The following is a 115,343-nucleotide window of genomic DNA, read 5'->3' as shown; positions in this document are numbered from 1 at the left end:
TTTTCTAATAACTCATCTATAGAATGTAGCTCTTTTTCGACTGTTAAACCTTCTGCATCCATACGTGCAACATTTAACAACTCATTGACTAATCTGTTTAAACGATTAGTTTCATCCAATACAATAGATAATGACTCTTTAATTTCTTCAGGTTCAGTTACGATACCGTCGACTATGGACTCAGTATAACCTTGAAGCAGTGAGATTGGTGTTCGTAATTCGTGTGATACATTAGCGATAAAATCTTTTTTCATTTGATCTAAATTATGCTCATTAGTCATATCACGAATAATAGCAACGATACCACTGCGGCCATCAGGTTGAATTTGTTCAATATAACTCATTATTATAACAAAATAACGGGTGTTAATTTCATATTCTTCAAATTGTGTCGTTTTATTTCTTAATGTTCGCTCATTTTGTTGATCTAGTTTTTCTGAGCTGTATTCATCCATAGAGTGAATAATATCTCGAGCCATTTCATTAGACAGAATAACTTCTCGTTTATCATTAAAACCTAAAACACCCTCAACCATAGAGTTAATGAGACTATCTCTAATATTTTTGGAAGATGATAAGGCCTCGATATGTTGTCGAATTTCAGAACTCATTGTGTTGAATGCGCGTGATAGCTCGCCTATTTCATCTTTGGAATTTACTGGAGGCGTTTGGGTATACTCGCCTTGTGATACTTTAAGTGCTTGTGTTTGTAACTGTCTTAATGGCTCAGTGATTCTTGAAGATAAAAAGAATGCAAAGACAGTAGTAATAGCAAGAAAAATAACAGCAATAATAAGAATAATGACAGTAATAGCATTATTTGTTTCTTCTATACTTTTTAAGTCTTGATAGATGAATACACCGCTATATTTACTGTCCGACTGGCCATAAATATGCTGAGTTGGATAGCCAATAAGCACATAAGTACGTTGTTTTCCATTAACGGTAATATTAATATGTTCAGATTTTTGTTTACCGTCATCAAATACTTGTTGATAGTCTTTGTCTGTTTGTATAATTTCATACATTTGTTTTTTGATTTGATTTTTATTGGATTGTGCTTTGTCTTTATCAGGCATAATAATTAAGCCCACTGGTCCTTCAATTAACTTGCGACTATGTTCAATAGCAATGTCTTTATTATCGGAATCTGCGACAAGTTGGCTAATTTGTTTAGCGTCCTCAAGTAAAGAGTTTTCAGTTTCTTGTGTGAAGTATGATTGAATAAAAGTGATGAGAGCGGCACTTAATAAAATTAAAACTGTCGTTACTATAAAGATAATAGTTAACCACAGTTTTATGACAACATTATTCAGTCGATTCATTGTCTGTTTGTACCTCAAATTTATAGCCTACACCCCACACAGTTTGAATCATATGAGCCGCATCGTTAGAGACACGATTCAATTTCTCTCTAAGACGTTTGACATGAGTATCTACAGTTCGTAAATCTCCATAAAATTCATAATGCCAAACTTCTTTTAATAGTTGTTCACGATCAAAAACTTTATTTGGAGTTTTAGCGAGAAAGATTAATAATTCATACTCTTTAGGTGTTAAATTCACTTCTTTGTCATCAGCTAAAACACGATGTGCATCATTATCTATCACCAGATGATCAAATTCAATCAAATCCTTAGCATGTGGTTCACTTTGTTCTGTGTGTGCTACTTGAGTACGTCTCAGCAATGCTTTGACACGTAATACAACTTCGCGAGGTGAAAATGGTTTAACAATGTAATCATCTGCACCAGATTCAAAGCCTTCAACACGATTCGTTTCTTCGCCTTTAGCAGTAAGCATTATAATAGGTGTTTCCTTATATTCTCTTAGTCGAGAAGCGACAGTTATACCATCCATTTCTGGCAACATTAAATCTAATAAGATACAAGCATAGTCATGGTGAATAGCCATTTCCAATGCTTCTTTACCATCTTTCGCTTCATGAATTTCAAAAGATTCTCTTTCTAAGTATAATTTTAATAATCTTCTGATTCTATCCTCATCATCTACGACGAGTATTTCGTTTGGCATGTTTAATACCTCCCACACATGATTACTTTATAATTTAATTGTATTATATCACAGTAATTAACGAAAAACTTCACAAACAGAACAAGTTTGTGAAGTTTTTCTCAAAGATTTTGCTAATGTCATAGATTAGTCACATTAATTAGCCGTTTTCTGCCATGTGACGTATAGTTTTAACTTCATGAGGTGTCATGACACGACCTTCACCTGCATTTAAGCCTTTCAAATTGAGCGGTCCAAATTCAATTCTTTGTAGTTTGCTTATTGTATGACCAAAGTGTTCAAACATACGTCTTACTTGGCGATTTCTACCTTCTGCAATAGTAATTTCTACTAATGTTGTATTCTTTTCTTTGTCTTGATTTTTAACTTTAACGATTGCTGGTTGAGTTAAACCATCTTCAAGCATAATACCTTTTTCTAATGCTTTTACTTCTTCACGCATTAAGTAGCCTTTAAGTTTAGCAACATATTTTTTTTGAATTTTGTATCTAGGATGCGTCATCAAATTGGTAAATTCACCATCATTTGTCAGTAATAATAGCCCTGAAGTATCATAGTCTAACCGGCCTACTGGATAAATACGCGTATCAAGTTCTTTGAAATAATCAGTAACAACTGTACGGCCTTTATCATCAGAGACACTTGTTATGACTTGTGATGGTTTATAAAATAAAATATAAAGCTTGTCTTCTTGCTCTAATTTAATACCTTCTACTTCTATGACGTCAGATGGTTTTACTTTCGTTCCTAACTCATCAGTTACTGTTCCATTAACTTTAACCTTGCCTTCAACTATTAATGTTTCTGCTTTACGGCGTGATGTATAACCACTATTTGCAATACGTTTTTGTAATCTTTCGAACTCTTTACTCATTATATCCTCCTTTTTGGTTAACTAAATTACTGAAAAATTCTTCTATTTCTTCGTCTTCTTCATCTGTTGTAGGTAAAGCTTCTAAACTGTCTAAACCAAAGACATTTAAAAATAAATCTGTAGTATAGAGTTGTTGGCTACGTGAATTATCTTCGTCTTTTGCCTCGATGATTCCTCTTGCAATGAGTGTTTTAACTGCACCATCAGAGTTAATACCTCTAATCATTTCAATGTCTCCACGTGTAAGGGGTTGGTTGTAAGCTATAATAGACAACACTTCCATAGCAGCTTGTGATAATTTCATATTTGATTTTTGTTCGATTAGTTTTTCGATATAATGCGCAGCAGCTTTTTGTGTTGTTAAGACATATGTCGTCCCAAATTTTTGAATCATCAGACCTTCTGACTCATAATTATTGATTAACGTTGTTAATTGATCTTCTGTAATTTCCAAAATTTCAATTAGTTGTTTAGTCTCGAGGCCTTCATCACCAGCTGTATATAACAGGGCTTCTAAGATGCCTTTATCCGTTAATGCCATAGTTTACCCCCCTTATAATGTGAATATCTTCAAAACTTTTTGTTTGTTCTATATTTATAATTCCCGATTTTGACATTTCCAATATTGCTAAAAAGTGTGTAACGACCATTTCTACGGGTTCGGTAAAATTAAATAAGCTAAAAAAATTGAATGACTGTTCTTGTTGCAATCTTGATTGTACTTGCGTTGTTGCTTGTTGAATTGTGAAAGTTTCTTTATGTATGTCTACAGTCTTAGGTGTTTGAAAAGCGATTCTATTTTTTACTTTTTGATATGCAATAATAAGTTCTGTTAAATCAATAGTTTGATTGCTATCCCACGTTTCATTGCGCTCTAAATGAGATAAATCAGTTGGATGTTTTGAAAAATAGCAAGTACGTTCTGCCTTTTTAGAGTTTAACAGTTCTGTATACTCTTTATAATTTTGGTATTCAATCAAACGTCCAACTAAATCTTCACGGGGATCATCTTCTAATTCAATTTCTGTTTCAGTTTGTGGTAATAATAATTTACTTTTAATCATTAATAATTCGGAGGCCATAACGAGATATTCACTTGCAACATTGATTTCTAATTGGTTCATTGCATGAATATATTGCATATATTGCTCTGTTAAAGACTTCATAGGAATATCATAAATATCTATTTCAAATTTTTGGATAAGATGTAATAACAAATCTAAAGGTCCGTTAAAAGCATCTAATTTCACTTCATACATTTTTATCTACCTCATATTGCAAGTTATGTGCGTAATTCACTAAAATATTATACCATGTTTACGAAGAACATTAAATTTTGGAGCGATATAAAATGAAAGAAGCATTGAAATTATTTTATTTTCAATTTCATACTGAACAACATTATTTTTTATGTCATGATATTTTAGAAGAAGCGTGGAAAGAAAATCCCCATTTTAATAAAAATGATGCAATTGTTAGTTTAATATTATTTTCTACAGGTTGTTATCATTATCGTAGAGGCAATTTAATAGGAGCAAAACGATCATTTATAAAGGCATTGTCCGTAATAAATGCAGTTAACATTAAACCAGATTTAGGCTTAGATATAACTACCTATAAATCATTAGTTCAAAATATGATAGATAACGTGGGTCAAGAGCAGCCTTTTGCGCCTGTCCATTTACCCCTTAACACTGCGTTTGAGCAACAGATAATCCAACAATTTCCCAATTATATAGTGACACCGTATGTAATTGATGACGACTATATTGTTCATCATCATATAAAACGTGATCGTTCAGAAGTAATTGCTGCTAGAAAGCAAGCTTTGCAACAACGAAAATTACACGGTTTCAATTAAAAATCCACAAGCGCTGTTTTCAGTGCTTGTGGATTTTTAATTGTTATGCTCTTGGATGAAATTCATTATACATTTTACGAATTTGTGATTTTGACACGTGCGTATATAATTGTGTGGTTGATATATCCGAGTGCCCTAACATTTCTTGTACGGCACGTAAATCAGCACCATTTTCTAAAAGATGCGTTGCAAATGAATGGCGCATCGTATGAGGAGTTAAAGTTTTATTAATATTAGCTTTGATGCCGTTTTGTTTTATCATTTTCCATATACCTTGGCGTGACAAAGGCTTGCCATGTAAATTCAGAAACAAAGCGTTAGTTACAGTTGTTTTTAACAATTGTGGTCTAACTGTTTCAAGATATGTAGATAAGTAGTCAATTACTGTATCTCCTAAAGGGACAATACGTTCTTTGCCTCCTTTGCCAAACACTTTGACAAATCCCATAATTAAATTAACATTTTCAACCTCTAAATCAATTAATTCTGTAACTCGCATACCAGTAGCATACAATAATTCCAATATCGTTCGATCTCGATAACCATTATTTTTACTTAAATCAGGAGCATCTAACAATCTTAAAATTTCATCTACTGCAAGTACGTCAGGTAATTTTCGATCATACTTAGGCGTTTCAATAAGAACTGTAGGGTCTTTTGCGGCATATTTCTCTCTTAAAGCAAATTGATGAAAGCTACGTACGGTTGAAATAAATCTTGCTAATGATTTTGTTGATGCACCTTCATCATGCAAAAAACCTAAACATTGTTGTAAAGTTTGACGATCTACAAAGTCTATATGTGTAATTTTATGATCTTGTAGATATGTAATGTATTTATTTAGGTCCCTACGGTAAGCGCCTATAGTATTACTACTTAAGCCCTTCTCTAACTGTATGAATTTCAAGTATTCATCTTTGATTGTTTCCATATTCACACCTCAACATTTAAGTGGTTGTGATTTACTTTTCTTTTGATTGGCAAGTTTCACACACACCGTGAAAAGTTAATCGGTGATCTAAAATTTTAAAGTTAAAATCGTGTTCTACTTTTTCTTCTACTTGTGGCAACAAATCTTCTTCAATTTCTTCAACTTTTCCACATTCCATACAAACTAAATGATGATGAAAATGTTTAGCCCCTTCTTTACGTAAATCAAAACGAGCAACGCCATCGCCAAAATTAATTTTATCTACTACTTTTAATTCGGCTAATAATTCTAATGTTCTATAAACCGTTGCTAAACCTATTTCAGGTGCTTTATCTTTTACTTTTAAATAGACATCTTCAGCACTTAAGTGATCTTTTTCATTTTCAATTAAAACTCTTAAAGTTGCTTCACGTTGTGGAGTTAATTTGTATGATGACTGTTGTAATTGTTGCTTCACGCGATTTAATCGTTCTTCCACGGAAGCCTCACTCCTCTACTAATAATTATAATCATTTTAATTTACATAATGATTCATATATAAAATACCAATAATTGATAAAATGTGCAAGTTTAAATACTTTTTATTTAGAATGATTATAATTAAGTAATAGGTATTGAATGGCTATAATGGTTTTGGCATCTGTAATTTCGCCGTTTTGTAATTTTGTGGTTGCTTCCTCAATTGATAATTCATGTAATTCTACAAACTCATCATCATCTAAATTCATTTCACCAATTCTCAAGTTATCAGCAAAATAAATTGATATTTTCTCATTTGTAAACCCTGGAGAACCATACATTTCTGTGATTAACTGTAAATCGTCAGCAATATAACCAGTTTCTTCTTCTAATTCGCGTTGTGCTGCCGATGTTCTGTCTTCATTTAGTTCTAGTTTACCTGCTGGTATTTCTAATAAAGTATTTTCTATAGGTTTTCTAAATTGCTTCACTAATATGATTTTATTATTAGGTGTTATAGCACATACTGCAACAGCGCCATTGTGTTTAACAAGCTCACGTTTTGACGTTTGTCCGTTGGGTAAAGCTATATCGTGGACTTCTAAATCTATAATCTTGCCATTATATATCGTAGTTTTGGCAATTGTTTTTTCGTTTAGTTCCATCGTAATCACTGTCCTTTTAATTAGTATAAGTTATTGTTAAGATTAATTTATTGATAATTGAGGTGTAGTATAAACACATGGGCATATTTACATTATGTCATATGTTAATTATTCAGTGTTTTGCAACGACTAAATGGCACCTCTTTATCTTATTTAATTAGTGTATCGAAAGGAGTATTAACATGCAAAAGAACATATTAAAAAGTGGCATAGAATTATCAGAAATTGGTTTAGGTTGTATGAGTCTTGGTACAGCATATGATCATGCTGAAAGTATCATTGAACGTGCAATTGAACATGGTATCACTTATTTTGATACAGCTGATATTTATGATAAAGGTGTGAATGAAGAAATCGTAGGTAAAGCACTTAAAAAATACCAAAATAGAGATGATATTGTTGTAGGTACTAAAGTAGGTAATCATTTACAACAAGATGGTTCGACATTTTGGGATCCATCAAAAAAACACATAAAATCTTCTGTTAAAACGTCGTTACACAGATTAGGCTTAGACGAACTACAACTTTATCAATTGCACGGAGGCACAATTGATGATCCGTTAGATGAAACGATAAGTGCATTTGAGGAATTAAAGCAAGAAGGTATAGTTCAAGCTTATGGTATTTCTTCTATTCGACCAAATGTTATTCGTTATTATTTAGAGCATAGTGACATTGAAACACTCATGTCTCAATTTAATTTAATTGATAACAGACCCGAAGCGCTTGTAGATGAAATACATGCACATAATGTTAAAATTTTAGCACGTGGTCCTGTTTTTAAAGGATTATTAACAGCAAACAGCAATCAAGCGTTGGATAACAAATTTGCTGACGGTATTTTTGACTATAGTTATCAAGAACTTGGAGAAACAATCGCTTCTGTTAAAGAAGTAGAAAATAACCTGACAGCACTAACTTTTAACTATTTACAATCACAAAATGCGTTAGGTTCCATTATTGTAGGTGCAAGTAGCGTTGAGCAATTAGATGAAAATATTGAAAATTATAAAGCTGCTAAAGCCATTGGTGTCGATCAATTAAAAGCAGCACGTGAACGCGTAAAAGATTTAAATTACACACAACACCTACAGTAAAAAGTCATATTTTGAATATCAATCCATTAATATAAAAATATTATTATGGTCACATCGTAAACTATCATTTGTTTAGATGTGACCATTTTTTATTGTTTGTTTTTGAATAATTTAGGTAACAATCGCTCGAACGTACGAGGTGCTAAATTATAAAATTTAAGTAATACATTCATCCAATAAGGTTTATTGATTTCTGTCTTTTTCCAAATGATACCATTAATAATATCTTTTGCTAATGTATCCGCATCAAGCATTATTGATTGATATTTTTGGGCGTATGTTAATGAAGGATCAGCTTTTTGATGAAATGCAGTATCAATCGGACCGGTATTCACAACCATGACATGGTAATTAGGATGCTCGAGACGTAATGCATTGAGTAATTGATTAAAAGCAGCTTTGCTGGCACCATAATGAGCAGCATATGCCTGTGTAATATGACTAGCTTGACTCCCTATACCGACAATTGTAGCTTTTGTAGCTAAATAAGGTTGCAAAACTTTAAATAATAAGTTGAAATGGACTACATTCAAATTATATGTGTCAGTGATTTCTTGGGCACTATGGTCAGATATAGATTTAAAGTAACCCATTCCTGCACTATAAATTAAGCCAGTAATCGTGGTGTTTTGAAAATATTGTTGCAACCCATTAATATCATCCATATTAAGTAAATCACATTCTATAATTTGCAATAAATTGTCTTCGTCTTTATTTTTTAATGCTGTTAATTTTTGTGGTGACCGTACTAAAACAGTTACTCTAACTTTTTGTTGTAGCAGTAACTTTAATAAGGATAACCCTACACCACTCGTAGCACCGGTCAAAACAAAGTGTTGACTACTCATTATAACGCTCCTTTATTTGTAATGATTTAATTATAGGATAAACGACATTGATATGTAAGTATCGACAGAAAATATTAGGAATATTCATTATCTATGTTAGTATAGAAACATCAAAAGATAAGGAAGTGTTGAAACTACATGAAACTAGTATTTTATGGGGCAGGCAATATGGCACATGCTATATTCACCGGCATAGTAAACTCAAATGTTATTGAGTCGAACGACATTTATCTAACGAACAGATCAAATGAAGGTGCACTAAAAGCATATGCAGAAGAATTAGGTGTGAACTATAGTTATGATGACCACGCCCTACTTGCTGATGCCGATTACGTTTTTTTAGGTACAAAACCATATGATTTTGAAAATTTAGCTGAACGCATAAAACCACATATTTCTCAACAAAATAAATTCATATCAATTATGGCTGGCTTACCGATAAGCTATATCCAAGAATTACTAGATACAAAAAATCCAGTAGCACGAATAATGCCAAATACAAATGCACATGTTGGACATTCGGTGACTGGTATAAGTTTTTCAAACAACTTCGGCCCTTCTTCAAAAGAAGAAGTAGATGAACTAATTAATGCATTTGGCTCTGTTATTGAAGTATCAGAAGATAATTTACACCAAGTAACAGCAATTACAGGAAGCGGCCCAGCATTTTTATATCATGTATTCGAACAATACGTAACTGCAGGTACGCGTTTAGGTTTAGAAAAAGACCAAGTAGAAGAATCAATTAGAAATTTAATTATTGGGACAAGTAAAATGATTGAACGTTCTGAATTGAGCATGGAACAACTGAGAAAAAATATTACTTCTAAAGGCGGTACTACGCAAGCAGGTTTAAATGCCTTATCGGAATATGATATTGAAGGTATTTTTGAAGATTGTCTACGTTCTGCAGTTAATAGAAGTGTAGAATTATCAAATCAAGATGACGAAGTTTAAGGGAGTGGGACAGAAATCTGATTTTGAAAAAATGATTTCGTCGTCCCACCCCGGCAAGGGTGACTAGCGTTGAAATAAGCTTGGTTTAAAGCGCATTTTCAATGCAGTCAGCTACTGCCAATATGAAAAAGGTTTCGAATAAAACATGAAGTGGGACAGAAATCTGATTTTGAAAAAATGATTTCGTCGTCCCACCCCGGCAAGGATGACTAGCGTTGAAACAAGCTTGGTTTAAAGCGCATTTTCAATGCAGTCAGCTACTGCCAATATGAAAAAGGTTTCGAATAAAACATGAAGTGGGACAGAAATCTGATTTTGAAAAAATGATTCCGTCGTCCCACCCCGGCAAGGATGACTAGCGTTGAAACAAGCTTGGGTTGAAGCGCATTTTCAATGCAGTCAGCTACTGCCAATATGAAAAGAGACTAGGACAATTAATATTGTCCTAGTCTCTTCAAACTGTCGATAAAGTTTACAACTTTGTTGGCAGTTTTTTTGTGTACACATTCTGTGGTCACTGCCTTAGCCTGTAGTCTTCGGCAAGTGCCTTTTCCGCAGGAGTCGGCTAAAGCACTGCTAATTATTAAAATAAATAATAATTAGCTATCATTTATTACGTATAGTCGATGTAATGTTAAATTTAGACATTGTGTATGAACTGAGATGAAGTAGTCCAAGGCTACTTCATCTATTTATATTTGGTAAGAGTCAAAATCATTAACAAATTGAAAACTTGGTAATGTGTCACCTTGCAATAAGTCATTATATATTGCTTCCACCTCTTCAAGTGTATATCGATTGCTAATATGTGTTACTAGACTATGCTTAACATTAGCTTTCTGCATTAAAGCAAACACATCTTCAATGTGACTGTGGTGATAATTATTCGCTAAAGTTTTGTCGCCTTCTATGTATGTACTTTCATGCACCATAACATTCGCATTCAATGCAATTTGATATTCATTTGCGCAAGGTTTAGTATCTCCAAATATAGCAACTATGGGTCCCGGTGTCGGTGCCCCTTTAAAATCACAAGAATTGTAAATAACGTCTTCAAACTCAAACGTTTCGTGTTCTTTTACTTCTTGATACTTAGGTCCCGGTTCTAGCCCTATTGATTTTAAAGCTTGGACATCTATCTTACCAGAGGTTTGTGGTGCTTCAATACGGTAACCGAATGAAGTTATACCATGATTTAAAATATCTGCTGTAACTGTAAAACCATTATGCTGATACGCAAAATGATTGTCGAGTTCAATAAATGTCAATGTGTAATTCAATCTTGATTCAGATAAAGCTAATGTTGTTTCGACAAATGATTTTATCCCTTTAGGACCTATAATAGTCAATGGTTTGCCTTCCCCACCTTGGAACGAACGACTTGTTAATAAGCCGGGTAGTCCAAAAATATGATCACCATGCATATGTGTTATGAAAATATGGTCTATTTTGCCTAACTTTATGGAATGGTGTAAGATTTGATGTTGTGTAGCCTCACCAACATCAAATAACCATATATTATTAGAATAAGGTTCTAAATTAAGTGCGATAGATTGTGTATTACGTTCTTTCGTAGGTAAGCCAGCACTTGTGCCGAAAAATGTGATTTCCATGAACGTGCCCCCTCTTCTTGAATACATTTTAGCATATAAAATTAAGAATGTTATAGTAAAGAAAAAATTGATTATAAGCAAAATGGTATGAACTATACGATTAATTAGTCTATAATTAAAGAAGATTTTAAAAAAGAATCGAGGTTTTTATCTTGAGTACTAGAAATAAGAATATACCATGTTTAATAACAATATTCGGAGCAACAGGTGATTTAAGCCACAGAAAACTATTCCCATCGTTATTTCATTTATACCAACAAGAAAATTTAAATGAGCATATTGCGATTATCGGTATAGGTAGAAGAGAGTTAACTAACGATGATTTCCGTAGTCAAGTGAAATCATCAATTCAAGAACACGTTAAAAACACCAAGCATTTAGATAAATTTATGGAACATGTTTTTTATCACAAACATGATGTGAGTGATGAAGCAAGTTATGAATCTCTACTAGAGTACAGTAATAAATTAGATAAAGAATTTAAATTAGAAGGCAATCGTCTATTTTATTTAGCGATGGCTCCAAAATTCTTTGGTGTGATTTCTGATTACTTAAAATCTTCTGGATTAACAAATACAGATGGTTTTAAACGTTTAGTGATTGAAAAACCATTTGGCACAGATTTGGCTTCAGCTGAACAATTAAATGAACAACTTCGACGTTCATTTAAAGAAGAAGAAATATATAGAATTGACCACTATCTTGGTAAAGATATGGTACAAAACATTGAAGTTTTACGTTTCGCAAATGCGATGTTCGAACCATTATGGAATAATAAATACATTTCAAATATACAAGTCACTTCTTCTGAAGTATTAGGCGTCGAAGATCGTGGCGGGTACTATGAATCAAGTGGTGCACTAAAAGATATGGTACAAAATCATATGTTACAAATGGTCGCATTATTAGCTATGGAGGCCCCTATTAGTTTAAACAGTGAAGACATTCGTGCTGAAAAAGTAAAAGCATTAAAATCTTTACGTAAATTAGAACCGGAAGAAGTAAGCCAAAACTTTGTACGTGGTCAATATGATAACGGTGTTATTGATGGACAAGAAGTAAGAAAATATCGTGATGAAGATCGTGTTGCTGAAGATTCAACGACCCCTACTTTTGTCGCTGGTAAATTGACAATTGATAACTTTAGATGGGCTGGTGTACCATTCTATATTCGTACAGGTAAACGTATGAAGAGTAAAACGATTCAAGTAGTTGTTGAATTTAAAGAAGTACCTATGAATTTATACTATGAAACAGATAAAAAATTAGATTCTAATTTATTAGTAATCAATATTCAACCAAATGAAGGCGTATCATTGCATTTAAATGCTAAGAAAAATGTTCAAGGCATTGAGACAGAACCTGTACAATTATCTTATGCTATGAGTGCACAAGATAAAATGAATACAGTTGATGCTTATGAAAACTTATTATTTGATTGTTTAAATGGTGACGCTACTAACTTTACTCATTGGGAAGAATTAAAATCAACTTGGAGATTTGTCGATGCTATTCAAAATGAATGGGATCAAACAGCACCTGAATTCCCTAACTATACTGCTGGTTCTAATGGACCATTGGAAAGTGATTTACTATTAAGTAGAGATGGTTTCCATTGGTGGGATGATATTCATTAATAATTAAAAGCACAAAAAAGCGATAACACAGTGTCTTTTTACACTGATGTTGTCGCTTTTTTCTTTGTTCCTTTTTGTGTTATTATTTTAGTTATTGGAAACACCAACGCTACAAATTTTATAGGGCAAAATGTTACACACCAATATAGGTGTTATTAAGCTTCAAATAAGGTAAACTATACATAAGTAATAATAAGATTTTTTATAAAACGAAAGCAACTTTTGTAACATAGTTTCTGTTGCTTTATGATTTCGGCTTTGTAAGTTTTAGGGGTGAAAGTTTTGGACGTTATCAAGCAAATTCAGCAAGCAATCGTTTATATTGAAGACCATTTGCTAGAACAATTTCATTTGCAAACATTGAGTGATTACGTAGGTCTTTCACCTTATCACTTAGATCAATCATTCAAAATGATTGTTGGTTTATCACCGAGTGAGTATGCACAAGCACGAAAAATGACTGTTGCTGCACAAGAACTTCTTGATGGATCAGGTCGTTTAGTTGATATAGCAAAAAAATATCATTATGCAAATACGAATGATTTTGCATATGATTTTAGTGATTTTCATGGTATTTCACCATTACAAGCAAATGCTAAAAAAGAACGATTAAAAGTACAAAATAGGCAATATTTGAAAGTAACTACCACTGAAAAAGCACCTTATACATTTAGATTGGAAATAACTGCTGGTCTGAATTTGGTAGGTTATGCAAAATTCATTAACTCTGTAGATATTGAAAATCCTTTTAAAGTACCTGACTTTTTAGAAGATTTAGTGATAGAAGGTAAAATAACTGAGTTGCAGCGCTATAATAATATGAGTCCACATGAATTATATGTTATTAGCTGCCCTTTAGAATATGGCGTAGAAATATTTGTAGGTGTGCCGAGTGATCGATACCCTGAGCATTTAGAAAGTCGTTATTTACCAGAACGACAATACGCTAAGTTTAATTTACAAGGTGAAATTGATTATGTAACAAATGAGGCATGGCACTATATCGAAACAAGTTTACAATTATCATTACCTTATGAACATAACAGTTTATATGTAGAAGTGTATCCTTTCGATATTTCCTTTGAGGATAGCTTTACAAAAATACAATTATGGTTACCTGTAAATCAACAAGATATTTGATTAGAGGCTGGGACATTATAAATTCGCTCCAGCCTCTTTAAATTGTTGTAAGTTTTTGTGCACGCTTTCAGTGGGCACTGCCTCAGCCTGTAGTCTTCGGCCCACAGGAGTTGGCATAAATCACTGCCAACAGGATATAGATTATATGTATCAGATGATTCGATTGGTCGACATTACTCCTACTAAGTTAATATACGAAATCACTACTATTTTGACAAAGCTATTTAAATAAAAAATAAACAAATCCTTCGCAAATTAATGCAAAGGATTTGTCTACGTTATGGAGGCTAGGACATCATTGATTTGTTCTAACCTCTTTTTATATTGGCAGTTAGCTGACTGCATTGAAAATGCGCTTCAAACCAAGCTTGTTTCAATACTAGTTGGGACGACGAAATCATTTTTTTCAAAATCAGATTTCTGTCCCACTCCATGTTTTATTAGAAACCTTTTTCACATGGGCAGTAGCTGACTGCATTGAAAATGCGCTTTAAACCAAGCTTTTTTCAACGCTAGTCATCCTTGCCGGGGTGGGACGACGAAATCATTTTTTCAAAATCAGATTTCTGTCCCACTCCCTGTTACCATTATAATTTAATTACTGCTGCTTCAAAAGCTTGTAAATTTTGTAAATCAATATCACCATCATAATTATGTAATATTGTTTGTGGTTTATTACTATTATTATCTAGCGATAACTGCGCATTTTTATCAGTTAAATTTCCAACTATTAAGTAAGTTATGTCATTTAATTTACGAGTATAAGCAAAAACCTGACTATTATTTTCATCAACTAAGTCAAACTGACCATAAGTGAACACATCATCCGACTTTTTAACTTTAATTAAGTCCTTATAGAAATTTAAAATTGAATCTGGATCTTCAAGTTGTTGTGCCACATTAATATCTTTATAGTTTGGATTTACTGGGAACCAAGGTTCAGCAGTTGAAAAGCCAGCATGTTTATCAGTGTTCCACTGCATAGGTGTCCGACCATTATCTCTGTTTTCCATTTTATGTTTGTGTAACAAGGCTTCTGTGTCGCCACCTTGAGCTTTAACAATATTATATTCATTTATAACTGCAACATCATTAAAGGTTTCAATATGCTCGAAAGGATAGTTAGTCATACCTATTTCTTGTCCTTGATAAATGAATGGTGTCCCTTGTTGTAGGAAATAGACGATTGCATGGCTTGTTGCAGATTCATACCAAAATTGTTGATCATCTCCCCAAGTTGATACTCGGCGTGGTTGATCATGATTTTCGATAAATAAGGCATTCCAACCGTTATTTTCTAGACGTTTTTGCCATGTAGCTAAAACATTTTTATATGCTAATACATCAAAGCTACTTTCCCCTGTTTGCCATAATCCTAAATGTTCAAATTGGAAAATCATATCGAATTTACCTTCATTTTCACCAACCCACAGGTGTGCATCAGCGGGGCTAACACCATTAGCTTCACCAACAGTCATAATATCATAATGATCTAAGCTACCCTCTTTGACTTCTTGTAACCATGTATGAATACCTGGTTGATTCATTGCAGCATCAAAAGCTGGTGCAAATTTCTGCTGATTCGTTGTTGGTAAATTGCCTTTGTCGAATGACTTTTTAATATGAGTGATTGCATCTACTCTAAAACCATCAATTCCTTTATCAAACCACCAATTCATCATTGAAATGACAGCTTGTCGCACTTCTGGATTTTCCCAATTCAAATCAGGTTGTTTTTTGCTGAATAAATGGAAATAATATTGCTCAGTTTTTTGATCATATTCCCATGTAGAACCATTAAAAATACTTTCCCAATTGTTTGGCTCACTACCATCTGGTTGTGGATCTTGCCAAATATACCAATCCCTTTTAGCATTAGTTTTACTGGAACGTGATTCGATAAACCATGGATGTTCATCGGAAGTATGATTAACAACTAAATCTAGAATTAACCTCATCCCTTTATTATGCACAGCTTCTAACAAAGCATCAAATTCAGCCATAGTACCAAATTCATCCATAATATCAAAGTAATCACTAATATCGTAACCATTATCATCATTTGGCGATTTGTACATTGGGGATAACCAAATAATATCGATCCCTAAGTCTACTAAATAATCTAATTTAGCAATTAGTCCATTTAAATCACCTATACCGTCGTTATTTGAGTCATTAAAACTTCTTGGATAAACTTGATAGGCAACTGCTTCTTTCCACCATTTTTTAGTCGTCATTTTAGACCTCCGTTTTAAAATAGATTAATTAAAATATGTATAGATATGGATTGAAACATTAATTATATAAAAATAGTTTAAGAAATGTAATCGATTCCATATATGTTGAAAAGCAAAGCACTCTCAATGAGTGCTTATGCTAAATATAATTAGTCTTCAATCCATTGTGTATGGTAAACACCTTCACGGTCTTTACGTTCATAAGTGTGTGCACCAAAATAGTCACGTTGTGCTTGGATTAAGTTTGCTGGTAAGTCTTCAGAGCGGTAACTATCATAATAGTTAATGCTTGCTGAGAAACCAGGTGTTGGTACACCATTTTGCACACCAGTTGCAACTACATCACGTAGTGCATCTTGATAATTTGTTACGATATCTTTAAAGTATGGATCTAGTAATAAATTTTGTAAGTTTGAATCATTATCATACGCATCTTTAATTTTTTGTAGGAATTGAGCGCGAATGATACAACCTTCTCTCCAAATCATAGCTAAATCGCCTAATTTTAAATTCCAGTCGTTGTCTTCACTAGCTTTTTTCATTTGTGTGAAACCTTGTGCATATGAACAAATTTTACTCATATATAAAGCTTTACGAATTTTTTCAAGGAATTCCTCTTTATTACCTGTAAAGTTTGTACTAGGACCATTTAATTGTTTAGACGCATTTACACGTTCTTCTTTTATAGAAGAGATAAATCTTGCAAATACTGATTCAGTAATGATTGTTAATGGAATACCTAATTCTAATGCGTTAATAGATGTCCATTTACCAGTACCTTTTTGTCCAGCAGTATCTAATATTTTTTCAACAAGTGCTTCATCAGAACCTTCGTCAAGTTTTGTGAAGATATCACCAGTGATTTCGATTAAGTAACTAGAAAGTTCTCCTGCATTCCAGTCTTTGAATGTGTTAGAAATTTCTTCATGAGACATTCCTAATAAATCTTTCATCATTGCATAGCTTTCAGCAATTAATTGCATGTCAGCGTATTCGATACCATTATGTACCATTTTTACATAGTGGCCAGCGCCATTAGGGCCAATATAAGCAACACATGGTGCGCCATCTTTAGCTTTTGCTGAGATAGATTCAAGTATATCACTTACTTTATCAAATGCTTCTTTTTGTCCACCTGGCATTAAAGAAGGACCTGTTAATGCTCCTACTTCACCACCTGATACACCCATACCAATAAAGTTAACGCCGCTTTCAGCTAAAGCTTTATTACGTCTAATTGTATCTTGATAGTTTGTATTACCACCATCAATAAGAATGTCGTCGTTATCTAATAACGGTAATAAGCTATCTATTGTTGCATCTGTAGCTGGACCAGCTTTGACCATCAATAGAATCTTGCGGGGTTTTTCTAAAGAATTAACAAACTCTTCAATTGAATATGTTGGATGGATATTTTTACCTTCGGATTCTTTTACCATTTCATCTGTTTTTTCAGATGAACGATTGAATACTGAAACGCTATTACCACGTGATTCAATATTCCAAGCAAGGTTTTTACCCATTACTGCTAAACCTACTACACCAATTTGTTGTGTCATATTACTAACCTCTCTTATTAAAGTTTACATGTTTATTGTATCACAAAGCAGTAATCACATCACTAAATGAGTTTCTAACCTTGATTAGCAATTTGTGTGATTTTAAGTAACTGCTGAGCTAATGCTGTTAACGATTTTATCTCCATACGTTCTTCAGTTGTGTGTATAAATTCATAACCAACACCTAAAATCACTGTAGGAATACCATAGCCATTAATAATATTACCGTCGGATCCACCTCCAGCAATAACTGTTTGTGGTTCTAAATTTAATTGTGTTGCACTAGACTGTGCTACTTGTATAACTTTACTTTGGTCATCAATTTTAAAACCTGTGTAGGTTTGGTATGTCTCTACTGTTGCTGAGCTTCCGTAATTCGTAGCGGTCGCTTCAAATATTTTTTTCATATGATTAATTTGAGCTTCTACTTTTTGTGGAGAATGGGAACGTGCTTCTGCTTGTAAAGTTACTTTATCTGCAACGACATTTGTTGCAGAGCCACCTTCAAAACGACCAATATTTGCTGTCGTTTCATGGTCAATTTGACCTAAATGCATATTGCTAATGGCTTTTGCAGCTATGTTAATAGCACTTATTCCTTTATTTGGTGTACTTGCATGTGCCTTTTTACCATGTATTGTTGCTACTAATTTCATTTGTGTCGGGGCACCTATAACAGTAGTACCGACAGGAACACTGGCATCTACTGCATAACCGTATTCTGCATCTAATAATGTACTATCTAATACTTTAGCGCCTTCTAGCCCAGATTCTTCACCTACAGTTATAATAAACTGTATTTGTCCGTGTGCAATATCATAATCTTGTAATGTATGTATTAATTCTAAGATTGCAGCTATGCCAGCTTTATCATCTGCGCCTAAAACTGTAGTACCATCAGAATAAATATATCCGTCTTCACTTATTACTGGCTTGATGTTTTTACCTGGTGCCACGGTATCCATATGACTAGTAAAGTAAATTTTATCGCTATTGTCATGTGCATTATATGGTGCTAATGTACAAATTAAATTATTGGCTCCGAGATATTCGTATGACCCGGCGTTATCTTCTGTGACTTGCACATGTAATTGTCGGAAGTATGATTTTAAATATTCTTGAATCGATGCTTCATATCCCGATTCAGAATTAATCTTAACTAAATCTAAAAAATTATTAATTAAACGTTCTTGATTGATCATAGTTCCACTCCTAAAATATGTGTTTCTGCATAGTATTAGTATTATAGTCATTATTGTTAAGTGTAAACAAAATTAGTCATTTACGAAACATATTTGATTACTTCCATTCATCAGCAATATATTATAAAATATGCTTATATTAACAATTAGAGTAAACTATGTATTGTGGATAAGATATTATAAGTTTTACGGAGGAATTTTAAGTGAATAATAATAAAGTATTAAGAGTTATCATTGTGGTCATGCTCGTTGCAGTAGTATTAGCTTTGATTTTATCAAGTTTTGCTCCAATGATGGGATAGTAATTAAAAAGAACCTAAGTGAATTAATGTTACTCACTTAGGTTCTTTTTATGCACTGTGTGATTCATGATGCATTTTTAAAGATCCGAAATCTGATTTGATTAGTAAATATTCTTCCAATTCATTTAACAACTGCATAAGACTAGCTCTTGTTTGTAATGCGTTTTGTGATTGTGGTAAAGGCATTTTGTCTAATTCAAGTCGAATTTCATATAATGAATGTAAACGCAGTAAAGTATAATCATTACTATTCACATTTTCGGCTATTTCTAATAATAAGTTACTTAATTGGTCTAATAATAAATCTGAACACTCTATATTTTGCAACATGTTTTGAATTCTGCGTAACAAATCAAGCTGCTCCTCACGCATATCAAAATAATGATAATATGAGTTTTCATTTCTGCCAAAATGATTTTTAACATCTCTAAAAGCAAGTGATTTTGCTTTTTTGATGGTAAATTGGATTTGAGAAAACGATAAATCTAATGAACGGCTCGGATCTCTACATACTTCGCTATATGTTTTAAAAACTTCTGTAAAATAATCTTCAATTTCATGCTTATATTGTTTTAAATTTTTATCTAAGCTTGGCATAATCATATTCATTAAAAAGGCTATACCTAAACCTACAATTAATAATAAAATCTCATTGAAAAATAAATTTATATCAATAATTTGTGCGTTAAAGACATGAAGCAAGATTACGCAACTGGTTACTATACCTTCTTGAACCTTTAAAACTACTGTTAGCGGTATAAAAAACAGTACGATAAGACCTAGTATTAGTGCGTGTTGTCCGAAGTAATTAAAAATAATTGAACCAAATATCAATATTAGCGTACAACATACAAAACGTGAAGCTATTGCTTGTACAGAATGAACTTTTGTATGCTTTATGCAAAGTACAACTAAAATGGCACTAGAAGAAAAATTATCTAACCCTAACAGTTGTGCAATAATAATTCCTAGTGCCATTCCAATGGCCGTCTTTATCGTCCTAAATCCTATTTTATATGGATTTAAACGTGGCATGATATTTGGCCTCTTTATCTTTCTTCGCAGTATTTATCGAATAAAGATTGTAATTGCGTAATAACATCCATCACATCGTGACCTTCTATTTGATGACGTTCTATCATTTCAGTAATTTGTCCATCTTTAATTAATGCAAATGATGGACTTGAAGGTGCATAACCTTCGAAGTAATCACGTGCTTGTTGTGTTGCTTCTTTATCTTGACCAGCAAAAACAGTCACTAGGCGATCCGGGAGCGTATCATAGTGTAGAGAATGAGCGGCTGCTGGACGAGCCATACCACCTGCACATCCGCAGACTGAGTTTACCATTACTAAAGTAGTGCCATCTTGTTGTAATACTTTATCTACTTCTTCAGCAGACGTTAATTGTTCATATCCCGCTTCGACCATTTCGTTTCTAGCTTGGTCTACGACATCATTCATATATAAATCGAAATTTAAATCCATAACCAGGTCACCTTCCATATCTTTATTAATATCATTATTTTACTAATTTCTTGGTAATTGTTCAACCCGCGTGTTTCACATGCATAAAAATAGGAGTGAGATAGAAGAACAATTTGTATCGTTTCTTAATCTCGCTCCAATAAAGATTTTTTAATTAGTTTTGCTTAAAATATACTTGTGTTTTCAATTGAATATTGTTCGATACGTGATTTTACATAATTCATAAATCTACCAGCTTGTAAGCCATCTAAAATACGATGATCAATAGATAAACATAAATTAACCATATTTCGAATAGCAATCATATCATCAATTACGACAGGCTTTTTGATAATTGATTCAATTTGTAAAATTGCTGCTTGTGGATGATTAATAATGCCCATCGATGATACTGAACCAAATGTTCCAGTATTGTTAACGGTGAATGTACCACCTTTCATATCTTCGCTACGTAATTTTTTATAGCGTGCTTTTTGGGCTAAATCATTTACTTCGCGAGCAATACCCTTGATTGATTTTTCATCAGCATTTTTAATTACAGGTACATATAATTTATCTTCATCAGCAACTGCAATAGAAATATTCACATCTTTATGAATAACAATTTCATCATTTTGCCAGCTACTATTTAACAACGGAAATGCTTTTAATGCCTCTGCAACAGCTTTTACAAAGAATGCAAAGAATGTAATATTGTAACCTTCTTTTGCTTTAAAACTTTCTTTATGATAATTTCTCGTATTTACTAGATTAGTAGCATCTGCTTCAATCATCATCCATGCATGTGGAATTTCATTAACGCTATTGACCATGTTTTGCGCGATTTGTCTACGTACACCATTTACTGGAATAGAGGAACCAGCCTGTTGTGTAGCTATGCTGCTTTGGTCATCGACAGTTGGCGTCGGCGCATTAACAAAATGCGAAGCCTCTTTAGCTGTACCTTCCTTAATGGCCTTTTCAATATCTTTTTTCGTGACACGTCCTTCAAATCCAGTCCCTACAACTTGTGATAAGTTAATTTCATTTTCAGATGCAAGTTTAAATACTACAGGTGAAAAGCGCCCATTATTATTCGGTTTAGTAGAATCTTGTTGAACTGACTCTGTTTCAGATGGAGTTTCAGTAGGTGTTGATGTTGTAACCTCTTCATTATTAGCTGTAGTTGATGCTTCTTCCGTAGACGCTTCATTTTCTACTGCCAAGTGACAGATCACTGCTCCAACTTCTACAACTTCACCTTCATTCACAGTAATTTCTGTAATAGTTCCGGCATATGACGATGGCACTTCCGCAGTAACTTTATCTGTTATAACTTCACATAACGGGTCATATTCTTCTACAGTGTCACCGACCGATACTAACCATTGTTCAATTGTACCTTCATGCACACTTTCACCTAGTTTAGGCATTTTAATTTCCATTGTGAGGCCTCCTTAGTATTCTGCTAGTTCTCGCATTTTTATTTGTATTTTGTCAGGATTCATCATAAATTCATCTTCTAACGGTGGAGAAAATGGCATAGATGGTACATCTGGTCCTGCAAGACGCATAATTGGCGCATCTAAATCAAACAAGCAATTTTCAGCGATTATAGCTGCTACTTCTGACATTACACTACCTTCTAAATTGTCTTCTGTAACGAGTAAGATTTTTCCTGTTTCTTTAGCTCTTGCGATAATTGTTTCTTTATCTAGTGGGTAAACTGTACGTAAATCAACAACTTCAACGCTTATATTTTCTTCGGCAAGCATGTCAGCGGCTTGAATACAATAATTTACACATAAACCATAAGTGAAAACAGTAATATCATTACCTTGTCGTTTAACATCAGCTTTACCAATTGGCACTGTGTAATAATCTTCAGGCACTTCTTCTTTCAATAAACGATACGCTTTTTTATGTTCAAAGTAGAGTACGGGATCATTTGATTCAATTGATGCTAATAACAACCCTTTTGCATCATAAGGATTTGAAGGAATAACAATTGTTAAACCAGGTGTAGAAGCGAAGACACTCTCGATACTTTGTGAATGATATAAGGCACCGTGAATACCACCACCAAATGGCGCGCGTATTGTTAAAGGACAACTCCAATCATTGTTAGAACGATATCTAACTTTAGCTGCCTCACTCATAATTTGATTGGTAGCTGGTAAAATATACTCAGCAAATTGTATTTCTGCAATTGGGCGTTTTCCCATCATTGCTGCACCTACACCAGTTCCTACAATGTTAGACTCTGCTAACGGTGTATCGATGACACGTTCGCTGCCATATTTTTGTTGCAGACCTAATGTAGCACCAAAAACGCCACCTTTTAAACCAACATCCTCACCTAATATAAATACATTGTTATCTTGGTCCATAGCTTGGTCCATAGCTTGATGAATAGCTGCTAAGTAAGTTAATTTAGCCATTGTTGACGCTCCCTCCTTCATAGACATAACTATAAGTTTCTTCTGGAGATGGATATGGTGCTTTTTCTGCTTCTTTTGTTGCTTGATTGACAATCGATTTATGTTCTTGCTCTAAATCATCTAACCATTGTTCGTCGATGATGCCTTCATTTAATAAAAATGCTCTAAATGATGCATTACAATCTTCTGTTTTCAAACTATCTAACTCTTCTTTAGAGCGATAGCCACTGTCATCATCATCAGAAGAATGTGCTGTCATACGTGTACACATTGCTTCGATGAGTGTTGAGCCGCCACCATTTAACGCACGTTCTCTTGCTTCTTTCATCACCTTATACATTGCAATTGGATCATTACCATCAACACGCTCACCGTGAATACCGTACCCGATAGCTCTATCAGATAATTTTTCCGCACCGTATTGTAATGACTCTGGCACAGAAATAGCATATTTGTTATTTTCAATAACACAAATAAATGGAAGTTTGTGAACGCCTGCAAAATTAAGTCCTTCATGAAAGTCTCCTTGGTTAGAAGTACCTTCACCTAAAGTTGCTAATGCAATATTAGCTTGTTTATCCATTTTTAATGATAATGCAGCTCCCACACCTTGTAAGACCTGTGTACCTACGGGCGAACTTTGTGATAATATGCCAATTTTTTTATTGCTGAAGTGTGCTGGCATTTGCTTACCACCTGAATTAATATCGTCACGTTTACCAAATGCAGAAAGCATTGTATCAAGTGGTGACATTCCTAAGTAAGTAACAAGTGCTAAATCTCTATAATAAGGTGCAGAAATATCACCATCTTTCATCGCTAAGCCCATACCTATTTGTGCTGCTTCTTGGCCTTGACAACTTATGACAAAAGGTATTTTACCGGCACGATTAAGTAACCACATACGTTCATCTAATTTACGACCTAAGTCCATCCATTTATACATTAATTTTAAGTCTTCTGTTGAAAGACCTACATCTTTATAATCAAACATGAAATTTCTTCCTCCTTATTAAACGTGAATTGATCGATTTTCAACCTTTAAGCCTAACTCCATTAATACTTCTGACAATGACGGGTGAGCATGTGTTGTTAAACCAAGTTCTAATGTTGAGCCATTCATAAATTGTAACAATGATGCTTCATTGATTAATTCAGTTACATGCGGTCCTATCATATTAATACCTAATACAGTATCATGGTCTTGATCAATCACGATTTCACAAAAGCCACTTTGGTTTTTAGTATCTTCGATAACAGCTTTGCCAATTGCTTTAAATGGCACTTTTACTGCTTTAGCTTTGTAACCTTCTGCTTTGGCTTCTTCGACATTCAAACCTAACGAAGCAACTTCTGGTTGTGTATATATACATCTAGGCATAATTTGATAATTTATTGGTAAAGGCGTTTGGTCAAACATATGTTCAACAGCAACCATCCCTTCTTTAGAACCAACATGTGCTAGTTGTAATTTACCGACACAATCACCTGCAGCATAAATATGTTGGTCGGCTGTTTGTTGATAGTCATTTGTAATAATATGACCTTTATCTGTTGTTTGAATTTTTGTATTGTTTAATCCAATATCTTCAGTTCGAGGTTTGCGACCAATAGCAACTAATACTTTATCAAAACGTTGTTCAGATTCTGCAATTTTAATTTCAATTATATCATCTTGTTGTGAAATATCTTCTGCACTGAGCTGCACTTTTTCATGAAAAGTTACGCCTCGTGTTTCTAAATCTTGTTTTAGTGTTTTTGCGACAGTCTTACTTTCTGTCGGTGCGATTCGCTCACCTGCTTCAATAACAGTTACGTCTACACCAAAATCTGTCATCATCGATGCAAATTCTAAACCTATAACACCTGCACCAATAATTGCTAAATTTTGAGGAAGATTTTGTAAGTTAAGTATATCGTCACTCGAAAGAACAACTTGATGATCAAAAGGTAAAAATGGTAATGACAGAGGCTCAGAACCAGTAGCGATTAATACATTTGAGTTTGGTATTAATTCCGATTCCCCATCTTCATATTCAACGGAAATAGTACCACTTTGTGGTGAAAATAGAGATGGTCCTAATATACGACCATTTCCGTTAAATACGGCAATTTCATTGTATTTCATTAATTGTGAAACACCATTATGCATTTGTGATACGATTTCTTGTTTTCTCTCTTGTATTTTTTCATAATTAAGCTTAAATGAATCAACATCTACACCAAAATCGGATGCATGATTAATTGTGCGCATCACTTCTGCTGATTTGAGTAAGGCTTTAGTTGGAATACAACCTTTATGTAAGCATGTTCCCCCTAATAAGGAATTTTCTACTATAGCAACTTTTTTACCTAATTGAGTTGCTCTTATTGCAGCAACATAACCTGCAGTTCCTCCACCTAAAATTACTAAATCATATTGTTCTTTTGACATTATTTGTGCTCCTAACTAACATTTATTGACGTGACATTTCTTTTTTATCGTAAAATACAAGGAATGTGTAAACAATCAAGTTACCGCTAAAATCAACATATGTCACTTTGAATGAGTACATAGTGATTTTAGCAGTATACAAAATGTATGTCTTTGTGTAATTTCTACTTTTGTTTTTTATATTAGTTATGTAAACATTTTCGTTTTATTATGTTTACAGTTTAACTTATTTTATTAATTTATAAAAATGATAGCAATTAAATTAATTTTGTTATTGCTTTTTGAGTCTTAAACTAAAATATAATGAATCTAACATATTGCTTTTGCTATCAGCTTTTGAAGTGGCAACGATTGGAAAATTAGTACCTAGTACTAAACTAACCACAGAAGCGTCCCCGAAATATGAAAATGACTTATATAGTGCATTTCCTACATCTATATTAGGCACAATCAATACATCAGCATCACCTGCTACTGGGGATTTTATTGATTTTCTTATTACGCTTTCCATACTTATAGCATTATCAAAAGCGAGTGGTCCATCTATTAATAAATATGGTCTTACACTTTTTGAAAAGTGTTGTGTTACTTCTTGTGCATCAACAGAAGAAGTGACTTGTGAGTCCACACCATCTACTGCAGATAACATAGCTACTTTTATTTTGCTATATCCTAAGTTTTGAGTAAATGTTAAAAGGTTATCAATAATTTTTATTTTATCAGACACTGTAGGATTGTTATTAATGGCCACATCGCTTAATAATAACATCTTATGGTACTTTGGTATATTAAAACAAGCTACATGGCTTAATATCTTATTGTTAAGTACTAATGATGGATATTGGTTGAGGAATGATATCAATTTTGTTGAATCAATATTCCCTTTCATCAATACTTTAATTTTACCGTTAATTAAATCGCTGGCAACAGTCTGAAACAAGTCAATTTCATTATCTAAAATTTGCGTAGATATACGTAATAAATATTGGGTATCAATATCAAAAGAACGCAATAACTCAGTTAAATCTGTAGTATCATACAGGTAAATATTTACGTTCGTTGTTTTTAGAGCTTCAATTGCGACTGACATAATTTTCTCGTTATTGGGAAAAATGATTGCGACATTACCTTCTAAAGACGAAGTGTTTTGTACTAAATGTTGATATTGCATTACATTCAACACCTTTCAAGTGTATTAATAATACTCTCATTGGCATAGTGTTGGTTAGTATTTAACGATTTTGTTCAATCATTTCTTTTGCATTTTGTCTCGTGATTTCAGTTACATTAGCCCCAGATATCATACGAGCTACTTCATCAATACGTTTATCATCTGTTAGTTCAGTGACTTTTGATGTTGTTCTATCTTCATGTGCGACTTTACTTATAAGTAAATGATGATCACTCATTGTTGCAACTTGTGGTAAATGGGAAATGCAAATGACTTGTATATGTTGTGCAATTTCTCTCATTTTTTCTGCCATTTTTTGTGCAGCCTGTCCGGAAACACCTGAATCGACTTCATCAAATAAAATTGCAGTTTGGCCACGTGATTTAACAAATATACTTTTTAAAGCTAACATGATTCGGGATAATTCACCACCGGAAGCAATTTTATTTAAGCTTTTTAACGGTTCACCTTTGTTAGGGCTTATTAAAAATTCGACAAATTCTATACCTTCTATGTTCGGTTCATCTAATGGTTTAAAAGAAATTTCCAAATTAGCATCTTTCATTTGTAAATTTTGAATTTCCGCTACAATATGATCACGTAATGTTTGTGCTACAGCTCTACGTTCTTGTGATAGCGCCTTACCTTTAGATAATACTTGTTGATATAAGGATTGAATTTCTTCTCTTAACTGTGAAGTACTCTCTTCATAATTTTCTATTTTATTAATTTCGTTTTCTATTGTTGTTTGATAACGTATTAGTTCACTAATATCTTTACCATATTTTCTTTTTAAATTATTTAGTAAGTTCATACGTGACTCTAACTCGTTCAAATATTGTTCATCAAATTCAGTATTTGACAATTCATCATAAATTTGGTGTTTAGCATCTTCTAATGTGTAGTAAATTTGGTCCACATTTTCTTTTAGACTGTCATATTTGTTCGGTAATATATCATTAATAGTCTGTAATTGGTGGCTAAATTCATATAATCTATCTGTGATAGCATGTTCATCAGTTAAAGTCATATGAGCATTATTCAATGCTAAGTTTAGATTTTCAGAATTTTGAATACGTTTAATATCCATCTCTAATTGCTCTGTTTCACCTTCAACAAGGTTCGCTTCTAACAGTTCATCATTTTGAAATTTCAATAAATCTAAACGTTGTAATAATGCTTGATCTGCACTTTCCAAATCATGCAACTCTTTCTTTTTAGCTTTGTAAGCTTTAAAGGTCTGTGTATAATCATCAATTAATGATTTATACTGATCCTCTGCATAATGGTCTAATAACTGTAGATGGTATTTTTGTTTAAGTAAAGTTTGCGTTTCATGTTGTCCGTGTATATCTAGCAATTCTTGCATTACTCTACGTAAGTCTTGTAACGTAACAATTTGATTATTGATTCTACACATACTTTTGCCAGAGCTGAAAATTTCTCGTTTAACTAGTAAAAAATCTTCCGTTGTATCTATAGCTAAATCATGCAACACAGCTATAGCTTCTTGACTATTATCAATATCAAAGATACCTTCTATAACCGCTTTTTTCTCACCGTGACGTACATAGTCAGATGAAGCTCTCATACCAATTAACTGGCCTATAGCATCAATAATAATTGATTTTCCAGCACCAGTTTCACCACTAAGTACAGTTAAGCCATCACCAAATTGAATTTCTAATTCATCAATGATGGCAAACTGTTTTATTGATAAGGTTTGCAACATTGTAAAATCACTTCCCTCTAACTATAATAAATTAAAGATTCTAGTTTTAATGTTTTCACTTGCCTCTTTATCACGACAAATAATCAAACAAGTATCATCACCACATATAGTACCCAATACTTCATCCCAAGCAATCTGGTCTAAAATTGCTCCAATTGATTGTGCATTACCAGGCAGTGTTTTAAGCACTAGTAAATTCTCTGTTCCATCAATGTTGACAAAAGAATCCATTAAATAGCGCCCTAGCTTTTCTAAAGGGTGGTATTTGCGGTCATTTGGTAAACTATAAACATATTGTCCTGTAGGCGTTGGAACTTTAATTAATTGTAATTCTTTAATATCTCTTGAAACAGTCGCTTGCGTAACATTTAATTCATATTCATTTAAGCGTTTAACAAGTTCATCTTGCGTTTCAATTTTTTCATTAGAAATAATTTCTCTAATTTTAATATGTCTAACTGACTTTTTAGCCATGATAACACCTCTATATACGAATATTTATACATTGATTTTATCATACAGCGATATTATCTACTACTAAGAATGTATATATAACTTGGCAATTTAGTTAGATTCTTTACTGGCCAGTGTTTCTACCTGAAATAGTTGCTAATATAAATAAATTAACTGTATAAATATAAAATTGTTGTTTCGGTTAAATAAAAATAAAATAGGTTGGAATAAAAGTATATTAGTAATGGCTATATTGTAATACCATTATAATTGCTACAGTAATATACTTTATATCACAACCTATTATTAACTAGTGATCTCTATTAACGAATAGTTCAATGATATATTTCAAATTGGATGTATCATATTGTTGCTCAATTTGAGCTAAACAATCATAAGCAGCATCGGTGTGATGTTGTAGTTTTTCTTCAGCACCGTCTAATCCTAATAATGAAACATAAGTACTCTTATGATTTTCTAGATCACTTCCAACAGACTTACCTAACTTTTCTTCGTCGCCATATATATCTAGCAAGTCATCTTTGATTTGGAACATCAGTCCAATATGATCACTATATTCATACAATGCATCAGCAACATGATTTTCTACCTGTGCAATGTCAGAAGCAGCCATGACGGCAAATGTAATTAAGGCACCTGTTTTAGTTCTATGAATTTGTTCTAACGTAGCTAAATCAATTTGTATTTCTTGATTTTCGCTTTGCATGTCTAATGTTTGTCCGCCAACCATTCCTAAATGACCACTTGCTTGTGACAAGCGTTGTATTAATTTCAGTTTAACGGAGTCAGATAGTGTTTCGTCATGCGACACGACATCGAATGCTTTAGTTAATAAAGCGTCTCCAGCTAAGATCGCTTTCCATTCACCATAAACTTTATGATTAGTCAGTTTGCCTCTGCGATAATCATCATTGTCCATTGGTGGTAAGTCATCATGAATTAATGAATAAGTATGAATCATTTCTAAGGCGAGTGCCGGTGATAATCCTTGTTCATGGTTACTAGTCAACATATCTAATGTTAATAAAAGTAAAACTGGGCGAATACGTTTGCCTCCAGCTTCCAATGAATAACTCATACTTTCTTCTAAGTTAGTTGATAAAGGTGATTGTGGTATTATAACTGCTATTGCATTATTAATTTCTTCAGTGAATGTGTTAACTTTTTGTTTCATTATCTTGTTCCTTTACTTCTTCGTCTTCTTTAATTAATTCATTGACTTTTTGTTCTGCATTTTTTAATGTTTCATCACAACTAGCAGAGAGTTTCATACCACGCTGATATAATTCTAATGACTCTTCTAAAGATACGTTCTCATTATCTAACTTTTGAACGATTGTTTCTAGTTCTTCCATCATTTCTTCAAAACTTTGTTTGTTACTCATCTTTACACCTAACTTTCTTTACTTGAGCCTCAACGATACCATCTTTCATTGTTAATTCAATATTATCATTTTCTTTTAAATCTTGTGTACTTGTAATTACTTGTTCATCTTTATTTACAATTGTATAACCTCGCAACATTGTGTTAGTTGGACTTAAAGTATTAAGATTATCCAATTTACTCGCAAGTGTTGTTTTTTTGTTATGGAGCTGAGCGTGAATAATTTTAGTTAATTCTTGTTGTTTTTGAAGCGTTTGATTACGATGTGTCACAATATTTTGTTTAAAAGTTTTTAAATTAAATTGACCTTTTAACAATGATAATTGTTGCTTATTATTTTGTAACGTTAGCTGCATATTCAATTTTAATTGTTTCTCTAAATCATCACGCTTTTGAATTTGCTGGTCATAAAGTAATGATGGTGTTTTAAATTTATAATAAGAAGCTGTATGTTCTAAATATTTACGTTGTTGTTGAACATGTTGTTTAATATTTCGTGTTAAAAATAATTTAACTTGGCGAAGCTGTTGATGCAATTCGTATTGATCAGGTGTAGCGATTACCGCTGCCTGTGTAGGCGTTGCTGCCCTAATATCAGCTACAAAATCACTTAAAGTAAAATCAGTTTCGTGTCCTACAGCAGAAATAATGGGCTTAGGACAATTAAATATTGCTTTGACAACTTCTTCTTCATTAAAGTTCCACAAATCTTCTATAGACCCGCCACCTCTACCAATGATGATAGTATCTACATCTAATGATTGAGCGTATTGAATCTTTTCAATGATATCTTGTTTAGCTTGTTCCCCTTGAACTAATGTACTGATTTGTACTTGCTCAGCAAGAGGATATCTATTATTAATCGTTGAATAAATATCACGGATTGCTGCACCTGTACTTGCTGTGAGAACAGCTATTTTTTTGGGGTACTTTGGTATCTCTTGTTTATGCCGTTCATCAAAATAACCCGCTTCAGATAATTTTTTCTTTAATGCTTCTAGTTTTTGATATAAATTTCCTACGCCATCCATATGCATTTTATTTACATATATTTGATAGTTTCCTCGACGCTCATAAACAGAGACACGCGCCTCAAGTAATACTTGGTCGCCTTCCTTAGGTGTAAAATCTAGCTTTGCTGCAACGCCTTTGAACATCATCGCATTAATCACACTATTCTGGTCTTTAACATTGAAATACAAATGTCCGCTAGAATGCTTTTTAAAGTTGGACAATTCGCCTTTGATTAATACAGATTGTAAATGAGGGTCTTGATCAAATTTATATTTAATATATTTTGTTAAAGCAGAAACACTTAAATAGTCAGCCATGTTATCTACCACTCTTTTACTCAATATTACTTAATACACCATTAATGAATTTATAATGATCATCATCACTAAATTGTTTTGCCAATTCCACAGCTTCATTAATAACTACTTTTTTAGGTGTGTCACTTTGTAATAATTCAAAAGTTGCCATCCTTAAAATAATACGATCTGTTTTTAACAGTCTATCTAAAGTCCACTCTTTTAAATGGGGTTGGATTTTATCATCTAATACCGTTTCGTGATCTTTAACGCCTGTTACTAGCCAAGTAATAAAGTCGAAATCTAAGTCTTCATTTTCGTCTTTAATAAAGTTTATTGCCTCATTAATCGTCAGTGTATTATTTTTAATTTCAATTTGAAATAATGTTTGGAACGCTTGTGTTCTCGATTCTTTTCTACTCATTGTTAACTCCTTCAAGTGTCATTCTTTTATATCTACGGCTCAGTCACTAAATAACCTACTATTTATTATTTCCTTTGGCTGCAGCGATATGCGAAATGTGAATATTAATTTGCTTCGGTTCAATTGCAGTCATTGTAGTTAAAGCGTTATAAATAGCGTTTTGAATAGCTTTAGCTGTTTCAGAGATATTTACACCTTGTTCGAAAGCACAAAAGACATCGATATATAAATCTTCATCTTTAATTTCAATTTGGATTCCTTTATTTAATTGACGTTGCGTAATTTCATCAAAATTCGCATTTCTCAATTCTTTAAAATGACCATGTATACCTTTAATTTCAGATGTAGCGATACTTGCTGTAACTGCAAGTACCTCTGTTGAAATTTCTATATTTCCTAAATTAGACTGTGCATGTCCTGCAACTTTTACCATAAACAAACCTCCTAGTCTGTTTTTTCATCCATAATATTATGCGTTTCTAAGAATTTTGTATTAAATAAACCACTTCTAAATGTTTCGTTATTTAACAAGCGCATATGGAATGGAATTGTCGTGTCAATTCCTAAAACTACAAATTCTCCTAAAGCACGTAATCCAGTCATAATTGTTTCTTCTCGTGTAGGTTGATGTACTATAAGTTTAGCAACCATAGAATCATAGTATGCCGGGATTGTATAATCCGTATAACATGCAGATTCAATTCTAACTCCAAAGCCACCTGGCGTTAAATACTGTGTGATTTTACCTGGAGATGGCATGAAATTTTTGTATGGATTTTCTGCGTTGATACGAAATTCCATTGCGTGACCATTTATAACAACATCCTCTTGTTTGAAAGGTATCGCTTCGCCCATGGCCACTTTTAATTGTAATTTAACTAAATCGACGCCTGTGACCATCTCAGTTACTGGATGTTCAACTTGGATACGTGTATTCATTTCCATGAAATAAAAATTATTACTATCTAAATCAAAAATAAATTCAATTGTACCCGCATTTTCATAGTTAACTGCTTTAGCTGCGCGTATAGCTGCTTGTCCCATTTCCTCGCGCTTATCTTGCGTTAATATGGGTGATGGTGCTTCTTCGACTAGTTTTTGCATACGACGCTGTATTGTACAATCACGCTCACCTAAATGAACTACATTGCCAAACTTATCGCCTATGACTTGAATTTCTATGTGTCGGAAGTTTTCGATGAATTTTTCTAAATATAAACCCCCATTACCAAAAGCAGTTTCTGCTTCTTGTTGTGTCATCTTATAGCCATTTTCTAATTCTTTTTCATCACGAGCTACTCTGATGCCTTTACCGCCACCACCAGCGGTAGCTTTAATAATAACAGGATAACCTATTTTTTCAGCAATATCTTTTGCATCATCGATAGATTTAATTAATCCTTCGCTACCAGGAACAACTGGAACATCAGCTTTTTTCATTTCTTCTTTAGCAATGTCTTTAATTCCCATTTTTTGAATTGATTCATAATTAGGACCTATGAATTGCAATTGACATGCTTCGCATAATTCAGCAAAGTCTCCGTTTTCAGCTAAAAAACCGTACCCAGGGTGTACGCCATCACAACCAGTTGAAGTTGCAATAGAAAGAATATTTGCGATGTTTAAATATGAATCTTTGGATTGTGTTGGTCCAACGCAGTATGCTTCATCTGCTATTTGAGTATGTAATGCGTCTTTATCGCCTTCAGAATAAATAGCTACTGTTTGTAATCCTAATTCATGACATGCTCTAATAATTCTAACGGCAATTTCTCCGCGATTTGCTATTAAAATTTTATTCATTATTTCACCTTAAATAACGGCTGGCCATACTCAACCATTTGACCGTCTTCAACTAAGATTTCAGTAATTTCCCCGGTAACTTCAGCTTGAATTTCATTAAATAATTTCATTGCTTCTAAGATACATACTGTTGTGTCATTTGCTACAGTATCACCAACTTGTACATAGGCGCTTTCTTCTGGTGAAGGAGATTTATAAAATGTCCCTACCATTGGTGCATTAATTGTTTTCGCATCGCTATCATTAGATGTAGTTGTGACATCCGTTGATGCACTAGGTAGTGTTGCCGGTGTTTCAGCTGGAGCAACTGATTGTTGAACAGGTTGTTGTGAAATTTGTGGTGTAATGATTTCAGTTTCTTTTTCTTTTTTAAGATTAATTACATTACCTTTATCTTCAATATTGATTTCAGTAAGACTTGATTGATCTAAAATTTCTATTAATTCCTTTATCTCTTTAAAATTCATAAATATAACTCCTTCAGAATGTTTTCATCTACCATGCTTATTTTACTTGACTAAAAAACGCAATTCAAGTATATGCACGTTGGTATTGCGTATATTAATTATTTTATCATTTTAATTTACATTTTTGTGTATTTATATCATAAAAATAAAAAGCGAGTCAGAAATCATATAAGGTGAAATGATTTCTGACTCGCTGAGTGTAGACTTGATACTCAGATAGAGTTTATTACTATTACACTAACATAAGCGCTTGTCTGTCGTTTAGTTATTATCCAAGATTCGTTATTGGCTTAGCCTCTTGAAATATAACTACCATCGCTTGTATTGATTACCAAAATGTCACCTTCATTAACGAATAAAGGTACGTTTAAAGTGTAACCTGTTTCAACAGTAGCAGATTTAGTAGCACCTGTTGCCGTATCTCCTTTGATACCTGGTTCTGTTTCAGTCACTTCTAATTCAACTGTTTTAGGTAATTCTACGCCAATAGTTTCACCTTCATAAGTTTGAATTTGGACTTCCATGTTAGCTTTTAAGTATTTTAGTTCATCTTCTAAATAATCAGCTGCTAGTTCTATTTGGTCGAAAGTTTGATTGTCCATAAATACATGCATGTCACCATCTGCATAAAGGTATTGCATACGACGGTTTTCAATCATCGCTTGCTCAACTTTTTCACCCGCTCTAAAGGTTTTTTCTTGGATAGCACCTGTTCTTAAATTACGTAATTTAGAACGCACAAACGCTGAACCTTTACCTGGTTTTACGTGTTGGAAATCAATTACTTTCCAAATACCATTATCTACTGAAATTGTTAAACCTGTTTTAAAATCATTAACCGAAATCATTCAGTTTCCTCCTCAAATATACGCTCTTCTATAAAATAATAAGGTCTTTTGTGGAATTAGTAAAGCGTTGACAACCATTTTCTGTGATTAAAATATCATCTTCGATACGTACGCCACCTAATCCGTCTATATAAATGCCGGGTTCAATTGTAACACAATTATTAACTTGTAAGGCACTGTCTGTATTTTTTGCTAAAACTGGCCCTTCATGTACATCTAAACCGATACCATGTCCAAGTGAATGACCAAATGCCTCACCATATCCTTGCTTGGTAATGTAATCACGGGCAACCGCATCTAATGCTTTACTAGAAATACCAGCTTTAGCAGCTTCTATAGCTTTCTGATTTGCAGCTAATACAATGTTATAAATTTCTTTAAGTTTTGGATTAGGTTCTCCAATAGCAAATGTTCTAGTAATATCTGAAGCATAACCTTGATAATATGCCCCGAAGTCTAAGGTAATCATATCTCCTTGTTCGATAATTTTGTCGCTTGCAACGCCATGAGGCAAGGCACCACGATGTCCAGATGCAACAATAGTAGAGAACGATGTTCCTTCAGCACCAAGCTCTAATAATTTACTTTCTAATTTAGCTTTTAATTGTTGTTCCGTCATACCACTTTTGGCTACTGTTAAAATGTACTCATACGCTTGGTCTACAATATTCGCAGCACTTTGGATAATTTCAATTTCTGTCGGGTTTTTAACTTCTCTAATTTTTTCAATTGCGCCACTAATACTAATTAAACTAACGTAAGATTTACTGAGTTGTAAATACTCATCATAACTTACTAAATTTCCTTCAAAACCAATGTTTTGTAAATTTAGTGTGCTTATTTGTTCTTTTAGAGATTGAATGAGACTGTTTTGTCGATTAATTATATGGAATGCTGGTGCTTCACTTGTTGCTTGTTCAATATAACGGAAATCAGTAATCAAATACTGTTCCTCTTTTGTGATAAGTAACGCCCCGCTCGTACCAGTAAAACCTGATAAATAGCGTCTGTTATATTCAGATAATACAATGACACCATCTAAATGTTTTTGTGCAATAAAGGATCTTAATTGTTCAAGTTTGTCCATGCTGAATCCCCCTATTCAATAAATTTGTACATTTTCTTTATATACATTAAAATGATAGCATAAATAATATGATAATAAATAGTTTTTGAATTAGGAGAAAATGATGAAAAAGAAAATAATATCAATTATTGGCGCATCATGTATACTCGCGGGATGTGGTAGTCAAAATCTAGCGCCATTAGAAGAAAAATCGACTGATTTACGAGAAAAAAATCATAATTTAAAATTAGATATTCAAGAACTAAACCAAAGTATAACTGATCAAAAAGCTAAAATTGCTGATTTGAAGCAAGATAAAGCAAATATGAAAAAAGCTAAAAGTAATGAAAAGCGTGTTAATTATATGAAAGCATCATCAAAATATTATGATGATATTGCTAATGTCATTAGTGACTATAATTCACTTGAACCAGACTTAACTAAAAATAAAGCCGATCAGAAAATACAAAGTAAATTAGACAAGTTAATTAGTAATACTGATAAAGCATACGCTACATATGAAGGCAAGGTTGATACTGATGACATGTCTTCAGATGCAAAAAGTAAGCACAAAAATATAAAAACACTTAATAAAGACTTATCAAAAGCTTTAGCTAAAATTAAAGAGGGATACAGTGCCAAAGATAAAAAGAAATTAAAAGCAGGGCAACAAGACTTAACTGAAGTAAGTATTAACGAACAATAACTTACATGAAAGGAGCATAATAGCAATGATGAAGCAGATTTTATTTTATTTTGTCATAGCGGTTGCACTATTTGGACTAATTATGAACTTAGATACGTTTATTTTTAGTTTCGTGCAAATGGTTATTAGTTTAGCCATATTAGGTGGGATTATTTATTTAATTTATTACTTTTTCTTTTTAACACCAGATCAGCGGAAATATAAACGAGCAGTTAGAAAATCTAAACGTCGTAATAAACATTAATTACAACTTGCAACATGCTATAAAATAAAGGGCTGAGTGACAAGTAGTAACATAGCCTCAAAACGTAGATAAACCCTTCGCATTAATTTGCGAAAGGTTTATTTTTATTTATATAAGTTATTCAAAATAGCACGTTCCGCAGACTATAGGCTAAGGCAGTGCCCGGGAAAAGCGTGCATAAAAACTGCCAACAAAGTCAGAAGATTTGTCGACAGTTTTAGACTATCAATAACTGAATCGTTTAATTAACAGCGTATTAAGTTATTGTGCAGATGCATATGAAGCTCATTATTTACGATAATTCCATTCATCAGATTTATATTTTATTATTAATTCATCTACTTCTTGTAATTGTGATGGCGTAAGTTTGAGTGGTTTGAATTCAATATCTAAACCTTTTTTAAAGCCAGCTTCAAATGCTGATTCCATTTCAGCAATAGAAATATGACGTTCTGCAATATCATTGATTGCTACAGCTTTATCGACAAACGCTTGTTTCATTTTATCTTTCAAGCGATCATTTTTAAAAATAAACAAGTCGAAAAGTTCATCAATATCAACATCTTGTAATAAAGAACCGTGTTGTAATATAACACCTTTTTGACGAACTTGTGCACTACCGGCAATTTTTCGCCCTTCTACTACTAATTCATACCAACTAGGTGCATCAAAACAAACAGCGCTACGTGGTTGCTTTAACTTTTCTCGCTCTTCTTCGGAACGTGGAATTGCGAAATATGCATCAAATCCTAATAATTTGAATCCTTCAAGTAACCCTTCAGAAATAACACGATATGCTTCTGTTATTGTACTAGGCATGTTAGGATGTGATTCAGGAACAATAACACTATAAGTCAATTCCTTGTCATGTAGTACACCTCTACCACCGGTTTGTCTTCTGATTAAACCATAGCCAAGTGCTTTGACTTTTGCAGTGTCAATTTCTTTAGTTAATCTTTGGAAATATCCCACTGACAAGGTAGCCGGGTTCCACGTATAAAAGCGTATAACTGGGTCAATTTCACCTCTTGATACAAAATTTAGTAATGCCTCATCAAATGCCATGTTATAGTAAGGATCATTACTACCAGTATTTATAAAATTCCAAGTTTCAGTCACAATAAAAAACTCCAATCAATATTAAATAAGAACATTTATTTTTGTTATCGTTTACAGAACTTTAACATTATAACAAAAATATTTTGATAAATCGTTATAACAGTCTTATAATATATATTATCGGGAAAATAGGGAGGATGCAAGATGAGTAGTTTTTGGTTTATAGCATTAGCAATACTAATTATTATCATTGTTTATATGATAGTTAACTATATGCTTAATAAAAAAGCTGTTACTGAATTAAATCAAAATGAATTTCATAACGGTTTAAGAAAAGCACAAGTCATTGATGTTAGAGAAAAAGTTGACTATGATTATGGCCATATTGTTGGTTCAAGAAATATTCCTATTACAATGTTTAAACAAAGATTTCAAGGTTTAAGAAAAGACCAACCTATTTATCTTTGTGATGCGAATGGGATTGCGAGTTATCGTGCAGCACGTACATTAAAGAAAAACGGTTACACTGATTTGTACATGCTCAAAGGCGGTTATAAAAAATGGACTGGCAAAATTAAATCTAAAAAATAATAAATTGATGGTAATAATTTTAAATGATAGAGTAATGCTCAACTAAATTAATGTAAGTAAATACTCTTAAAAATCGTTGCTAATTTTTAAAAACCCCCTGATGATACTTTAAAAGTTCATCAGGGGGTTTTCTAATTATTTTTCGCTACGTAAGTTTTCAAATTTTAAAACAGGTTTTCTCGCAGCTTGTGTTTCATCTAAACGATCAATAATAGTAGTATGTGGTGCTTCTAACACTTTATCCGGATCATTTTTAGCTTCTTCAGCAATTTGAATCATAGAGTCACAAAAATAGTCTAAAGTCTCTTTGGATTCGGTTTCTGTTGGTTCAATCATCATGCCCTCTTCTACGTTAAGTGGGAAATAAATTGTTGGTGGATGTACACCAAAATCCAATAAGCGTTTCGCCATATCTAATGTTCGAACACCTTCAGATTTTTGCTTAGAACCACTTAGAACAAATTCGTGTTTACAATATTGTTCATAAGGAATTTCAAAATGATCTTTTAAGCGTGCTTTAATGTAATTCGCATTAAGTACGGCTGCTTCTGAAACTTCTTTCAAACCTAAATTACCCATAGTTCGAATGTAGGTATATGCACGTAAATATATACCAAAATTACCATAAAACGGTTTAACACGACCGATGGAATTTTCAATATCATTATCATATTTGAAAGTATCATTTTCTTTTACGACCATTGGTTTTGGTAAAAAGCTTGCAAGTTCCTTTTTAACGCCGATAGGACCAGATCCTGGACCACCGCCACCATGAGGACCAGTGAACGTTTTATGCAAGTTTAAGTGAACAGCATCAAAGCCCATGTCACCAGGTCTTACTTTATCCATAATGGCATTTAAGTTTGCTCCATCATAATACAATAATCCACCTGCTTCATGAACAATGTTGCGGATGTCCATAATATTCTTTTCGAAAATACCTAAAGTATTTGGATTCGTTAACATAATAGCAGCTGTATTTTCATTAACTAAACGCTTCAAATCTTCAACATCGACTTCTCCACGTTCATTTGATTTAACAGTGACAGCTTTAAAACCTGCAAAAGCAGCTGATGCTGGGTTAGTACCGTGTGCTGAGTCTGGTACTATTACTTCATTACGATGACCTTCACCATTTTTTTGATGGTATGCTTTAAAGATCATTAAAGCCGTCCATTCACCATGAGCGCCTGCTGCGGGTTGTAATGTAACTTCATCCATACCAGTAATTGCTTTCAGTTCTTCTTGTAAATTATGAACAATTTCCAGTGAACCTTGTACTTGATCTTCTTCTTGTAATGGATGTGATTCCGCAAATCCAGGTATTCGTGCCACTTTTTCATTGATTTTTGGATTATATTTCATCGTACAAGAACCAAGTGGATAAAAACCTGAATCGACACCAAAGTTTTTATTAGATAATTCAGTATAATGACGCACTAAATCTAATTCAGCTACTTCAGGGAATTCTGCTTTGTTTTTTCTAATGAACTTATCATCTAAAAGACGATTAACTGCATCATTATCAATTTCTTTTTGCGGCAAGGAATAAGCATATCTATCCTTTTTAGAACGTTCGAATATTAATGGTGTTGATTTACTTACTACCATTGAGTTCACCTGCTTTCTCAACAAATGTATCTATTTCATCTTTTGTTCTTAACTCAGTTACTGCAATTAACATATTTTGTGCTAAGTTTGAATCTACTTGGCCTAAATCGAAACCACCAATGAAGCCTTCTTCAGCTAATAATTGGTTAATTTCTGCGATTGGTTTATCAAATGTTACAACAAATTCGTTAAATGATGTACCTTCTGCAACTTTAAAACCTTGTGCTTTAAATTGTTCTTTTGCATAGTTAGCATTTTCAAAGTTTTGAACTGCGATATCATATATGCCTTGTTTACCAAGTGCTGACATACATATTGATGAAGCCAGTGCATTTAATGCTTGGTTTGAACAAATGTTTGAGGTTGCTTTGTCACGACGAATATGTTGTTCACGTGCTTGTAATGTTAATACAAAGCCACGGTTACCATCATCATCTTCTGTTTGACCAACTAAGCGACCAGGTATTTTACGCATTAATTTTTTAGTTGTTGCGAAAAAGCCACAGTGTGGTCCACCAAATTGTGCTGGAATACCGAACGGTTGCGTATCACCAACAACAATATCAGCTCCAAAAGTACCAGGTGGAGTTAATAAGCCAAGTGCAAGTGGATTCGCATAGACAATAAACAATGCTTTTTTAGATTCGATAAAGGATTGAATTTTTTCCAAATCTTCAATAGAACCATAGAAGTTAGGATATTGTACTGCAACTGCAGCAGTATCATCATCTATTGCTTTTTCTAATTTATCTAAATCTGTAATAGTACCATCTAAATCAACTTCTACAATTTCAAACTCTTCACGTGTTTTTACATATGTTTTCAACACTTGTAATGCTTGGTAATGCATGCCTTTAGAAACGACAATTTTATTTTTTCTAGTTTGGTTGAAGGCTAAAATACATGCCTCTGCAAAACTTGTCATTCCATCATACATAGAAGAATTGGCAATATCCATATCTGTTAATTCACAAATTAACGTTTGGAATTCAAAAATAGCTTGTAATTCCCCTTGTGATATTTCAGGTTGGTATGGCGTATATGCAGTGTAAAATTCTGATCTAGAAATCATAGCATCAACTACAGATGGCGCATAATGATCATATACACCGGCACCTAAAAATGATGTATGTGTTTCTTTAGTGACGTTTTTACTTGCGATTTGACTTAACTTTCTAAATAATGTTGTTTCCGGAACAGCATTAGCAATTTGTAATTCGTCGTTTAATAAAATATCTTTAGGTACATCTCCAAATAATTCATCAATGGACTTGGCACCTATAACATCTAACATTTCTTGTTTATCTTGTTCAGTTAATGGAATATAACGATGACTCACTTTGTACACCCCTCAATACTATTTTGAAATTTGATTTTTTTTAACGATTTTAGCTTTAACTTGTCTCTTTCTAACCTGAACCAATACTTCTTTATCTAATTCAAATTCGCTTCTCTCAATTAATGCTAAAGCGATTGATTTACCAGAAAATGGAGATTGCGTACCCGAAGTTACTTCACCAATTTCATTATTATCCAGGTCATATACTTTATAACCAGTTCTTGGAATGCCTTTATCTATCATTTCTAATCCAACAGCTCTGCGTTTAGATCCATTTTCTTTTTGATCTTTTAATACAGATTTCCCTATAAAATCAGCCTCTATTAATGGCTTAGCCGCAAAAGCAATTCCAGCTTCATATGGTGTGATTGATTCAGTTAAATCTTGACCATGTAAAGGTAAACCAGCTTCCAATCTTAGTGTATCTCTAGCACCTAATCCACAAGGTACTACATTGTTATCAATAAGGTTATCCCATATTTCTACAGTATCTTGTGCTTCACAATAAATTTCAAAACCATCTTCACCGGTATAACCTGATTGTGAAAGAATTACATTTTTACCAAAACAAGATACGTTTGTTTTGAATTCAAATGGTTTCATTTCGGATACGTCAATATCTACATGCTCCTGTATAAGTCCACGTGCCTCAGGACCTTGAACTGCCAATTGACCATATTGGTTTGATACATTCGTTACTTGAGCATCAAAATCTTGTGCATGTTGTTGCATCCATTCAAAATCTTTATCTGTATTACCTGCATTGACAACAAGTAAATAAGATTGGTCAGCTAATTTGTATGTTATTAAATCATCAATAATGCCACCATCCTCATTACATAAAGCAGTATATTGTGCTTTTTCTGTAGTAAGCTGATCGGTATCATTTGAAAGTAGGTATTGAACCAATTGGTCAGCTTCTGGACCTTCTATTAGTACTTCTCCCATATGACTAACATCAAATAATCCTACCGCAGTTCGAACAGCATTATGTTCTTCTTTAATACTAGAAAACTGGACAGGCATTGCCCAACCACCAAATTCTACAATTTTAGCTCCACTGTCCACAAATGTTTGGTACAATGGCGTTTGTTTAAGATTACTAGACATCAAGATACCCCCAATTAAATATTTATTAAAAAAACAGGATAGCTAAATAAGCTACCCTGTCACATTATTCAGGAACGCGTCACAGTGTTATCCTTTTGCCTGAGAGTTTCGTTAAACTTGCACCTTCGGCGATGACGTTTATACATTGTCATTCTCTCCAACACTGATCAATCGCTAATCAAACTTTGTATAATTTCACTCTGTAAATCACAAAGTTTTTGATTACTATTAACTTTTTTGAATGCGATTTCATTATATCTTGAAACCCTAGATAAATACAACCATTTTAATTCAGGAAATGTTTTGTTATTCGCATTCGGTCGATTTTCGTCGGATTTCACACGTTCATATAAAACCTCTAATTCACAATCTAACCAATAAACATATTTTACTTGTTTCAACAATTGGAGCGATTGTTCACCTTCAATAATACCTCCACCAGTAGCAATAATATCGTACTGTTCGAGACATTGTTGTAAATAAAATGCTTCTAATTGTCTAAAAACAGATTCACCATCTGACTCGAAAATTTCTGGGATGGTTCTTTGTTCTTGTTCTACAATATAATGATCTAAATCAATATATGTGTAATTATTAGCTTTTGCCATGTACTGACCTAATGTTGTTTTGCCAGTACCCATAAATCCTATTAATACTATTGGCGTTAAAGCACTATTCATGAATGAAATCTTCCTTTTATATGTGTTTTTCAATTTGGGAATCATAATATTTTTCTATATTATTTAAAGTTTTAAGTTTTAAACTATGATGAATTAAATAGAAAGATATTAAAGATAAATATAGCATAAAAAACCCGGCAACAAAAGAGGATAAAAACCCTTTCATACTATAAATAGATTGTTTTTTCAAAATATTCCCCCTTTTCTACTAATTTTAAATGTATTGCTAAATGATGGGTTGCTATTGTTGCTACACGAAAAGATAATACATTATTCAATAAAATAATATATCCGTTATCATTTACTTGTTTAATAACTTTCCCATTTTTATAACTATAAGAATATGTTTGATTTTTCGAGGTTGCTATTGAAAATTTCTGGGGATGAATAATTGTTAATTTATGTTGTGAAGTAACGATAGATTGAGTGATATCACGTGCAAATAATTCTAGTTCTATATATTGTGTAGAGGTGTAATGTGAATTAAATAGTACTGCTTGTTTGATAAGTAATGGGAGTAAATGAGCAGCAATTGTTAAAATCAACATCGTAAATAGCATTTCGATAAAACTAAAGCTTTTTATTTTTATATTCATAGCAAAGATCTTCTTTCAAACTGTGATTCTTAATACACACGTTTTTTAAATGATAGGTAATTTTATATTGAGCAATTGTTTTAGACTTTTTATCAATAGTCTTGGATAAAGTTAAATCATAAAGTAAAATTCTTTTAGCCTCTAGTTTGTTCAATTGATTTTGAAGTGTAGTTTCTAATTGATAAGTTAATGGAATAATTTCGAGGCAAAGCGTCATGATTAGTGAAAATGTTAATAAACTATCCAGCAATATATTACTCTTTAACTTTTTCATATCTAATAGTCCCTTTTTCAATATTAAATATTATTCGGAAAAGTTGCTGCTGTAATTTAATATATAATGAACCAAATTGATGTGTATTACCATGTTTATCAAATGTCAGGTGTTTTAAATTAGTTTTAGGATGGATGAAACCATTAGTAATTAGTATGGGTTGATATGATGTATTTTGCATATCCATCATAGATATTTCTTGATTATATGGTTTGAAAAACATTGTTATAGATTGGTTTTCTTTAATTGCTTTAGATTTAAAATAGTAAAATTTTAGAATCAACTGCTGAATTTGATTGTCACGTGTATAAACGCTGTGTGTGTCATGTAGAAATTTCATTTGCATATACAATATAATCGCAATAATTGATAAAACAAATAACATTTCAATATAAGTAAATGCGTGCCTAGCTAGCAACAGCTTCACCATTAGTAATTGTAATATTTGCACCGGATTTACATTGTTTTTGATTCTCTTTAATATACCCCTCTCGAACAAGGTCATCTATTGTTGCTGGTGCTTGATTATTTTTTAATGTGTATGCTTCTATTTGGCTATCGACCATTTTTAATTGTGCTTTACAACCTGTATTTTGTATATGCTTTGATTGTTTTGCAATATTAGGGATTATTAGTATGAGTAATAAACTAATGATTAATAGTACGAGTAACATTTCTATTAATGTAAAAGCTTTTGTAACAGTTCTTTTATACATTTTTTTCATATTTACTCCTTTTAATAAGTTATTATTTTAAAGTTTGCATTAAATCAAACATCGGTAGCATAATTACTGCGTAAAGTGCGACAATTAATATCGCTAGTATTAGAAAGATTGTGGGTTGTATAAAACGAATTTGCTGTTGAAATCTATTTTGAATTTTATCAATAATGATTGTGCTATAAAGTTGTAGCTCAATACCTAATTTACCACTGCGTTCACCTTGTTGTATAAATGTAATTAATTCTGTTTCAATACAAGGTACACGTGATAATATTTGGTCTAATTTATCTCCTTTAGTGGTATGAATTGCAATTACAGAAGCTAAATAATTGAGGTATAAATCTTCCTGTTGCTGATATAAGTTTACGATGTGATGCAAGGTAACACCGTGTTTGTAAAATAACGCGAATTCAGAAGCAAATTGATATGTTTTATATAAACGGTAATAATGGTGGAAAATTGGAAGCTTAGAAAGTAATCTAATTTGTTTATTAATGGGTAAACGTTGAATAATTTTACGCATAATAATTAAAATGAGGAATATACTAATAAAAAATATACTAATAAATTTCGGTAAGACCATAATCGAGTATGTCAATAAGTGTTGAAATGGAGAACGAGTCACATCCATTGTTGCAAATAACGTTTCAAACTCTGGAATAACTGTATGATTTAAAATGGTGAGCATCAAGAAGAATATACTACATAAAATAACGGGGTATTGTAAAGCTTTTAACAAGTATAGCTTTACTTCATAGTTTCTTTTTAAATAGTCTTGAATATGTGGTAAACATTCGTTTAAATCGCTAAATTTTTCAGTAAATAATACTAACATTATCGTGGGTTTTGGATACTTTAGCTGTGATAACAGTTGATTACACGTTGCACCTTCAGCTATATATGCCAGTAACTCAGCTTTATACTGTTCTGGAATGTTGTATTGTTTTATTATAAAGTGAAATGCCTCAGAAATTGTAAAACCATGTGTAAGTAAATCATGTAAACGACCAATAAGACTAATTTTATCCTTATCACTGAGCTTTTTTTGGTTAAATGTATTTTTGTACCACTTTTTCACAAATAACCCCCTTTTGCGATAATCGTTTTAATATATTCGGCAAAGTTTGGAAATCTTCTGGTAGTCTATAATTATTGTTAAAGAAGTAATGTATATCTTCATATGATAAGCTTTCTGCTACTAAATATCGATGCTTGTCATTAGAAGTAATGAGTCGTTGGTTAGTAATATTAATAATAGTTTGTACTAATTCCTGATTTGTGAGCCCCATTTCTAATAAACGAAGTAATGCCCCTTCACAACTATTGGCATGTAATGTTGTCAAAACAAGATGTCCACTTAAACTCGCGTGTATGACTTGTTTAGCTATTTCAGCATTTCTTATTTCACCAATTAAGATTACGTCTGGATCGCATCTTAAAATAGCTTTAAAAGAATTGTGATAGTCAATGCCAGCTTTAGTGTTTACCGAAATTTGCGTAATACCATCTATAATTCTTTCAACTGGGTCTTCAATAGTAATCACATTTAAATTTAATTGTTCTTTTGCATACAAACTCATTTGATACATTGATGTACTTTTCCCCGAGCCTGTTGGACCTGTGAATAACACCAAGCCTTGTTTTTTCGTCATTAAATGATATAAATAATCCAATTGCATTTCTTCAGTTGATTGGTAGAAGTATTGTGGAATTATTCTAATAACACAGCTTTCAATTCCTAATGATAACGGCAACGTGGAAATACGTAAGTAATATAACTGCTTATAGTTATAAATATAACGGCCACTTTGTGCAATGTGGTGTGTAGAAACATCTAGGCATGCTTGATATTTCATATAAGTTAAAAGTTTAGCATAGGTATGCTTAGTCATTTTTTGAAAATCTATTAAACTTTCATTCACCCGCAATTTAATAACTACTTCATTTTCGACTGGTATAAAATGAATATCAGACGTTTTCTGTTTGATGGCCTTGGTCATAATATCTTCTTCAAAAAATCACCTCCTACATATATACACGTAGAAGGTGATAATTTTACTTGCTATTTATAAATATGGATTTAATTGTTCATCATCAACTGTAGTATGTGGTCCATGTCCAGGGAATAATGGTAAATCACCATCTAATTCAAATAATTTATCTTTGATTGAGTCCACTAAAGTCTCATAATCACCTTGGTATAAGTCTGTTCTACCAATACCTTGTTTAAATAAAGTGTCACCAACTACAGCAAAGTCAGGAAAAACAAAAGTTAAACTGCCCGGTGAATGTCCTGGTGTATGCAATACATCGAAAGTGAAATCTGCAATTTGTGCTTTTCCTTCACTTAATGGTTCAGGCTTTACATCACTTGTAATGGCAGGTAAACCAAATTGTTTGAATTTTTCAGAGCCATTTTTTTGAGTGTTCGTAAGAAAATCAAATTCTTTAGAATGCATATAAACAGGTACATTATACTTTGTAACAATATCATTCAAAGCACCTATATGATCAAAATGAGCATGTGTTAACACCACTGCTTTTACTGTTTTATTAATTTGATTAACTTTTTGAATAATTTGACCACTTTCAGCTGCAGGATCTACAATAATTATGTTTTTATCATTTTCGATAAAATAAGTATTGGTATCTACAGGACCTAAAGTTAAATTAGATATTCTCATTTGGGTCACCACTTTTATCTAAATGTTGTTGCACTGAATCTAATTTTTCATCCATTTTTCTAGATTTATCACGGCGATCATCAATACGTATATTCGTACAGACTCTATCTAATCCTTTATTAAAAGGTAATTCATGGATTACTTGTACAACTTCCAATAAATCTTTTAAATCTCCTTCGATTAAAGTATTCATAGGTGTTAATTGATAGTCTATTTTACCAGCTTTTTTGTATTCTTTTAATTTGGTTTGAATTTCTGCAATATATTTACTGACACTTGGACCTTCAGTTCCAACAGGAATTACTACTACATCCACAATTGCCATTATTTGACACCGTCCTTTTCAAGTACATACGTATAAATTAAACCAGCAGCGCCAGTAATTCCTGCATCATTTCCAAGTTGCGCTTGAACGATTTCAGTATTGTGCTGAGCTGGTGTAAATGTTAAGTTATGATATTCTGTTTTAATATTTTCAATTAATATTAAACCTGCCGTAGACATACCGCCACCTAAAACAATATACTTCGGATTACTTGTCACACTAATTATGCTACATAAATAAGCGATGTAATTAGCTACACGTTCCGTTATAAATATGCAAAATTGGTCTCCAGCTTTCGCAGCATCAAATACAGCTTTTGCAGTTACTTTATTATTTTTAATTAATTCTAGTATAGATGATTTAAATGTTAATTTTGGATAATAAAAATTAACTAAATTAACTACGCCCGTCGCTGATGCAACTGTTTCTATACATCCAGATTTACCACAGTTACAATTGAAACGTTGATCATGGTCTACTCTAAAGTGTCCAATTTCTGCACCAGATCCATTGTGACCATGTACAATTTCACCGTTTGAAATAATGCCACCACCAAGACCAGTACCAAGTGTAATTGCTACAACATCTTCAGCACCTTCGCCTGCGCCTTTATGTTTTTCACCTAAAGCAGCTACATTCGCATCATTATCAACATAAACTGGGCAGTCCACAAACTGTTGGAAGATGTCTCTCACGTTGACATTACCTTGCCAATACAGATTGACAGCCCCATTAACTGTTCCCGTTTCAAATTCTACAGGTCCTGGCACCCCAATACCAACACCTAAAACATCATCAAAGTTATAATTTAAATTAGCTACTTGAGCTACAAAAGAATCGTAAATATTTTTCAATAGGTTATATCCACTTGAATCTGATGTATCTGTATCTATAGACCATTTAGTTATTCTTTCTAATTGTTCATCAAATATTCCAAGTTTGCATGTTGTGCCACCGACATCGGCTGCTAAAATAATTTTACTCATTTACCTACTCATCCTTTTCTAGTTTGTTTGATGGCGTGTTATAAACAATGTGTTTAAGAATTATGTTGAAATCCTAATTTACTCACTATCAGCTGTAAGCAAACGTTAAAACAAGAAAAGCTGTCGTTAAACAAAATGTTCACCATGAATATATACACGCGAATTCATTTATTCAGTTACTTAAATTATATCATAATACATAGCAAATGCTCATCTGTTATATAGCTTGCATTAATTATCAAATTTATAGTTAACTTTGTCAATTTGTTTACTCTTATTATGGTTTTCTTTTGCAACAAATATTAAAAAATACAATTTTTATTTTTGAACTAACTTCTTCAATGCACAAAGAAGTAAATATAACTATTTCTTACCTCTCAACTTTATTTTACTGATTCATATAATACAAAATAAAACCTAGAATAGTCATGACTATTCTAGGTTTATATAGGCGACTTCGTTTATTATTCCCTGCGTTGACTAATTATCATTTTACATTTTAGATAATTATGTTTTGATAATAAATTATAATGATATAAAGTATTAATTTCTTGCTCAATCATTTCTAGCGTATCATTGTTATCTTTAAAATAAACAATGAAGCCATATTTTTTTAATAACTGTAAGACATCATAAAAGTCGTTAATTTGTTCTTGCATATTAGTCTTCCAATTCTTTTTTTAAATTTTGATAATTTTCATTACCAGGATTTAATTTTAATGCTGCATTGATATATTTCAATGCTTCATCTTTATCGTCTAATGCACGGTTAGCGACAGCTAACTCGTAGTTTAACAATCCAGAATCAGGAAATGTTTTCAGTCCACGTTCCCAATCGGAAATAGCTTCAGCTCTAGAATCAACAGTAGTCGTAATCAATCCCTTTAAATAGTATGTTTCATCATCGTCATAATTTTTGTCGATTGTTTCAGCAACCATTTGCTTAGCCTCTTTATATTTATCTTCCTTCATCTGTTTAGCAATAATAGTGTTATAAATATTATCTTCTTTAATTGTATAGATTCTTATTTGTGATGCGATAAATAATATTAAAATTAGCACCAGTAAAATCCAAAAAACATTACGATTTGCGGTAAAATAATATGCTAAAAGTGTAATGAACAAACCACCAATAAAACCACCGATATGAGCCCAAACATTGATGTTATCCATAAATAACGAAATACCAATCAAGATTACTAATGCGATAAGCAATTGACCGACTAATTTGCGTTCAAAAATCTTACTTATATACATAAATCCAAATAATGAACCGATAAGACCGAAAATTGCACCACTTGCTCCTACTGAAATAGTATCAATATTAAATGATAATGAAGCAAAATTCGCAAATAACCCTGAGAATAAGAATATTACTAACATTCTCCAATGACCGACGATAGATTCCACTATTTTGCCAAAAATAAAGAGACTTAGCATATTCATTAAGATATGTTCAAAATTATAATGTAAAAATATGGAAGAAATTAATCGATACCATTCTCCATGTACTACATTAAAGTGTACTAATCCACCTACATCTAATAGTTTTAATTCTGAAAAACGATTGAAAAATAAAATCATTAATAGCCATATAATGACGTTAATACCTATCAATGTATAAGTGACTGGTGAAAATTTTATCATGTGTTTTTCAATAGGACTTTGATTTAATGATTTTTGTTTGTATGTAGTAGTTGTGTGTTTCGCATTATTGTTTTGATACAATCGTTTCATAATGTAATTAGGCATAGTGCGTTCAATACTTACATCATTATGTAATACTTTAATTGTTAGTTTTATAGGTTGATGTTCATTTAAATGTTCTTCAACAAATTGGTTATTTGTAAAACAGTAAATGTCTATGTTTTGAGGTTCAAAATCAACAAAGTTTGCGATATCTTCTCTGTGTTCTTGAATTCTCTCTTTTGTTAATCGAATTTCTTGTGCTGATTGCACGTCGTTTCTAAATATTTTTATTGTTTGTCGTTGTTTATGCGCTAACCAAACTTCTTCTGTATCTTGGTTATAGTGTTTAAGTTGATAATTATAATATCTAATCCATAAATAAACACATTTCCAAAAATGCTTTTTTGTAATCATTTTTGCCTCCGTCATTTAGTTGTTGCTACAATATATGTTTCTACTGGTTGATCATGAGACTCTGGTTCGAAATCGTTTAATTGGAAATCATAAATTAAACTCAGTGTTTGTTGTTCGTGTTGGCTTAAAAATTTATCAAAATAGCCTCCACCATAGCCTATACGGTATCCTTGGTCGTTAAAAACTACTCCCGGTACAATAACTAAGTCTAGCTCATTTGTTATCGTTGTGTCTGCAGTAATATAGTTAATCCCCTTGTCATCCTTACCAATTTGAGATAAATCGTTAATTTCTTTAAATGTCATAACACGATTCTCATAATCAGTATGAGGTACAAATACCTCTTTGCCGTCATTAAGCATATGTTTAATAATTTGGTATGTATCTACTTCGTGACTCATTGCTAAAACAATCCCAATACGTTGTGCAGATTGATATGTTATTGATTGATATAATTGAGTAGCAAGATGTAAATCAGCTGTGCGTTTAGCTTCACCAACAAATGATTTCATTTGTTTAATCATATTTGTGCGCAATGTTTTTTTATCCACATGTTCACCTTCATTTTTATTTATACTGTCCTTATTATAACGTTATTCCATTATCATGTCATTAATCACTCACTGACATAAAGATAACCAGGTTCATCAAGAACCTGGTTATCTTCAGACATTATTATTTTGTTTCACGGTGCAATGTATGTTTATTGTCTCTAGCACAGTGTTTTTTCATTTCTATACGTTCAGGATTAGTACGTTTATTTTTTGTTGAAATGTAGTTTCTTTCACCACATTCTGTGCAAGCTAAAGTTACGTTTACGCGCATGCTAATTCCTCCTTACCTTTTCAAAATACGACTAATTAATCATACCACTTTGCATGAAAATTGAAAAGTATTATTTTATACCAAATGCCATACATCAACGTTTTGTAATTAAATTATGTTACTTTTAATAGCTAAATGCCATTATTTTTTATTTTTAAAATAATAATCTATAACATCTCTACCAACATCTCCACCATTTAACCATGGTTCAGGAACAGGTTGATTCGTATAAACTATTGAAAATGCTAATTGTGGATCTTTTATTGGTGCATAACCAATATAAGTTGAGTTAACTTTAGGTTTACCATCTTGGAATACTTCGGCAGTACCAGTTTTACCAGCACTTGGAACGGTAGTATCATTAAAGCTTTCATAACCAGTTCCTTCTTCTTCGTTAAACGCCATATCAAAACCTTCTTGAACTTGGTCAATTTGATCTTGCGTGTTGTTTACTCTATTTAACACGTTGCCTTTAACTTTGTGTTTGACAGGACCTAATGAATCTTTATTAGTTGCATCATGAATTTGAAGACCGATATGTGGTTGAATACGATAACCATTATTAGCAATCGTTGAAACATATTGAGACAACTGTAAAGGAGTATAAGTATCATATTGACCAATAGCTAAATCAAGGTAGTTACCAGGATTATTATTTAATGGCTCAATTTGACCACTTGTTTCATTTGGTAAATCTATACCTGTCTTCACACCGAGACCAACTTGATTAAGACCTTTACGTAGTTTTTGACCAGCAATGGAAATATCTGAAGGTAAGTTCATATTTGGTGTATATGGTGACCCAGCAATTTTTAAAGCAGTTTTAAACATGTAAACGTTGGAAGAATGCATTAATGCTTCTTTATCATCAATTCTTACTTTTCCATCTTGGTTAAAGTAAGAATGTTTTTTCAATCCACCTGAAAATTCGAGCGGTTCATCAATCATTTCTTCTCCAACATTAATAGCATCGTTTTGATAACCAGCTAAGAGTGTACCCCCTTTAACTGACGAACCTACAGTATATTGTGCTGTAAATGTTCCGATATCAAAATCAGTGAGACTACCATCTTTATCAATTTGTTTACCTACCATTGCTAAGACGTCACCATTATTAGGATTTTGAACAACCATTAAAGCATTGTCCATATCCTTAGCACCTTCACTACGCAATTTTTTAATTTGCTTTTCTAGATATTCTTCAGTTTTCTTTTGCAAGTCTACATCAATAGAAAGTACTAAGTCATCTCCACGTGAACCAGGGTTGACTACTTTAGAATCAATTATCTCTCCTGATTTATCCGTAGTATATTTCATTTCTTTCTTTTTACCACGTAATACATCTTCATATTGATATTCTAAGTAAGATTTGCCGACACGATCATTTCGTGAATAACCTTTAGATAAGTATTTATCTGTTAATTCTTTAGGTATACCTTCTTTAGATGTCGATACGTCACCTAAAATACCACGCAATGTATCGCCATAAGGATATTTTCGATCCCAGTCCATTGCAGTATTTACACCAGGTAAATCTGAAAGTTTTTGTGATACGGCTGCGTACTCTTCCTCACTGACATCTTCATTTTTAATAGTTTGTGGATCTAGAGTTGAGCCAGCCATCATTTCTCTATAAATTGCTAACACTTGTAAATCATCATCACTAAGAGAATCCAATTGTTTTTTAGTGATTTTGTTACGTAATGTTTCGTCATATTGTTCTTGCGTAATGCTACCGTCATTTAATAAACTTTCTTCATGTTGCATCATGTCTTTAGATTTTTGTGGATGCTTTTGCACCCAAAAATCTTGTTTATCTCTATCAGTAATACTATCCGTATCCATTTTAATGAGTTTGGAAAGTTTTGTTGCTGTGTCTAATATTTCAGACTGTGACGTTTTTTTACCACGTGTGTATGTAATAGACATTTTTGATGCATTATCTACAATTACTTTTCCATTTCGATCTAGTATTCTGCCCCTAGGTACAGATTCATTTACAGTAATATTTTCACTATTTTTTATCAACTGTTTATAATGAGAACCTTGGGCAATTTGTAGATAACCGAGGCGCAATACTATAATTGCAAAAATGAACACAATAATGCCAAAAATAAAACTAATTCTCTTGTTCATTGTAGCTCTTGTTTTTTCAATATTTGACTTTTCTTTTAATCTTTTTAACAAATCAACCTACCTCTATTCAAAAGTTCTCACTATAAATGATATATGAAATGTTGAATTTTTTCTATTATTTTAGTCAAAAAAATGACGACCTCATTTAAAGGTCGTCATAAAATGAGCTTTTTATTTAGTTGCATTATATAATTCGTCAACTTTTTCCCAGTTAACAACATTCCAGAAAGCACTGATGTAATCTGGACGTTTATTTTGATATTTTAAGTAGTATGCATGTTCCCAAACATCTAAACCTAAAATAGGTGTTTTACCTTCAGTTAATGGGTTGTCTTGGTTAGGTGTAGTAACGATTTCTAAGTTACCGTTATTTACTACTAACCATGCCCAACCTGAACCAAAACGTGCTGCAGCTTTATTTGCAAATTCTTCTTTAAATGCATCTAAAGAACCCCATTGTTCTTTAATTTTATCAACTACAGTACCTTTTTCTTCAGAGTTAGGAGTTAATAATTCCCAGAACAATGAATGGTTGATATGCCCTCCACCATTGTTACGCACAGCTGTTTGAATATCTTCAGGTACGCTATCTAAGTTAGCGACGATTTCTTCAATTGATTTAGATTCTAAATCAGTACCTTCTACTGCTGCATTTAATTTTGTAACATATGTGTTGTGGTGCTTGTCATGATGAATTTCCATTGTTTCTTTATCGATGTGTGGTTCTAATGCATCGAACTCGTAAGGTAAATTTGGTAATTCAAAAGCCATAAATAATCATCCTCCTAATTAATCATATATAAAGCATAACAATTAAACTTACTTACAACAATCAAAATGCTTAGCGCATAACTGTTTTGAAAGATTAGTTGTCATCTTTGCTACTTTATTAGTATATCTCAAATTCGCAATATTTAAACATATAAATGTCAGAAATTATAAAATAAAAAGTAATTCATACTATTGACCTATGTTTTACGTTTACATTTTAAATAAAAAGACACTTTTGGTAATGTTTTGCACACGTGGTAACAAAATAATAAGGCTAATTCAAAATTTGAATTAGCCTTATTTTCAATCATATTTATAAATTATTATGCTAATTGACATTGTTCACAAATGCCGTAAACTTCCAATTTATGTTGTTTAATCTCAACGCCTGGTAATTTCGATTTAATCTCTTCCATTGGACAAAACTCTATGACCTTTGTGTCACCACATTGTTCACATATAAAATGATGATGATGGTGTTCAGTACATGCAATTCTAAATTTCATTTCACCATCTAATTCAGTGCTTTCAATAATATTAAGTTCCTTAAATAAATGTAAGTTTCTATAAATAGTATCGAAAGAAATACCTGGATAGTGTTGATCCATGCCTCGTTGTATATGTTTTGCATTAATATATTTATCTTCATCCACAAAGATATTTAACATATCTCGACGTTTATCAGTATATTTATGACCATGTTGTTTAATAATCTTAATCGCTTCTTCAGTTTTCATCCGTATCAGCTCCTTTGTGCTTATATGTACTTAATTTTTGATATAACATAGTAAGCATTAATAATAAAACTAATAAAACAACGATGACGCCTCCAGGTGATATATTGATGTAAAATGCTAATATCAATCCGCCTATAACTGAAACTTCACCAATAATAATACTCCAAATAATAAGTTGCTTAAATCCTTTCGTTAAGCGCATAGTAATTGCAACGGGTAATGTAATTAATGCACTGACTAAGAGTATTCCTACCACACGCATAGATGCAGAAATAACCATAGCGACGATGACAATAAAAACAAATTGAATCCATTTTGGTATTCCGATTACTTTACTATATTCTTCATCAAATGATAAGACAAAAAGTTCCTTGTAAAAGGTTAAAATGAAAAACAATACAATTACAACAACAATTAATATTGTAATTAAATCACTGATTGTCACGGCACTAATTGAACCAAAAAGTAAGCCTACTATTTCTTGATTAAAACCTTCTGCGAGTGATATGAAAATAGCACTTAACGCAATCCCTGTACTCATAATGATGGGAATTGCAATTTCTTGATAATTACTATATGACGTTCGTAATTTCTCAATTAACAAAGCACCGATAACAGCAAATAATATACCAAACCACATCGGATTAATAAAAGTCAAGGCAGGTAATAAAGTAATAACATACATGCCAAAAGAAATTCCGCCAAGTGTAACATGGCTTAGTGCATCAGCAATAAGTGATAAGCGTCTAACAACGATAAAAGCACCTATTAATGGTGCGATAAAACCTATTAAAATACCGCTTAAAAGTGAATAACGCATAAAATCAAAATTCAATAGTGCATCAATCATTTGTACAGCACTCCCTATCATGTTGATGATCGACAAATTGAATTGGATGTCCGTAAATTTTAGAAATTTGAACTTCATCTAGTGATTTAAAATCTTCAGTAGTGCCGTGAAAATGGATGTGTTTATTTAAACAAGCAACTTCTGTTGCAGTATCTGCTACTACTCCAATATCATGTGTCACCAAAATAATAGTAACACCTTCAGCTTTCAATTTATCTAATGTGTCGTAAAATTCGTTAACGTGTTTTGCATCAATTCCATTAGTAGGTTCATCTAGAATTAACACACTTGGGTTACTAATTAATGCACGCGCAATTAAAATCCGTTGTTGTTGTCCACCAGACAATTCAGCGATATTTTTATCAATTAAATGACTAATATTTAGTCGTGTTAACACAGCTCTAACTTTTTCGTCATCACGTTTATTAAACCATTGACCTAGCCTTTTACGTTTAGTTAAGCCACTAAGAACAACCTCTTTGACGCTTGCTGGAAACCCTGCTTTAAATGATAGTGCTTTTTGAGATACGTAACTAATTTTTAACAGCGATTGTTTACCTTTATAATCTTTGCCATCAACAAAGATTTTTCCTTTTTGTATTGGTAATAACCCTAAAATAACTTTTAATAATGTTGATTTCCCTGCTCCATTTGGACCAACAATGGCCAAAAACTCACCCGGGTTGATTTTAATATTAATGTTATCCAATACTTTTTTATTATCAAAATAATAATCTAAATTTTTTAATTCAAAAACTGGTGTAGCCATTTTTTCACCTCGAGTAATACTATACAGCTTACTTGTATATATGTAAATAGTAATGTTTACGACTTAAAGATAAAAAGATTAAGTTAAGTACGATATAGGAGTTACTATTGGCTGTTTTAATAATCACAGTTAGTTAACAATATATATCGTCTCAACTTAATCTATAGATAATTACTGATTTAAAATTTGCTCTTTTAAATCTGCTTCAAAACGTTGGTTTTTCAACATTTCAATTTCAAATTTATATGGTGGTTTTTTGTTCTTTTTATCTTCACCCACATAAGGTGTTTCTAAAATTTTCGGTATATCTTTGAAAGTATCATGATGTACAATATAATTTAAAGCCTCAAATCCAATATGACCAAATCCAATATTCTCGTGGCGGTCTTTATGGGCGCCAATAGGATTTTTACTATCATTTACGTGCACTACTTTAATTCGATCAACGCCTACGATTTTATCAAATTCGTTTAATACGCCATCGAAATCTTCTTTTACATTGTACCCTGCATCATGTGTGTGGCATGTATCAAAACATACAGATAAGCGTTCATTATGCTCTACACCGTTAATAATTTCAGCGATTTGTTCAAATGATCTACCTATTTCTGAACCTTTCCCAGCCATTGTTTCTAAAGCGATACGTACATTATTATCGTTTGTTAGTACTTCATTTAAACCTTCGATAATCTTTTTAGTACCTTTTTCTTCACCTGCACCGACATGTGAACCCGGATGTAGAACTATGTCACGTGCTCCAATTGCTTGAGTACGTTCTATTTCACTTTGTAAAAATTCAACGCCAAGATTAAAGACGTGAGGTTTTTCGGTATTAGCAATATTAATTATATAAGGTGCATGTACTACAATATTCGATAAACCGTGTTCAGCCATAAACGCTTGGCCACGTTCAATATTTAAATCTTCAATAGCTTTACGACGAGTATTTTGAGGTGCACCAGTATAAATCATAAAAGTTGATTCTCCGAATTTATATGCTTCTTCGGCAGATCCTTCAAGCATTTTTTTACCACTCATTGATACATGAGATCCTAATAACATAAAACTCACCTATCCTTTTTTATTTTTTCTAGCTTGTCTATTTTGTCGTTTACTGTATTGTTTACGTTCTTTACGCTTTAATTCTTCTAATTCACGTTTGAATTTTTTCTTATATCCTGGCTTAACTGTTTTTTTGTTGTTACGTTTAACTTTATTTTTAATTTGATTAGTTAAATGGTCATCTTTATTTTTACGAGATTGTCGTTTGTTATGTGCTTTTATAGCTTGTAGCTCACCATTTTTAATATCAACATCTTTAAAGACGTAACCGCGTTCTTCTATTAACCCAATATTTGCTTCTTCATCGGGACTATAAAGCGTTATAGCTATACCATGGTATTGTCCACGGCCAGTTCGTCCTACACGATGTGTAAAGAAATCAATATCATTAGGCACATCAAAATTAATAACATGACTAACACCGTCGATATCAATGCCACGCGAAGCTAAATCACTTGCAATAACATATTGGAACTCTAAGTTTCTAATGCGTTTCATTTGTTGTTTACGCTCTCTAGGTGTAAGTCCACCATGGATCATGCCAAGTTTGATACCTGCTTCATTTAATTGTTGCCCTAATTCGTTAGCACTATCTCTACTATTACAAAAGATAATACATAAATAAGGATTAATAACATCCATCAATTTCAGAGTTTTATCAATTTTTGCGTCACCCTTAGTCGGTATTAAGTAAAAATCGATATTCTTTTTGTTTTGAGTAGTGTGTTCAATTTCAATAAACTCTGGTTGCTCTAAATATTTATTTAAGAATGGATGTAAAGATTTAGGAATAGTTGCACTAAATACAGCGATATTTGCAGACTCATCTAAACGAGTAGCAATTAAATCGACATCTTCAATTAAGCCTAAATCTATCATTAAATCCGCTTCATCAATAACGAGATATGATGCTAAATGTACATGTAAATCACCATGTTTAGCTAAATCATTTACACGTGTAGGTGTGCCAATGATCAATTGTGGTTGATTTTTGGCACGTTGTCTGTCTTTCTCGAAATCAGTACCACCAATAAATAGTTTGACTGAAACATCTGTTTTGAATTGCGTTAAGTGTTGTGCTGCGTCAAATAGTTGTTGTGCTAATTCACGCGTAGGCGCTACTACAACAGCCTGTGGTTCGTGAATTGAAATATCAATATTTTGAATTAATGGAAGTAAAAAAGCATGTGATTTACCTGTTCCTGTTTGTGACTGACCTATGATATTAGCTTGTTTTAATATTTTAGGAATTACTCTACTTTGTATTTCTGTTGGTTTATCAAATTTTAAATCTTTTACCGCCTCAATTAATTCGGCATCCAATTTAAAATTCTCAAATGGGTGATTAGCCATATTTTGGCCTCCTTAAATTTCATCTTACTTATTATAAAGGAAGAACACATGAATTTGAATATATTTATGCGTATTTTTATAAATAGTTATATGGATCAGTATTTAGTTCTGATGCCACCATTGTAAAATCGATGTTTTCAACGGGTAACCAGTTATTCAGTAAGTTGATAAGTCCTTCTTTCATCACATACTCGCTATAATGATTAATATCTAATAAATTCATCTGATTTATTTTCGCATCTAATGCTTCGTGATGTTTAATATCGCCAGTTATAAAAATATCCGCACCCAATGCTTGTGCTTGATATTCATAACCAATCCCTGCACCACCAATGATAGCTACTTTTTTAATATGTGCATTTAAATCACCAATATAACGTACACTTGGCATATTTAAATTTTCTTTAATTGATGCAGTAAAAGCTGAGACATTTTGTGTTGCTGGTAACTCACCGATAACCCCTAAGCCATAGTTAGCAACTTTAGTCATTTCAACAAAGTCGTACACAGGTGTTTCGTATGGATGATATTGTTCAATTAATTGTTGTGCCAATACCTTTTGAGAACTATTTATCATAAATTCCAGCTTAACTTCTGCAACTTGCTCAATTGAATGTAATTTACCTTGATGAGGATTAGCACCATCAACTGGTTTAAAATTACCAGTACCAGCTGATTCAAAAAAGCAATATTCATAATTACCCTCTTCAGCTAGGCCGTGCTCACTAAGATTTTGTTTTAACGATTCAACATTATTTTGAGGTACATATACTTGAACTTTGTAATAATAGTGGTCTGCTGAATTTAAAGGTTTTAGATTGGTTAAATTCATTTTATCGGCAAGCATTTTATTCACGCCATCTGAGTAGACGTCTAGATTTGTATGTAATGCTATTAGGTTGATATCATGTTTAATTATTTTTCTAATAATCGCACCATATCCATCTTGTTCTACTACTGATTTTATACCTTTAAATATTAATGGGTGATGACAAATAATTGTGTTGAGACCTTTAGAAATAGCCTCATCTACAACTTCAATCGTACAATCAAGCGCAGTTAAAACACCTGATATTTTAGCTTGTTTATCGCCTATTAATAGACCTACATTATCCCATGACTCAGCAGTTGTAAATGGAACATGTTGTTCGATTGTGTGTAGTAGTGTTTTAATATTCATTTAAAGCACCTCTTTAATCATTTGAATTTCATTTTCGATTTCCGTAATTCGTTCTCTGTGAGTAGTTTGATTCAGTTGTGTTAATATATGCTCTAATGCTGTTAACTCACGTTCCCATTTTTGATAAAACAGTTCTGATTTTTGTGACAGTAAGATAGGGCCAAATTTCAATTCTAACAGTGATAAATTTTTAATTTCTGGTGAATAATCGGCCACAATTATTTCATACGTATGGCCTTTTTCTGTCATTAACACTTCATCTACAATTGTATAATTTAGTTGTTGTAATAAAACGCGTATAGGCTGTGATTGTATATTGCTTTGTAAAATTAGACGGGGTCTGTTAGTTAATTTTTCTTGACCTGCTCTTAATATTTTAGTGATAAGTGGTCCGCCCATGCCACATATAGTAATAGATGTTATAGCATTATCCGTTTTTAGTACTGTTAAACCATCACCTAGTTCAACAGAAATTACTGATTCTAAACCATGTGCGCGCACATTTTTTACTGATGCATCAAAGGGTCCACGAATTACTTCACCAGCTATAGCTCGTGCAGTTAAATTATTTTCAATTGCATAAATAGGTAAATAAGCGTGATCCGAACCAATATCAGCCAGATAATCACCTTTTATATATTCACTAACTTTTTTTAAGCGTTGATTAATTTGAATCATGAGTTAACTCCCTTGTATTAAATAAAAAGCTCTTTTGCACATAGAAAGTACAAAAGAGCCATAAATTAGTCCATAAAATCTTTAAGACGTTTACTTCTGCTTGGATGTCTTAATTTTCTTAATGCTTTTGCTTCAATTTGACGAATTCTTTCTCTTGTAACGCCAAACACTTTACCAACTTCTTCTAATGTACGTGTTCTACCATCATCTAAACCAAATCTTAAACGTAAAACATTTTCTTCACGGTCTGTTAATGTATCTAACACATCTTCTAATTGTTCTTTTAAAAGTTCGTAAGCAGCGTGATCTGAAGGGCTTTGCGCCTCTTGATCTTCGATGAAATCACCTAAATGGCTGTCATCTTCTTCACCAATTGGGGTTTCTAATGATACAGGTTCTTGAGCAATTTTTAAAATTTCTCGTACCTTTTCTGGTGGTAGATCCATTTCTTCACCAATTTCTTCAGGTGCTGGATCTCTTCCCAAATCTTGTAATAATTGACGTTGAACACGAATTAATTTATTAATTGTTTCTACCATATGCACTGGAATACGAATTGTACGTGCTTGGTCGGCTATAGCACGAGTTATTGCCTGTCTAATCCACCAAGTCGCATAAGTTGAAAATTTAAACCCTTTATTAAAGTCGAATTTTTCAACTGCTTTAATCAGTCCCATATTTCCTTCTTGAATTAAATCTAAGAATAACATTCCACGACCGACATAACGTTTAGCGATGCTGACTACTAGACGTAAGTTTGCCTCAGCCAATCTAGACTTAGCAACTTCGTCACCATCTTCGATACGTTTTGCCAGTTCAATTTCTTCTTGTGCACTTAATAAATTAACACGTCCTATTTCTTTTAAATACATACGGACAGGATCATTTATTTTGACACCTGGAGGCGCACTTAGGTCGTTAGGATTAATTTTATCATCTGTATCATTACTATCTTTTTCATTTACTAAACTAATATCATTGTCATTTAGCTGATCGAAAAAATCATCCATATGATCTGGATCCATTTCGAAGTTTTGCAGTTTTTCTGCAATTTCTTCGTGGCTTAAATGCCCTTCTTTTTTACCTTTTTCGATTAATTGTTTTTTAACATCTTCTAAAGTTAGAGATGGGTCAATTGTTTGTTTCTTTACTTTAACTTTATCTACAGACATGAAAAGGCCTCCCGAATATAATATCAACGAATACATTTTGTTTAATTGTGAGAGTTTATTAGTACTCATTGCCATTTATGACGTTACTTAAACATTGTTAACCTCATAATTATACAATTGTAAGTTGAGTTGTACCGTAACTGTTAATTCATTCTATTTTTATTGTAGTCTACAATCTTTGCTAAGTAATATTTTTGTAATTCCGTATCACCAAGACGTAATGCATCATTTAATTTTTGATTTAAAGATACTGCAGTTTCTTCTGTTCTATTAGCAGTAATAGTGTTGATATAGTCATCGATTTCATATTCAAACGGTTCTTCATTTATCTTATAATTATCTAAAGATATAAATGCTTCTTTTATCTCTGAAATGTCGATATATTGCAACACATCACTAATGTCGAACGTACCATTATCGGCATAAAACTCACGTAAAACATTAAATATACGCTTAAAATACTCATTTGTAAAGTCTTCAGGCACAATTAATTGGTGGTAATTTAAAAATGTATCTTTATCATTCATGAAATGTCTTAACAAGTTTCGTTCTGCTTTTTCTTGTTTAGTTAAATTAGTGAACTGTGGTATGTTGGGCACACTTGGAATTTGAGGTTCATAGTACGATTGTACGGCTCCTACTTCATTACTTAGACTTTCCTGACTAACTTTAAACAATTCCGCTACTTCTTGCAATACCTTTTTCTTTAAAATTGGCGATTGCATAAATCCAATTTCATTCGTAATCTCTTTAAGATATTTTTCATAAGCTAAATCATTATTATTAATTTCATCTTGATGCAATAATACTTTATAAATTAAATACGCTTTTTTTTCATGATTTACAAAGTGATTAAATGCATCCGCACCATATTTACCAATATATTCATCAGGATCCATATTTTTAGGTAATTGTACTACAAACACATTAAAGCCTTGTTTTAGTAAAACATCTCCTGTTTTTAATGTAGCTTCACTTCCTGCAAAGTCTCCATCAAACATTAAAGTAATATTGGAAGTTAATTTTTTAAGGAATGTTATATGTTCTTGCGATAGCTGTGTCCCCATACTTGCAACTACTTGCTTTAATCCTGCTTGATCCGCTTTGATAACATCCATAAAACCTTCAAGTAATATTGCTTCATCTACTTTTCTAATCGTTTTGCGGGCGCGATCTACATTATATAGTAATTTCCTTTTATGAAATATTGGTGTTTCTGGTGAATTTAAATATTTTGGTTCTTGATTCGTATAAGTACGTCCTGAATATCCTACAATACGTGATTGAGCATTCATTAATGGGAACATAATTCGATCTCGAAATCTATCGAAATAACTAAAGTTTTCTTCGTTACGTGATAATAAACCAGCTTCAAATGCAAGTTGAATATCATAGCCTTTTTTCTGTAAAAAATCATGACAAAAATGCGTATTATTAGGTGCATAACCTATTTGACGCGCATCTATTAATTCATCTGTAAAACCACGTTCTTTTAAATAATTTAACGCTGCTTCACCTTCTACAGTTTTTTTTAGAGCATAATGATAATATTCTTGCATTAATTCATGCATTTCAATCATCTTCAAATCATCTGATGCAATTTGATGACCATCATTTGATGGTGTTTCAGATGGTAAATCCACAGTAATATTAACACGCTCACCTAGTTCTTTTACTGCTTCAACAAAGGAAATATCCTTAATTTCTTGAGTGAATTGAAAGACGTTACCACCTTTTTTACAACCGAAACAATGACAAATTTGTTTATCTTCTGAAACGGTGAACGATGGTGTTTTTTCATCGTGGAAAGGGCATAAACCAATATAGTTTCGCCCTCTTTTTTCTAATTTTACGTATTCACTTACTAAATCAAGGATATCTGTTTTATCTTTTATATCATTTATTACTGCTTGTTCAATTCGCAAATTTTATCACCTATTACACATTAGTTATACAATTATAACTGTTAAATACCTTTTTTGAAATTATTATGCTCAATAATACTAATAATATCATTGGCTGTTTCTTCAATAGCTTTATCAGAGACATCAATAACAGGACAACGGATTTTCTCAACTAAATTATGGAAGTAATCAAGCTCTTCTTTTATACGTTGTTCTGTAGCATATCTTGCACTTTCACCTAAACCAAGTTGACGTAACCGTTCTTTTCTAATTCTATTAAGTTTTTCCTCACTAATTTTTAAAGCGATACATTTTGATGGATCAACATTAAATAAGTTTTCAGGCGGAACCACCTCTGGCACAATAGGAATGTTCATTACTTTATAACTTTTATGTGCTAAATATTGTGATAATGGCGTTTTAGAAGTTCTAGATATGCCTAATAATACTATATCCGCTTTTTCTAATCCTTTTGGATCTTTACCATCATCATATTTAACCGCAAATTCGATAGCATCTATTTTTTTAAAATAAGCCTCATCAAGTCTGTGTACTAATCCTGGTTCATAATACGGTTGTTCATCTATGCGTTCTAATAAGATGTTCATTAACGGTCCCATAATGTCAACACTTTTAATATTAAGTTCTCTTACTTTAGCTTCCATATATTTACGTATTTCTGGTTTCACTAACGTGTACACTATAATGGCGTCCGTTTCACGAGCTACTTGTACGACCTCATCAACATTTTCTAATGCTTCTATATAAGGATATCTCAATATTTCATGTTCACACTGATTGGGATTAAACTGAGATATACATGCTCTTGCTACTAATTCTGCTGTTTCGCCAATAGAATCTGATGCAACTATTAAATTTATCTTTTCCATTTCATTAACCACCTATTCATTAAATAATGATACAAAAATATTAGTTATTGTAGTTTTAGAGATTCTACCTTTAACTTCAAATTTACCATTATCTTTTTTATTTACTATGGGTAACGAATCTATTTCTTTTTCAATCATTAAATTCGCTGCATAAACTACGCGTTCATTTTCTAATATGTAATTCAAATTAGGCATTCTTGTCATGACGATATTTACAGGCATTGAATGAATATCGTCACCAATCATAGAAGCTCTTAGCAAATCTTTGCGTGAACAAACTCCTATAAAATCACCATCTTCGTTAATCACAAATAATGTACTTACGTCTTCTAAAAAAATAGTACATATCGCATCATAAACTGACATTTCATTTTTAACGACAACAGGCTGAGATAAATAATCTTTGACTACATATTTTTTTAATTGATCTGAAATTAATTTGTTTTTAGGCTTTCCTGCATAATAGTAACCTACTCGTGGTCGTGCTTCTAAAATACCTGACATTGTTAAAATAGCTAAATCAGGTCTTAAAGTAGCTCTAGTAAGGTCTAATCGCTCTGCTATATGCTCACCGGTAATCGGTCCATTATTCTTTACAATATCGACAATTTGTTGTTGCCTTTTACTAAGTTCTATAGCCTTTCACCCCTTTACTCATACATCATAATTATACATTGAATTGCTTCCTGCTACAAATACATATAATTACTTGCTAATAGTTAAACTATAGATTAGAATAAACATTGAAGCGAGCTAAGGGCGGTGAGAGCTTAGCAAGTAATAATGGCGTAATCAATTAAAAATAAATTTAAAAGTGAGTGGCTACACTAATTTGGGTGGAACCGCGGGTTAACAAAAAATTAGAAATAACACACAACATTTGTGGTATTATTATTAACTCGTCCCAAGGCAATGTTTAAATTACTATGTGTAATTTTCTTTGTCTTGGGGCGTTTTTATGTAAAAAAGGAGTGCATTTTGATATGACGAAAGATATGGAAACAGTAGTACAATTAGCAAAACATAGAGGTTTTGTATTCCCTGGTAGTGACATTTATGGTGGTTTATCTAACACTTGGGACTATGGTCCACTAGGTGTTGAACTAAAAAACAACGTTAAAAAAGCATGGTGGCAAAAATTCATTACTCAATCACCATATAACGTTGGTATTGATGCAGCCATTTTAATGAATCCTAAAACTTGGGAAGCCTCTGGTCATTTAGGTAACTTTAACGATCCAATGATTGATAATAAAGATAGTAAAATTAGATATCGTGCAGATAAAATCATTGAAGATTATATGTTAAATGAAAAAGGTGACGAAAACTTTGTCGCTGATGGCTTAAGTTTCGATGAAATGAAACGTATTATTGAAGATGAAGGTATCGTATGTCCTGTAAGTGGTACTGCAAACTGGACTGATATTCGTCAGTTTAACCTTATGTTTAAAACATTCCAAGGTGTAACTGAAGATTCTACAAATGAACTATTCTTACGTCCTGAAACTGCGCAAGGTATTTTTGTTAACTATAAAAATGTTCAACGTACAATGCGTAAAAAATTACCTTTTGGTATAGGTCAAATTGGTAAATCTTTCCGTAACGAAATTACACCAGGTAACTTTATTTTCCGTACGCGTGAATTTGAACAAATGGAACTTGAATTCTTCTGTAAGCCAGGAGAAGAAATTGAGTGGCAATCATATTGGAAAACATTTGCAAGCCAATGGTTGAAAGACTTAGGTTTAAGTGAAAGCAATACACGTTTACGTGATCACGATGAAGATGAATTATCTCATTATTCAAATGCAACGACAGATATTGAATATCGTTTCCCATTTGGTTGGGGTGAATTATGGGGCATCGCAAGCCGAACAGATTATGACTTAAGAAAACATAGCGAACATTCAGGTGAAGATTTTACTTACCATGACCAAGAAACAAATGATAAGTATATTCCTTATTGTATCGAACCTTCATTAGGTGCTGATCGTGTAACATTAGCTTTCTTATGTGATGCATATGCAGAAGAAGGTGTTGAAGGTAGTAAAGATGCACGTACAGTATTACACTTCCACCCTGCTTTAGCACCTTATAAAGCAGCAGTGTTACCATTAAGCAAAAAATTATCAGGCGAAGCCATTAAAATTTTCGAAGAGTTAAGTGCTAACTTCTCAATTGATTTTGATGAATCTCAATCAATTGGTAAACGTTACCGTCGTCAAGATGAAATTGGTACACCTTATTGTATTACATTTGACTTCGATTCATTAGAAGATCAACAAGTTACAGTACGTGACCGTGATTCAATGGAACAAGTTCGTATGCCAATTGCTGAGTTAGAAGCATTCTTAACTGATAAAGTTAAATTTTAATTAAATTATAAGAGGTTGGGATATAAATCCCCATTCTCAAATAAGAGGACTAATCCTTAATATGGATGGGTCCTCTTTATTTATATTTAAAAATATTCGATTTTGACTGTGCATGCTTTCCTGGGGTATGGTTCGAGCCTGTAGTCTCTCACACATACTATTCCCCGGACGTCAACACGTTACTAAATTAGTACAATTTATATTTTGTTATTAAAAAATTAATGACAATTATAACAAAATGTTAAAGTACTATAATAATTGAGAAAATTTCATAATACTAAAGAAAATGCCAACTTCTATATCTACTCAATAGAAGTTGGCGTTTATTTTTTAGTCAAAGATACTTTTGTCTCGTACTTTTTAATTATCTTCAATGTTATTGTCTAATCTATGCAACTGATTTATTAACTTTTGACTTTTGAAATACATACCTGCATATTCCTTATACAATAAAATCACTAATTCAGACATTTCATCTACTATGTCAGAATGTATATTCAAATTATTCATTTTTGATACTGGCAATTGTTGTAAGATTGATAATAAATACAGCGCTCTATTAGAAAGCTTAAAGGCATGCGGATCTTGATCAATAACCGATTCGGCAATTGCACCATCATATTTAAAACTATATGCAGCAAGGGTTGATTGGTCTGTATTTTTAGTAAGAACGCAATGATCAAAAATGGCTGAAAACCCAAATTTCGCCATATTCTTTAGCAAGACAATAACAGACATTAATTGTGCTGATACACCATTTGAAATCTTTTGCAAGACAAATGATAATAATTGATAATTAAATTGCGATACTTCATCATTCTCTATAGCACGATCAATGACTTCAGTACATAAACTAGCAAAACTACTTTCATAGATGTCTAATCTTAAATTGTAATTTTGATTGATGACGTCTATGGAACTTAATGTTCCCATACCTTTCCACTTAGAATAAATAAACAACCCATACACGAATAACTGTGTATGAGCTTGTAATCCTGTTTTATTCTTTTTGGCCCTTCTTGCCATAAGTGGTACTTTCGCCCCATGCTCATTTAATATCGTTATTATTTTATCTGACTCACCGTAGTCAACACTTTTAATAACAATACCTTTTTGCTTGATTAACATTTACATTTCACCTCAAGCTAAAATTAATCTTGATCTTCTACATATCCCATTTGACGAATGAAATTAACTTTATTACGCCAATCTCGTTGTACTTTAACCCAAAGTTCTAAATAAACTTTGGAACCTAACAACATTTCAATGTCTTTTCTAGCTCGTTTGCCAACTTCTTTTAACTTTTTGCCACCTTTACCAATGACGATTCCTTTTTGTGAATCTCTTTCAACAAAGATAGTTGCTTCAATGCGTACTCTATCTTCATCTTCTTTAACCATACGATCCACATTAACGCCTATTGCATGTGGAATTTCTTCGCTTGTTAAGTGTAATATCTTTTCACGAATTAATTCCCCAACGACAAATTGTTCTGGATGGTCAGAAATTTGGTCATCTGGATAATATTTAGGTCCTTCTGGTAAATAAGACTTAAGTACAGATAGGAAATGGTCAACATTGTGACCTTCAAGTGCAGAAATTGGAACGATTTCCGTGAAATCCATATATTTTTGATATTGCTCTATTCTAGGCATTAGTTCATCTGGATGTACTAAATCTATCTTATTTAATACTAAAAACACTGGTGTTTTAATTGTTTTTAACATTTCCATGATAAACTCATCACCACGACCAATATCTTCGTTAATGTTGACCATAAACATAATCGCATCGATCTCTGAAAGTGTGTTTTTTGCTACACGCATCATATAATCGCCTAATTTATGTTTGGGTTTATGAATACCAGGTGTATCTAAAAAGATAATTTGTGCATCATCTTCAGTCATAACACCTTGTATTTTATTTCTAGTTGTTTGTGCTTTATCAGACATAATTGCTATTTTATGTCCGATAACTCTATTCACAAAAGTAGATTTACCGACATTCGGTCTACCGATAATTGATACAAATCCTGATTTATGTTCCATTAATTATTTAAATCCTTTCCGGAGAATCCAAGTGGCAACAATTCGCCTACTGTAGATTCTATCATTTCGCCTGTTTGATTTGTCATATATACAGGCATATCATCATCGCACAATTCTTTCATTACTTGTCTGCATGCTCCACACGGAGATGATGGTAGATCAGCATCTACAGTAATAGTAATGGCTGCAAAATCTCCAGCTTGATAGCCTTGGCCAATAGCGGCTACTAAGCTAGAACGTTCTGCACAAATAGTCATTGGGTATGCAGCATTTTCAACATTTGCCCCATAAAAAGATTGTCCATCTTTGGTAACTAAATAAGCACCTACTTTAAAGTTACTATAAGGTGCATGTGCTCGTTTTTGTGCTTCTCGTACTTCGTTAAAATAATGTTTTTGAAATGTCATTATGTTCCCCTCCCATTAATGAAGCGTATATAAAAATAAACTTATTCTATATTACAGCGCCAACAAATATGGTATAAAAATAATCAACCCTATAATAAGCGACATCACTGATACAATTAATACACTAAAGGCAGCAATATCTTTCGCATATTTGGCTAGTATATTATACTCCTTTGTACATAAATCAACAACATATTCAACAGCAGTATTAATTGCTTCAAACGCGAGCACTAGGCTAATCGCTATTATTAAAAATAACCATTCGACTTTGTTTATACCGACAAATATGCCTAGCAAAATAGCCATTGCCGCACAGCATAAATGTATAGTAAATTTCCAATCTTTTTTAACTATCGTATTAAGTCCTTGCAAAGCATATTTAAATCGTTTCATAACTACTTGTCTCTCGTCAGTCCATATGCGTCTAATATGGCATCTTGTCTGCCAAACATTTGTTTCTCTTCTTCTTCAGTCATATGGTCATAACCTAACAAGTGCAAAAAGCCATGTAATGCAAGAAAACCTAATTCACGTTCAAAAGTATGGTTATATGCATCTGCTTGTTCTTTGGCGACGTCTGTACATATAATAATATCCCCTAACACTCTTGGCATATCGATACCGACAATTTCCGGTTCTTCTTCTTCCAAAGCAAATGATATGACATCAGTCACTTTATCTTTATCACGATACATATGATTAATACTTTGTATTTCTGTTTTATCAACAAACGTTACTGAAAGTTCAGCTTCACCTTCAATATTTTCTTGCTCTTTTGCAAATGTGAGTAACTTGTCTATCTGATTATACCAAGTAGTATCAACTTCCTCTGTATGGTCACTAAAGTCTATTGTAAACAACGATTACTCAACTCCTTCGTATTTGTCTATAATTTTACTAACTAACGGATGTCTCACAACATCACTTTGATCAAGTTTTAAAATACTTATACCTTTAACGTCACTTAATTTTTTCGTGGCTTCTTTCAATCCGCTTTTTATTCCCTTAGGTAAATCCACTTGGGTTGGATCACCAGTAACTACCATTTTTGAGCCAAAACCTAAACGTGTTAAAAACATTTTCATCTGTGCGTGTGTAGTGTTTTGTGCTTCATCTAGAATAACAAAGGCATCATCTAGTGTACGTCCTCTCATATATGCAAGCGGTGCGATTTCAATAATACCTCTTTCGATAAATCTTGCAGATTGTTCTCTTCCTAAAACAGTGTTTAATCCATCATATAAAGGTCTTAAATAAGGATCTACTTTTTCTTTTAGGTCACCCGGTAAAAATCCTAGTGATTCTCCAGCTTCAACTGCTGGTCTCGTAAGGACAATACGTTTCACATTCCCTTTACGTAATTGTTTGGCAGCATATACAACAGCTAAAAATGTTTTTCCTGTACCGGCAGGCCCTATTCCAAAAACTAAATCATTTCGATTCATAGCATTGATATACAAACGTTGACCCATTGTTTTTGCACGAATTACTTTACCGAAAGCATCTTTAGTAATCTCATCTTCGTATAAATCTAATAATTGTTTTATTGTACCGTTCTGAGCCATTTTTATAGCTGACTCAACATCTTTCAGCGAAATATTAATGCCTTGTTGAATCACTTTCAATAAATTTATTAATACCGATTCTGCTTTTTCAACATGCTCCACAATATTTCCTTTTACTGCGATTTCTTGGCCGCGAGCATGTACGACGACATCAAATCCTTCTTCGATAGCTTTAATATGTTCATCATTATTTCCAATGAGAGCTTGAGCTTCATTGATATCGTCTATTTGAATTATACCAGGCATATAGGCGCTCCTTTACAATAAAGATTTCTAATTAATAGTAATTAATCTTATCTGATTTTAGAATACAATTAATTGTTTGTATAGTGGTAAAAAGCAATTGTATTCTCAAGTCCAAATAAGATTAAGCTAACAACTTTTTACATTTATATTATACCACGTTAAGCAACAATAATATTTTAAAGTGCATTTAAAAAAGCGTAATTTAGCTATAATTTAACAACATATTTACATTAAAATATCATTTGACTTAATATTACACAATTTGTGCATTGCGTAAACAACTAAAGCGTAAATACTAATTATAATTTTATCCTTTAAAAAGCCTAGAACAAACGATAAAGTGTGAACAAAAGTATAAAATTAAAAAGCCTAGAACAAAATGTTCCAGGCTTTTACTTACAATCGTTTAGGTTGATTTAATATTTCAGACCAAACAATACCATTAACAACTTCATCTTCATCAAACCGTAAATCATTTTGACTACTCGTTGAGCCACTTTGATAATTTTGCATTAGTTGTTTCAGACGAAAACGTTTAGTTCTCGCTGATAAATATTGATCATTGATAATGGCACGTGCTTTCTTGTCCATCCGTTGTAACTGTTTCTCTTGCTCTCTATCCATCTCTGAGCGAATATCTTTTAAATCGTTTAATAATGAGTCTTCGAGTTCTTTTTTCAGATTTTCCTCGCTTTTATTCTTACTAGGTGTCGATTCTGGTTGTTGTTTTGACTCAGTATGTCTGTCCACTTCCTCTTGTGCGGTAGTTTCTGTAGGTTGTGGTGTAGGTGGTTCAGGGTTAGATGATTTTCGATCAGATTGGCGACTTGAATCAAATTCTTCTTCAAGCTCATTGAATTTTCTCTCAAGTTCTTCGAAAAATCCTCTTTTCGGCTGTGATTCTTGCTGTGGATTTTTTTTAGGTTGCTGTTGTTGTCTTTGCTTGTGACTATTATCTCGAATCGCGCCAATGATTGTAACTACTACAGATATTACAAAGATTATAATACCTAAATTCATTTAATCACCCCTAATTATTTTTCCGGTGATTCATCTTCATCTTTTTTAGTTCTCTTATTAATGGCATTACGCATGCCTGTATCAGCTTCTACATTTTTTAAGTTATAGTAATCACCAACGCCAATATTTCCTGAACGTAATGCTTCAGCCATAGCTAATGGTACTTCTGCTTCTGCTTCAACAACTTTAGAACGCATTTCTTGTACTTTGGCTTTCATTTCTTGCTCTTGGGCAACAGCCATAGCTCTACGTTCTTCAGCTTTTGCTTGCGCAATATTTTTATCAGCAAGTGCTTGTTCAGTTTGTAGATCTGCACCAATATTCTTGCTAATATCTACATCAGCAATATCAATCGATAAAATTTCAAATGCAGTACCAGAATCTAAACCTTTACTTAATACAGTTTTGGAAATGTTATCTGGATTTTCTAATACTTCTGTATGGTGTTCACTAGAACCAATTGTCGAAACAATACCCTCACCGACACGAGCGATGATTGTTTCTTCACCAGCACCACCAACTAAACGCGCGATATTGGCACGAACTGTAATTCTAGCTTTCGCTTTAACTTCGATACCATTCATAGCAACACCTGCAATAAATGGTGTTTCAATAACTTTTGGATTTACAGACATTTGTACTGCTTCAAGTACATCACGTCCTGCTAAATCAATAGCAGCGCCACGTTCAAATGGTAAATTAATATCTGCTCTTTGCGCAGCAATATTAGCATCTACAACTCGATCTACATTACCACCTGCTAAATAGTGTGACTCTAGTTGATTCGTCGTAAGATTTAAACCTGCTTTATGTGCTTTAATTAATGGAGCGATAACCTTACGTGGTGATACTCTTCTCAATCTCATTCCTACAAGTGTACCTATACCGACTTTTACGCCTGCTGCGATAGCAGAAATCCATAGGCCTACAGGAACGAAAGAAAATAATAATAGTAAGGCAATAACAACTATAACGACTATAATTAATAAACCTATCATATTGAATCTCCTTTTTATTTTAAATTTCTCTTACGACAACTCTTGTACCTTCTACTTCCAAGATTGTGACTTCTTTATTTCGTAAAATAAACGAGCCATCTGAGACAGCGTCGATACGTTCAGTGCCATAAGAAATAATACCAGCTGGTCTTAGGTCCGTTAAAGTAGTGGCCGTTTTACCAACTAAATGAGAGCGATCATCATGGGAAGTATAACCTGATTCAGTATTTGTTGAATCTTTTAATACGACTTTATCTAAAAATGGAATATTGCGTTTGAATATTTTCACTAATATCACCCACTCAATAATTGATAAAATTAGTGCAATAACTACATTACCAATCATAAAAATTAAATTATCACCTAATGTGATAATGCTGAATATAATTAACCCCATTCCAATCAAGCCAATTACTGCTCCGACGACAAATAATTCAATAATGACAAAAATAACGCCAATGCCGAATAAAATAATCGACACAACATTAACGTCGCCTTTCACTAAAAAGCCTAAAAAGAATATGAGTAATGCTAAAGTTGAAATAATACCGATGATATTAATTTTTTTAGAGTATAATTGATACAAGAAACCTAAAAAGATAATACTCGTCAATATTAGCGTAATTATTGGATTTACAATAAAATCCGCTAAATTCATCAACCAACTTTCACCTTGAATCATATTTAGCACATTTTGCATATGTATATTTGATAATAACTCCACGATTTCACCTCACTCTTACCTCTAATTATACAATAAACAGATAGCTATTAATATAGTTTAACTAATATCGATGTTAAAATTACAAAATCGATTTAAATATTAAATTTATAATGTAGCTTCCTTGATACGTAGCTTATTTTTTCAAGAACAAAAAAACCTTAGCTGTTAGTTCAGCTAAGGTTTTATATATAATTAATATTGTTGAGGGAGTCAACGAAATTATTAATTATTTGAATTTACGTTTACGTGCAGCTTCTGATTTCTTTTTACGTTTAACGCTTGGTTTTTCGTAAAATTCACGTTTACGTACTTCTTGAATTGTACCGCTTTTAGAAACCGTACGTTTGAATCGACGTAACGCATCTTCAAGTGATTCGTTTTTACGGACTACTGTTTTAGACATGTGTATTTCCCTCCCTCCAAATATCAACGAAACTTTATTATCATATACACAGTAAATTACTATGTATAAATTAGTATAATATATCTGAGTTCTTTGGTCAATCAGTAAAATTTCAATTTAAAGATTCATATTACACACCGCTTAAGATCCTATTCACTATCGTATTTAGCTAGCCTTAAACGCAGTAATATACAAATTTGATGTCCGATTTTCGAGTTGGTAATTTTAAAAGTAAATAATTCCAACTAACTAAAAAGTGTATAAATATCCAGATTTCACGCTGTAATTTAAGCAGACATAATTTAAGTTACTATTGTATGTTCAGTTTGATTAGAAGCATGAGAAATCACACGTAACACTTGTCCTTCATTAATAGGATAATCAGCTTTAGTGATTTTAACTTTAACTAATTGACCTATTAAATCTTCATCTGCACTAAATTGAACTTTCATATAGTTATCTGCATATCCTACTAGTGTGCCAGGTTGATCACCTTGCTCTTCAGGGATGACTTCTAGAACGTCTTGATCAAATTGTGAAGCGTATGCTTTGGCAAGTTGATCACTCAAACTAATCAAACGATGCACACGCTCATTTTTAACTTGCTCATCAATTTGGTCGTCCATTCTAGCTGCAGGTGTTCCTATTCTTGATGAATATGGAAAGACGTGTAATTCTGAAAAATGATGGTCTACTATAAAGTCGTACGTTTCTTGAAACTCTTCTTCAGTTTCACCAGGGAAGCCAACTATAACATCACTTGTAACAGCTAAACCTGGTAACGCTTCATGCAAACGAGTTAAGCGTTCTGAAAAATGTGCCATTGTATACTTACGACGCATACGTTTTAAGACACTATCTGACCCAGATTGCAATGGAATATGTAGATGTCTAACTACTTTAGTTGATGCAGCTATTACTTGAATCACTTCATCTGTTAATTGGCTGGCTTCAATTGATGAAATTCTAATACGTTCTAAATTATCAATTTCTTCTAAATCACGTAATAATTGAGCTAAATTATAATTTTTTAAATCTTGTCCATAACCACCTGTATGAATACCTGTTAACACAATTTCTTTATAACCTGATTCTACTAATTGTGTAGCTTGTTCGATAACTTTCTCTGGGTCTCTAGAACGCATTAATCCTCTAGCCCAAGGGATAATACAAAATGTACAGAAATTATTACAGCCTTCTTGGATTTTTAAAGATGCACGTGTTCGATCGGTAAAGTACGGTACTTCTAACTCTTCGTACGTGCGATTTTTCATAATATTGCCGACACCATTAATGGGTTGACGTTCTTTTTTATAATCTTCAATATAGTCAATTAATTTAGTTCTATCTTGAGTGCCTACAACAACGTCAACACCTGGGATATCCATGATTTCAGCCGGTGATGTTTGAGCATAACAACCCGTAACGCAAACAACTGCGTCTGGATTTTTTCTAATAGCTCTACGGATAACTTGTCGACTTTTTTTATCACCTGTGTTTGTCACAGTACATGTATTAATCACGAATACATCAGCATTCGTTTCAAAATCAACTCTTTCATATTCTGCCTCTTTAAATAATTGCCAAATTGCTTCAGTCTCATAATGGTTTACTTTACAACCTAAAGTATGAAAAGCAACTGTAGACATAAATATCACCCCAATAATTCATTTTGATAACTAACTGCACTTAACACATAAAGTGGTGCTGTTTCTGCCCGTAAAATACGAGGTCCTAGCCCAATTTGCTTCCCCACTGAAGCAAATAGAGTTACCTCATCTGCCGATAATCCACCTTCAGGTCCAAATATCACAAGTATATTTTCGCCTTGTGTTAGTTGTTGCAACACTGATTTGAATTGACTAATTTCACCATCTTTTGCTGCATCTTCATATGCAATTAATATATAATCGTATCCATCTATGTTATCATATAATGTTTTTAAATTCGAAATATAATCAATACTAGGGATAGTTAGTCGATAACTTTGTTCTGCAGCTTCTTTTATAATCTTTTGCCAACGCTCTATTTTTTTAGTTATTTTGCTTTGATTCAGTTTGACAATTGAACGATCCATTTCGGCCGCAATAAATTTACTTGCACCTAATTCTGTTGCTTTTTGCAACATCCATTCGTACTTGTCTGCTTTAATTAAACCACTACATATCGTAATATTTTGTGGCAATTCTGTAGAAATTTCTAATTCTTGTATCGGTTCAACCTCTATGGCATCTTGTGAAATTGCCGTTATTTTACATTTGAATACTCGTTGATCTAAGAAATTTAAAATTAATTCATTATCGACATGATTACGCATTACATTTTTAATATGATGAATATCTTCGTTATTTGTAATAAAAAAACGCTGATCTGAATCAGCGTTTTGGTTAATAAAGTACCTTTGCATATTTAATCGCTCACTTTCTGTCCCACGATACAAACCCAGCTGTTATCATGGTTTACTGAAATGATTTTAAAACCAACGCGTTTCATATGTTCTATTATAGCTTCATATTTTTCTTCTATTATACCAGAAGTTATAAAATAACCCTGATTATTTAACGTATTATAAGCATCTTCAATCATTTCATCAATTATGTGCGCTAATATATTGGCAATAACTATATCAAATTTTTCAGTTTCTTCAGTTAGCAAATTACCTGGTATTGCTTCTATCTCATGCGCACAATTATTTTTTTCGAAATTATCTACGGCTACCCGTACTGCCATTTCATCTAAATCGATAGCTTTAATGCGCTGCACTCCTAGCAAATGACTCGCAATACTTAATATACCTGAACCTGTACCAACATCAATTACAGAATCCGTTGGCTTTACATATGTTTCAATTGCTTTTAAGCACATGTTTGTAGTGGGATGATCCCCAGTTCCAAATGCCATACCAGGATCTAATTCAATGCATAGCTCTGAATCGTCTTCTTGGTTATATTCTTCCCAACTTGGCACAATAGTGAAGCGTTTAGAAGCACGAAAAGGATGAAAATAATTTTTCCACTCATTTTCCCAATCTTGTTCTTGAATAGTTTGTTCTTCATATTTGAAAACTTGGCTATCCAATCCTTGTAACAGTTGGATATCATTCACTATATTGTCTTTTAACGTAGGAGAATATTTCAGGTCATTAAAATACGCTTTTATTCTGACGCCCTGTTCAGGATATGCTTCAGCTTTTAAATCATATATTTCTCCATATTTATCTTCGAAATCATGATATAAATCGTGAGAATCTTCCAGTACAACCCCATTGGAACCGTAATTTTCTAGTATATCACTCACCAACGCTGTGACATCATGATTAACTGTAATTGAAACTTCTGTCCAGTTCATTATTTATTCTCCTTTGAAGAAACGTTTAGCTTTATCTTTAAAGTTTGATGGTTGTTCAGATAATTCTTCTCCGTTTAACTCAGCAAATTCACGTAAAATTTCTTTTTGACGTTCGTTAATTTTAGTTGGTGTAACGACGTTAACATTAACAAATAAATCGCCATAGCCATAACCGTGTACATTCTTAATACCTTTATCTTTTAAGCGGAATTGTTTACCAGTTTGTGTTCCTGCAGGGACTGTTAGCATTACACTACTATTAAGCGTTGGAATTTTAATTTCGTCACCTAATGCTGCTTGTGAAAATGAAATGTCTAAGTTATAAGCTACGTCGTCACCCATACGTTCAAATGTATTTGATGGTTTCACTCTAAATACAACGTATAGATCACCATGTGGTCCACCGTTTTCGCCAGGTGCACCTTCACCAGCTAAACGAATTTGTTGTTCATTGTCTACACCTTCTGGTACAGTAACTTTAATTTTAACTGTTTTATTTTCAGTTCCTTTACCATGACATGTTTCACAAGGTTCTTCAAATTCTTGACCAGAACCATTACATGAAGGACAAGCTTTTTCAGTTCTTACTCTACCTAAAATTGTGTTTTGTTCTACTGAAACATGGCCAGCACCATTACAGTAATGACATGTTTTTTTAGATGTGCCAGGTTTAGCACCTTCACCATCACAAGTATGACAAGTAACATCTTTTCTGATAGAGATTTCTTTTTCAGTACCAAAAACTGCTTCATCAAATGTGACAGTCATAGTGTATTGTAAATCGTCACCTTTACGTGGTGCATTTGGATCACGTTGGCGTCCTCCTCCGAAGAAAGAACTGAATATGTCTTCGAATCCGCCACCACCGAATCCACTGAAGTCTTGGCCGCCAAATCCTTGACCACCGAAACCACCCTGTGGACCGTTATGACCGAATTGATCGTAATTAGCACGTTTATTTTCATCACTTAACACTTCATAAGCTTCAGAGATTTCTTTGAATTTTTCATCTGAACCTTCTTCCTGGTTAATATCTGGATGATACTTTTTTGAAAGTTTACGGTAAGCCTTTTTAATTTCATCTTTTGATGCACTTTTACTTACACCTAAGACTTCATAATAATCTCTTTTGGCCACTGTGAATCTCTCCTTCTATATTAATTTCATAATTATAGTACTTGAAAAAAAGAAAAGTCAAAGCCAATGTGCAATTGACTTTGACTTACTTTGGCTAAGCAATTGTGTCTTATATTAATTTAACAATGTTGCTAGTTAGAAGTAAAGTGATTATTTTTGTTTATCGTCGTCATTAACTTCTGTAAAATCAGCATCTTCTACATTGTCATCTTGCGCTTGACCTTGCTCACCTTGAGCTTGTTGCGCTTGTTCTTGTGCTTGTTGATATACTTTTGCTGATAAATCTTGAACTACTTTTTCTAGTTCTTCTTTTTTCGCTTTAATATCATCTAAATCTGAACCTTCAAGTGCTGATTTTAATGCTTCTTTTTTCTCTTCAGCATTTGATTTATCTTCTTCGCTCACATTTTCGCCTAAATCAGTGATTGTTTTTTCAACTTGGAAAACTAAGCTGTCAGCTTCGTTACGTAAATCACTTTCTTCACGACGTTTTTCGTCTGCTTCAGCATTTTCTTCAGCATCTTTAACCATGCGATCAATTTCGTCATCAGATAAAGTGTTGCTTGATTGAATAGTAATGTTTTGCTCTTTATTAGTACCTAAATCTTTTGCAGTTACATTAACGATACCATTTTTATCGATATCAAATGTTACTTCGATTTGAGGTACTCCACGAGGAGCTGGTGGAATATCTGTTAATTGGAATCTGCCAAGTGTTTTGTTATCAGATGCCATTGGACGTTCACCTTGTAATACATGAATATCTACTGCTGGTTGGTTATCAGCTGCTGTAGAATAAACTTGTGATTTAGATGTTGGAATTGTAGTATTACGTTCAATTAACGTATTCATACGTCCACCCATAATTTCGATACCTAATGATAATGGTGTAACATCAAGTAATACTACGTCTTTAACATCACCAGTGATAACGCCACCTTGAATTGAAGCACCCATAGCTACAACTTCATCAGGGTTAACACCTTTATGAGGGTCTTTGCTAATTTCTTTTTTAATAGCTTCTTGAACAGCTGGGATTCTAGTACTACCACCAACTAAAATAACTTCATCAATATCTGAGCTAGATAAACCAGCATCTTTCATAGCTTGACGAGTTGGTACCATTGTACGTTTAATTAAGTCATCAGCTAGTTCTTCAAATTTTGAACGTGATAGGCTGATTTCTAAGTGTAAAGGACCGCTTTCTCCTGCAGAGATAAATGGTAATGAAATTTGAGTTTGAGATACACCAGATAAATCTTTTTTCGCTTTTTCAGCTGCATCTTTTAGACGTTGTAACGCCATTTTATCTTGGCTTAAGTCAACACCATTTTCTTTTTTGAATTCACTAACTAAATAATCAATGATAACTTGGTCAAAGTCATCGCCACCAAGTTTATTATCACCAGATGTTGATAGTACTTCAAATACGCCGTCACCTAATTCAAGAATTGACACGTCGAAAGTACCGCCACCTAAGTCAAAGACTAATACTTTTTGGTCTTCTTCAGTTTTATCTAAACCGTAAGCTAGAGCTGCTGCAGTTGGTTCGTTAATAATACGTTCAACTTCTAAGCCAGCAATTTTACCAGCATCTTTTGTAGCTTGACGTTCAGCATCATTGAAATATGCTGGAACAGTTACAACTGCTTTATCTACTGATTCACCTAAATAGTCTTCAGCTGTTTTTTTAAGGTTTTGTAGTACCATAGCTGAAATTTCTTGTGGAGTATAATTTTTACCTTCTATATCCACTTTATAATCTGTACCCATATGACGTTTGATTGATTGAATAGTGTTAGGGTTAGTGATTGCTTGACGTTTAGCAACTTCACCTACTTGAGTTTCACCATTTTTAAATGCAACAACTGATGGTGTTGTTCTAGCACCTTCTGGGTTTTGAATTACTTTAGGCTCATCACCTTCTAAAATAGCAACACATGAATTTGTTGTACCTAAGTCAATACCAATTACTTTACTCATATCAAAATTCCTCCTGTTTGTTAATTAAAATTGGGTATTTTCATCAAAAAATAAATTTATTGATTTACTTTAACCATTGAAGGTCTCAAAACACGATCCTTCAATTTGTATCCTGCCTGTAGTTCTTGGGTGATTTGGCCAGATTCAAACTCACTATTTTCATCTTGCATTACTGCTTGATGGAAATTTGGATCAAATTGTTGGCCTTCTGTTTCAATTCTTTCTAAACCATTATCATTAAGTGCTTTCAACAAGCTATCATAAACCATTTGTACACCCTTTTTAAGTGAAACAAATTGCTCGTCTTCTCCTTCGATTTGTAAAGCACGCTCAATATTATCAATGGTTGGTAGAATATCATTTAATACTCCTTGAGCTTGATATTCTTTCATTGTTTGATTTTCTTTTTGTATACGACGTTTGTAATTTTCGAACTCTGCATACAAACGTAGATACTTATCTTCGTTTTCTTTTACATCTTTTTTTAAGTTTTCAATTTCAACATCTTTAGGATCAACTTCTTCACTTACGCCCTCTTCTGTTGCAACATCTTCTTGAGATGTTGTGTTTGTTTCGTTGTTTACTTCTTCAGCATAATCAACAGATGTTTGTGTTGTGTCAGTAGTTTCTGACGAAATGTCTTGTGCATCTGTTTCTTTGCTTACTGATTCATTTTGTTCTGTCATTTCCTGCCCTCCAATACTTTAAATTACCAAATACGATTTAGTAATTGTATCACATTTTGATAATTCATCGCAGTAGGTCCAATTACTGCTATTCGACCTTTCAACCTATCATCTATATGGTATTCACTAGATACGATAGATATATCACTTAAACTTGTATCAATTTCATGCCCAATCATTACATTTATAGATGAATTAGACATGTCATCGAGCAATTCAGTGATTTTATTTGATTCAATATATTGTAATATTGGTTGAATTGATGAGACATTTGATTCATTCAATGCATCAATCAGTTTAACCTTTCCACCCATAAAAATGCCATTACTTTGATTATCGAAATGTAATTGTAGCGTCTCAAACATCGTTTTAATAAAGTCTTGCTCACTGACAGACTGTGTAAACGAATTAAGTTCTTGCTCAAATTGTAAAGATGACCACGCATTATATTTGTCAGTAACAAAATTAGAAATTTTGTTTAATTCATCATTACTAATACGTTTAGCTGATGTTAAATGCAAATGTTCAACATGACCTGACGCAAACACTACAACCATTATAATTAAATAATCATTTGCTTGAATAAGGTGAATATTACTAATAATATCTTGCTTATGATTTGGACGCATTACCAACGTTGTATATTGAGAAGCCATCGACAGTTCATTAGCAAAAGCATGTAAAGCTGACGAAATATCATATTGATGGTCAATAAGTAGTCCTCTCAACCGTTGGACTTTTTTGTGTTGTTGATGAGATGTTTGTTCTAATAATTGATTCACATAATATCTAAACCCTAATTCTGACGGTGATCTACCTGATGATGTATGAGTCTTCTCTATTAGGTTTAGAGATTCTAATTGTTTCATCTCATTTCTAATAGTAGCTGGGCTTACATTCAAATTATGTCGCTCTATTAAAGCTTTAGAGGCAATAGGTTGATCTAAATCGACATAATCTTCAACAATGGCATTTAATATGCTCAATTGTCTATGAGTTATCATGTTTTCACCTCATTAGCACTCATTTGTTTCAAGTGCTAATTATAATTTATCAAATTGGTCAAAGTAAGTCAATGTTAAAGCCTTGAAAATTTTTATAATTTTACACGTTCAATAAAAAGGCTTCAAAAACCTCGTTGCCAATCACTTTGCCCCGCTCTGTCAGTGCATAGTTACCGTCATAATATGATAAAAGTTGTTGGTCAACCAATGAAGTTAACGTTTGACCAAAAATTTCATCTATTTCAACGTCAAATTTATGTTTAAAATGAAATTTATTAACGCCTTTGTTCATCCTTAAACCAAGAAACATTTCTTCTTCCATTTGTTCTGTTTTAGTTGGCCACGAAGAATGTAATAAAGGGCGTTCATTATTTTCTATTTTTTTAATATAGTGATTAACTGGATTCACATTAGTATAACGTTCTCCATCTACGTACCCACTGGCACCTGCACCGAATCCATAATAGCCTTCATTTTTCCAATATACTTTATTATGTTCAGACTCATGTCCTTGTTTTCCGAAATTAGAAAGTTCATACTGCTGTAAATCAGAATGTTTCATGCGTTGAATTAAGTGCGTATACATTTCTTCACCTATATCTTCATTCGGTAACTTTAGTTTGCCTTTACGATACATGTTATAAAACTGTGTTTTGGGTTCTAATATTAGTCCATAACTTGAGATATGATCTATATCCAAATTAAGTGCTAAATCTAAACTTTCTTGGAAGTCAGCCAATGTTTGTTGAGGTAAATGATACATTAAATCCAAGCTTATAGATTCAATACCAATTTCTCGTGCATTACGTACTGCTTGATATATGTCTTCTGTACCATGTGTTCGTCCTAATATTGCTAATAAATCAGGGTTGAAAGTTTGTACACCCATCGACAGTCGGTTCACACCATATTTTTTTAATAACTGCAGTTTTTCCATTGTCAATTCATCTGGATTTGCTTCGAAACTATATTCTGTTTCAATATCAAATGTTTCGTTGATAGCAATTAGTAATCTCTCTAATTGTTTTACATTTAATGCTGTTGGTGTACCGCCACCTACAAACATCGTTTTCAATTGTCGTTGTTTGCTCGTAGACATCTCTTTAATTAAGCAATCCAAATACTGGTCCACTGGTTGGTTTTGTATAAAGTATTTATTAAAGTCACAATAAGTACAAATCTTTACACAAAAAGGTATATGGATATATGCACTCTTTACTTCCATATTTATTACCTCACTTTCTCTTTCAAGGCACAATAAAATTTGGGGCATAAATCAATTGATTTAAACCCCAAATAATTATTGTTAATCTTCATCCATTTTCAACACTGCTAAGAACGCGTCTTGAGGTATTTCAACATTACCAACAGCTTTCATTTTAGCTTTACCGGCTTTTTGTTTTTCTAACAATTTACGTTTACGACTGATATCTCCGCCGTAACATTTAGATAAAACATTTTTACCCATAGATTTAATATTAGTTCTGGCAACAATTTTTTGACCTATTGCAGCTTGTACTGGAACTTCGAATTGTTGACGTGGGATTAAAGTTTTTAGTTTTTCAACTAATGCCTTACCACGTTCATAGGCGAAATCTTTATGCACAATAAAGCTTAAAGCATCAACTTTTTCTCCATTAAGCAAGATATCCATTTTCACTAGGTCACTCTCTTTATTGTCTATAAACTCATAGTCAAAAGAAGCATAACCTTTTGTATTTGATTTAAGTTGATCAAAGAAATCAAACACTACTTCTGCTAATGGAATTTCGTATACTATATTCACACGAATATCATCTAAATAATCCATATTAACGAATTGGCCACGTTTACGTTGACATAATTCCATTACTGAACCTACATAGTCATTCGGCACCATCATTGTCGCTTTAACAAAAGGTTCATAGACTGTATCAATTTGATCTCTTTCAGGCATTTGCGCTGGATTATCTACTGTCACTTCTTCTCCGTTTTTCAAAATACATTGATATATAACAGAAGGTGCAGTAGCAATTAATTCAATACCGAATTCACGTTCAATTCGTTCTTGAATAATTTCCATATGTAACATCCCTAAAAATCCTGTACGATAGCCAAAGCCTAATGCTTGTGACGATTCCGGCTCAAATTCAAGTGATGCATCATTCAGTTGTAGTTTTTCTAATGCTTCTCTTAAATCATTGTAGTTTTTATTATCAATCGGGAATAAACCACAATAGACCATCGGGTTCATCTTTTTATAACCTTGTAAAGGATTATCGGCTGGACGTTCTGCATGCGTTATCGTATCACCTACACGAGAATCGTCGACATTTTTAATACTCGCAATAATATAACCAACATCACCTACTGTTAACTCGTCTATAGGTAGTTGTTTAGGAGTATTGATACCTACTTCAGACACTTCAAATGTTTTTCCTGTCGCCATCATTTTAATACGGTCACCAGGTTTAACTACGCCTTCTACAATACGTATAGAAGAAACAACACCTCTATAAGGATCGTATTCAGAATCAAATATCAAAGCCTTCAACGGTGCTTCTGGATCACCTTCTGGCGGCGGCACTGTTTCGACAATTTGTTCCAAAATTTCTTCGATACCAATATTTGATTTGGCACTTGCTAAGACTACATCTGATTGATCTATACCAATAACGTCTTCTAATTCTTGTTTTACACGTTCTGGTTCAGCTGCAGGTAAATCAATTTTATTAACTACAGGTAATAATTCCAAATCATTATCGAGTGCTAAGTAAACATTAGCCAATGTTTGTGCTTCGATACCTTGTGCTGAATCCACGACAAGAATAGCACCTTCACATGCCGCTAGAGATCTAGACACTTCATAAGTAAAGTCGACATGCCCCGGTGTATCTATTAAATGAAATGTATATACTTCACCGTCTTTAGCCTCATATTTTAGGCGTACAGCATTTAATTTAATTGTTATTCCACGTTCTCGTTCTAAATCCATAGAATCTAATAACTGATGTTGCATATCACGTGTTTCCACGGATTTAGTGTTTTCAAGTATTCTGTCAGCTAATGTAGATTTCCCATGGTCTATATGTGCAATAATTGAAAAGTTTCGTATATATTGTCGTCTATTCAATCGTTCTTGTTTATCCATGTTTTATCAGTCTCACTTTCATAATTCTAGCCCGTAAATATGTAACATATCTTTGATATAATAACGTTTTTAATCTATTATTGCAAACTTATCAAAAGCTATATACTTTTTTCAACTTTATCTGTAACATATTCATTATAAAGATATTCGGACAACATGCCAAATATTATTTTCAAATTAAGTAATCATGCAATCTAGCTTAAATAAATGATTGCAGAAAGCGCATTGATTTGATAAAATATCTTTTGTTGTAATCAAAATTAATTTTGATAGCGAAGATCACTTTTAGGAGGTGACACACATGGCAAACATCAAATCTGCAATCAAACGTGTTAATACTACACAAGTTGCTGAAGATCGTAATAATTCACAAAAAACTGAAATGCGTTCAGCTGTAAAAAAAGCTAAATCAGCAATCAACAATAATGCTGATAACAAAGCTGAATTAGTAAGTTTAGCTGTAAAAAAAGTAGATAAAGCTGCACAACGCAACTTAATCCACTCAAACAAAGCTGACCGTATTAAATCATCATTAATGACAGCTGCTAAATAATAAAAAAGTTCAAGCCTTTGCTTGAACTTTTTTTTATTTATAATGACAAAATAAACAATTCTAGAATTAACTGCTTATCCATATATGATGATTTCAATTTATAATCTGTTTCTGCACAACTATCTACAATATTTAATAATTGATCGATACTGTACTGACGCGCATGATTCAATGCCAGTTTTACTCGGTATGGATGTACATTTATTGTTTTAGCAATTTGTTGTCCACTATAACCTTTTTGACTTAATATTTTACTTTGATAATATAAGCGATAATTACTTGTAATTAAGGCTAATAGTTTAATAGGTTCTTCTTTCATTACAATTAGATCTTTTACTAACTGAACAGCTTTAGTCTTCTTGTTTTGTTGGATATATTCTGTTAACAAAAACACATTTTGTTCTAAGCTTCTATTTACAATTTGTAATACATCCTGTTTATTAATTGTAGGCCTATCTCCTAAAAACAATTCTAATTTACCTAATTCTTGTTTTACTATATTAAAATTCACACCAGTAAGCTCAATAAATAAGTTTAATGCATCTTGTTTAATATCTTTGTAATTTTGATTAAGCGTTTGTTTAATCCATTGTTTTATTTCTTCTTCAGACATTTGTTCTATTTTTTTCAATTGAGTCTGCTCTTTTAATTTTTTCACTAATTTTTTTCGCTCATCCAATTTCGAATGATAAACCTCAAAAATAATAAGCGTCTCACCGTCATATTTTTCAATAAATTCAAGTAGTTGTGTTGTATTATGATTAACATCTTTAGGTGCTTTTTCTCCAGTAAAAACATACGCGTTTTGTACTAACACTACCTTTTTATCCGAAAGAAACGGTAAAGTTAATGATTCCTCAATTATTGTCGACAAATCCGTTTCATATAAATTAAATTTCACGAAATTGAATTCATCTTTCGGCATTTCTAAATAATCAGCTACAATTTCATTCGTTTTTTTCTCTATCAATTCAGGTACTTCGCCATAAATTGTAATAATATTTTCGCTCATTCTTAGCATCCTTTCAAAACGACAAACAATATTTATTATAGCATTTGTATATCCGACTCTCTATATATCACTATGATTTTTCCACAGAAGTTTTCATTTGTGCGTCAAACACAATAGTAATTGCACCGTGTTGCGCGGTATTATAAATCTTGTCAGATGACTTGGCAAGCCTTGATACTACTTGTGATGCTGGAAATTGGTATCTATTATTCTTACTTGCCGATATAACGCTAATTTTAGGTTTTATGGACGCTATAAATTCACCACTACTACTAGTTATACTACCATGGTGACCAACTTTTAATACATCGATATTTTTTAAGTTATAACGTTGTAATAATAATTGTTCATTGCGAATTGTAGCATCTGCCATTAAGAGCAATTGATACTGTTTATAGTTTATCAACGTAATAATAGAATGTTCATTTTTATCATCCGAAGTTATAATAGCTGCATCTAATAATTGTATGCTACATTCATCCAAATCTATATGTGTAATTGTCGTGCTATCTATAATTGAAATATTATGAAGTTTAGCGATTGTAAATATATTGCTATATTGTACTGACTGATATGAAGAAGGATTGATAATAAGTGATTTTATTTTTACCATAGAGGCTAAATATTTAAATTCACCCATATGATCTAAATGAGGATGCGTAATAATTAAATAGTCTAACTGATGAATATTTCTTTGTTTTAAAGCTGGTAATATTTTATATTTAGTTATACTGCCACGATAATCGTTATTTGATGGCATCAACTTTCCACCGGTATCAATCATTACAGTACTATGCAGTGGTGTTTCAAAAAGCATGGCATCTCCATTACCAACATCAAATAATGTAAACCTAGCTAGATGGTCAAATGGGAGTAGCGCTATAATTAATGTCAAACTCAAACAGACAATAGCACATTTGAGATACCATTTCATTACATAAAACATAAAAATTGTTAAGACACTAATAAACACAAATACTAATTCAATATGAGTTAATTTCGGGATATACCATTGCCAATGACTTAATGGCAACAATAAATTCACTAGTAAATCATGTAACCAAAAGAACAATTGCATAATATGTTTAATTAAATATAATGCATGCGTAATATGACTTAATAAAAAACATACTATTGCTAATGGAAATAATAGAAATGTATAAAATGGAATAAAAAATAAGTTGGCAATTAACCCCACCCATTGAATTTCATTAAAATGCACAGCACTAATAATAAAAGCTCCTAAAAACGTAATAATATTAAGATGCCAAAATGTACGTAATGGATAATCTTTAGCTATTAGTGGCTTACCAAGTAATATAAATAATGTAATTAAAAATGAGAATTGAAATCCTATATCGTAAATATATGCGGGAAATAATAATAAAACAATTAAAAAGGTAGTTGCTAAAATATCAATAGGATGTTGTAGTATTTTTCGAGGCAACAGTATAATTAATAAAGCTGATATAATTGCACGTAATGCGCTTGGTACGAAATCAACATAAAAGGCATAGCACGGTAATGCAATACATAATAAACACTTTATAACAGGTATAGGTATGCGCAACGCTGTACATGTCATTTGAATTATAATTATAATGCTAACAATATGGGAACCACTGACTGCTAGCAAATGGTAAATTCCTATTCTTTTAACATCTTCAAGTTGGTCTACTGATAATAAATGTACATCTCCAAAAAGTAGTGCTAAAACACGACCATACTCTTTTCCACCATACTTTTCCATTTGATGATAAATAAAGTTTTTATGCGTGTTAAAAATGTTAGGCAGTTTGGTAGTATCTTTATGGCATGATTTAACGTCAATTTGTTTGACTATAACAACTACATCGTTAGCTTTGCTAGTATGAAAATATCCTTTAATATGGCAGTTGAAGTGCGTTAAATCTATTTTCTGCTGCTTTTGTTGACCGTAATTGTAATGATGAAATGAAAAATGTTGATTATTAAGTTGTATTGTTCCAACTACTTTATGGTTATGATGTGATTTAAAGGAAATGAAAGTTCCATGTTGTTTGATTTCTGGGTGTGCTAAAAGTGTTTGTGTTTCGAGGTTATTATTATGGAGATAAGAAGTATAATAAGTTGCACTAATAATGGGCATTATTAGTACAACAATATATACAAAAAGATGTTGCTTTCTTCGATAGAGTATAAATAAAGACAATAAAAAAAGAAATATCGCTAAGCTTTTAATATGTAGCCACATTATACCTATTAAAAAACTAACGGCAACATAAAGCATAAAATTAGTTATTCAATAAGTATTGAGCTACATGTTGTTGATTAAATGGTATTTTTTTATACTCAATACCCTCTTGTTCAAGAAGTTGTATAGCGTAATGATGATTATGATAATCTTCAGCATAATAAATTGTTGTGATACCAGCTTGAATAATTGATTTTGTACAATTGAGACAAGGAAAATGTGTGACATAAATAGTTGCTCCTGCTGACGACACACCTTGTTTGGCACATTGCAACAAAGCATTCATTTCAGCATGAATTGTTCTAATACAATGACCATCTTCTATTAAGCATCCTTCATCAATACAATGTACTTCCCCTGCCACAGAACCATTATAGCCACCTGCAATAATTCTATTATCTTTAACAATTGTTGCACCTACCGATAATCTTTCGCACGTAGAACGTAATGCTAATAATTGACTTTGTGCCATGAAATACTCTTCCCATTTGATTCGTTCCATTATTTGAGCGCCTCCAATTTATATGTATAATTTATCATTAATTATAGATTAATTTGTATACCTTAATTATGCAACATTATTAAACAGTAAATTCGCTTTGTAATCTTTCGAATGTTTTGTCACCAATGCCTCTGATTTCTTTTAATTGTTCAACACTCTCAAAAGGACCATTATTAGTTCGATATTCAATAATAGCTTGTGCTTTAGCCGGTCCAATACCATTGACATTTTTCAATTCTTCTTCGGTTGCAGTATTGAGATTTACTTGTTGTTGATTGCTTTTATCAGTCTTAAACTGTGTAGCTATATTTGTTGTTATTTCCCCTTTTCGAGGAATAATGATTAATTTTTGATCTATTAATTTTTCGGCAAGGTTAATTTGATTCAAATCAGCATCCGTTGTCGGCACTGCTTTTTCTAATAACTGCTTTACTCTATCAGAAGATCTCATTTTATAGACATTAGGCTTTTCAACGGATCCTTTTATATCAACATAAATAAACTCATTTCCTTTTGAATTAGAGACAGCAGAATTTGACTTAACTTCTTTAGCCTTATCATTAATATGCGAAGGATGAACAACTTCTTTTGATTGCGATGGTGTGGAATATACTTTAACTAACAACACACCAATAAAAAAACATAATAAAAATGCACCTACGACATAAATTATTCTATCGATAATCCACAACTTCAGTTGTTCAAATCGTTTTAACATATAAAATCACTCCTTTATACAATACACGTACAAAGGAGTGATTTTACTTTATTTACGAACAATGAAAAATAGTCTGTAGCCTTCTTCACTGTGATTCGTTGTATCAAAATCTACGAATGTCGATATATTTGTGAAGCCTGCAGCTTGTAATAAATGTCGATATTCAGCTTCTTCAAAAGAACGTTGATAATGTGATTCATCAAACCTCTTATAAACGCCATTTGCTTGGCTCACAAAAAACGTCATATCATGCCATACACTGTAAGGTTCTTCTCCTACTACTGCGTCCCATCCTAAAAACACATCTGCTGTTTCATTAATATAACTTTGGTTATTGAAAAGCGTTTGCATTTTATAAATGGTATGAACGTCAAACATAAACACACCATCAGGTGATAAATGTTGATAAACGTGTTCAAAAGTAGATTGGACTTCTGCCTTACTAGTTAAATAATTTAATGAGTCACAAAATATTGAAATGACGCTGAATGACTGATTTAAATTAAAATCGGTCATATCACCTTCTATCCAATTTACACTTTGTGATTTTGATGAGGCTAAACTTAACATATCGATACTCAAATCCATACCAGTGACTTGATCAAATTCAGTTAATAAGCTTGTTAAACTACCCGTTCCACAACCAATATCTAGAATTGATTGCTTATCATTAGAAAATTGATTGACTATTGCTAGCCAAGACTCATAGGGTTGATCAAATGTTAATTGATCATAAAATAAACTCAATTCCTCGTATTGGACCATAATTAATAAACAGCCTGTCTGTACGTTTCGATAGGAGCATCTCGATACAATTTCTCAACATTATAATAATCACGCTCATCTTTATGGAAAATATGAACAACAACATCTGCTAAATCGATAAGGACCCATCTTGCTTCGTTATAGCCCTCCATGCGTTTCACTTCAATTTCAGCTTCTTGTGCGCTATCTTTAACGGCTTTAGCTATTGATTGCACTTGTCTTTCATTATTTCCGTGGCAGACTACGAAATAATCAGTCATATCACTAATTTCTTTCATGTTAATTGAAATAATATCTTCTGCTTTTTTGTTTTCTGTTGCTTCGACAGCAATGTTTAATAATTGATCTGAATTCATTTAATCATCCTTTACTCTTTCGTCACTATAATTGTAATAATTCAAGCATGCAATGGTAGCGTCATAAACATTAATATCTTTACTGATTAAATATAACACTGTACGCTTAGAAATTTCATAAATGGTTTTATCTAAGCTACCTTGATTGTATGCTAATTCTCTAATTTCTTCAACGCCTGGGGTCTGTCTACCTGGTTCGATATAATCAGCAATAAATACTAATTTTTCTGTTTTAGTCATCTGAGCTCTGCCAGTTGTGTGATTTTTAATAGCTAGTAGCACTTCTTCGTCGTCTATACCAAATGTTTCTTGCATGATTAAAGCTGCTACAGGGCCATGTAAAATTTCAACACCATAGCTTAATAAATTACTATCTAAACCACGTGATGTGACAATTTGATACATTGTACCTAAATCATCATACTTACAATAATCATGTAATACTCCGGCAAGCTCAGCTTTTTGGGCATCGCCATCATAAATTTCAGCTAATTTTACAGCTGTCTCAGCAACATTGAGTGAATGAGTCACTCGTTTTTCTGGTAATTTGTCTTTAATTAATGCAACTGCTTGTTCAATTTTCATACAATCCTTCTCCTCTGATAAAACGCTCAACACTATTAGATACTAGCATTTTAATTGACTGGTTATCTTTGACGCGGTTTCTAATCATGGTTGAACTAATATCTACACGTGGGATATTTAGTGCAACCATGTCAGACGCGACTTCTTGTGTTGATGTATCTCTATTTACAATAATAAAGGTTATATATAATTTTAATTCATCTATTTTATACCATTTATTTAGTTGTTCGTATTGATCTGTGCCAATTACTACATAAAGTTTACTTAACGGATGGTTCTTTTTAATTTCCATAATAGTATCGTAAGTATAACTTTGACCTTGACGTTCTATTTCATCATAACAAATTTCACCAAAACCTAAGTCTTCGATGGCAAGTTTAATCATTTTTGTTCGCAATGATGCATCTAAATAGTCATTATGGCTTTTTAATGGAGACATAAAACTAGGAATAAAATAAAATTTAGCAGGTTTGATATGTGCATACACTTCGCTAGCAACTATCATATGACCAAGATGAATTGGGTTAAATTGTCCACCATAAATCACAATTGATTGTGTCATTATGGTAGATTGATTTGCTTGTTTTCTTCAGATTCTTTATAAAGAACAATCATAGACCCAATGACTTGGACAATTTGGCTACTTGTAGCATCACTAAGCTGTTGCGCTAAATCATTTTTATCTTCAAAGTTATTTTGTAAAATATGAACTTTTATTAATTCACGTTTTTCTAACAGTTCAGCAATTTGTGCGACCATATTGTCATTAACACCTGCTTTACCAATTTGAAACGTTGGATCAATATTATGTGCTTTACTTCTTAAAAATCTTTTTTGTTTTCCAGTTAGCATAGATATGCTCCTTTATAAATAATTTAGTACTGTACTTCTCATAACATCATAATTCGGTTGTTGTTGTGTCCATATTTTGTAACTTTCTGCTCCTTGATACACAAACATATCTAAACCATTATGAACTGGGTTTCCTTTTTGTTCGGCAGCAGCTAGAATAGGCGTTTTAAACGGCACATAAACAATATCACTCACAAGTGTTTGTGGTGATAAATAATCTAAATGAATAGGTAATTCTATATTATCATCCATACCTGCAGGTGTTGTATTGATAATTATATCAAACTCTGACAACACTGGTTCAACATCTACTAATGAGGCAGTATTGACATCTAAATTCCAATGATCAAAGCGTGATAATGTTCTATTAGCAACTGTAATTTTAGGATTGACGTATTTTATTAATTCATTTGTAATGCCTTTACTTGCACCACCTGCCCCTAAAATTAAAATATATGCATTTTCTAAATCGGGATAAACCTCTTTTAAAGATTTTACATAACCGATACCATCTGTATTATAGCCAATCCATTTATCGTCTTGGATTAAAACGGTATTAACTGCTCCCACCGTTTCGGCTTGTTCATCAATCTCATCTAAATAAGGAATAATACTTTCTTTATGCGGGATTGTAACATTAAAGCCATCTAAACCCTGTTCCTTAATTATTTCTTTGATTGAATGAAAGTGCTGAGGATCAATGCGTAATGCATCGTAAGTGTGTTGATCACCAACCGTCTTAAAATTGGCATTATGCATTACAGGTGATAATGAGTGTTCGATAGGACTTCCAATTACTGCAAACTTCAATGTTAATCACACCTTACATTATTGAATTTCTTAATATCACATCTACATTTTTAGGTACTCTCACAATAACTTTAGCACCAGCATCTATAGTAATAAAACCTAGACCGGCAATCATTACATCACGTTTTTCTTTACCAGTTTCTAATCTAACAGCTTTAACATTATCCAAATCAAATTTTGTCGGATCACTTGGTGGTGTTAGTACTGAACCTAGTTGATTTCTCCATAAGTCGTTCGCTTTTTCTGTTTTAGTCCTATGGATATTTAAATCATTGGAAAAATAACAAATTAATGGTCGTTTACCACCAACAACATAGTCAATACGTGCCAAACCACCAAAAAATAGTGTTTGTCCTTCATTTAATTGATAAACACGTTGTTTTACTTCATTTTTAGGCATTATTGTTTTTAATTCTTTATCACTAACAAAATGTGTCATTTGATATTCTTGTATAATACCTGGCGTATCAAACATAAATGAAGTTTCATCCAGTGGGATATCAATCATATCAAGCGTTGTACCTGGGAAACGAGATGTTGTTACTGTATCCTTTTCACCGACACTTTGTTCAATTAATTTATTTATCAATGTAGATTTACCTACATTTGTAGTGCCCACGATATAAACATCTTGTTGATTACGATGTGACTCAATAGCCTGCATTAAATCGTCAATACCCCAGCCTTTCTCAGCCGATATTAGAACAACTGTTTCCGCTTCAAGCCCATATTTTCGTGCTGTTTTCTTTAACCATTCTGTCACTCGACGCTTATTGATTTGTTTAGGTAATAAATCTAATTTGTTTGCTACTAGTATAACTTTTTTATTACCAACAATGCGTTTTAGCGCATTGATAAATGAACCTTCAAAATCAAAAACATCGACAACATTAACAATAATGCCTTTTTTATCTGCTAAGCCATTTAATAAGTTTAGGAAATCATCACTATTCATACCGACATCTTGCACTTCGTTATAATTTTTCAATCGGAAACAACGTTTACAAATAACATCTTCTCGAAATAAATTATGTTCTGGGACATAGCCTGCCGCTTCTGGATTGTCAGATTGCAATGGTGCGCCACAACCTATACATTTAAGTTCGTCTAATTCACTCAATCAATTTTCCTCCCATGTAATGTATCCTTTTTTTCTGAAATGTTGTAATAATCTACGTTCAATAATGCGGTTAAATTTAGTTACAAATCCATCTGTTTGTTTAACAGGTACTACCATTATTGTAAATAAGCCACGTCGTTTGCCTCCGAATACATCAGTCAACATTTGATCACCAATCACTACAACTTCATCTGGTTGTAATGCCATTTGTTTAGTAGCACGATTAAATGCTTTACCTCTTGGTTTACGAGCTTTAAAAATACAGTCTACTTCTAATGGTTTGGCAAATTCAGCTACACGACGTTCATTATTGTTAGATACGATTGTTACCGTGATACCATGCTTTTTTGCTTTTTGAAACCATGCCTTTACCTCTTCAGTTGGTTCTTCAACATCCCAACCTACTAGTGTATTATCTAAGTCAGTTATAATACCTTTTACGCCACTTTCAGCTAATTTTGCAATATCAATTTGAAAAATTGATTTTACATATTCGTTTGGCATAAAATACTTTTTAAATATCCCCATAATTAAATTCACCTTTATTATTAAATTGATTTAATCAAACATTCTACCATATTACTTGACGATACAGCAGCAGTTTTTAAAAATTCATCAAATGAAATACCTGCATCACCATTTGCTAAATCTGATATAGCACGTGTAATAATGAAAGGTACGTTAAATTGATAACAAGTTTGAGCAATTGCTGTGGCTTCCATTTCTACAGCCAACGCTTCTGGAAATTGTTGTTTTATTTTTTGTTTTTGTGTAGTAGAACCAATAAAACTATCACCACTAACTATTAATCCGGTCTTAGCAGTATGTTGAATAGCGTTAATAGCATTCTCTGCAAGTGTCAACAGCCTGTCATCAGCAGTAAACGTTAATGGCATTTGTGGAATTTGTCCAAACTCGTAACCAAAAGCAGTTGCATCTGCATCATGGTATGCAACATCACTACTAACTACAACATCACCTACTGATAAATGTTCATCTAATGCTCCAGCTGAACCAGTATTGATAATCATGTCCGGATGAAACTTTTCAATCAATAAAGTAGTAGAAATTGCAACGTTCACTTTACCTATACCACTTTGAGACAAAACTACTTCCTTATTGTTTAATAAACCTTTATAAAATTTCACGTGACCTACAGTTATCTCACTTAAGTTCACTAAGTTATTTTTTAATATCGCAACTTCTTCTTCCATTGCGCCAATTATACCTATCATTATAAGTCACCTCATTGTAAATTCATAGCCTTTGCTATTTTATCACATTTCATTTGAATGCTCGATACAAAGATTTGAAATACATAATCTCCAAGTAATACACTGCAAATATATACGTATATCCTAATATTTTATTGCAATTTAATAATAGCAAATAAAAACGCCATTCTGTATTTTGAATGACGTTCGCACAAAATGAAAGTATAAAAATATTGTCTACTAGTTAATACCCATCAACTAATAAGCTAAACATCTTTTATTTTGTCAGTTGATTTATTTAATATGATAAACACCGCCTTTGTTTAATTTATATATTATAATTTTTCAGTTTAACATTAGCAGTGAATTGAAGCGACTCCTACGGGAAGACCACTAGCAAAAACTACAGGCTAAGTCAGTGGCTGCGGAAAGTGTACACAAAAAACTGCCAACAAGTTATTTTCATTTAATCGGCTATAGATAATATTTATGTACTATTATCATTTTAGTAATGGTGTAAATAAGAAAAGCGTAAATTCAACAAATAGTCGGTGTTGAATTTACGCTTATACATATATTGATCCTAACTTTACATTCCAAACAGCGTGCTTAAACTTTGTAATGAGTAAATACCTGTTACCACCGTTACAATAACTGCGATAATACCGAAAACAAGCATCCACGTAGGGTGTTTATAATCACCAACAATTGATTTACGCTTACTCGCAATTAAAATTGTACCGAGTGTAATTGGTAAAATTAAACCATTTAACGCGCCTGCAACAATTAATAATGTTACTGGCTTACCTAAGAATAGGAAAATAATAGTTGATACAACAATAAATAGAATAACCATTAAATTACTCTTTGTATATAATGATTTGTGTAAAGTTTTTAAAAATGTTGAACTCGTATACGCTGAACCAATAACTGATGACATGGCTGCAGCAAACAATACTACACCAAAAATATTTTTCCCTATTGGCCCTAGCACGTGTTCAAAAACTGAAGCGGGCGGATTTTCTGAACTAAGCGTTACACCAGTAACAACCACACCTAATACACCTAAAAATAGAAGTGTTCTTAGTACTCCAGTAGTTAAGATACCGGCCACTGCAGCTTTGTTCACAAACGGTAAAAAGGCTTTTCCTTTAATACCAGAATCTAATATTCTATGTGCTCCAGCGAAAGTAATGTAACCACCTACAGTACCTCCTACCAGTGTAATAATCGGTAACACTAATGCCATTGGATTTTCAGGTACAACCATATGCGTTAATGCATCTCCATAAGGTGGATTGGCTTTAACCATTACGATTGCCACTACAATTATCATAAGCACACCTAAAAACATCGTGACTACATCCATAATTTTTTGGCCACTACGACTTAGGAAAATAGTAATAGATAATATTGCAGTAATTGCAGCTCCAACCTTAACATCTAAGCCAAAAATGGCGTTTAGTCCTAAACCAGCACCAGCAATATTACCTATATTAAATGCTAACCCACCTATGGCAATTAAAATGGATATAAATGTGCCTAGTCCACTGAATATATCATTAGCTACCTCTTGACCCCTTTTTCCAGTTACTATAAGTACTCGCCAAATGTTAATTTGTGCTCCGATATCAATTAATATCGACAATAAAATGGCAAAAGCAAAACTAGCAGCAAATTGTGCAGTAAATACTGCAGTTTGTGTTAGAAAGGCTGGTCCAATAGCTGATGTCGCCATTAAAAAGACTGAACCTAATAGCAGTCTTTTATGATTTTTTGTAAATTGACCATCAGTTTCACCATTTTTTAATTTTTCTCCCATAAATTATCCCCCTAATTTAGTTATCAAAATACCTTCATTTGATAACTTTTCTCGGATTTGCGTAACAAAATCTAAAGCATTCTGACCATCACCATGTACACAAATGGTATCTGCTTGGATATCTATTTCCTTACCAGTTTTAGCAATTACCTTTTGATTTTTCACCATATTTAATACTTGTTCAATTGCTTCATTTGTATCTGTTATGAGTGCATCACTTTCTTTTCGACTTACAAGTTGACCACTTTCCTCATAACGGCGATCAGCAAAGACTTCAGAAGCAGTTTGTAAACCAATTTTTTGAGCTTCTGAAATTAATAATGTATTTGATAACCCAACAAAGATTAACGTATTATCTACATCATATACAGCTTGTGCAATGGCTTGCGCAATTTCACTATCTCTTGCCCCCATTTGGTACAACGCGCCATGAGGTTTAACATGGTTCAATTTAACATTCTGCGTTTGGCAAAATGCAGATAAAGCACCTAATTGATAAACTACTAAATTATAGATTTCTGAAGGTGATAAATCCATATTACGTCTACCAAATCCTTGTAAATCTGGTAAACCCGGATGCGCTCCTATACCTATATTATTTTCTTTTGCTAGTTTAATCGTTTGATACATAACATTTTCATCACCTGCATGAAAACCACAAGCAATATTAGCTGAAGTAATAACTGGTATAATATTATTGTCATTACCTATTGTATAATTACCAAATGATTCCCCTAAATCACAATTTAAATCTACTTTCATGAATTTCTACCTCCTATAATTTGGTGTCTATCTAAAAACTTAATATCAACGTCTTCAGCATTTCCATTCGCATATGTAGGATAAGATAAAACTGCATATAAAAAATCTGCTGTTGTAGTAAAACCATCTATTACCATTTCATCTAATGTAACTTTAAGTTTAGATATCGCCAATGATCTGTTATCGGCTTTTATAATAACTTTGGCTACTAAAGAATCATAATGCGGTGATACAGTATAACCTTGATAAAGTAAAGAATCTACACGCACATTAAAGCCTTGAGGTAAATGTAATGCTTGTACTGTCCCTGGTGAAGGTTGAAATCCTTGTTCAGGATTTTCGGCATTAATACGTGCCTCTATTACATGACCACTAAATCGAATATCTTCTTGAGTGAACGGCAATTTATTATATTGCATTAAATATAGTTGTGTTTGTAACAAATCAGTGTCGGTACGCATTTCAGTAACTGTATGTTCAACCTGAATTCTGGCATTCATTTCAATGAAATAATAATCATCTGCTGTTACCAAGAATTCTATTGTACCAGCACTTCGATAATTAGCTGCTCGCGCCACAGCTACTGCATCATTACATATTTGTTGGCGTCGTTTATCACTTAATGCTGCACATGGTGATTCTTCAATTAATTTTTGATTTTTTCTTTGTACAGAACAATCACGTTCGCCTAAATGTACATAATTTTGCTCCCCATCTCCCACAATTTGTACTTCTACATGCTTTGCAACAGGAATAAATGCTTCTACATAAATACGATCGTCATCAAAATACTTTTTACCTTCACTTTTAGCTTCTTTAAAAGACTTTTCTAACATATCTCTAGATTTAACAATCCTAATCCCTTTACCGCCACCACCACTTGCGGCTTTTAACACAAGTGGGTAACCAATATCTGAGGCAATCGTTTCAACTTCTGAAAGTGATTCTACAGCGCCTTTAGATCCTGGTATAATTGGGACTTTAGCTGCGTCAACAGTTTGTCTTGCTGTAATTTTATCCCCCATCAACTCCATTGTTTCTTTAGTTGGTCCTATAAAATATAAGCCATTTTGTTCTACTTTATCCGCAAATGAAGGACTTTCAGATAAGAAACCATAGCCTGGATGAATTGCAGTCGACTCAGTAATTTGTGCTGCACTAATAATTCTATCTTGATTCAAATAACTATCTAAAGCGTTTGCTTCTCCAATACATACTGCTTGATCAGCGAGACTAACATGTAAACTTTGCTCATCTCCTACAGCATAAACTGCCACTGTTTCTATACCTAATTCTCGACATGCACGAATAATGCGTACTGCAATTTCGCCTCTATTTGCGACTAAACATCGATGCATCACAAATGCCCCCTTTTCTAGAAGTTAATTAATCCACTTTGATAATAACTTGATTGTATTCTACATTATCACCATGTCCGACAGTGATTTCTGAAATTTTACCTTCTACCTCACTTGTTACTTCATTCAAAACTTTCATAGCTTCTATATAACCTACGACATCACCTTTTTTAACTTCGTCACCAACTTGTATTAAAGGATTAGTAAGTTCTTTTTCATCTTGTAAGAAAAATGTTCCAACCATAGGTGCTGTAATTGTTTGACTTGCAGTTGAATTATTTTGAGTCGCTGCTTGAGTGTTGTCATTCGCCTCATTAGCAATCGTTGCATACTGCGTCCCCGTTGTTTGTTGTGGTGACGTAAAGTCGATTTCCACTTCACTGGAATGGTCTTTATATTTGAAGTTCTTAACGTCATTTTCTTTTACAAGTTTAATTAATTGTTCTATTTGATCTAATTTCATTATGATTCCCCTTTTAATAATGTATTGATTTTAGTAGCAGTTCTGCGCATTTGAGTTAAATCAAATTGTGGTTGTTCATCAATAGATGTTAGTATTTCTGCAAATTTTTGTTTTTGTTCAATCAATTTGTCAGTAGCCTCTTTAATAGAAATCCATTGAAAATTTAATTTATCACCAGGTTTTTTGTGCGCTAATATTGATAAATCACTTTGACACACATTAGCTATTTTGGTATAACCGCCTACAGTTTGTTTATCATTTAATAAAATAATTGGATTACCATCATTTGGAACTTGAATACTACCCAAGGCTACTGGTTCAGAAATAATGTCCGCTGATTGTTGCGGTTGAATGGTTGTACCATTTAAACGATAACCCATACGATCTGCATTTTCAGAAATAGTAAATTCAGTACTTACTAAATCTGTAATCGCAGTTGATGAAAATGCTTCGAATTGTGGTCCTTCTACAATATGTATTGTCGTCGCATCATAATTTAAGATTTCATCCGCATAGCAGTAACCTATACGTTCTTGATAGCGGTTACATTGTTTTGTGTTAATGACATCATTATTTTTCAATTTACGCCCTTTATAACCACCAATATTACTTCTAGTATGCGTTGAATAGCTTCCAGCTATTTGTGATATTGCTAAAGGTCGACCGAATAGAATATACCCTCTAGCACCTCGTAATACTTGATTGCAAGAAAGCACGTCACCTTTTTTTACTGCAACAACAGTCTGATGTGCAATTTTCACATCATTTAATTTAGCATCAAAACAACCCCCTGTTATTACAATAGTATTATCACTCATAAATTCGATCGTTGGTCCAATTAATGTACATTCAATAGCAGGTCCTTCATTTCCAATTAACTTTTGACCTAAAGTGAACGCATATTCATCCATTGCACCAGCTATAGAAAATCCTTGATCCTGAAATCCAAACCTACCTAAATCTTGTATCGTTGAAAAGAGTCCAGACTTTAATATTTTAATACTCATCAGTTAATGTCACCAACCCTTCGTAGTTATAATTACCTGCGCTTTGTTGTTCGACAATGTGCTGAAACTCTTCAGTAGTTATACTATAAAAATGAATATAATTACCTGGCTGATACAAGCACATGGGTTGTCGTTCGATATTAAAAACTTCAATTGGTGTTTGTCCTATGATTTGCCATCCTCCGGGTGAAGATTTAGGATACAACCCTGTTTGATTATTAGCTATCCCTACAGAACCTGCTGGAATTTGTGTACGCGGTTCTGATCTTCTTGGTGTATGCAATTGAGAACTTAAACCACCTAAAAATGGAAAGCCTGGCATAAAGCCAAGTAAGTATATCAAATAGTCTTCTTTAGTATGTAAATCAATCACTTGTGTTGTAGATAGGTTATGTACGGCAGCCACTTCTTCCAAATCAGGACCATAATCCCCTCCATAACACACTGGAATATTAATAATTCTTTTTGGCTGATTAACTTCAGTATTATTTAGATTTAACGTATCGAGTTGCAACTGATTGATAATGTTTTGTGGTTTATCCTTCGTTATATCAATTGTAAGCATGATAGCACGATATGAAGGAATAACTTCTAAAATTGCTGGAATATCTTGTTGCTTAATATACTCTGTCGCTACTTGTACATGTTGAAAAATTTCTGGATTTATTTCATTTTGAAAATAATAAATAATAGTTTGTTCATTTAGAATTTTCGTTTCCAATAATAAACCCTCCCCTTGAGTTATTATAATTATCAGATAATTACAGTCATACGTTTGTATTATATCATTTACTTTCTATTTTGTTTACTATTTAATTGATATATCAATTAAAAAGCAAAAACCATTTAATAGTTTAATATTCTTAGGTTTAATAATTACAGTGTCGCACAATAATCTAAATCTTTTTAAATTATTATCTAAACCAATTTAACAAATCACAACAATTCCGTACATATATAATTTTACATTTTTTGCACAAAAATACCCTAAAAACAGTGAAGTTTTCAGGGTATTATTATAATTTCACATTATTTTTACTTAATATTTACAATTTTAACATTAATTTCGCCACCATTAGGTAATGCCACACGAACTTCATCATCTAATTTTTTACCAATTAAACTTTTAGCCATTGGTGATTCATTAGAGATTTTACCGTTAAATGCATCTGCTTCTGCTGAACCTACAATTTGGTAACTTTCTTCTTCATCACCAGGTAATTCTACAAATGTAACTGTTTTACCAATTTGAACTTGATTGTTATCACCTGTATCTTCAATGATCAAAGCATTACGTAACATATTTTCAATACGTAAAATATCTTGTTCAATGAAACCTTGTTCATCTTTAGCTGCATCGTACTCTGAGTTCTCAGATAAGTCCCCAAAAGAACGTGCAACTTTAATTTTTTCTACTACTTCTGGTCTTTTAACTGTCTTTAATGTTTCTAATTCATTTTCTAATTTGTCATAACCTTCTTGGGTCATTGGATATTGCTTTTGATTTTCCATAATGTCATCTTCCTTTACCTTTATAATACTATTGTTTACTAACTAAAGTCTGGATTTTTGTAGTCATAATGTCGATTGCAACTTTATTACTTCCACCTTCGGGAATAATTATATCTGCGTACTTTTTAGTAGGTTCAATAAATTGATTATGCATTGGTCGTACAACATTCAAATATTGGTTAACAACAGATTCCATTGTACGTCCTCTTTCTTCTGTATCACGCAATAACCGTCTTAATATACGCAAGTCTGCATCTGTATCAACATAAATTTTAACATCCATTAAATCTCTTAATGTTTTATTTTCCAGCGCAAATATACCTTCTACGATAATAACATCTTTTGGTGCAAATGCAATTGTTTCGCTACTTCTCGTATGATTTTTATAATCATATGTAGGCACTTCTACAGTTTTACCATTTCTCAAGTCAATTAAATTCTCGATTAGCAAATCATTGTCAAACGCAAAAGGATGATCATAATTTGTTTCTAATCTTTCTTCAAATGATAAATGGGATTGATCCTTATAATAATAGTCTTGAGCTAAAAGTGCAACACTATGACCTTCTAAATTTTTCATAATTTCATTTGTAACTGTGGTTTTGCCAGAACCTGAGCCACCGGCAATACCTATTATGGTCGTACTTGTCATCAGCGAATTTCCTTTCTCATCATGTTGTGCGTATAAATAGGACGATCTACTTTTATTTGAATAATTTGCAATGGGTGTCTTGCTGCATCTAATTCATTACCTTCTTCATCGTAAATGTGTGTCACTACTTGTTTGAAGGTTTCAATTTCAGGGCCGAAAAATTCTATTTCTTGACCAGGTTTAAAATAATTGCGTTGTTGAATAGTTGCAATCTGACTATTAACATCATAATCAAGTACCAAACCACAAAAGTCATATGTTGTTTTCTTACGGTCTTGATCACCAAACATCTGCTCTTCATATCCAGGAGTGCCTTCAAAAAATGCTGGTGCAGTGTCTCTATTAGCACATTTATCTAATTCGATTAACCATTCGGGCTGGATTTTAAAATTGTCTGGATCTGCAGCATAAGCATCTATAACTTTACGATATACTGAAACCACAGTTGCTATGTAATGCATTGATTTCATACGGCCTTCTATTTTTAATGAATCTACGCCGATATTCATCATATTGGGTATTGATTCTATCAATTTTAAATCTTTGGGACTCATAGCAAATGGTGTAACCTGTTCATTATCATACAACATATCAAGTTCTCCAGATGTATCAACCTCTAATAAATCATAATCCCAACGACAACTTTGACAACACCCTCCACGATTTGAATCTCTAGCTGTCATATGGTTACTTAACGTACAACGACCGGAATATGCGATACACATCGCACCATGAATAAAAGCTTCTATTTCAATATCAACCTTATCTTTCATTTCTTGCATCTCCATGGCACCTGTTTCCCTAGCTAGCACCACTCTATCTAAACCTTCATTTTTCCAAAACTCTACTGCTTTATAATTGGATAATGATTGTTGAGTAGATAAATGTATTTCTAATTTTGGTGCTACTCGTTTACAAGTTTCAATAATTAACGGATCTGCTACAATTATGCCAGTAGCACCTGTAGCCTCTAAATCGATTAAATATTGGTCTAAACCTTCCATGTTCTCATCATGTGCAATGATATTAGTTGTAATGTAAATTTTAGCTCCATATTTGTGGGCGAATTCTACACCCTCTTTGATTTCTGCCATTGTAAAATTATCAGCATTTGACCGCAAACCATATTCTTGGCCACCTAAAAACACTGCATCAGCGCCATAATGTACCGCAATTTTCAACTTTTCTAAATTACCAGCTGGTGCAAGTAATTCGGGTTTTTTAATTGTTGTTGGCTGTAATGCTATTTCAGCTGTTGTTTTCATGTTTAAGCCTCCTAATATACCGTTTGTTTATATAAGAAGCCTTCATCAAATGGACGATGTTCAGGTTGTATTGCTTCTATAGGATCAACAAGCATGAATTTTTCATCTTCATACATTTCTGGATCTTCATTATACAAATCAATAGCTTCTCTATATTGGGCTGTGCATATATTGATATATTCTTCTGATTGTAACACACCATCAATTTTCAAGGCATCAATACCATGTTCTAACAACACATCTAACTCTTCTATTAAGCAGATATCATTAGGTGACATAATATGAGTACCATTGTAATCTTCATAAACAGGATATTTATTATCACGTTCATCATCATATAATAGCAATGTATTATTAGTGTTATGGCGCTCAATTTTCATTTGACGTTCTTGGAAAGTGTAATAATTACCTAATAACATACGTTTTGATTGAAACATACACGTCATACCATGAACTTGTACTTCTATTTCTACTTCACTATGTTGTTTGATGTTTATAATTTCTTCTAAGCTTAATTCACGTGCTAAAACTGCACGCGATGCGCCTTTATTTCCCCAATAGTTGCATTGGAAATAATTAGTAACAAGAGCTTCAGCATCCCAATGTAAAGTAATTGGATTATTTTGTTGCTTCACATACATAATTACTGCTGGATCGCCGAAGATAATACGGTCGACATTTATGTCGTGTAAAAAATTGATGTAGTCTTCTAAGGCATTTAAATGATAATTATGAAAAATACCATTTACGGCTGCATAGGCTTTTTTCCCATGGTCATGTATTAATGATACAGCCTCTCTCATCGCATCTCTATTAAATTCTCCAGCTAACCTTAAGCCAAACTTCTGTTCACCGATAACGAATGCATCAGCGCCTTTTGCTATCAAAGTTGTTATATGATTTATCGATTTTGGAGTAACTAACAGTTCTGTCATTTTGATTCTCCTTTAATTGAGATTGCTAAGCCATCATCTATATTGAGAAAATTAGTAACAAAATCAGGATGATTCATTAACCACTCATTATATTGCTGAACTTTTTTTACCATTTGTTTAACATTACGTGACCTTACAACATCAATATCAGCAACAAAACCATGGTATAAAACATTGTCTGTAATAACCATTCCTTGTTCGTTTAACAATGGGCTATAGAGTTCAAAAAACTTTTTAGATTGTGCTTTAGCAGCATCAATAAATATCATATCATAACTATGTGTAATAACATTTTCAAATTGCTCTAGCGCATCACCTTGAACAAGTGTTATTTGATCATCATAACCAAACTGAGTCACATGTTGTTTAGACAGTCGTTGCATTTTCTCATCGCGTTCAATTGTAGTAACATGTATTTGTTCATTTACCGAAGCAAATTGCATAGCACTGTAGCCGATTGCGGTACCAATTTCTAAGATATGTTTAGGGCAATGGACACGTATCAGCTGCTTAATCATATCTAATGATAATTTGTCGACAATTGGGACTTGATTTTCTTCTGCGAAAGGTCTTAATTTTTCTATCTCATTATCTGTTTGTTTGTGTAAATTTAATAAATATGTTTGGTTTTTATCCACATCAATAACTTCCTTTTTTAAATACATAGCATAGCTCATAAAAATAAATCAGTCTTTCTTTGAGACTGATTAGTATGTAATATCTTTTGATGATAATCATATTGTTGATCATCAATATGTGTCTATAAATTTAACTTTATATATTTTACCATAATTAAAAATGAATTTTAAGTATATTCCCAACGAAACGCTAATTAATGTTAACTTTCTTTAAATTAAAGAGACTGAGATAACATTGATTCGTCCAAACCTTTTTATATTTAAAATTTTACAATTTTGACCGTGCATGCTTGGGTTATAGCTCGAGCCTGAAGTCTCTCACTCATACTATTTCTCCGGGCGTCAGCATGTTACAAAATCAGTACATAATCTATATTTGTTTCTATTGCTTTAATTGTTTGTCTCATTGATTTGATAACAAGTAATCTTTGTATAATACTGGCAGTAATTTATGCCGATTCCTGTGAGAATTGCGCTAACCAAAGATTACAGGAATCGGCAGTGCCCACGGAAAGCGTGTATTAAAAAACTGCCAACAAAGTCGGGACTTTGTCGACAGTCTGAAACTACTTTCTCCTTTTAGAGAAAGTAGTTTTTAGATGCATCAATTAATGTTCGTGATCGTGATCATGATCATCGTCCATTTCAGTATTTACAATTTCTTCAATTATGCTCCATTCTTCATCTGTTTCAACCGGCAAGAATTTACCACCTTCACCATTTTCATCTGGTTCATTAATCATTGGAACTAATTCAATTAAATCATCGTCGTCTGACTCTGCACCTTCTTCTGCTAAGATTACGTATTCTTTTTTAAATTCTGGATGATAAAATTCTAAAACTTTACGATAAAGTACTTCGTTACCTTCTTCATCATATAGCGTTAGCATCTCTTCTTCATTATTGATTTGTAATTCTGCATCTTGGTTATGTTCAGTCATCTTAAATTTCTCCTTTTTATTGAATTGAATCCAAATAACCTTGCAAGATAAACACTGCGGCCATTTTATCAATTACTTTTTTTCTTTTCTGTCTAGAAACATCGGCTTCAAGTAATGACCGCTCTGCAGCCATAGTACTTAATCTTTCATCCCACATAATAAGTTCTACAGTTGGAAGAGCTTCTTGAAGCTGTTCCTTGTATTGTAACGAAGCTTCGCCTCGAAATCCAATAGAATTATTCATATTTTTTGGTAAGCCTATAACGATCGTTCCAACGTTTTCTTTTTTTACTATTTGTACAAGCTGATCAATGCCTAATTGATTTTCGCTTTCATTAATTTGGAGTGTATCTAAACCTTGGGCTGTCCATCCCATTAAATCGCTTATCGCAATTCCTACTGTTTTACTGCCTACATCAAGGCCTAATATTTTCTTTTTCAACATAATTATTTATCTGTTTTTTCTTCTAAATAATTTGAGACAAGTTCTTCCATAATATCGTCACGATCAATGTGTCTGATTTGGTTTCTTGCTTCATTATGTCTCGGTATATAAGCAGGGTCACCTGATAATAAGTAACCAACGATTTGATTTACAGGATTATAACCGCGCTCTTCTAATGTATCATAAACATTTTTTAAAACCGTTTTAACATCTTTTTTTGGAACTTCATTGTAATTAAACTTCATAGTTTTATCTAAGTTTTCCATAATCAACACTCCTTAAATAATAGTAAAAATTCTTACCTTTATCTTAACTTACAATACACAAGACTTACAGTGATTTAATATAATCTTTAATAGAACGTAATGATTCTGTTATGTTTTCAGGTTGTGTACCGCCACCTTGAGCCATATCAGGGCGACCGCCACCTTTACCTCCGACGATTGGTGCCATTTCTTTAATAATATCACCAGCTTTAATAGTTTCCGTTAAAGCTTTAGGCACAGTGGCAATTAATGATACTTTTCCACCGACATCGCTTGCTAAAATAATGATTGTATCTTGTAATTTAGATTTAAAATCATCCATTGCTTCACGTATTGCTTTTGCATTATCTACTTCGATTTGAATTGCTAAAACTGGGAGGCCATTTAAATCTTCAACTTGATTGCTTATATCTCCCATTTTTAATGAATTAATTTCTTTATTACGTTGCTCTAATTGTTTGTTCAATGCTTTTTCTTCTTGTTGCATATGCTCTACTTTTTCAAGTACTTGTTCATCTGATTTAACTTTAACAGCTTGTTTAATGTCATTAAAGTGTTGCTGGATTGTTTCTAAGTGTAAGAACGCTGCTTGACCTGTTAATGCTTCAATACGGCGTATACCAGCACCTGTACCAGATTCACTAATTATTTTGAACAAACCAATTTCAGATGTGTTTTGAACATGAATACCACCACATAATTCAATAGAAAATGGTGACATATCAACAACTCTTACCACATCTCCATATTTTTCACCGAATAGAGCCATCGCCCCTTTTTGCTTAGCTTCTTCAATTGGCATCTCGCTAATATTTACAGTGAGGTGATTCCAAATTTCTTCATTTACACGACGTTCAACTTGTGCAATTTCATTATCTGTCATTGCACCAAAATGAGAAAAGTCAAAACGTAAACGTTCTGGTGCAACAAGTGACCCTGCTTGGTTGACATGATCTCCTAGCACTTCTTTCAATGCAGCATGTAGTAAATGCGTTGCACTATGATTTTTCTTAATAGCTAAACGTTCTTGCTGGTTGACAGTAGCTTGTACCGTTGCAGCTTCTTTAACTTGACCAAAACGTACTGTACCATGATGTAAATTTTGACCATTTGGTGCTTTAGTGACTTCTGTTACATCAATTTCAAAGTCTTCACTACTGATAAGACCTTTATCTGCTACTTGCCCACCACTAACAGCATAAAATGGAGTAGCTGCAAGAATGAAGTAAATCTCCTCACCTGCTTCAGCAGAAGTTACGCGTTCACCATTATGGATAATATCCGTAATCTTACTCTCTTGAGTAGTAGTATCATAGCCAACAAACTGGCTATCTGTAGTGATATCTTTCAAGACTTCACTTTGCACTTGCATTGATTGAGAATCCTGTCTAGCTTGTCGCGCACGATCACGTTGCTTTTGCATTTCCACTTCAAACGTGTCCATGTCTACAGTTAAGTTTTCTTGCAAAGCAATTTCTTCAGTCAATTCTACAGGGAAGCCATACGTATCATAAAGTTTAAATGCATCTTCTCCTGCAATTGTATGGTTGCTCTCTTTCGCTTTAGCTACTAAAGTATTTAAAATATTCAAGCCTTCTTCTAATGTTTCGTGGAAACGTTCTTCTTCTGATTTTATTACACGTTTGATAAAATCTGACTTTTCTTTCACATTAGGGTAATAAGGTTCCATAATTTCAGCAACAATATCAACTAATTTATACATAAATGGTTCATTAATAGCTAACGTTTGGCTAAATCGTACAGCACGACGTAACAAACGTCTTAGGACATAACCACGTCCTTCATTAGCAGGCAATGCACCGTCAGCAATGGCAAAAGAAATCGTTCTAATATGATCGGCAATTACTTTAAAAGCAACATCATCTTGGTCATTAACTAAATATTTTTTACCAGAAACTTTTTCAACTTCTTCTATGATTGGAATAAATAAATCCGTTTCATAATTAGTACGAACATTTTGAGATACTGAAGCCATACGCTCTAAGCCCATTCCTGTATCAATGTTTTTATTAGGTAATGGTGTATAAGTATGATCTTTATTATGGTTAAATTCACTAAATACTAAGTTCCATACTTCTAAAAAGCGTTCATTTTCGCCACCAGGATACATTTCTTCTGCCGGATCATCTGCACCAAATGCATCACCACGGTCATAAAATATTTCTGTATTAGGACCAGATGGGCCTTCGCCAATATCCCAAAAATTACCTTCTATACGAATGATTCTACTTTCATCTAGTCCAACAACGTCATGCCATAAATTGTAGGCTTCCACATCTTCTGGATGAATTGTGACATAAAGTTTATCCGCTTCCATGCCCATCCATTTATCACTTGTTAAAAATTCCCAAGCATATTCAATGGCTTCTTTTTTAAAATAATCACCGATAGAAAAATTCCCCAACATTTCAAAAAATGTGTGGTGTCGAGCCGTAAAGCCTACATTTTCAATATCATTCGTTCTAATAGCTTTTTGTGAATTAACAATTCTTGGCTTTTTAGGAATTTCTCTTCCATCAAAATATTTTTTCAATGTTGCCACACCTGAGTTAATCCATAAAAGTGAATCATCATCTATAGGTACTAACGGTGCCGATGGTTCAACCATGTGTCCTTTCTCTACAAAGAAGTCAATAAAACTTTGTCTTATTTCACTCGCTTTTAATTGTTTCATTACTTTTCCTCCATTACAATATATAACTCATTGTATAAATTTTTAAATTTATAAAAAAGCATAAAAAAAGTCCATCCTCAAAAGGGACGAACAAATCGCGGTACCACCCTAGTTATATTCATTAATAACGATGATGCATGAATAAATGCAACTCATCACTTATTGAGAATATCACTCGTTTTAATATTTATTACTGACACAAAGTAGCATTCTATAATCCAAGCTGTACTTTTCACCACACAGTACATCTCTGTTTGTCTTAGATTATATACTCGTCTCTATGCAAACTTAACTTTATTTTATTTTCTTTTGTTGTCAATGTCAATCATTTACGAAGTCATATGGTGATAATTGCCCCATATTAATCATTGGGTCAATTTGATATATGGTACTCTCAGTCAAAGTAACTGTACTATTAAGTTGCTGGTTAATATCTTCTTGGTCATCATCTTTACCTGAGTCACTATCAAAGTAAGCTTGCAGTAAGTCACATAATTGAGTCATTCTTACTTGACCATTTGTCTTTAAACCAATTGTAAATGCATTGGGATCACCTAAAAAGACCAATGATTGTTTTGCACGTGTCAGACCTGTATACAAAATAGGCTTTTGTAACATTCTGAAATACTGTTTTACCATAGGCATAATGACAATTGGAAATTCAGAACCTTGTGATTTATGGATAGATGTACAATAAGCATGTGTTAATTCCATTAAATCTTGTCGTGTAAATGTTATCTCATTACCTTCAAAATCAACCACTAATACATCTTTATCTAAGGCATTTTCTTTAGCCCAAAAAATACCTACAATTACTCCGATATCTCCATTAAAAATATTATCATTTGGTCTATTAACCAATTGCAATACTTTATCGCCTTTTCTAAATAAAACTTCACCAAATGCAATTTCACGCGTATCTTTTATTTTTGGATTTAATATATCTTGTAATACTTGATTTAATCGCTTAATGCCTGCAGAACCTTTGTACATAGGTGCTAATACTTGAATATCACTCATATCATACCCTTTGTTAACAGCACTAGCTACAACTTTTTCAACAACTTGTGGTATTTGTTCTGTTTGACAGTTGATAAAATTACGGTCATGAAAACGCTCGGTAATATCTATTGGTAACCCCAATTTAATTTTATGCGCTAACTCTATAATACTAGATCCATCTTGCTGTCTATATACTTCAGTTAAATTAACTCTAGGAATAACTCCAGAGTCAATTAAATCTTTAAAGACTTGTCCGGGACCAACTGACGGTAATTGATCCTCATCACCAACTAAAATGACTTGTGCATCTAACGGTACTGCACTCATAAATTGATGAAATAACCAAGTATCTACCATCGACATCTCATCTATAATAATCAATTTAGCCTTAATTTCATTATCTAAAATATCTTCAGGTTGTGTTTCTTGATTCCAACCAATAAGTCGGTGAATGGTCATAGCTTCTAATCCTGTAGCTTCAGCTAATCGTTTAGACGCTCGCCCTGTCGGAGCACCTAACACAATAGGATAATCATCTTCTTTATAATCGTCATAATCTAAAGAAAGGCCATGTATTTCAGCATACAATTCTACGATGCCTTTTATTACAGTTGTTTTCCCTGTACCAGGTCCTCCTGTTAATAACATCACTTTTGAATTAATAGCGGTTTGTAGTGCTTCTTTTTGTGATTCAGCATAACTGACTGTATTTTGGTCCTCTATATTACCAATTTCTAATAATAAGTCGGACATTTCAATATCTTTCAATTTTTTAGTGTACGTGAAATTGCGATATAAATTTTGGACACTCTTTATTTCTGAATAATACAAACTTGGAATAGCTAATTCAGCTTCTTGCTGTACTAATTTATCTTCATTGACTAGCTGTTCAACTTGATTAGCTAATATCGATTGATCTATGACTTCAGATGGAGGATTAGATAAAATATCCTGTACCAATTCTAAAACAAATTGCGTAGGTAAATAGGTATGTCCTTGTTTAATACACTCTTCTTCTAGTATATAGAGTATTCCTGCTTTTAAACGTTCTGGATCGTTATATTGAATACCGATATTTTTGGCTAACATATCAGCTTTATTAAAACCAATACCCTTGACATCATATACTAATTGGTAAGGTGTCTTTTCTACTACATTGAGTGTTTCACCTAAATAAGCTTGGTATATATTCATTGCTAACTTCGGCCCAAAGCCTAAGTCATGTAATCTAATTATTATTTGTTCTGTTTCTTGGTTGCTAGCAATTTGTTCTGCAATTTGTTTTTGTTTGCTTGCAGATAAACTCGGCACCTTACTTAAAACTTGTGAATCGTTTAATATATCAGCAATGGCATTTTCACCGAGTGTATTAACAATATTTTGAGCCGTCTTTTTACCAATACCTTTGAATAAGTCACTAGACAAATAACTGATAATTGCTTCCTTCGTTTGTGGTAATTCCTTTTCAAAAATATCTGCTTTTAATTGTTTACCATATTTAGGATGCGTAGCTATTTGCCCTTTAAATGTATAGACATCACCTTCCACAATTTCAGGAAAGAACCCTACAACTGTAGGCATACTATCTAATGATTCATTGGTTTCAATTGTATCAACTTTTAATACAGTATACAAATTATCTTTGTTTTGAAACAAAATAGCATCTACTGTACCTTTAATCATTGAATAGTTAAACAGTGTAGGATCTGCCATGATTTACTCCTCCTCTTTTATTGCTTCGAATGTCTGGATTGCATGTTGACTCATATGGTGTTCGGGGTTAATTGCAACTGCTTGCTTAAAATAACGTAATGCTACATCTATATCTTCAGTATCCATATATGTTGCTAACCCTAAATTATATAATGCATCTACATGCTTATTGTCTAAACTCAATACGCGATTTAATTGTGTAATTGCTTGCTTAAACATTTCTAAATGACATAACACCAAGCCATATTGAAATTGAACTTCTACATCTCTACGATCGTCT

Annotated in this window: 121 protein-coding genes and 1 riboswitch (2 of these 122 only partly in view); of the genes, 10 read left to right on the top strand and 111 right to left on the bottom strand. The window is 32.7% G+C overall.

Annotated features, from left to right (window positions below):
* The 5 genes from MUA37_RS06735 to MUA37_RS06715 form a co-directional block, all read right to left on the bottom strand.
* Nucleotides 1–1,325 carry the 5' portion of a cell wall metabolism sensor histidine kinase WalK gene (locus tag MUA37_RS06735; RefSeq protein WP_262624393.1) on the bottom strand. Its footprint begins 424 nt before the window's first position, so only the first 1,325 of its 1,749 coding nucleotides appear in the window; it begins with the start codon at nt 1,323–1,325; its stop codon lies off the left edge, out of view.
* A complete protein-coding gene (locus tag MUA37_RS06730) occupies nt 1,309–2,034 on the bottom strand; it encodes a response regulator (protein WP_021458761.1) in 726 nt (241 codons plus the stop codon). Before MUA37_RS06730 ends, MUA37_RS06735 begins: the two co-directional genes overlap by 17 nt.
* A gap of 139 nt (nt 2,035–2,173) precedes the next feature.
* Nucleotides 2,174–2,908, bottom strand: coding sequence for a pseudouridine synthase (locus tag MUA37_RS06725; RefSeq protein WP_002511200.1), 735 nt, complete (start codon nt 2,906–2,908; stop codon nt 2,174–2,176).
* Nucleotides 2,901–3,449: an SMC-Scp complex subunit ScpB gene (gene scpB / locus MUA37_RS06720; protein WP_262624392.1), complete on the bottom strand. Its 549-nt coding sequence runs from the start codon at nt 3,447–3,449 to the stop codon at nt 2,901–2,903. The genes MUA37_RS06725 and scpB overlap by 8 nt, the downstream gene beginning before the upstream one ends.
* Nucleotides 3,433–4,167, bottom strand: a complete 735-nt coding sequence (locus MUA37_RS06715) for a segregation and condensation protein A (RefSeq protein WP_002511202.1) — start codon at nt 4,165–4,167, stop codon at nt 3,433–3,435. Before MUA37_RS06715 ends, scpB begins: the two co-directional genes overlap by 17 nt.
* A gap of 92 nt (nt 4,168–4,259) precedes the next feature.
* Here MUA37_RS06715 and MUA37_RS06710 point away from each other — a divergent pair, with 92 nt between their 5' ends.
* Nucleotides 4,260–4,769: a DUF309 domain-containing protein gene (locus MUA37_RS06710; protein ID WP_021458758.1), complete on the top strand. Its 510-nt coding sequence runs from the start codon at nt 4,260–4,262 to the stop codon at nt 4,767–4,769.
* A 43-nt stretch (nt 4,770–4,812) separates the two neighbouring features.
* Here MUA37_RS06710 and xerD read toward each other — a convergent pair whose 3' ends face one another.
* The 3 genes from xerD to MUA37_RS06695 all read right to left on the bottom strand — a co-directional run bounded on the left by xerD (nt 4,813) and on the right by MUA37_RS06695 (nt 6,824).
* On the bottom strand, nt 4,813–5,700 hold the full coding sequence (gene xerD, locus MUA37_RS06705) for a site-specific tyrosine recombinase XerD (protein WP_021458757.1): 888 nt from the start codon (nt 5,698–5,700) through the stop codon (nt 4,813–4,815).
* Between the two features lie 31 nt (nt 5,701–5,731).
* Nucleotides 5,732–6,178: a ferric iron uptake transcriptional regulator gene (fur, locus tag MUA37_RS06700; protein ID WP_002511205.1), complete on the bottom strand. Its 447-nt coding sequence runs from the start codon at nt 6,176–6,178 to the stop codon at nt 5,732–5,734.
* Nucleotides 6,179–6,281: 103 nt separating this feature from the next.
* Nucleotides 6,282–6,824, bottom strand: a complete 543-nt coding sequence (locus MUA37_RS06695; RefSeq protein WP_002511206.1) for an NUDIX hydrolase — start codon at nt 6,822–6,824, stop codon at nt 6,282–6,284.
* Nucleotides 6,825–7,006: 182 nt separating this feature from the next.
* On the opposite strand from MUA37_RS06695, the gene MUA37_RS06690 reads away from it, so the two are divergent.
* The gene (locus MUA37_RS06690) at nt 7,007–7,921 is read left to right on the top strand and encodes an aldo/keto reductase (RefSeq protein ID WP_204171444.1); all 915 of its coding nucleotides are present in this window, start codon (nt 7,007–7,009) and stop codon (nt 7,919–7,921) included.
* Between the two features lie 89 nt (nt 7,922–8,010).
* Here MUA37_RS06690 and MUA37_RS06685 read toward each other — a convergent pair whose 3' ends face one another.
* The gene (locus tag MUA37_RS06685; RefSeq protein ID WP_021458756.1) at nt 8,011–8,769 is read right to left on the bottom strand and encodes an SDR family NAD(P)-dependent oxidoreductase; all 759 of its coding nucleotides are present in this window, start codon (nt 8,767–8,769) and stop codon (nt 8,011–8,013) included.
* Nucleotides 8,770–8,907: 138 nt separating this feature from the next.
* Between MUA37_RS06685 and proC the strand changes: the two genes are divergently transcribed.
* The gene (gene proC, locus MUA37_RS06680; RefSeq protein WP_021458755.1) at nt 8,908–9,726 is read left to right on the top strand and encodes a pyrroline-5-carboxylate reductase; all 819 of its coding nucleotides are present in this window, start codon (nt 8,908–8,910) and stop codon (nt 9,724–9,726) included.
* A 692-nt stretch (nt 9,727–10,418) separates the two neighbouring features.
* Here the strand turns inward: proC and rnz are convergent.
* On the bottom strand, nt 10,419–11,339 hold the full coding sequence (rnz, locus tag MUA37_RS06675; RefSeq protein ID WP_107380431.1) for a ribonuclease Z: 921 nt from the start codon (nt 11,337–11,339) through the stop codon (nt 10,419–10,421).
* Nucleotides 11,340–11,491: 152 nt separating this feature from the next.
* Here rnz and zwf point away from each other — a divergent pair, with 152 nt between their 5' ends.
* On the top strand, nt 11,492–12,976 hold the full coding sequence (zwf, locus tag MUA37_RS06670) for a glucose-6-phosphate dehydrogenase (RefSeq protein ID WP_002511211.1): 1,485 nt from the start codon (nt 11,492–11,494) through the stop codon (nt 12,974–12,976).
* Nucleotides 12,977–13,258: 282 nt separating this feature from the next.
* Nucleotides 13,259–14,116 (top strand): effector binding domain-containing protein, encoded by an 858-nt coding sequence (locus MUA37_RS06665; protein ID WP_002511212.1) that lies wholly within the window; start codon nt 13,259–13,261, stop codon nt 14,114–14,116.
* 587 nt (nt 14,117–14,703) lie between these two features.
* Here MUA37_RS06665 and MUA37_RS06660 read toward each other — a convergent pair.
* From MUA37_RS06660 to MUA37_RS06560, 21 genes are all read right to left on the bottom strand, one after another.
* Nucleotides 14,704–16,353, bottom strand: coding sequence for a glycoside hydrolase family 13 protein (locus MUA37_RS06660; RefSeq protein ID WP_262624391.1), 1,650 nt, complete (start codon nt 16,351–16,353; stop codon nt 14,704–14,706).
* Nucleotides 16,354–16,502: 149 nt separating this feature from the next.
* The gene (gene gndA / locus MUA37_RS06655) at nt 16,503–17,912 is read right to left on the bottom strand and encodes an NADP-dependent phosphogluconate dehydrogenase (protein ID WP_262624390.1); all 1,410 of its coding nucleotides are present in this window, start codon (nt 17,910–17,912) and stop codon (nt 16,503–16,505) included.
* 74 nt (nt 17,913–17,986) lie between these two features.
* Entirely contained in the window at nt 17,987–19,114 is a 1,128-nt protein-coding gene (locus MUA37_RS06650; protein WP_262624389.1) for a M20/M25/M40 family metallo-hydrolase, read from the bottom strand.
* A 350-nt stretch (nt 19,115–19,464) separates the two neighbouring features.
* Nucleotides 19,465–20,451 carry an aromatic acid exporter family protein gene (locus tag MUA37_RS06645; RefSeq protein WP_021459941.1) on the bottom strand — a complete coding sequence of 329 codons (987 nt, stop codon included), beginning with the start codon at nt 20,449–20,451 and terminating at the stop codon, nt 19,465–19,467.
* A 14-nt stretch (nt 20,452–20,465) separates the two neighbouring features.
* Nucleotides 20,466–20,903 (bottom strand): bacilliredoxin BrxB, encoded by a 438-nt coding sequence (gene brxB / locus MUA37_RS06640; RefSeq protein ID WP_002509727.1) that lies wholly within the window; start codon nt 20,901–20,903, stop codon nt 20,466–20,468.
* A gap of 164 nt (nt 20,904–21,067) precedes the next feature.
* Nucleotides 21,068–22,327, bottom strand: a complete 1,260-nt coding sequence (locus MUA37_RS06635; RefSeq protein WP_107373492.1) for a dihydrolipoamide acetyltransferase family protein — start codon at nt 22,325–22,327, stop codon at nt 21,068–21,070.
* Between the two features lie 12 nt (nt 22,328–22,339).
* A complete protein-coding gene (locus MUA37_RS06630) occupies nt 22,340–23,323 on the bottom strand; it encodes an alpha-ketoacid dehydrogenase subunit beta (protein ID WP_021459939.1) in 984 nt (327 codons plus the stop codon).
* Complete coding sequence (locus MUA37_RS06625) at nt 23,316–24,317, bottom strand: thiamine pyrophosphate-dependent dehydrogenase E1 component subunit alpha (RefSeq protein ID WP_142019644.1); 1,002 nt, start codon at nt 24,315–24,317, stop codon at nt 23,316–23,318. Before MUA37_RS06625 ends, MUA37_RS06630 begins: the two co-directional genes overlap by 8 nt.
* A gap of 18 nt (nt 24,318–24,335) precedes the next feature.
* Nucleotides 24,336–25,757: a dihydrolipoyl dehydrogenase gene (lpdA, locus tag MUA37_RS06620; RefSeq protein ID WP_142019643.1), complete on the bottom strand. Its 1,422-nt coding sequence runs from the start codon at nt 25,755–25,757 to the stop codon at nt 24,336–24,338.
* A 271-nt stretch (nt 25,758–26,028) separates the two neighbouring features.
* Nucleotides 26,029–26,928, bottom strand: coding sequence for a phosphate acyltransferase (locus MUA37_RS06615; protein ID WP_142019642.1), 900 nt, complete (start codon nt 26,926–26,928; stop codon nt 26,029–26,031).
* Between the two features lie 61 nt (nt 26,929–26,989).
* Nucleotides 26,990–28,660 carry a DNA repair protein RecN gene (recN, locus tag MUA37_RS06610; RefSeq protein WP_002509734.1) on the bottom strand — a complete coding sequence of 557 codons (1,671 nt, stop codon included), beginning with the start codon at nt 28,658–28,660 and terminating at the stop codon, nt 26,990–26,992.
* Between the two features lie 21 nt (nt 28,661–28,681).
* Nucleotides 28,682–29,134, bottom strand: coding sequence for a transcriptional regulator AhrC/ArgR (ahrC, locus tag MUA37_RS06605; protein ID WP_002509735.1), 453 nt, complete (start codon nt 29,132–29,134; stop codon nt 28,682–28,684).
* Nucleotides 29,135–29,423: 289 nt separating this feature from the next.
* Nucleotides 29,424–30,308 carry a polyprenyl synthetase family protein gene (locus MUA37_RS06600; protein ID WP_002509736.1) on the bottom strand — a complete coding sequence of 295 codons (885 nt, stop codon included), beginning with the start codon at nt 30,306–30,308 and terminating at the stop codon, nt 29,424–29,426.
* Nucleotides 30,292–30,519, bottom strand: a complete 228-nt coding sequence (locus MUA37_RS06595) for an exodeoxyribonuclease VII small subunit (protein WP_002509737.1) — start codon at nt 30,517–30,519, stop codon at nt 30,292–30,294. The genes MUA37_RS06600 and MUA37_RS06595 overlap by 17 nt, the downstream gene beginning before the upstream one ends.
* Entirely contained in the window at nt 30,512–31,849 is a 1,338-nt protein-coding gene (gene xseA, locus MUA37_RS06590) for an exodeoxyribonuclease VII large subunit (protein ID WP_002509738.1), read from the bottom strand. Before xseA ends, MUA37_RS06595 begins: the two co-directional genes overlap by 8 nt.
* 16 nt (nt 31,850–31,865) lie before the next feature.
* Complete coding sequence (gene nusB, locus MUA37_RS06585; protein ID WP_002509739.1) at nt 31,866–32,252, bottom strand: transcription antitermination factor NusB; 387 nt, start codon at nt 32,250–32,252, stop codon at nt 31,866–31,868.
* A gap of 58 nt (nt 32,253–32,310) precedes the next feature.
* Nucleotides 32,311–32,685 (bottom strand): Asp23/Gls24 family envelope stress response protein, encoded by a 375-nt coding sequence (locus tag MUA37_RS06580; RefSeq protein WP_002509740.1) that lies wholly within the window; start codon nt 32,683–32,685, stop codon nt 32,311–32,313.
* Between the two features lie 11 nt (nt 32,686–32,696).
* A complete protein-coding gene (gene accC / locus MUA37_RS06575; RefSeq protein WP_262624388.1) occupies nt 32,697–34,055 on the bottom strand; it encodes an acetyl-CoA carboxylase biotin carboxylase subunit in 1,359 nt (452 codons plus the stop codon).
* Complete coding sequence (accB, locus tag MUA37_RS06570) at nt 34,055–34,522, bottom strand: acetyl-CoA carboxylase biotin carboxyl carrier protein (protein WP_002509742.1); 468 nt, start codon at nt 34,520–34,522, stop codon at nt 34,055–34,057. Before accB ends, accC begins: the two co-directional genes overlap by 1 nt.
* A 290-nt stretch (nt 34,523–34,812) precedes the next feature.
* Nucleotides 34,813–35,370, bottom strand: a complete 558-nt coding sequence (gene efp, locus MUA37_RS06565) for an elongation factor P (protein WP_002509743.1) — start codon at nt 35,368–35,370, stop codon at nt 34,813–34,815.
* A gap of 28 nt (nt 35,371–35,398) precedes the next feature.
* Nucleotides 35,399–36,457, bottom strand: a complete 1,059-nt coding sequence (locus MUA37_RS06560; protein ID WP_262624387.1) for a M24 family metallopeptidase — start codon at nt 36,455–36,457, stop codon at nt 35,399–35,401.
* A gap of 103 nt (nt 36,458–36,560) precedes the next feature.
* Between MUA37_RS06560 and MUA37_RS06555 the strand changes: the two genes are divergently transcribed.
* Nucleotides 36,561–37,142, top strand: a complete 582-nt coding sequence (locus tag MUA37_RS06555; RefSeq protein ID WP_103387869.1) for a hypothetical protein — start codon at nt 36,561–36,563, stop codon at nt 37,140–37,142.
* Between the two features lie 28 nt (nt 37,143–37,170).
* Entirely contained in the window at nt 37,171–37,386 is a 216-nt protein-coding gene (locus MUA37_RS06550; protein ID WP_002509746.1) for an SA1362 family protein, read from the top strand.
* A 288-nt stretch (nt 37,387–37,674) separates the two neighbouring features.
* On the opposite strand, the gene MUA37_RS06545 is transcribed toward MUA37_RS06550, so the two are convergent.
* Nucleotides 37,675–38,505: a lipoate--protein ligase family protein gene (locus MUA37_RS06545; protein ID WP_002509747.1), complete on the bottom strand. Its 831-nt coding sequence runs from the start codon at nt 38,503–38,505 to the stop codon at nt 37,675–37,677.
* A gap of 144 nt (nt 38,506–38,649) precedes the next feature.
* Between MUA37_RS06545 and MUA37_RS06540 the strand changes: the two genes are divergently transcribed.
* Complete coding sequence (locus tag MUA37_RS06540; RefSeq protein WP_021459932.1) at nt 38,650–39,036, top strand: rhodanese-like domain-containing protein; 387 nt, start codon at nt 38,650–38,652, stop codon at nt 39,034–39,036.
* A gap of 135 nt (nt 39,037–39,171) precedes the next feature.
* Here MUA37_RS06540 and gcvPB read toward each other — a convergent pair whose 3' ends face one another.
* The 30 genes from gcvPB to MUA37_RS06390 all read right to left on the bottom strand — a co-directional run bounded on the left by gcvPB (nt 39,172) and on the right by MUA37_RS06390 (nt 66,429).
* Nucleotides 39,172–40,647 carry an aminomethyl-transferring glycine dehydrogenase subunit GcvPB gene (gene gcvPB / locus MUA37_RS06535; protein ID WP_002509749.1) on the bottom strand — a complete coding sequence of 492 codons (1,476 nt, stop codon included), beginning with the start codon at nt 40,645–40,647 and terminating at the stop codon, nt 39,172–39,174.
* Nucleotides 40,634–41,986 carry an aminomethyl-transferring glycine dehydrogenase subunit GcvPA gene (gene gcvPA / locus MUA37_RS06530; RefSeq protein WP_002509750.1) on the bottom strand — a complete coding sequence of 451 codons (1,353 nt, stop codon included), beginning with the start codon at nt 41,984–41,986 and terminating at the stop codon, nt 40,634–40,636. Before gcvPA ends, gcvPB begins: the two co-directional genes overlap by 14 nt.
* A gap of 18 nt (nt 41,987–42,004) precedes the next feature.
* A complete protein-coding gene (gcvT, locus tag MUA37_RS06525) occupies nt 42,005–43,096 on the bottom strand; it encodes a glycine cleavage system aminomethyltransferase GcvT (RefSeq protein ID WP_021459931.1) in 1,092 nt (363 codons plus the stop codon).
* Between the two features lie 77 nt (nt 43,097–43,173).
* Nucleotides 43,174–43,267: riboswitch (glycine riboswitch) on the bottom strand.
* The gene (locus MUA37_RS06520) at nt 43,264–43,776 is read right to left on the bottom strand and encodes a shikimate kinase (RefSeq protein ID WP_002509752.1); all 513 of its coding nucleotides are present in this window, start codon (nt 43,774–43,776) and stop codon (nt 43,264–43,266) included. It overlaps the preceding riboswitch by 4 nt.
* A gap of 167 nt (nt 43,777–43,943) precedes the next feature.
* Nucleotides 43,944–44,372 carry a competence type IV pilus minor pilin ComGF gene (locus tag MUA37_RS06515; RefSeq protein ID WP_002509754.1) on the bottom strand — a complete coding sequence of 143 codons (429 nt, stop codon included), beginning with the start codon at nt 44,370–44,372 and terminating at the stop codon, nt 43,944–43,946.
* Entirely contained in the window at nt 44,347–44,646 is a 300-nt protein-coding gene (locus MUA37_RS06510) for a hypothetical protein (RefSeq protein ID WP_002509755.1), read from the bottom strand. The genes MUA37_RS06515 and MUA37_RS06510 overlap by 26 nt, the downstream gene beginning before the upstream one ends.
* Entirely contained in the window at nt 44,627–45,064 is a 438-nt protein-coding gene (comGD, locus tag MUA37_RS06505) for a competence type IV pilus minor pilin ComGD (RefSeq protein WP_103387867.1), read from the bottom strand. Before comGD ends, MUA37_RS06510 begins: the two co-directional genes overlap by 20 nt.
* A complete protein-coding gene (gene comGC / locus MUA37_RS06500) occupies nt 45,054–45,362 on the bottom strand; it encodes a competence type IV pilus major pilin ComGC (RefSeq protein ID WP_103387866.1) in 309 nt (102 codons plus the stop codon). The genes comGD and comGC overlap by 11 nt, the downstream gene beginning before the upstream one ends.
* Before the next feature lie 31 nt (nt 45,363–45,393).
* The gene (gene comGB, locus MUA37_RS06495) at nt 45,394–46,446 is read right to left on the bottom strand and encodes a competence type IV pilus assembly protein ComGB (RefSeq protein WP_262624386.1); all 1,053 of its coding nucleotides are present in this window, start codon (nt 46,444–46,446) and stop codon (nt 45,394–45,396) included.
* Nucleotides 46,418–47,368, bottom strand: coding sequence for a competence type IV pilus ATPase ComGA (comGA, locus tag MUA37_RS06490; RefSeq protein ID WP_262624385.1), 951 nt, complete (start codon nt 47,366–47,368; stop codon nt 46,418–46,420). The genes comGB and comGA overlap by 29 nt, the downstream gene beginning before the upstream one ends.
* 66 nt (nt 47,369–47,434) lie before the next feature.
* On the bottom strand, nt 47,435–48,052 hold the full coding sequence (locus tag MUA37_RS06485; protein WP_002509760.1) for an MBL fold metallo-hydrolase: 618 nt from the start codon (nt 48,050–48,052) through the stop codon (nt 47,435–47,437).
* Nucleotides 48,039–48,377 (bottom strand): MTH1187 family thiamine-binding protein, encoded by a 339-nt coding sequence (locus tag MUA37_RS06480; protein ID WP_002509761.1) that lies wholly within the window; start codon nt 48,375–48,377, stop codon nt 48,039–48,041. Before MUA37_RS06480 ends, MUA37_RS06485 begins: the two co-directional genes overlap by 14 nt.
* Nucleotides 48,377–49,363 (bottom strand): glucokinase, encoded by a 987-nt coding sequence (locus MUA37_RS06475; protein ID WP_002509762.1) that lies wholly within the window; start codon nt 49,361–49,363, stop codon nt 48,377–48,379. Before MUA37_RS06475 ends, MUA37_RS06480 begins: the two co-directional genes overlap by 1 nt.
* 464 nt (nt 49,364–49,827) lie before the next feature.
* The gene (locus tag MUA37_RS06470) at nt 49,828–50,022 is read right to left on the bottom strand and encodes a YqgQ family protein (RefSeq protein ID WP_262614780.1); all 195 of its coding nucleotides are present in this window, start codon (nt 50,020–50,022) and stop codon (nt 49,828–49,830) included.
* Nucleotide 50,023: 1 nt separating this feature from the next.
* Complete coding sequence (locus MUA37_RS06465; RefSeq protein WP_262624384.1) at nt 50,024–51,466, bottom strand: rhomboid family intramembrane serine protease; 1,443 nt, start codon at nt 51,464–51,466, stop codon at nt 50,024–50,026.
* An 11-nt stretch (nt 51,467–51,477) separates the two neighbouring features.
* Nucleotides 51,478–52,017 carry a 5-formyltetrahydrofolate cyclo-ligase gene (locus MUA37_RS06460; protein ID WP_021459927.1) on the bottom strand — a complete coding sequence of 180 codons (540 nt, stop codon included), beginning with the start codon at nt 52,015–52,017 and terminating at the stop codon, nt 51,478–51,480.
* Between the two features lie 124 nt (nt 52,018–52,141).
* Nucleotides 52,142–52,291: a 50S ribosomal protein L33 gene (rpmG, locus tag MUA37_RS06455; protein ID WP_002509766.1), complete on the bottom strand. Its 150-nt coding sequence runs from the start codon at nt 52,289–52,291 to the stop codon at nt 52,142–52,144.
* Between the two features lie 141 nt (nt 52,292–52,432).
* Nucleotides 52,433–54,478 (bottom strand): peptidoglycan D,D-transpeptidase FtsI family protein, encoded by a 2,046-nt coding sequence (locus tag MUA37_RS06450; protein ID WP_002509767.1) that lies wholly within the window; start codon nt 54,476–54,478, stop codon nt 52,433–52,435.
* A 120-nt stretch (nt 54,479–54,598) separates the two neighbouring features.
* Nucleotides 54,599–55,198, bottom strand: coding sequence for a superoxide dismutase (locus MUA37_RS06445; protein ID WP_142019635.1), 600 nt, complete (start codon nt 55,196–55,198; stop codon nt 54,599–54,601).
* Nucleotides 55,199–55,521: 323 nt separating this feature from the next.
* On the bottom strand, nt 55,522–55,935 hold the full coding sequence (locus MUA37_RS06440; protein ID WP_002509770.1) for a Fur family transcriptional regulator: 414 nt from the start codon (nt 55,933–55,935) through the stop codon (nt 55,522–55,524).
* Nucleotides 55,925–56,785, bottom strand: coding sequence for a metal ABC transporter permease (locus MUA37_RS06435; RefSeq protein ID WP_002509771.1), 861 nt, complete (start codon nt 56,783–56,785; stop codon nt 55,925–55,927). Before MUA37_RS06435 ends, MUA37_RS06440 begins: the two co-directional genes overlap by 11 nt.
* Nucleotides 56,778–57,554 (bottom strand): metal ABC transporter ATP-binding protein, encoded by a 777-nt coding sequence (locus MUA37_RS06430; RefSeq protein ID WP_002509772.1) that lies wholly within the window; start codon nt 57,552–57,554, stop codon nt 56,778–56,780. Before MUA37_RS06430 ends, MUA37_RS06435 begins: the two co-directional genes overlap by 8 nt.
* Nucleotides 57,555–57,725: 171 nt before the next feature.
* A complete protein-coding gene (locus MUA37_RS06425; RefSeq protein ID WP_002509773.1) occupies nt 57,726–58,616 on the bottom strand; it encodes a deoxyribonuclease IV in 891 nt (296 codons plus the stop codon).
* Between the two features lie 9 nt (nt 58,617–58,625).
* On the bottom strand, nt 58,626–59,969 hold the full coding sequence (locus tag MUA37_RS06420) for a DEAD/DEAH box helicase (RefSeq protein ID WP_002509774.1): 1,344 nt from the start codon (nt 59,967–59,969) through the stop codon (nt 58,626–58,628).
* Between the two features lie 76 nt (nt 59,970–60,045).
* Nucleotides 60,046–61,149: a Nif3-like dinuclear metal center hexameric protein gene (locus MUA37_RS06415; protein ID WP_002509775.1), complete on the bottom strand. Its 1,104-nt coding sequence runs from the start codon at nt 61,147–61,149 to the stop codon at nt 60,046–60,048.
* Nucleotides 61,150–61,827: a tRNA (adenine(22)-N(1))-methyltransferase gene (locus tag MUA37_RS06410; RefSeq protein WP_002509776.1), complete on the bottom strand. Its 678-nt coding sequence runs from the start codon at nt 61,825–61,827 to the stop codon at nt 61,150–61,152.
* 65 nt (nt 61,828–61,892) lie between these two features.
* The gene (gene rpoD / locus MUA37_RS06405; RefSeq protein ID WP_002509777.1) at nt 61,893–62,999 is read right to left on the bottom strand and encodes an RNA polymerase sigma factor RpoD; all 1,107 of its coding nucleotides are present in this window, start codon (nt 62,997–62,999) and stop codon (nt 61,893–61,895) included.
* A 143-nt stretch (nt 63,000–63,142) separates the two neighbouring features.
* Entirely contained in the window at nt 63,143–64,924 is a 1,782-nt protein-coding gene (gene dnaG, locus MUA37_RS06400; protein ID WP_262624914.1) for a DNA primase, read from the bottom strand.
* A gap of 41 nt (nt 64,925–64,965) precedes the next feature.
* Nucleotides 64,966–65,793 (bottom strand): pyruvate, water dikinase regulatory protein, encoded by an 828-nt coding sequence (locus tag MUA37_RS06395; protein ID WP_002509779.1) that lies wholly within the window; start codon nt 65,791–65,793, stop codon nt 64,966–64,968.
* 12 nt (nt 65,794–65,805) lie between these two features.
* The gene (locus MUA37_RS06390) at nt 65,806–66,429 is read right to left on the bottom strand and encodes a transcriptional regulator CcpN (RefSeq protein WP_082435647.1); all 624 of its coding nucleotides are present in this window, start codon (nt 66,427–66,429) and stop codon (nt 65,806–65,808) included.
* A gap of 347 nt (nt 66,430–66,776) precedes the next feature.
* On the opposite strand from MUA37_RS06390, the gene MUA37_RS06385 reads away from it, so the two are divergent.
* The gene (locus MUA37_RS06385) at nt 66,777–68,168 is read left to right on the top strand and encodes a glycine--tRNA ligase (protein ID WP_002509781.1); all 1,392 of its coding nucleotides are present in this window, start codon (nt 66,777–66,779) and stop codon (nt 68,166–68,168) included.
* A gap of 360 nt (nt 68,169–68,528) precedes the next feature.
* Here the strand turns inward: MUA37_RS06385 and recO are convergent, their stop codons facing one another.
* From recO to lepA, 19 genes are all read right to left on the bottom strand, one after another.
* The gene (gene recO, locus MUA37_RS06380; protein ID WP_002510512.1) at nt 68,529–69,296 is read right to left on the bottom strand and encodes a DNA repair protein RecO; all 768 of its coding nucleotides are present in this window, start codon (nt 69,294–69,296) and stop codon (nt 68,529–68,531) included.
* Nucleotides 69,297–69,319: 23 nt separating this feature from the next.
* On the bottom strand, nt 69,320–70,216 hold the full coding sequence (era, locus tag MUA37_RS06375) for a GTPase Era (protein WP_002510511.1): 897 nt from the start codon (nt 70,214–70,216) through the stop codon (nt 69,320–69,322).
* Nucleotides 70,216–70,623, bottom strand: a complete 408-nt coding sequence (gene cdd / locus MUA37_RS06370; protein WP_232198489.1) for a cytidine deaminase — start codon at nt 70,621–70,623, stop codon at nt 70,216–70,218. The genes era and cdd overlap by 1 nt, the downstream gene beginning before the upstream one ends.
* A 51-nt stretch (nt 70,624–70,674) precedes the next feature.
* Nucleotides 70,675–71,016, bottom strand: a complete 342-nt coding sequence (locus MUA37_RS06365) for a diacylglycerol kinase family protein (RefSeq protein WP_002510509.1) — start codon at nt 71,014–71,016, stop codon at nt 70,675–70,677.
* 2 nt (nt 71,017–71,018) lie between these two features.
* Entirely contained in the window at nt 71,019–71,483 is a 465-nt protein-coding gene (gene ybeY, locus MUA37_RS06360) for an rRNA maturation RNase YbeY (protein ID WP_002510508.1), read from the bottom strand.
* Between the two features lie 3 nt (nt 71,484–71,486).
* Nucleotides 71,487–72,434, bottom strand: a complete 948-nt coding sequence (locus tag MUA37_RS06355) for a PhoH family protein (protein ID WP_002510507.1) — start codon at nt 72,432–72,434, stop codon at nt 71,487–71,489.
* A gap of 396 nt (nt 72,435–72,830) precedes the next feature.
* Nucleotides 72,831–73,454, bottom strand: coding sequence for a hypothetical protein (locus tag MUA37_RS06350; RefSeq protein WP_002510506.1), 624 nt, complete (start codon nt 73,452–73,454; stop codon nt 72,831–72,833).
* A gap of 14 nt (nt 73,455–73,468) precedes the next feature.
* Nucleotides 73,469–74,452, bottom strand: coding sequence for a flotillin-like protein FloA (gene floA / locus MUA37_RS06345; protein ID WP_002510505.1), 984 nt, complete (start codon nt 74,450–74,452; stop codon nt 73,469–73,471).
* A gap of 19 nt (nt 74,453–74,471) precedes the next feature.
* Nucleotides 74,472–75,152, bottom strand: coding sequence for an NfeD family protein (locus MUA37_RS06340; RefSeq protein ID WP_031266853.1), 681 nt, complete (start codon nt 75,150–75,152; stop codon nt 74,472–74,474).
* Nucleotides 75,153–75,402: 250 nt separating this feature from the next.
* The gene (rpsU, locus tag MUA37_RS06335) at nt 75,403–75,579 is read right to left on the bottom strand and encodes a 30S ribosomal protein S21 (protein ID WP_002510503.1); all 177 of its coding nucleotides are present in this window, start codon (nt 75,577–75,579) and stop codon (nt 75,403–75,405) included.
* 302 nt (nt 75,580–75,881) lie between these two features.
* Nucleotides 75,882–77,228 carry a tRNA (N(6)-L-threonylcarbamoyladenosine(37)-C(2))-methylthiotransferase MtaB gene (mtaB, locus tag MUA37_RS06330; protein WP_262624913.1) on the bottom strand — a complete coding sequence of 449 codons (1,347 nt, stop codon included), beginning with the start codon at nt 77,226–77,228 and terminating at the stop codon, nt 75,882–75,884.
* Between the two features lie 5 nt (nt 77,229–77,233).
* Nucleotides 77,234–77,986, bottom strand: a complete 753-nt coding sequence (locus MUA37_RS06325) for a 16S rRNA (uracil(1498)-N(3))-methyltransferase (protein WP_002510501.1) — start codon at nt 77,984–77,986, stop codon at nt 77,234–77,236.
* 2 nt (nt 77,987–77,988) lie between these two features.
* Nucleotides 77,989–78,927: a 50S ribosomal protein L11 methyltransferase gene (gene prmA / locus MUA37_RS06320; protein WP_262624912.1), complete on the bottom strand. Its 939-nt coding sequence runs from the start codon at nt 78,925–78,927 to the stop codon at nt 77,989–77,991.
* Nucleotides 78,928–78,930: 3 nt separating this feature from the next.
* Complete coding sequence (gene dnaJ / locus MUA37_RS06315) at nt 78,931–80,064, bottom strand: molecular chaperone DnaJ (RefSeq protein WP_002510499.1); 1,134 nt, start codon at nt 80,062–80,064, stop codon at nt 78,931–78,933.
* Nucleotides 80,065–80,214: 150 nt separating this feature from the next.
* The gene (gene dnaK, locus MUA37_RS06310) at nt 80,215–82,047 is read right to left on the bottom strand and encodes a molecular chaperone DnaK (protein WP_002510498.1); all 1,833 of its coding nucleotides are present in this window, start codon (nt 82,045–82,047) and stop codon (nt 80,215–80,217) included.
* 56 nt (nt 82,048–82,103) lie between these two features.
* Nucleotides 82,104–82,733, bottom strand: coding sequence for a nucleotide exchange factor GrpE (gene grpE / locus MUA37_RS06305; protein WP_262624911.1), 630 nt, complete (start codon nt 82,731–82,733; stop codon nt 82,104–82,106).
* 23 nt (nt 82,734–82,756) lie between these two features.
* Complete coding sequence (gene hrcA, locus MUA37_RS06300) at nt 82,757–83,737, bottom strand: heat-inducible transcriptional repressor HrcA (RefSeq protein WP_232198493.1); 981 nt, start codon at nt 83,735–83,737, stop codon at nt 82,757–82,759.
* Between the two features lie 100 nt (nt 83,738–83,837).
* The gene (gene hemW, locus MUA37_RS06295; protein WP_021459917.1) at nt 83,838–84,962 is read right to left on the bottom strand and encodes a radical SAM family heme chaperone HemW; all 1,125 of its coding nucleotides are present in this window, start codon (nt 84,960–84,962) and stop codon (nt 83,838–83,840) included.
* Between the two features lie 81 nt (nt 84,963–85,043).
* Nucleotides 85,044–86,867 (bottom strand): translation elongation factor 4, encoded by a 1,824-nt coding sequence (gene lepA, locus MUA37_RS06290; protein ID WP_021459916.1) that lies wholly within the window; start codon nt 86,865–86,867, stop codon nt 85,044–85,046.
* Between the two features lie 301 nt (nt 86,868–87,168).
* Here lepA and rpsT point away from each other — a divergent pair, with 301 nt between their 5' ends.
* Nucleotides 87,169–87,420 (top strand): 30S ribosomal protein S20, encoded by a 252-nt coding sequence (gene rpsT / locus MUA37_RS06285; RefSeq protein WP_002510493.1) that lies wholly within the window; start codon nt 87,169–87,171, stop codon nt 87,418–87,420.
* 37 nt (nt 87,421–87,457) lie between these two features.
* On the opposite strand, the gene holA is transcribed toward rpsT, so the two are convergent.
* The 30 genes from holA to MUA37_RS06135 all read right to left on the bottom strand — a co-directional run.
* On the bottom strand, nt 87,458–88,432 hold the full coding sequence (holA, locus tag MUA37_RS06280) for a DNA polymerase III subunit delta (RefSeq protein WP_002510492.1): 975 nt from the start codon (nt 88,430–88,432) through the stop codon (nt 87,458–87,460).
* Nucleotides 88,433–88,502: 70 nt separating this feature from the next.
* The gene (locus tag MUA37_RS06275; RefSeq protein WP_262624910.1) at nt 88,503–90,560 is read right to left on the bottom strand and encodes a DNA internalization-related competence protein ComEC/Rec2; all 2,058 of its coding nucleotides are present in this window, start codon (nt 90,558–90,560) and stop codon (nt 88,503–88,505) included.
* Nucleotides 90,561–90,705: 145 nt separating this feature from the next.
* Complete coding sequence (locus MUA37_RS06270; RefSeq protein WP_002510490.1) at nt 90,706–91,167, bottom strand: ComE operon protein 2; 462 nt, start codon at nt 91,165–91,167, stop codon at nt 90,706–90,708.
* Between the two features lie 79 nt (nt 91,168–91,246).
* Nucleotides 91,247–91,885, bottom strand: a complete 639-nt coding sequence (locus MUA37_RS06265; protein ID WP_021459915.1) for a helix-hairpin-helix domain-containing protein — start codon at nt 91,883–91,885, stop codon at nt 91,247–91,249.
* Nucleotides 91,886–91,933: 48 nt separating this feature from the next.
* The gene (locus MUA37_RS06260) at nt 91,934–92,650 is read right to left on the bottom strand and encodes a class I SAM-dependent DNA methyltransferase (protein ID WP_002510488.1); all 717 of its coding nucleotides are present in this window, start codon (nt 92,648–92,650) and stop codon (nt 91,934–91,936) included.
* A 2-nt stretch (nt 92,651–92,652) separates the two neighbouring features.
* Nucleotides 92,653–93,006, bottom strand: coding sequence for a ribosome silencing factor (rsfS, locus tag MUA37_RS06255; RefSeq protein ID WP_002510487.1), 354 nt, complete (start codon nt 93,004–93,006; stop codon nt 92,653–92,655).
* Entirely contained in the window at nt 93,007–93,591 is a 585-nt protein-coding gene (yqeK, locus tag MUA37_RS06250; protein ID WP_002510486.1) for a bis(5'-nucleosyl)-tetraphosphatase (symmetrical) YqeK, read from the bottom strand.
* A complete protein-coding gene (gene nadD, locus MUA37_RS06245; RefSeq protein ID WP_002510485.1) occupies nt 93,581–94,153 on the bottom strand; it encodes a nicotinate (nicotinamide) nucleotide adenylyltransferase in 573 nt (190 codons plus the stop codon). Before nadD ends, yqeK begins: the two co-directional genes overlap by 11 nt.
* Nucleotides 94,153–94,443, bottom strand: a complete 291-nt coding sequence (gene yhbY, locus MUA37_RS06240) for a ribosome assembly RNA-binding protein YhbY (protein ID WP_107376696.1) — start codon at nt 94,441–94,443, stop codon at nt 94,153–94,155. The genes nadD and yhbY overlap by 1 nt, the downstream gene beginning before the upstream one ends.
* A gap of 12 nt (nt 94,444–94,455) precedes the next feature.
* Nucleotides 94,456–95,253 carry a shikimate dehydrogenase gene (gene aroE, locus MUA37_RS06235; RefSeq protein WP_262624909.1) on the bottom strand — a complete coding sequence of 266 codons (798 nt, stop codon included), beginning with the start codon at nt 95,251–95,253 and terminating at the stop codon, nt 94,456–94,458.
* 13 nt (nt 95,254–95,266) lie between these two features.
* Nucleotides 95,267–96,373, bottom strand: a complete 1,107-nt coding sequence (gene yqeH / locus MUA37_RS06230) for a ribosome biogenesis GTPase YqeH (RefSeq protein ID WP_262624908.1) — start codon at nt 96,371–96,373, stop codon at nt 95,267–95,269.
* Complete coding sequence (locus MUA37_RS06225; protein ID WP_002510481.1) at nt 96,374–96,901, bottom strand: YqeG family HAD IIIA-type phosphatase; 528 nt, start codon at nt 96,899–96,901, stop codon at nt 96,374–96,376.
* Between the two features lie 20 nt (nt 96,902–96,921).
* Nucleotides 96,922–97,608: a 5'-methylthioadenosine/S-adenosylhomocysteine nucleosidase gene (mtnN, locus tag MUA37_RS06220; RefSeq protein WP_002510480.1), complete on the bottom strand. Its 687-nt coding sequence runs from the start codon at nt 97,606–97,608 to the stop codon at nt 96,922–96,924.
* Nucleotides 97,609–98,176: 568 nt separating this feature from the next.
* Nucleotides 98,177–99,409: an NRAMP family divalent metal transporter gene (locus MUA37_RS06215; protein ID WP_021459910.1), complete on the bottom strand. Its 1,233-nt coding sequence runs from the start codon at nt 99,407–99,409 to the stop codon at nt 98,177–98,179.
* Nucleotides 99,410–99,412: 3 nt separating this feature from the next.
* Entirely contained in the window at nt 99,413–100,171 is a 759-nt protein-coding gene (gene pxpA / locus MUA37_RS06210) for a 5-oxoprolinase subunit PxpA (protein ID WP_107377122.1), read from the bottom strand.
* Nucleotides 100,168–101,529 carry an acetyl-CoA carboxylase biotin carboxylase subunit gene (locus MUA37_RS06205; RefSeq protein WP_021459908.1) on the bottom strand — a complete coding sequence of 454 codons (1,362 nt, stop codon included), beginning with the start codon at nt 101,527–101,529 and terminating at the stop codon, nt 100,168–100,170. Before MUA37_RS06205 ends, pxpA begins: the two co-directional genes overlap by 4 nt.
* Nucleotides 101,530–101,557: 28 nt before the next feature.
* The gene (locus tag MUA37_RS06200) at nt 101,558–101,992 is read right to left on the bottom strand and encodes an acetyl-CoA carboxylase biotin carboxyl carrier protein (protein ID WP_262624907.1); all 435 of its coding nucleotides are present in this window, start codon (nt 101,990–101,992) and stop codon (nt 101,558–101,560) included.
* Entirely contained in the window at nt 101,992–102,999 is a 1,008-nt protein-coding gene (locus tag MUA37_RS06195) for a 5-oxoprolinase subunit C family protein (protein ID WP_262624906.1), read from the bottom strand. The genes MUA37_RS06200 and MUA37_RS06195 overlap by 1 nt, the downstream gene beginning before the upstream one ends.
* Nucleotides 102,989–103,720, bottom strand: a complete 732-nt coding sequence (pxpB, locus tag MUA37_RS06190) for a 5-oxoprolinase subunit PxpB (RefSeq protein WP_002510474.1) — start codon at nt 103,718–103,720, stop codon at nt 102,989–102,991. Before pxpB ends, MUA37_RS06195 begins: the two co-directional genes overlap by 11 nt.
* A gap of 314 nt (nt 103,721–104,034) precedes the next feature.
* Nucleotides 104,035–104,511, bottom strand: a complete 477-nt coding sequence (gene greA, locus MUA37_RS06185) for a transcription elongation factor GreA (protein ID WP_002510473.1) — start codon at nt 104,509–104,511, stop codon at nt 104,035–104,037.
* A 28-nt stretch (nt 104,512–104,539) separates the two neighbouring features.
* A complete protein-coding gene (udk, locus tag MUA37_RS06180; RefSeq protein WP_002510472.1) occupies nt 104,540–105,163 on the bottom strand; it encodes a uridine kinase in 624 nt (207 codons plus the stop codon).
* Entirely contained in the window at nt 105,163–106,428 is a 1,266-nt protein-coding gene (locus tag MUA37_RS06175; protein ID WP_204171780.1) for a peptidase U32 family protein, read from the bottom strand. The genes udk and MUA37_RS06175 overlap by 1 nt, the downstream gene beginning before the upstream one ends.
* 11 nt (nt 106,429–106,439) lie before the next feature.
* Nucleotides 106,440–107,363, bottom strand: coding sequence for a peptidase U32 family protein (locus MUA37_RS06170; RefSeq protein ID WP_204171781.1), 924 nt, complete (start codon nt 107,361–107,363; stop codon nt 106,440–106,442).
* Nucleotides 107,360–108,001, bottom strand: coding sequence for an O-methyltransferase (locus tag MUA37_RS06165; protein ID WP_262624923.1), 642 nt, complete (start codon nt 107,999–108,001; stop codon nt 107,360–107,362). The genes MUA37_RS06170 and MUA37_RS06165 overlap by 4 nt, the downstream gene beginning before the upstream one ends.
* Nucleotides 108,002–108,609: 608 nt before the next feature.
* Nucleotides 108,610–108,942, bottom strand: coding sequence for a DUF1292 domain-containing protein (locus tag MUA37_RS06160; RefSeq protein WP_262624905.1), 333 nt, complete (start codon nt 108,940–108,942; stop codon nt 108,610–108,612).
* 16 nt (nt 108,943–108,958) lie between these two features.
* Nucleotides 108,959–109,387, bottom strand: a complete 429-nt coding sequence (gene ruvX / locus MUA37_RS06155) for a Holliday junction resolvase RuvX (protein ID WP_021459902.1) — start codon at nt 109,385–109,387, stop codon at nt 108,959–108,961.
* A gap of 2 nt (nt 109,388–109,389) precedes the next feature.
* Entirely contained in the window at nt 109,390–109,653 is a 264-nt protein-coding gene (locus MUA37_RS06150; protein ID WP_002510466.1) for an IreB family regulatory phosphoprotein, read from the bottom strand.
* A 64-nt stretch (nt 109,654–109,717) separates the two neighbouring features.
* The gene (gene alaS / locus MUA37_RS06145; RefSeq protein WP_002510465.1) at nt 109,718–112,348 is read right to left on the bottom strand and encodes an alanine--tRNA ligase; all 2,631 of its coding nucleotides are present in this window, start codon (nt 112,346–112,348) and stop codon (nt 109,718–109,720) included.
* A 321-nt stretch (nt 112,349–112,669) separates the two neighbouring features.
* Complete coding sequence (gene recD2 / locus MUA37_RS06140) at nt 112,670–115,063, bottom strand: SF1B family DNA helicase RecD2 (protein ID WP_262624904.1); 2,394 nt, start codon at nt 115,061–115,063, stop codon at nt 112,670–112,672.
* Between the two features lie 3 nt (nt 115,064–115,066).
* Nucleotides 115,067–115,343, bottom strand: the end of a protein-coding gene (locus MUA37_RS06135) for a tetratricopeptide repeat protein (RefSeq protein ID WP_021459900.1). The gene runs 389 nt beyond the window's last position; 277 of the gene's 666 nt are visible here — the last part of the coding sequence; its start codon lies beyond the right edge, outside the window; it ends in the stop codon at nt 115,067–115,069.

The organism is Staphylococcus arlettae (assembly GCF_025560845.1).
In the GTDB taxonomy this organism is placed as follows: Bacteria; Bacillota; Bacilli; order Staphylococcales; family Staphylococcaceae; genus Staphylococcus; species Staphylococcus arlettae.
Note: the sequence above shows the minus strand (reverse complement) of the source record. Positions and strands in the feature narration are given on the sequence as shown.

Coding starts and splice junctions, on each gene's coding strand:
- MUA37_RS06730 (WP_021458761.1), bottom strand. CDS start 2,034: ATGCCAAACGAAATACTCGTCGTAGATGATGAGGATAGAATCAGAAGA.
- MUA37_RS06725 (WP_002511200.1), bottom strand. CDS start 2,908: ATGAGTAAAGAGTTCGAAAGATTACAAAAACGTATTGCAAATAGTGGT.
- scpB (WP_262624392.1), bottom strand. CDS start 3,449: ATGGCATTAACGGATAAAGGCATCTTAGAAGCCCTGTTATATACAGCT.
- MUA37_RS06715 (WP_002511202.1), bottom strand. CDS start 4,167: ATGTATGAAGTGAAATTAGATGCTTTTAACGGACCTTTAGATTTGTTA.
- MUA37_RS06710 (WP_021458758.1), top strand. CDS start 4,260: ATGAAAGAAGCATTGAAATTATTTTATTTTCAATTTCATACTGAACAA.
- xerD (WP_021458757.1), bottom strand. CDS start 5,700: ATGGAAACAATCAAAGATGAATACTTGAAATTCATACAGTTAGAGAAG.
- MUA37_RS06695 (WP_002511206.1), bottom strand. CDS start 6,824: ATGGAACTAAACGAAAAAACAATTGCCAAAACTACGATATATAATGGC.
- MUA37_RS06690 (WP_204171444.1), top strand. CDS start 7,007: ATGCAAAAGAACATATTAAAAAGTGGCATAGAATTATCAGAAATTGGT.
- MUA37_RS06685 (WP_021458756.1), bottom strand. CDS start 8,769: ATGAGTAGTCAACACTTTGTTTTGACCGGTGCTACGAGTGGTGTAGGG.
- proC (WP_021458755.1), top strand. CDS start 8,908: ATGAAACTAGTATTTTATGGGGCAGGCAATATGGCACATGCTATATTC.
- rnz (WP_107380431.1), bottom strand. CDS start 11,339: ATGGAAATCACATTTTTCGGCACAAGTGCTGGCTTACCTACGAAAGAA.
- MUA37_RS06660 (WP_262624391.1), bottom strand. CDS start 16,353: ATGACGACTAAAAAATGGTGGAAAGAAGCAGTTGCCTATCAAGTTTAT.
- gndA (WP_262624390.1), bottom strand. CDS start 17,912: ATGACACAACAAATTGGTGTAGTAGGTTTAGCAGTAATGGGTAAAAAC.
- MUA37_RS06650 (WP_262624389.1), bottom strand. CDS start 19,114: ATGATCAATCAAGAACGTTTAATTAATAATTTTTTAGATTTAGTTAAG.
- MUA37_RS06645 (WP_021459941.1), bottom strand. CDS start 20,451: ATGCCACGTTTAAATCCATATAAAATAGGATTTAGGACGATAAAGACG.
- brxB (WP_002509727.1), bottom strand. CDS start 20,903: ATGGATTTAAATTTCGATTTATATATGAATGATGTCGTAGACCAAGCT.
- MUA37_RS06635 (WP_107373492.1), bottom strand. CDS start 22,327: ATGGAAATTAAAATGCCTAAACTAGGTGAAAGTGTGCATGAAGGTACA.
- MUA37_RS06630 (WP_021459939.1), bottom strand. CDS start 23,323: ATGGCTAAATTAACTTACTTAGCAGCTATTCATCAAGCTATGGACCAA.
- MUA37_RS06625 (WP_142019644.1), bottom strand. CDS start 24,317: ATGTTTGATTATAAAGATGTAGGTCTTTCAACAGAAGACTTAAAATTA.
- lpdA (WP_142019643.1), bottom strand. CDS start 25,757: ATGTCAAAAGAACAATATGATTTAGTAATTTTAGGTGGAGGAACTGCA.
- MUA37_RS06615 (WP_142019642.1), bottom strand. CDS start 26,928: ATGCAATATCAACATTTAGTACAAAACACTTCGTCTTTAGAAGGTAAT.
- recN (WP_002509734.1), bottom strand. CDS start 28,660: ATGTTGCAAACCTTATCAATAAAACAGTTTGCCATCATTGATGAATTA.
- ahrC (WP_002509735.1), bottom strand. CDS start 29,134: ATGGCTAAAAAGTCAGTTAGACATATTAAAATTAGAGAAATTATTTCT.
- MUA37_RS06600 (WP_002509736.1), bottom strand. CDS start 30,308: ATGAAACAAAAAGTTAACACATTCACTGAAGAAATTAATAATGCAATA.
- MUA37_RS06595 (WP_002509737.1), bottom strand. CDS start 30,519: ATGAGTAACAAACAAAGTTTTGAAGAAATGATGGAAGAACTAGAAACA.
- xseA (WP_002509738.1), bottom strand. CDS start 31,849: ATGGCTGACTATTTAAGTGTTTCTGCTTTAACAAAATATATTAAATAT.
- nusB (WP_002509739.1), bottom strand. CDS start 32,252: ATGAGTAGAAAAGAATCGAGAACACAAGCGTTCCAAACATTATTTCAA.
- MUA37_RS06580 (WP_002509740.1), bottom strand. CDS start 32,685: ATGGTAAAAGTTGCAGGACATGCACAGTCTAATTTAGGAAATATAGAA.
- accC (WP_262624388.1), bottom strand. CDS start 34,055: ATGAATAAAATTTTAATAGCAAATCGCGGAGAAATTGCCGTTAGAATT.
- accB (WP_002509742.1), bottom strand. CDS start 34,522: ATGAATTTTAAAGAGATAAAGGAATTAATAGAAATTTTAGATCAATCA.
- efp (WP_002509743.1), bottom strand. CDS start 35,370: ATGATTTCGGTTAATGATTTTAAAACAGGTTTAACAATTTCAGTAGAT.
- MUA37_RS06560 (WP_262624387.1), bottom strand. CDS start 36,457: ATGGACAAACTTGAACAATTAAGATCCTTTATTGCACAAAAACATTTA.
- MUA37_RS06555 (WP_103387869.1), top strand. CDS start 36,561: ATGAAAAAGAAAATAATATCAATTATTGGCGCATCATGTATACTCGCG.
- MUA37_RS06550 (WP_002509746.1), top strand. CDS start 37,171: ATGAAGCAGATTTTATTTTATTTTGTCATAGCGGTTGCACTATTTGGA.
- MUA37_RS06540 (WP_021459932.1), top strand. CDS start 38,650: ATGAGTAGTTTTTGGTTTATAGCATTAGCAATACTAATTATTATCATT.
- gcvPB (WP_002509749.1), bottom strand. CDS start 40,647: ATGGTAGTAAGTAAATCAACACCATTAATATTCGAACGTTCTAAAAAG.
- gcvT (WP_021459931.1), bottom strand. CDS start 43,096: ATGTCTAGTAATCTTAAACAAACGCCATTGTACCAAACATTTGTGGAC.
- MUA37_RS06520 (WP_002509752.1), bottom strand. CDS start 43,776: ATGAATAGTGCTTTAACGCCAATAGTATTAATAGGATTTATGGGTACT.
- MUA37_RS06515 (WP_002509754.1), bottom strand. CDS start 44,372: ATGAATATAAAAATAAAAAGCTTTAGTTTTATCGAAATGCTATTTACG.
- MUA37_RS06510 (WP_002509755.1), bottom strand. CDS start 44,646: ATGAAAAAGTTAAAGAGTAATATATTGCTGGATAGTTTATTAACATTT.
- comGC (WP_103387866.1), bottom strand. CDS start 45,362: ATGTATAAAAGAACTGTTACAAAAGCTTTTACATTAATAGAAATGTTA.
- comGA (WP_262624385.1), bottom strand. CDS start 47,368: ATGACCAAGGCCATCAAACAGAAAACGTCTGATATTCATTTTATACCA.
- MUA37_RS06485 (WP_002509760.1), bottom strand. CDS start 48,052: ATGAGAATATCTAATTTAACTTTAGGTCCTGTAGATACCAATACTTAT.
- MUA37_RS06480 (WP_002509761.1), bottom strand. CDS start 48,377: ATGGCAATTGTGGATGTAGTAGTAATTCCTGTTGGAACTGAAGGTCCA.
- MUA37_RS06475 (WP_002509762.1), bottom strand. CDS start 49,363: ATGAGTAAAATTATTTTAGCAGCCGATGTCGGTGGCACAACATGCAAA.
- MUA37_RS06470 (WP_262614780.1), bottom strand. CDS start 50,022: ATGCAAGAACAAATTAACGACTTTTATGATGTCTTACAGTTATTAAAA.
- MUA37_RS06465 (WP_262624384.1), bottom strand. CDS start 51,466: ATGATTACAAAAAAGCATTTTTGGAAATGTGTTTATTTATGGATTAGA.
- rpmG (WP_002509766.1), bottom strand. CDS start 52,291: ATGCGCGTAAACGTAACTTTAGCTTGCACAGAATGTGGTGAAAGAAAC.
- MUA37_RS06445 (WP_142019635.1), bottom strand. CDS start 55,198: ATGGCTTTTGAATTACCAAATTTACCTTACGAGTTCGATGCATTAGAA.
- MUA37_RS06440 (WP_002509770.1), bottom strand. CDS start 55,935: ATGAAAACTGAAGAAGCGATTAAGATTATTAAACAACATGGTCATAAA.
- MUA37_RS06435 (WP_002509771.1), bottom strand. CDS start 56,785: ATGATTGATGCACTATTGAATTTTGATTTTATGCGTTATTCACTTTTA.
- MUA37_RS06430 (WP_002509772.1), bottom strand. CDS start 57,554: ATGGCTACACCAGTTTTTGAATTAAAAAATTTAGATTATTATTTTGAT.
- MUA37_RS06425 (WP_002509773.1), bottom strand. CDS start 58,616: ATGTTATTAGGATCTCATGTATCAATGAGTGGTAAAAAAATGCTTGAA.
- MUA37_RS06420 (WP_002509774.1), bottom strand. CDS start 59,969: ATGGCTAATCACCCATTTGAGAATTTTAAATTGGATGCCGAATTAATT.
- MUA37_RS06415 (WP_002509775.1), bottom strand. CDS start 61,149: ATGAATATTAAAACACTACTACACACAATCGAACAACATGTTCCATTT.
- MUA37_RS06410 (WP_002509776.1), bottom strand. CDS start 61,827: ATGATTCAAATTAATCAACGCTTAAAAAAAGTTAGTGAATATATAAAA.
- rpoD (WP_002509777.1), bottom strand. CDS start 62,999: ATGTCTGTAGATAAAGTTAAAGTAAAGAAACAAACAATTGACCCATCT.
- MUA37_RS06395 (WP_002509779.1), bottom strand. CDS start 65,793: ATGGAAAAGATAAATTTAATAGTTGCATCAGATTCTATTGGCGAAACA.
- MUA37_RS06385 (WP_002509781.1), top strand. CDS start 66,777: ATGACGAAAGATATGGAAACAGTAGTACAATTAGCAAAACATAGAGGT.
- recO (WP_002510512.1), bottom strand. CDS start 69,296: ATGTTAATCAAGCAAAAAGGTATTGTTATTAAAAGTGTTGACTACGGT.
- era (WP_002510511.1), bottom strand. CDS start 70,216: ATGGAACATAAATCAGGATTTGTATCAATTATCGGTAGACCGAATGTC.
- cdd (WP_232198489.1), bottom strand. CDS start 70,623: ATGACATTTCAAAAACATTATTTTAACGAAGTACGAGAAGCACAAAAA.
- MUA37_RS06365 (WP_002510509.1), bottom strand. CDS start 71,016: ATGAAACGATTTAAATATGCTTTGCAAGGACTTAATACGATAGTTAAA.
- MUA37_RS06355 (WP_002510507.1), bottom strand. CDS start 72,434: ATGCCTGGTATAATTCAAATAGACGATATCAATGAAGCTCAAGCTCTC.
- MUA37_RS06350 (WP_002510506.1), bottom strand. CDS start 73,454: ATGAATTTAGGTATTATAATCTTTGTAATATCTGTAGTAGTTACAATC.
- floA (WP_002510505.1), bottom strand. CDS start 74,452: ATGATAGGTTTATTAATTATAGTCGTTATAGTTGTTATTGCCTTACTA.
- MUA37_RS06340 (WP_031266853.1), bottom strand. CDS start 75,152: ATGCAAAATGTGCTAAATATGATTCAAGGTGAAAGTTGGTTGATGAAT.
- rpsU (WP_002510503.1), bottom strand. CDS start 75,579: ATGTCTAAAACAGTAGTCCGTAAAAACGAATCACTTGAAGATGCGTTA.
- mtaB (WP_262624913.1), bottom strand. CDS start 77,228: ATGTCTACAGTTGCTTTTCATACTTTAGGTTGTAAAGTAAACCATTAT.
- MUA37_RS06325 (WP_002510501.1), bottom strand. CDS start 77,986: ATGCAAAGGTACTTTATTAACCAAAACGCTGATTCAGATCAGCGTTTT.
- prmA (WP_262624912.1), bottom strand. CDS start 78,927: ATGAACTGGACAGAAGTTTCAATTACAGTTAATCATGATGTCACAGCG.
- dnaK (WP_002510498.1), bottom strand. CDS start 82,047: ATGAGTAAAGTAATTGGTATTGACTTAGGTACAACAAATTCATGTGTT.
- grpE (WP_262624911.1), bottom strand. CDS start 82,733: ATGACAGAACAAAATGAATCAGTAAGCAAAGAAACAGATGCACAAGAC.
- hrcA (WP_232198493.1), bottom strand. CDS start 83,737: ATGATAACTCATAGACAATTGAGCATATTAAATGCCATTGTTGAAGAT.
- hemW (WP_021459917.1), bottom strand. CDS start 84,962: ATGGAAGTAAAGAGTGCATATATCCATATACCTTTTTGTGTAAAGATT.
- lepA (WP_021459916.1), bottom strand. CDS start 86,867: ATGGATAAACAAGAACGATTGAATAGACGACAATATATACGAAACTTT.
- rpsT (WP_002510493.1), top strand. CDS start 87,169: ATGGCAAACATCAAATCTGCAATCAAACGTGTTAATACTACACAAGTT.
- holA (WP_002510492.1), bottom strand. CDS start 88,432: ATGAGCGAAAATATTATTACAATTTATGGCGAAGTACCTGAATTGATA.
- MUA37_RS06275 (WP_262624910.1), bottom strand. CDS start 90,560: ATGCCCATTATTAGTGCAACTTATTATACTTCTTATCTCCATAATAAT.
- MUA37_RS06270 (WP_002510490.1), bottom strand. CDS start 91,167: ATGGAACGAATCAAATGGGAAGAGTATTTCATGGCACAAAGTCAATTA.
- MUA37_RS06265 (WP_021459915.1), bottom strand. CDS start 91,885: ATGTTAAAACGATTTGAACAACTGAAGTTGTGGATTATCGATAGAATA.
- MUA37_RS06260 (WP_002510488.1), bottom strand. CDS start 92,650: ATGGTCCAATACGAGGAATTGAGTTTATTTTATGATCAATTAACATTT.
- rsfS (WP_002510487.1), bottom strand. CDS start 93,006: ATGAATTCAGATCAATTATTAAACATTGCTGTCGAAGCAACAGAAAAC.
- yqeK (WP_002510486.1), bottom strand. CDS start 93,591: ATGAAAATTGAACAAGCAGTTGCATTAATTAAAGACAAATTACCAGAA.
- nadD (WP_002510485.1), bottom strand. CDS start 94,153: ATGACACAATCAATTGTGATTTATGGTGGACAATTTAACCCAATTCAT.
- yhbY (WP_107376696.1), bottom strand. CDS start 94,443: ATGCTAACTGGAAAACAAAAAAGATTTTTAAGAAGTAAAGCACATAAT.
- MUA37_RS06225 (WP_002510481.1), bottom strand. CDS start 96,901: ATGGGGATATTTAAAAAGTATTTTATGCCAAACGAATATGTAAAATCA.
- mtnN (WP_002510480.1), bottom strand. CDS start 97,608: ATGATAGGTATAATTGGCGCAATGGAAGAAGAAGTTGCGATATTAAAA.
- MUA37_RS06215 (WP_021459910.1), bottom strand. CDS start 99,409: ATGGGAGAAAAATTAAAAAATGGTGAAACTGATGGTCAATTTACAAAA.
- pxpA (WP_107377122.1), bottom strand. CDS start 100,171: ATGAAAGTAGATTTAAATTGTGATTTAGGGGAATCATTTGGTAATTAT.
- MUA37_RS06205 (WP_021459908.1), bottom strand. CDS start 101,529: ATGCATCGATGTTTAGTCGCAAATAGAGGCGAAATTGCAGTACGCATT.
- MUA37_RS06200 (WP_262624907.1), bottom strand. CDS start 101,992: ATGAAATTAGATCAAATAGAACAATTAATTAAACTTGTAAAAGAAAAT.
- MUA37_RS06195 (WP_262624906.1), bottom strand. CDS start 102,999: ATGAGTATTAAAATATTAAAGTCTGGACTCTTTTCAACGATACAAGAT.
- greA (WP_002510473.1), bottom strand. CDS start 104,511: ATGGAAAATCAAAAGCAATATCCAATGACCCAAGAAGGTTATGACAAA.
- udk (WP_002510472.1), bottom strand. CDS start 105,163: ATGACAAGTACGACCATAATAGGTATTGCCGGTGGCTCAGGTTCTGGC.
- MUA37_RS06175 (WP_204171780.1), bottom strand. CDS start 106,428: ATGAAAACAACAGCTGAAATAGCATTACAGCCAACAACAATTAAAAAA.
- MUA37_RS06170 (WP_204171781.1), bottom strand. CDS start 107,363: ATGACAGAACTGTTAGTTACTCCAAAATCGATAAATCATATAACAACT.
- MUA37_RS06160 (WP_262624905.1), bottom strand. CDS start 108,942: ATGACTGAACATAACCAAGATGCAGAATTACAAATCAATAATGAAGAA.
- ruvX (WP_021459902.1), bottom strand. CDS start 109,387: ATGTTGAAAAAGAAAATATTAGGCCTTGATGTAGGCAGTAAAACAGTA.
- MUA37_RS06150 (WP_002510466.1), bottom strand. CDS start 109,653: ATGGAAAACTTAGATAAAACTATGAAGTTTAATTACAATGAAGTTCCA.
- alaS (WP_002510465.1), bottom strand. CDS start 112,348: ATGAAACAATTAAAAGCGAGTGAAATAAGACAAAGTTTTATTGACTTC.
- recD2 (WP_262624904.1), bottom strand. CDS start 115,063: ATGGCAGATCCTACACTGTTTAACTATTCAATGATTAAAGGTACAGTA.